The sequence below is a fragment of the Planctomonas sp. JC2975 genome (genome assembly GCF_012985205.1).
Classification (GTDB): Bacteria; Actinomycetota; Actinomycetes; order Actinomycetales; family Microbacteriaceae; genus Humibacter.
Genome location: NZ_JABEKS010000004.1, coordinates 55,704 through 171,046, shown reverse-complemented (window position 1 = coordinate 171,046; position 115,343 = coordinate 55,704). Strand labels below are relative to the sequence as shown.

Sequence of the window (115,343 nt, the reverse complement as noted above, 5' to 3'; positions counted from 1 at the left end):
TCGGGATCGGATCCCCGTGCGGATCCCGCACCGGATGCCCCAGCGCCGCGTCGATCCGGTCGATGAGCGTGTCGGAGACGGCGTGCTCCAGCACCTCGGCCTCGTCGTGCACCTCGTCCCACGGGTACCCGAGCGTCTCGACGAGGAACGTCTCGATCAGCCGGTGGCGCCGCACCATGGCCAAGGCATGAGCGCGTCCGGCCTCGGTGAGCCCGACGGCGCCGTACGGCTGGTGAACGACGAGACCCTGCTCCGTCAGACGGCGGATGCCGTCGGACACGGTCGCGGCCCTCACCCCGAACCGCGCGGCGAGCGCCGTCACGGTCACGGGCGTCGACTCCCATTCGTTCGCCGTCCAGATCACCTTGAGGTAGTCCTGAGCGGCGTTCGTGAGGGAGGACACGGACATGCGGATCAGTCTATGGTCGCGGTGAGCGCCCACCGCAGTCCCGGCTGTCGCTTGCCATGTGACCGCAGCCGCCGCACGACCACCCCGATCCTCCCGCGGGTTGAGCGATCCACGGCGGTTTCGGGAGATGGGTTCCCCGTGACGTAGTCTGGAGCGCGTGTTCCTGAACTGTTGTTGTCGCTGAGGCCGCGCCGGCCTGAGGGACGTGCGCGCGGCATCCGACCGACGACCGACCCCAGCGAAGACACCACGGAGACAGCAGGACGACCATGAAGTTCGCGGCATCCATCACCGACCTCATCGGCAACACGCCCCTCGTACGCCTGAACCACGTCACCGACGGCATCGCCGCAACGGTGCTCGTCAAGGTGGAATACCTGAATCCGGGCGGATCCAGCAAGGACCGCATCGCGGAGCGGATCATCGACGCCGCTGAGCGCGACGGCCTGCTGAAGCCCGGCGGCACGATCGTGGAGCCCACGAGCGGCAACACTGGCGTCGGCCTCGCACTGGTCGCGCAGCAGCGCGGATACCGCTGCGTCTTCGTGCTGCCCGACAAGGTGGGCGAGGACAAGCGCAACGTGCTGACCGCGTACGGCGCCGAGATCCACGTCACGCCGACCGCCGTGGCGCCGGACGACCCCGACTCGTACTACAGCGTCTCGGATCGCCTGGTGCGCGAGATCCCCGGTGCGTACAAGCCGAACCAGTATGCGAATCCGAATGGTCCGCTGAGCCACTACGAGACCACCGGACCTGAGATCTGGCGGGACACCGACGGCAAGGTCACGCACTTCGTCGCCGGCGTCGGCACGGGCGGAACGATCACCGGAACGGGACGCTTCCTCAAGGAGGTGTCGGAGGGACGGGTGCGGATCGTGGGCGCCGACCCAGAGGGATCGGTCTACTCAGGAGGCACCGGCCGCCCGTACCTCGTGGAGGGCGTCGGCGAGGACTTCTGGCCCGCCGCCTACGACCCGGGCGTGCCCGACGAGATCATCGCCGTGTCGGATGCCGACTCCTTCGCCATGACACGCAGGCTGGCCCGCGAGGAGGGTCTGCTCGTCGGCGGCTCCAGTGGCATGGCCGTCGTTGCAGCGCTCCGGGCTGCCGCAGAGCTCGGACCGGATGACGTCGTCGTCGTGCTGCTTCCCGACGGCGGCCGCGGCTACCTCGGCAAGATCTTCAACGACGCCTGGATGCGCTCATACGGCTTCAGTGACGTTTCGGGCGAGGCGACGGTGCGCGAGGTGATCGCCACGAAGTCGGGGGATCTTCCGGATCTCGTGCACGCGCATCCGTCAGACACCGTGCACGACGCCATCGCGATCATGAACGAGTACGGCGTGAGTCAGCTGCCGATCCTCAGCGCTGAGCCGCCCGTCGTGATCGGCGAGGTCGTCGGATCCCTCGACGAGCGAACCCTGCTCGACCAGGTGTTCGCGGGGTCGGCGAAGATGGCGGACAGCGTCGGATCCGTCGTGGCCGCACCGTTGCCGCTCATCGGCGTCAACGAGACGGTCTTCGCCGCTCGCTCCGCCCTCGGCGACTCGGATGCCCTCCTGGTGACGGACGGCGGCAAGCCGCTCTCGGTGATCACCCGCGCCGACCTGCTCGCCTTCCTCAGCCACTGACTCGCGGCCCCCTGACGCTCAACCCAACGACTTTCGAAAACGAGATCTCCCATGACTGACACCCACGACACCGCGAACGACGTCCCGACCGGATTCGCCACCCGCGCCATCCACGCCGGACAGGAGTTCGACCCGACGACCGGCGCGGTCGTTCCGCCCATCTACCAGACCTCCACGTTCGTGCAGGACGGCATCGGAGGGCTCCGCGGCGGCTACGAGTACGGCCGAAGCGGCAACCCGACCCGCACGTCGCTCGAGACGGTTCTTGCCGCCCTCGAGGGAGGCGACCGCGGACTTGCCTTCGCATCCGGACTCGCGGCAGAGGACGCGCTGCTGCGCTCTGCGCTGCGCCCCGGCGACCACATCGTGCTCGGCAACGACGTCTACGGTGGCACGCACCGGCTCATCAACCGGATCCACGGCGAGTGGGGCATCCGCCACACCGCGGTCGACCTGACCGATCTGGAGGGCGTGCGCGAGGCTCTCGGCATCGACGGCACGAAGATGCTGTGGATCGAGACGCCGAGCAACCCGCTGATGAAGATCAGCGACATCGCGGCACTGGCCGAGCTCGGTCACGCCGTCGGGGCGGTGGTGGTCGTGGACAACACGTTCGCGTCGCCTGCGCTGCAGCAGCCGCTGTCGCTCGGCGCCGACGTGGTGGTGCACTCCACGACGAAGTACCTCGGCGGGCACTCGGACGTGATCGGCGGCGCCGTCGTGCTCGGCGAAGCCACTCCCGAGTTGCACGACCTGGCGGAGAAGCTCGCGTTCCAGCAGTTCGCGGCCGGTGCCATCCTGGCTCCGATGGAGGCGTGGCTCACGGTGCGCGGCATCAAGACACTGGACGTGCGCGTGCAGCGCCACTCGGAGAACGCGCAGGCGATCGCGGAGCGTCTTGCGGAGCATCCGGCGGTCGAGAACGTCTACTACCCCGGCCTGCCGTCGCACCCCGGCCACGAACTGGCTGCACGCCAGATGTCGCGCTTCGGCGGCATGCTGTCCGTCGCGTTGCGAGCAGGAGCGGATGCCGCGCGCACCTTCGCCGAGTCCACCCGCGTCTTCCAGCTGGCCGAGTCCCTCGGCGGCGTCGAGTCCCTCATCGGATACCCCAGCGAGATGACGCACGCCTCCGTGCGAGGCACGGCGCTGGAGGTGCCGGCGAACATCGTGCGACTGTCGGTGGGCATCGAGGACGTGAACGACCTCGTCGCCGACGTCGAGCAGGCGCTCGACCGCGTGAGCTGAGACCCGGCGGCGCGGGCCGAAGGGCGCTGCGTGGCAGCGCCCACTACGGAGTGGCGATCAGGGGCGTCCGCCGCTGAGAGAATCAGCTATGACCGAATACCGCGCTCACTTCGATGCCACCGTCGAGTTCGTCAACGGCGGTTCGCTGACCGTCGAGGGCTTCCGCCTCGACCTGCCGGGAGACGATTCGCGCGCAGCGCGCCTTGACGCGGATGCCGTCGCTCGCCTCTTCGTGCAGCACCTCGGCCTTGCTCTCGTCGGCCGCGTCGAGCTGCGCGATCTCGTCATCGTCGAGGAGCCGCATCGGGGCAGCCGCGGAATGTCCGTGACCGAAACGGCGGATGCCGTGCGGCCGGTCGACGGCGCACGTCGCGTGGTCGACCTCAGCCATCGCATCCGCGAGGGACTCGTCACCTACCCGGGACTGCCGACCCCCACGATCGCGCCGCACCTCACTCGAGAGGACTCGCGCAGCATCTACGCGCCGGGCACCGAGTTCGCGATGGACATCATCACCATGATCGGCAACACCGGCACGTATCTCGACAGTCCCTTCCACCGTTATGCCGACGGGGGAGACCTCGCGTCGCTCGACCTCGCGAGCCTCGTCGACCTGCGCGCCGAGGTGGTGCATGTCGAGGACGCCCGAGAGCGCGGCGTGCCTGCCTCCGTGTTCTTCGACCGCGACGTACGCGGTGCCGCCGTGCTCGTGGACACCGGATGGGATCGCCACTTCGGCTCACCCGAGTACGCGAAGGGCGCACCCTTCCTGACGACGGATGCCGTCACGTACCTCGTCGAGCAGGGTGCGACGCTCGTGGGCATCGATTCCCTCAACATCGACGACACGGAATCGGGTGGAGAGCGTCCCGCGCACTCCGGGCTGCTGGCCGCGGGCATCCACGTCGTTGAGCACCTGACGAACCTCGGTGCACTGCCTCCGCACGGGGCGCGGTTCACCGCGGCGCCGCCGGCGGTCGAGGGATTCGCAACGTTCCCGGTGCGCGCGTACGCCATCGTCTGAGCCCGGCGGAGCGCGGATGGCCGCCTCCGGGTGAGGCGCGCACGACCGACGCGGACGTGTACTGGTGCGGAGGGGCGAGATCGCCCGTCCCGCGCGCCGACCCGCCCGCGTAACGTGGGCGCGGGAAGCGAACAGATCACGAGCGGGAAGCGAGCACGGACACCACATGGACACCAGAGACCTTCTGTCGGACGCCGCCGGACGCATCGGAGAGGGAGTGCACCGCCTGCTCGATGGCGTGGATCGTGCGACGCTGACGTTCCGGCCGGACGACGACGCCAACAGCATCGCATGGCTGGTCTGGCATCTCACGCGAGGCCAGGACGCCCAGATCGCCGACGTCTACTCACGTGAACAGGTCTGGACGGCCGAGGGCTGGGTCGACCGCTTCGGTCTGCCGTTCTCGCCCGGAGCGACGGGCTACGGACAGTCCGCGGACGAAGTCGCGGCCGTCGACGTCTCGGCGGAGTTGCTCGCCGGCTATTACGACGCGACGCAGCGGGTCACCATCGCACAGATCGATGCGACGAGCGACGCCGACCTGGACCGCATCGTCGACACCCGCTGGAACCCGCCGGTGACGCTCGGCGCGCGGCTCATCAGCATCATCGACGATGACGTCAAGCACCTCGGGCAGGCGGAATACGTGAAGGGGCTGGCACACAGGGCGCGAGCCTGAGCCCGGGAGAACGGATGTCAGTCCCCGGCGCTCCAGCGCAACCGCGGCACCGACACCAGCCCCGACCGCAGGCCCTCACCCGCGGCGTCCAGATCCTGCATCACGAACCGCATGCCGTAGAGCTCGCGTGATCGCGCGACGAGTTCGTCGACGCTTGCGCGCACCTCGGGATCCGTCAGCGCCGCTGCGGTGCTGTTCGACACGGTCACGCGGAGGACGTTGAGCCCTGGCTGGAGGGCATCCGTCACGTCCACCGCGTAAGGCGGCGCGAACAGCGTGCCGCATGCCCGTCCGTTGAGCTCCACCGTCGCCACGTCGCAGACCGGTGGCTTGACGCCCGCATGGTAGGACGCACCAGGCAGCGCACGTCCGTCGCCCGGCGCTTCGGGCACGGCGTCGCCGAGGTCGAGTTCCACCCGGTGCGGCACGCCGCCCGGCCAGAGCGTCTCGGCGTCGAACGCGATGTCGTACGTCGCGGAGCCTGAGAATCCTGGGCGATCCGCCCGCCAGTCGTGCGGGAGCTCGACCGGATCCACGTCGACGCGGTCGTCGTAACGGACGCGCCATCCGGTCGACAGCGGCGACGACTCGGAAGAGGGCGCCGCTGTGTCGTGCGGCGTCCGGCGCACGGACTCGCCGGCATCCGTGCCGGAGTTTTCGTGGCCCGCGAGCCAGTCCTGACCGCGGATGCCATCGGTCGCGATCACCACCGCCTGGTACGCCTCGAGACGCACGCGTGGCGGCGTGCCCGCCTCGCCGCTGCCGGTCACGCGCCCGTTCTCAGGACGCCACAGCTGCCATCCGTTCCTCAACTCGCGCGGATGGGCGACGAACGACACGGGTTCAGGTCCCGTGTTCGCCAGCAGGTACGCGTGCCCGTCCCCGATCGCCCTGTGCACGAATCCGACCTGAGGCGCCGGGGGATCGAGAACGAGGTCGGGCGAGCGACCGAGGCGGAGCACGGTGGCGAGTTCGTCAGGGGCAACAACGGTTTCCGCAGCGGCCTCAGGCCGAGAGCGTTCCGGATCGTCGCCCGCGAGTTCCGAGCCTGCCGGGACGACGGAGACGACGAGGGCGCCGGCAGCCTCGGCGGCACGGAGCGCGCGACGCGTGCGCTCGGGCAGATCCGTGGCGAACGGCAGCACGATGGCGGTGTTCTCGCCGATCGATGCCGTCCTCGCCGACGCGGCGCCGATCGATGCGGAGTTCGAGAGGATATCGAGCGCGTCGTCGTCGACGAGGTCGAAGTCGAATCCGGCGTCGCGGATGGCCGCGGGGATCTCATCGCCGATGTGCGCGCGGAGCGTTCGCCACAGATCGAGGTTGCCGCCCTTCTCCGGCCCCAGTCGTGGATACACGTCGGATGACGGCAGGTAGAGCAGCACGTCGCGCACGGGAGAGCCCTGGCGGAGCAGGGCACTCAGCCGGGCGAGGTACTCCGTGAGCGCCGGCATGGCGGGCCACCATGCGTTGCGGTCGTCCAGTGCGCCGGAGGCGTAGAAGAACCAGCCCAGCCCGGCGGCGTCCGGTGCACTGTACGGCCAGCCGTGTCCGATCAGCTGGTTGATCCCGAGCAGGAAGTGCTCGTGCGCCTCGCCCTTGAGGTCGAGCGGTGTCGCGCGGAACGACGGGGAGTGCACCCACGTCCACGTCTCGGCCGAGACCACGGACCGACCGAGGTGATGGGCTGCGGATGACGCCCACCTGGTCTGCGGAATGCCGCGCCATCCCCAGCCCTCGCCTTCGACCAGGTCGGCATGACCGTAACTCCCTAGCCGGGCCGGCGGCGCTCCGTAGCTCTGCACACGGAACCGAACGCCTCGGCGGCCGGCCCATCCGCGCACAACGTCGAGGAAGTTCTCCTCGTACAGTTCGCCGAGGGTCGTGTAGTACTCGGCGCGGAACTCCGCCGAACCAGGAGCGTCGAAACGCAGCCGCCACAGGTCCGGGATCGGGTCGTGGCCGCGACGGGCGAGGAACTCCGCCGGCAGGCGCGGCGTCCAGTTGGCGTCGTAGACCTCGAGACTGTCGCAGAACACCGATCCGACGAGCTCCGCAGGCACGGCATCCAGCAGCGGATCCGCGACGGCGGCCAGGTGCGCGGCCGTCGCTGCCGCGCTGTAGTGGTCGAGCACGGGCCCTTCGGCACCGGATGCCGCACGCTTCACCTGCTGTCCGGTCGGCGAGGACCACGCGATCGCGAGCTGGCGCGGTCCGCGTCCGGATCCGACGTGCACGCGCCCTTCGCGCACCGGCACCTGCGCGAACGCGCCCGGACGGTCGTGCACCGTGCCTTCGGCGACGAACACGGCGACCACGACGTCGTCGGGATGCGCGGACTCCGTCCCCAGGTCGAGCGCGTCCATGCCGATGTCGCGCACGTCCCAGCGCAGCGTGCGGGCCGCCGTGTCGGAGGCGATGTGCGGGCCGCCGTACGACCAGCCGCTGCCGAGGGTGAGGTCGAAACGCAGCCCGAGCTCGCGTGCCGTGCGCGCGGCGAACGCCACGTCATCCAGCGATTCAGGGGAGAGGAACGGATGCTCCACCCGCGACAGCGGATACACGAACGCCACCTCGACCCCGCCGATGCCCGCATCCCTCATGGCGCGCAGCTCGCGCGCCAGTTCGCCGCGCTCGACATCCGGACCGAACCACCACCAGCGCATCATCGGACGGCTGTCGGAAGGCGGAGTGCGGAAGGACTCGATCACCGAGTCGGCGGAAGGCCCGTCCGTCGGCGCGGTCGGCTGAGCGGTCATGCGATGGTTCCTCCGGGGTGACGGCGGGCTGCGGTGTGGACGTCGGGGCTATCGACGGTCGCGGTCGATCGCCGCATGGTCTGTCGAGGCCGCGGCGATGGGCGGCGCCTTGCGCGTTGCCGGCTGGACGGATGCGGAGCCGATCGGCGCCGCATCTTCGCGCCACGACCGCAGGAAGTCCACGATGGCATCCACCATCTCCCGGGTCAGCTCGTGGCCGGCGTCGAAGAAGCGTCCGCGGTAGCCGGGCAGGTTCAGCAGGAGTTCGTGAGCCGCGCGCATGCCTGCAGGTGGGAAGAGGGGGTCGCGCTCGCCGTAGAGCACGAAGAGCTCGCGCGGGCGTCCGATCCGGGCGATGTCCGGCCAGTCGGAGACCCGCGGCAGGCCGGGGCTGTGCAGCAGCCAGGAGTGGGCCTCGATGTAGTCGGGCATCAGCGACTCGAACGTCGCCATCATGCCGCCGATCACCGTCGCGCCGACCCGGGGATCGAGAGCGCCGGCGAGCTGGGCGCGTCCGCCGCCGCCGGAGAAGCCGACGGTCGCCAGTCGAGCGGCATCCACTCCGTCGAGGCCGGCGAGCACGTCGAGCGCGACGAGATCGTCCGCGAGGACCATGCCGGCGAAGGTCTGTCCGAGTGCGCCTGCCGCCTTCGCGATCAGCTCCTCGTGGGCGCTGGAGACCGCGTCGAACTCCTCCTCGGGGCTCGGCGCGTGGCCATCGGCCGCCCAGAGCGCGAGGAGGGCGTCACGCGTGTGCGCGAGCTTCGGCGGCAGCCGTGTGAGATCGAAACTCCTGCTCGCCCACGAGAACGTGTCGTGCGCGAGCACGACGGCATCAGAGCGCGCCAGTCGGTTGGCAAGCGCCTCCGGCCGGTCGCCGACGAGATCGACGAGTTGTGCAGCACCGATCGAGCGTCGCCCACCGTGCGGATGCAGCGCGAGGATGCCGGGCAGCGGCCCCCGAGCGCCTTTCGGTCGCAGCTCCCAGGCCTGGGTCGGCGGTCCGTACGGCATCCGCCAGCGCAGCGGCGTGATCAGCAGGCCGGACACCTCGACGGATGCGCCCCGGTCGACCTGCGGAACGACCGGCCGCTCGCGCAGCCCGAACACATCCGCAAGTTCTTGGGAACGCGGATCCGCCGCGGCGAAGGGCGCCGCGGCGGATGCGTGAGTCGGCCAGTCCTCGTAGCCGGGGATGGCGGACGACGAGGGGACGGACCCGAGGATGCGGTGCGGCGACGTGCGGCCGCCTGAGTCCACGGATCCGTCCTCCGACGTCACGAGGCGGCGTCGATCAGGCTCTGCAGCTCCGACCGGAACGCGGTTGCAGCGTCGGCGGGTGTTGCCCGTCCGAAGATGACGTCCTGCGTGTGTCGCTGAGCGACGGAAGCTGCGGTGCTGGTGCCCTTCGGCGGCACCGGCGGCACCCACTTGATCTCGGACTTGATGTTCTCGAGGTAGCTGACCGCGAGCTGGTCGGTCGTCGACAGCAGCGGCTTGACGACGGCGAGCACCTTCGCGTTGGCTGGGATGCCGCGCTCTGCGAGCTGCAGCTTGCCGGCCTCCGTGCTGTTCAGGAAGTAGTTGATCACGCCGCCGGCCTGTGCCGGGTACTTCGTCTGCGATCCGATCGACCAGAACATCGACGGCTTGAAGTACAGTCCGTTCTTCGACGCGGAGCCTGCGATGCTCGGCGGACGCAGGAGCACCACGTCGCCGCCGTTGGACTGCTGGTACGCCGTGATCTGGTTGCTCCACATCCAGCCCAGCGCCGCCTTGCTGGTGCCGAACAACGTCTGGTTCAGCGATGCCGCGACATCGTTCGTGAACTGGTCGGGGGTGGGGCCGTCACCGTTGTCGAACAGCTTCTTGATCATCGTGAACCAGCTGGTCACGTTGGCTGCCGTGAACCCGAGCTTGCCCTTGTCCGTGTAGAGCTGCTGGCCGTGCTGGTGCAGCCAGATCTGCAGATCCTGGTCGCCGCTGTTCCAGTTCGTTCCCGTGAAGGCGCCGCCGGATCCCTTCTTCAGCTTGTCGCAGATGTCGACGAAGTCATCCCAGGTCCAGGTCTTGTCGTCGGGGACCTTGACACCGGCCTTCTCGAACAGCGTCTTGTTCGCCGCGACTCCGTAGGCATTGTTGCCCGTCGGGATGCCGTACAGCTTGCCGTCCAGCGTTCCCGCCGGCAGCGATGCCTTCAGGGGTGCCGTGTCGATGCTCGAGACCGTCGACATGTCGAGCAGGGCGCCACGTCCGCCGTACTCGGCGATGTACGCCTGGTCCATCTGGATGACATCGGGCTCGGTCTGGCCGGCGACCTGCGTCGACAGCTTGGTCCAGTACGTCGCCCATTCGCCCGGAGCCGGGTTGATGGTGATCTGCGAGTGAGCGGTCGTGTAGTTGGTCAGGAGCTTGTTGGTGTATTCGGTGCGGACGGGGTTGGACCACCACTCGAAGTTGAGCGTTGCCTTCTTGAACGCATCGCCGGCCTTGGCCGTCGAGGACGCTCCGGCTCCTGCCGGAGTCGCGGATGTACCGCATCCGGCGAGAAGAAGAGTGGTACCGATTCCAGTCAATGCGAGGGCACCGAACTGGCGTCGGGAAATCTGCTGCTGTGACATGTGGCCTCCTTGCCATGCTGTGGTCACGCGGGGAAACGCTTTCCAGCATCGTTTCGCTCATTATCCAGACCCCGTTCGGGCGGCGTCAAGCGCTCTACGACACTTTCAGAAATCGCTTTCTGGATGACCAGTGTAGACGGACCCGCTGCCGGCGCATGTTCTCCGTGTCGGGAACGTTATGCGCGGGCCATGAATGTCGTGCGGGTGATCGGCCAGAGGCTACCGGCTGACTCGTCCACGACTCGGTGGACGACTCAGCGGATCGAGCCGGTCCGAGCGGCATTTCGTCGCCGCTCGGACCGAAGTCGATGGATCCGGTGGTGTCTTGGTCTGCGCGATCAACCCTGGACGAATCCTGAACCACAGCTCGCTGCGCGGCCGGACCAGCTCAGCGCTGCACACGTGGTCATCCGACGAGCTGCCACGGCCCGTCCGCCGCGGTCGGTACCTCGTTCCTCGTCCACCACTTCGCCGAGTAGAGCACACCGTCGTAGCTCACGATGTCGCCGGCGTGGAAGATCCGGGATGCGGTCCACAGCGTCGTCCCGTCACTCGTGGCGGCGAGCTGCTCCCACGGTCCATTCGCGTCCCCGGGCGTCTGGTTGCGCGTCCAGTAGTCGGCCTTGTACCGCTGCCCCTGGTAGATCACGACGTCGCCCGTGTCGAAGATGCGGGTCGGGGTCCAGACGGCGGTGCCGTCGGACGCGGTGCGCAGCTGCTGCCACGGTCCGGTCGGGTCGCCGGGAGCCTGGCCCTGGCTCCACCAGGACGCCGACCACAGGGTGTTCTGGTACACAACGGTCGTGCCCGTGGTGTACGCAGCCGTCGGCGACCATGCGCGGGCGAACACGAAGGTGGCGGTCGCGGTGACGGGAGCGGATCCGGTCGGTGCGAGGCCGGGACGCACGGCGAAGGTGACGGTGACGGATCCGGCAGCCGACGAATCCCATCCGGAGACCGTCACGTCGCCGTCGCTGAGTACGACGGTCGAGCCGTCGGCCCGCGTGGCGTGCAGCACAGCGCTGCCCGGCTCGGGCGTTCCGGTCGCGAACGCCTCTTCGGCCGGAGTCGCAGACAGCGTCAGCACCGCAGGCACGAGCGCCGACTTCGCCGAGGCGATGGCTGAGGATGCCGCATCCACCTGCCCCTGCGACGCACCGAGATTCTTCGCGACCTCGGCTCCGGCGTTCCTGGCCACCATGAGCACCGTCCAGCTGTCGGCGCTGTAGCGGTTCGGATCCAGGGCGTCCGCGTCGGCGATGGCGGCGTTCAGCGCGCTGAAGTCTGCTGTCTCGCGGGCGAGCTCGATCACGTACGTGCCGGAGTCGCCCGGATACGAGTCCACGGCCACCTCGATCGTGTTCGCGCCCGGCTGCACAGGGACCGTCGCATCCGTCGTCCCCGAGGGAAGCGACGTGCCGTTCACCTGTACCTGCTGCCCCGCCCAGCCGAGTCGCCACGTGAGGTGCACGGACGAGACCGCAGAGCCGAGGGCCTGGGTGACGGTGTACGGATCGCCGGCTCCCTGACGTTCGCTCGAGAAAGCGGGATCGAGCGTGAGCCCGTCGATCGAGAGGTCGCGCAGGCGCGCCAGCTGATTCGGATTCGTCCTGGAAAGAGCGACGGTATAGGTCTTCTGCGCGCCGTTCTCGGCCGTGATGACGACCGGAACGTTCGTCGTCACCGACTCGTCGCCGTCCGATCCGTCATCGAGTGCGACCTCGACCGGAGTACCGGCGGATGCCGGCGTTCCGCCGATCGTCAGCTTCGCGAACGGGCTGTCCGGCGTCACCGAGACCGTCGCCGAGGTGTCGTACGGATCGGTCGTGCCGGTGTAGGTCGTTCCGCCCTGGGTCGGGGTCAGCGCGACGTCGCCGCTCTCGGCGTGAGCCGAGACCGCGCCGAGCGCCGTGTCGTCGTAGTCGACGGGAGCGCCAGTGTTGACTCGGAAGTAATCGACGAGCATGTCGCCGACGTTCGACCCGTTGACGAAGAAGTCGAAGTAGTCGAGCGAGCCGACCTTGGTGCGCAGCGGCTGGTCCGTGAGCACGGGCGTGCTCATGTCGTCGACGTAGAAGTCGAAGGTCCCGGTGTCCAGGTCGACCACGTTGCGCACGGTGTACCACTGCCCGACGTTGTACCCGACGACGTTCTTCACGCTGCTGGAGCCCGTGACGTTGTGGGTCATGATCTGGCCCTTGGCGAAGCCGAACGTCGCAGCGGGGTTCGCAGACGATGCCGGGTTCGCGGCGTTCCAGTCCGATGCGCCGTAGGAGTACATCGCCACCTGGTTCGCCGACGTGTTGGTGCTCGTGCGCTCTATCCGCGCCTCGATCGTCACGGTGCCGGTGAGGCCGAGTGCCGACGTGTTGTGCACGGCGAGCACGCCGGAGCTGGAGCTGGTCTTGGCGATGCTGAGGTACTTGTCGCCCGGCTGGTCGGGGTTGTCCACGACGCTGATGGATCCGACGGCCGGCGCCGTGTTCGCCACCAGTGCGCCGTCGGATGTCTGGGTGAAGGCACCCGTCGGATCGTTGTCGAACGTCTCGTCGATCGCGTAGTGCGTGGCACCGACCTCGGCTGAGACCGTGAGATCGACCGTCACGGTCCGCGCCGGCTTCACCTCGACGTCGGATTGCGACGCCGTCTGGTATCCGGACTTCGCCGCCTCCAGCGTGTAGCCGGTGCCCATCGGAACGTCCGACATCGTGTACACGCCGTTCGCGTCGCTCGTCGCCGTTGCGACAGTCGTCGTGCCCTGCGCGAGGGTGATCTCGGCGCCGGCGATCGGCTTGCCTCCGGAAGTGACGGTTCCGGTGACCGTTCCCACCGTCGACGTGGTCTGGCCGAGTGCGAGATCCTCAGCGAGCGTCTGCCCGGCGCTGACAGTGATCGCGACGGGTGAGCCATCGGCGTATCCCGCCGCGGTCGCCGCGAGCGAGTAGTCGCCTGCCGGAACCTCGATGGCGTAGCGTCCGTCCGCACCGCTGGTCAGCGACGCGCTTCCGTAGCGGACCTGCGCGCCCGGCACGGCCACGCCGTCCTGGTCGCGGACGATACCGACCACGACGGCCTTGCCGCTGGCCGGAGTGTAGGACGACGGTCCGATGGTCGGCGGAGAGGTCAGCGCGTTGCCGAAGAAGTCGGATCCGACCGGGAGTGCGCTCGTGCCCGAGGCACCTGTCACGGCCATGCCGGGGGCGACCTGGCTCAGATCGACGGGAGTGCCGGCCGCGATGAGCGGCGACGACGCCGAACCGGGTGCGATGTTCGCAATGGCGGTCGAAGGATCGCCGATGCCCGGATCGCTCGTGGTGGGATGCGCATCCTGAGCCGGCGCGCTGACGTCGGGACCGTAGTAGGCGTTGTTGCCGAACGAGACGCCAGGGAAGGATGCCTGCAGTGCGGCACCGCTCACCGATGCGAGCGTGTTGACGAAGACGTTGTCGTACAGGTAGTGCCGGTTCTTGTCCGTCAGGACGCTGCCGTTCGTACCCGACGAGTTGAAGAATCCGACGGAGTTGTTCGACGACGGCGCGCGTGTGTTGTACATGAGGTTGCCGTAGATGACGTTCACGCCGGAGTCGCCGTGCGGGTTCACGTAGTTGCGCGCGACATCCTGGATCACGTTGTAGCGCACGATCGACGTGCCGAAGCCGAACCCGCAGAGCAGCACGCCCTCACCGGAGTCGTGGAGGTAGTTGTCCTGCATCAGGATGTTGGACGTTCCGCGGTCGCCGTCGAGCGCGTTGGAGTCGGCGGCGTTCGCCCTGTTGAGAATGGCCGCGACCTCGTTGTTCTGCACGACGATGTTGTCCGAGTAGTACATCTCGATACCGGAGACGCCTGCGCCGTCGATGAGGTTGCCCTCGACCGTCGCTCCCTGAACGCTCGTCAGGTAGAGCGAGTCCCATCCGTACTGGGTGTCGCGGTTGGTGAGGTAGTTGTCGGAGATGCGGATGTCGGTGTTCGGGCGCCAGTTCGGGTCCTCGGTGATCACACCGGTGTTGCTGGCCTTCGCGACGGCCCTGTCGCCCCATCCGGGAGCGCGGTCCTGGTACCTGTCCGTGCCCATGCCGGAGAACTGCTTGAAGATGACGTTCGCGAACGACGTGTTGGCGACGTAGTCGTCGCTGATCACCACGTCATCGAATCGCGAGACGGTGCGGCCGTCGCCCTTGAGCCCTTCGAACAGGATTCCGCCGGTGCGCTTCGATCTGTCGAGGCCGGCACTGCCGATCGACCAGGTGACGCCGCTGACGTCGTGGACGAAGACGTCGTGTATGTCGAATCCGCTGAGCGTGCCCGCGTTCTCGCCCTGCACGTGGATGCCGCGCAGGTCACCGGTCTTCGGGTTCTCCTCGCCTGGCAGCAGCCCCTGGTTCGCGCCGGGCTGCCAGACGGAGGGGTCGAATCCGTCTGTCACGTTGCTGATGTCGAGGTTGGAGATGTCCCAGTGCTGCTGGTTCGTGAGCTGCAGAACGTCGTTGACGACGCCGCGACCGGCGAGCTTCGGGGCATTGCCCGTGCCGTAACTGGAGATCACGATCGGAGCGGCGGCGGTGCCCGAACCCTGCGGGGCGACCAGCGCGGTCGGCGCCGGCTCCGTCACATCCGTCGGCACGCCGTTGCTCCAGGTGGTGTAGTCGAACGCCTCCTTCGCGACCTGGTCGCCCGATGCCGCCCATGTGCTCCCCGCCTTGAGGAGGATGCGGTCGCCCGGCTGGAAGACCGTCGCGTTCACGTGCGCGAACGACTTCCATGCTGTCGCTTCAGTCGTGCCGCTCTGCGAATCGTCGCCGTTCTGCGAATCGACGTAGTACGTCGTTCCGCTGCCGGACGGCACGGTGGCGTCCGACACGGGAAGAACACCGCTTTGAACCACACCACGACCCGTCGCCTGGAGCTGCGCCTTGTCGGTGTAACCGGTGAAGCCGGTGGTCGTCGAGGCGGCCGCGGGCGGGATCGCTGCTAGCCCCGTCACCGTCGCGACCACCGCAGCGGTCAGCGCGACGACGGCGAGACCTCGAGTTCGTCGTGCTGTCGAGAAGAGGGACATCGGTGTTCCTTTCGCTTCTGCAGGTCGTGGGCAGCGGGCGGAGGCCGAGGGCGCGCGGGGTCGACGATTCAGGCGTCGGAGCGACGCCTTCACGAGGTGCGCGCCCCACGGGACTCATGGTGGGGTCGCTGCTCGAACTCGATGCGAGTTCACGGAACCGCCCGGTCATGAGCGGATGTTGAGGACATTAGTGATCGTTCACTATTGATGTCAACGCCCACGGGCAACTCGCTCCGGCACGGCGGTTGGTCGACGCGTTCGTGGCACTGCTCAGCGGGAGACTGGTGCCGGTCCGCTGGATCCCCTAGGGATCAGCCGGCCGATGAGTTCCTGCGGTACCTCGGGCGGCTCCATTCCCTCGATGCGGGCGATCAGCTGCTGCATGCTCCGTCGGCCGATGAGTTCGAGGTTGTCCTCGACCGTCGACAGCGTGGGAGCGGAGAAGCGAGCGAACTCGTCGTTGTCCCATCCGACGACGCTGATGTCGTCGGGAACGCGCATGCCGCGATCCTGCAGTCCGCGGATCACACCGAACGCGATGGTGTCCTTCGCGGCGAAGACAGCGGTCACTCCGGAGTTCGCCGGCAGATCTCTGGCCGCGTCGTAGCCGGACTGCGCCGTCCACTCGCCGCCGACGATGCCGTACGACTCGAGGCCGAGCCGTTCGATGGTCTGCTCGTAGACGAGCAGGCGATTGCGGGCGGATGCCCACCGCTGGTCACCGGCCACGTGCAGGAATCGGCGGTGGCCGTGGTCGGCCAGGTGCTTGACGACCTCGGCGGCGAAGGCGCCGTCGGCGAATGAGCCCGTCGAGCGCATCTTGTCGTCGTATTGACCGACGACGAGGATCGGCGTCGATGGCTCCGCCTCCAGGGACAGCGTGTCTCCGAGCGGAGTCAGGGAGAGCACCCCCTCGACCCGTTCGCTCTCCAGGAGCGAGCGCACTCGATCGCGCCGACGGGCTTCGTCGCCCTCCAGGCTCACGACGTCGACTTCGTATCCGGCCTCGTGCGCCACGGCCGTCGCGCCCTGGAACGGCATGGGCAGGTAGTACGTGAGCTCGGGAAGCACGATCGCGATGCGGTTGGTGCGACGCGTGCGCATCGACCGGGCGATGAGATCCGGCTTGTAGTCCAGGTCCCGGATCGCGGCCTCGATCTTCTCGACCGTCGCAGGCTTGAGCCCGCCGTTGAACTGCAGATAGCGGGACACGGTCTGGTGCGAGACGCCCGCGTGACCCGCCACTTCCATGATCGTCACGCGCTTGCGCCTCGGAGCCGTCGCTCGTGTCGCTTTGTTGGCCATCTGATCCCTCATCCGGTGGTCCCTTCGGGCGGACGTCCTTCGTCTCGCGGCGAGCGACCGCTCCGCGTTCGTCACGGTATCCGACGCCGGGGCATTCGGCCGGATCTCGTCGGTGATGGCCGTATTCGATGCGCGTCGTGGTCGATCCATTTGCATCTTAAGGGGTCGATAGTGCATTCTGCACTCTAGAAAGTGAGCGTTCACTTTCACGAGGTTGCCGTGACGCACGCTCCGCGCAGCCGGATCCGCTCGATCACAGCTTGGCAAGGAGGCCACATGTCACAGCAGCTCTCTCGGCGCCAGTTCGGTGCGCTCGCACTGACCGGTATCGGCACGACATTCCTACTCGCGGGGTGCGGAACCTCCGCGCCGACCGGCGGGGGCGCGACGACGACGGCGGCCGCGGGCGACGCCTTCAAGAAGTCGACGCTCACGCTCGCGTGGTGGACCAATCCGCTTCGCACGCAGTACACCGGCACGATCGTGACGAACTTCACGACGGCGCATCCGAAGGTCACTGTCACCCAGGCGCCCGGAGAGTGGGCGACGTACTGGACCAAGCTGTCCACGCAGGTGGCAGCGCAGACGGCGCCGGACATCATCCAGATGGACCAGGCGTACATCGCCGAGTACGGCGGCCGCGGCGCGCTGCTCGACATGAGCAACGTCGGCAGCATCGACACGGCGCCTCTGAAATCGTCGCTGGCCGCGGGAACGCAGGGCGGCAAGCTGTACGGCATCCCCGCCGGCAACACGGTCTACAGCGTGTTCGCGAACAAGTCGCTGTTCGAGAAGGCCGGTGTCGATCTCCCCGACGACAAGACCTGGACCTGGGATGACTACATCGCCTTGAGCACGAAGCTCGCGAAGGCCTCCGGCGGCGCCTTCACCGGTACGTCGTGGTACGGAGCCGACCAGGATCTGCAGATCTGGCTGCACCAGCACGGCCAGCAGCTCTACACGGACAAGGGCAAGCTCGCCTTCACGGCCGACGGGGTCGCGAGCTGGTTCACGATGGTCAAGAAACTCTTCGCATCCGGCGGCGGCCCCACCGCCGACCAGTACACCAACGACATCGCTTCGTCAGTGCAGCAGGAGCTCTTCGGCACGAGCAAGTCCGCCATGGGATGGCACTGGAACTCCCAGCTCACGGCGCTCGCCCAGGCGAACGGCGGTGACCTGGTGCTGCTCCGCCCGCCGAGCTCGTCCGGTTCGGCGAAGAAGAACGGCCTCTACCTCAAGCCGTCGATGTACTGGTCGATGTCGGCGCAGACGAAGTATCCGGCGCAGGCCGGCGGCCTGATCAACGTCTTCCTGAACGACACGTCGGCAGCGAAGCTGCAACTGATCGATCGAGGCATTCCCACGAACGAGAAGGTGCTCGAGACGATCACGCCGCTGCTCGCGAAGACAGACCAGCTCGCCATCGCCTACATGCAGAACGTCACGAGCGAGATCAGCTGGGTGCCGCCGGTGCCGCCGAAGGGAACGAGCACGGTGGCCCAGGTGGCGCAGCGCCACACGCAGGACGTCATCTTCAACCGCGCGACTCCCGCCGATGCCGCCGCTGCGTTCAAGTCCGAGGTCCAGAGCCTGCTGGACACCAACTCGTAGCCCAGACGCATCGACGCACGTGAACTCTCGGCCCGAGCGCGACTCCTCGCTCGGGCCGAGCATCGCTGCCTGCGACCTGACGGATGTTCCCGACGCCGTGCGGTCGCGTGAAAGGAATCCATGACCGAGTACGTCATCAATGACAACGGGGCCTGGTGCTGGTTTCAGGACGAGCGCGCCATCGTCGACCGGGACACGCAGACCTTGGTCGTCGGCTCGATCGCCGCTGGGGAGGGACCGGGGGGCGAGACGCGAGCCGGGAACGTCGAGCTGACCGTTGTCGATCTCGCGTCGCAGACGGCCAGGATCGTCGTGCTGCACGAGGCGTTCGAGACGGACGACCACGACGTTCCTGCGCTGTGGCGACGCGCCGACGGCCGCTGGCTCGCCGCCTACACGAAGCACAAGACCAACGACCTGATGTGCTGGCGAGTCAGCGAGCCGGGTGATCCCACCACCTGGGGACCCGAGCACACCTTCGACTGGGCTCCGTTCACCGGCGGGCGCGGTGTCACCTACTGCAATCTTCACGAGCTGGACGGACGACTGTACTGCTTCAGCAGGGCCGTCAACGACGATCCCTGCGTGCTCGTCTCCGACGATGACGGCGACACGTGGGCGTATGCCGGCAAGGTCTTCACCAGGCCCAAGGTCGGCTACGTCAACGGGTACACGCGGTATGCGGCATCCGATGGCCGGATCGATCTGGTCACGACGGACCATCATCCGCGCGACTACGACAACTCGATCTACCACGGCTACTTCGCGGGCGGCGCGCTGCGCAGGAGCGACGGATCCGTGTTCGACGAGCATCCGTTCGATCCGCAGACCGATGGCGCGTCGCAGGTGGGGCTGACGACGGTGCTGCGTGCGGGGGAGCGGATCGGCGGCGTAGCGCTCACGCACGCCTGGACGTCCGACATCCGTCGGGATGCGGCTGGAACGATCGCCGCCACCCTCTCGGCGCGCGGGGACGACGATCCCGGGCCCGACGAGGAGTTCGCCAGGATGCGTCCGGTGCTGGACCACCGCTTCGTCTACGCACGGCTGGAGGCGGACGGATCCTGGGTGCGGCATCCGCTCGCCAAGGCGGGTGCCGGGCTGCTGCCGCACGAGCAGGACTACACGGGACTCGCCGTCATCGACCCCGACGACCTGGACGTCGTCTACCTGTCGACTCCGTTCGACCCGCGGACCGACGAGCGCACCGCACACCACGAGATCTATGCCGGCCGAACGACGGATTCGGGCGCGAGCTGGAGGTGGGAGGCGATCACTTGCGGCTCGGACGTCGACAATCTGCGCCCGATCGCGGTTCCCGGTGACCCGGATCGCAGTCTTCTGCTCTGGTTCCGCGGGGAGATGACGGCATCGCAGCACTTCCGTTGCGAGGTCGTGCTCCGCGACGTGGTCAGAGGAGGCGGGCACGGATGTTAGTCTGTGTCAGAAATCGCTTTCTGAGTGCGCTTGACGAGTACGGGTCCCTACAGGTACCGTTGCTCGGACATCGGGCGGGAAGCGCTTTCCGGGGTGACTTCGCCACCGGTCCTGTACTGTCAGCCAGTGCGGGACGCCGGCGGATCCGCACCATGTATTCAGTGTCGATTACAAGGGGGCTCGCGTGAGCGTCTTCGAAGAGTTGCGTTCTGTGAGGTCGTCGAAGACGACCGGCAAACGCGACAACAAGGCGGCATTCTTCTTCCTGCTGCCATGGCTCTTGGGCCTGGTGCTCATCACCGCCGGTCCGATGATCGCGTCGCTCTGGTTGTCGTTCACGAACTACAACCTGATTCAGGCTCCGCACTTCATCGGGTTCGACAACTACGTGCGCATGTTCCAGGACGCGCGCCTGCTGAACTCGCTGCGCGTCACCTTCGAGTACGTGTTCATCTCGGTGCCGATCCAGCTGGTGATCGCGCTCGCGGCGGCACTCGTTCTCGACAAGGGGATGCGGGCGCTGCCGTTCTACCGGTCGGTGTTCTACCTGCCGTCGCTGCTGGGCAGCTCGGTCGCGGTCGCGATCCTGTGGCGTCAGATCTTCAGCCAGACGGGCCTGGTGAACCAGGTGCTGGGGCTGTTCGGGCTGCACAACATGCCCGGATGGATCTCCGACCCGCAGTACGCGCTCGGCACGATCATCATCCTGAACGTGTGGACGTTCGGCGCCCCGATGATCATCTTCCTCGCCGGCCTGCGCCAGATTCCCGACATGTACTACGAGGCTGCGTCGATCGACGGAGCCGGATGGTGGACCCGGTTCTTCCGGATCACGCTGCCGATGCTCTCGCCGATCATCTTCTTCAACATCATCCTGCAGCTGATCGGAGCGTTCCAGTCGTTCACGCAGGCGTTCGTGGTGTCGGGAGGAACAGGCGGTCCCTCGGACTCGACCATGTTCTACACGCTGTACCTGTACCAGCAGGGCTTCAACCAATTCAATATGGGCTACGCATCCGCGATGGCGTGGTTGCTGTTCATCATCATCGCGATCATCACGGCCGTGACGTTCGCCACCTCGAAGTATTGGGTGTTCTATGACAACTGAGACCGCAACCCGAGCCCTCGTGGTGCCGGAGAAGGAGCGCAGGCGCAGCCGGTCCGCGTCGCGTGGCGTGAAGCGCTCGGTGTGGAGCGTCGCCAAGCACGTCATCATGATCCTGCTGGCGTTCGTGATGCTCTATCCGCTGCTGTGGATGGTCGTCAGCTCGCTGCGACCGAACAACGCGATCTTCACCGACGCGAGCATCATTCCGAACAGCTTCCAGTGGAGCAACTACACCGCAGGCTGGAACGCGCTGTCGGATCCGTTCAGCCTCTACCTCGGCAACTCGATCATCATCGTGCTCGGCGCGATCCTGGGAAACCTGCTCGCCTGCTCGCTCGCCGCCTACGCGTTCGCCCGGCTGGAGTTCCGGTTCAAGCGGGTCGCGTTCACGATCATGCTGCTGACGATCATGCTGCCGTTCCAGGTGACGCTGGTGCCGCAGTACATCATGTTCTCGTTCGTGCACATGCTGAACACCTTCTGGCCGCTGATCCTGCCCAAGGTCCTCGGCACGGACTCGTTCTTCATCTTTCTGATGGTGCAGTTCATCCGCGGCATCCCGCGCGAGCTCGACGAGGCGGCGCGCATCGACGGCTGCGGGCATCCGCGGATCTTCTTCCGCGTCATCCTGCCCCTCATGACGCCGGCCCTGGCGACGACGACGATCTTCACGTTCATCTGGATGTGGAACGAGTTCTTCGGCCCGATCGTTTACCTGACCCAGCCGCACACGTGGACGGTGCAGGTGGCTCTCGGACAGTTCATCGACAACCAGACGGGCGGCAACTGGGGAGCTCTGTTCGCCATGTCGGTCGTGTCGCTGATACCCGTTTTCCTCGCGTTCCTCGTCGGCCAGCGTTTCCTCATCCGAGGCATCGCCACCACCGGCATCAAGTAGCGCCATTTCCGGCCTCCGCCGCGACGCCGGCGCCGAGTGCCGTCGCTGCGCTCGGCTGCGACCAGCGGTTGCCTACGGTGTGCGGGAGAATCGTGAGGAGGACCGCCGAGGTCGGCGTGCGAAGGAGCAGCAGTGGCAACAGGGACCGACACCACACTGGGTGAGGAATCGGGCGCGACATCGTCAGTTCCCACGCTGGCCGACGTCGCACGGCACGCCGGCGTTTCACTGGCGACGGCGTCCCGGGCACTCAACGGCAGCACGCGCACGGTGAACCCGGAGCTCAAGGCGAAGGTGGAGGCCTCGGCGCTCGAGCTTCGCTACACGACCAACGTGCAGGCGCAGGCGGTCGCACGCGGCACGAGCCGCACCGTCGCGCTGGTACTCGGCGACATCGCCGACCCGTACTTCTCGGCGATCACGGCGGGCGTGGTGGATGCCGCGGCCCGTCATCGCCTCGTCGTGACGATGTCCTCAGCCGGCACAGAGCCTGAGCACGTCGTGGAGACGATCGCCGCTCTGCGCGGCCAGCGTCCGACGGCCGTGATCGTCGTCGGAAGCCGCTACGTCGACGAGACGACCGAGGCAGCGATCGCTGCAGAGCTGAACGCCGTGGAGAGCCAGGGCGGCAGCGTCGCGCTGATCGGCGCGCGGGCGAACGGCTTCAGGGCGGTTCCGGTGCTGAATGCCGAAAGCGCGGCGGAGCTGGCCGAAGCCCTGATCGGTCGCGGATATCGCGACTTCGCCGTACTCGCCGGTCCGGCCGGCCTGACGACCGCTGCGGATCGCGCGAGCGGGTTCCTGGGCGCTCTGGCCGGACACGGCATCCGTCCGGCGGAATCGGCGATCGTGCACGGCGGATTCTCGCGGCACGGCGGATATCGCGACATGCTCGCGCTGCTGGATGCCGGCATCCGTCCGCAGTGCGTCTTCGCCGTCACCGACGTGATGGCGGTCGGCGCCATGACGGCGATGCGGGAGCGCGGGATCATGCCCGGAACCGAGATCGCCGTCGCCGGATTCGACGACATCGAGATGCTGCAGGACGTGGTGCCATCGCTGACGACGGTGTCGCTGCCGCTGCGCGACCTCGGCGAACAGTCCCTCGAACTCGCGCTCACCGATGGTGACACCGATGCGGCGCCGATCCGTGGCGTCGTGACGTTGCGAGACAGTACTCCCGCCGTCTGACGCTGCCGGGCCGGCGCGGAGGCGTTCTTCTCCCCGCGCTTGCTCGGGGTGCTCGGGTGGGTCCGAGCTCGCTCAGACCGCTCGGGCCGCGGCGAGAAGGACCGTGGTCAGGGCGCCGTCGGGCCAGGTCACTTCGAGCTCGTCGCCGGCCCCGCTGCGTACGACGCGCGCCGACGGCGCCTGCGATTCACCGCGTCCCAGCCGGGATGCGACGATGACGGTCTCGCCGGGCGCGACGTCGTCGAACTCGAGCCTCGGCACCGAGACGTGCTCGCCGAGCGGCGAGGTTCCCGACTCCTCATGCACCGACGGACGTCCGCCGGCCGTCAGCGCGACGAGTTCGGCCACGAGACGGTCCGCCTCGACCCGAGCGTGCAGCGCACTCACCTCCGCTGCGGCCGGCGTGGGTGAGGACAGCGGCCATCCGCTGATCCGGATGGCGACGGGCGCCGCGGCGAATGCGTCCGCCCTGCTCGTGTCGGCACCGCTGCGATCCGCCGGCGCGTCCGCATCGAGTGGAGCGACCCGCACCGCCCGCACCTCCCATGATCCGCGCACGACGGAAGCCGTCTGGAGGTCGGGGCCCGGGACGACGACGCCCTGCCGGCCGGATCCGTGATCGGGCGACGTGTCGCCGCTGGAGTCCACCCAGTGCGCGTGCGTGACCGAGGTCGCGCATGCCGCGATGCCGTCGTCTCCGATGAGGCCACGGTCGAAGCCGGTGCGATGACTGGATCGGCCTGCTGCGTCGAGCACACCGGCCGAGTTGTCTGCAGGGTCGTCGATCGCGACACCGATCAGCGGCGGGATCGTCGCCGTCGAGTAGCCGAAGCGCGCGTACAGGGGCGAGTCGCCAGCGCCGTCGCCCTTCGCCGCGTGGTCGGCGCCGTGGTTGAACAACCGGACGATGCCGTCGTCGCGGGTTCCGCTCAGGATCCATCCGGCCGGCCTGATGACCGTCCTGGTGTCCGCCACCTCCACCGGCAGGGGCTCCTCGACCGCCTGCCAGACCGGATGGTCGGCGGGCAGCAGGAGGCCGAGCATCCCCTTGGAAGCCCAATACGGAGATCCGGGTCCCGAGTAGTTCTGCGCCATGTCCGGCCACTCGCCGAAGAACCCGAGCGTGAGAAGCCCGTCGGGCGTGATGGATCCGCGTTCGACGAACGCCTTGAGCACGCCGGATGCTGCACGGCGGATGAGGCCAGGGGCGATGGTCGTCGCGCCGCTGACGGCACCCATCCAGAGCGGTGCTGCGGTCGCGAACCGGTAGATGAGGCTGCGGCCCTGGATGACGGGCACGCCGTCCGCCCCGATCAGGTGCACGTAGTCGTCGAGGAACTCGCTCAGCCGGCCGCGGAACACCGGATCCAGGGTGCGTCCGCCGAGCTCGGCCGATCCCTCGGCGGCCGTCCAGAGCAGCGGGTAGACGTGCATGGCCCAGCCGCAGTAGTAGTCGAAGGCGCGAACGGAACCGTCGGCGTACCATCCGTCGGCCCGGTAGTAGGACTCGATCGTCGCCAGGTCGTGCGTCACACGATCGAGGTCATGCGGCCCGCCGACCGACGCCAGGAACGTCTCGACGGTGAGGCGGAACCACAGCCAGTTGTTGTCCGGGTACCAGCCGATGGGCGACTGGGCGAGCCAGTCGATGATGCGCCGCTGCTCATCCGCGGTGTAGGTGTCCCAGATCCACGGCCTGGTCAGCTGTAGGGCGAGGGCGATGGATGCCGCCTCCACCTTGGCCTGGTCGCTCTCGCCCGGAAGGGGCCAGCGCTCGGGATTCGCGGGATCCGTTCCGGCGAGGAGGCCGTCCCGGTACCACGGCGTGAAGCCGAGCGGATCGCGCCCGTTCTCGCCGGCAGAGCGGAACGCATAGAGAAGAAGGGAGCGCGCGAAGCCCTCGAAGCCGTCGCTGTCGGCGCCGTTCGCGCTCGTTCGGCCTTCCAGCGCGACCCGGCTGCCGGTCGGCGAGAAGAACGGGCGAAGGGACAGCAGCAGGTGATCGGCGACGGCCGCCCAGTGCTCTCGCGTCCAGCCCGTGTACGGCGAGAGGGCGCGGTCTTCGGGCGGCAGGGACAGCAGAGTCACGAATCTTCCTCGGTTCGGGTGGGTGAGGGCATTGCAGCGGGGACCGCGGCAGGGGTCTGGGCGGTGTCGGGGGCCGTGGCTCCCGCGGACACGGGAACCGCCGGGCGGGACGACTCGCGCACGTGCAGTTCCGGGTTGAGCATCACGCGGTGCGCGGGACGACTGGATCCGGCATCCAGGCGGGCGATCAGAAGGTTGACGGCCTCGCGGCCCACGAACTGCTTGGGCGGACGCACGGCCGAGATCGCCGGGTCGCCGAAGCGCGCCACCTCGTCGTCGTACGCGACGAGCGCGAGGTCGTCGGGCACGCGGATGCCGCGGTCGCGCGCGTGCTGCTCCAACGCGAGCGCAGGCGGATCCGACAGCACGATGAGAGCCGTCGTTCCGGTGTCCTTGCAGGTCTGCAGCACGTCGTCCATGGCGCGTTCGCGATCCGGACCGTCGAAGTTCGTGGTGTCCACATCGGCGACGTCCGTCGGCAGGCCGAGCGACTTCAGCGCCTTGCGCCAGCCGTGCCGCACGAAGCGCGAGGTGGGATTGTGCCAGTGCGCGAGAAGTCCGATGCGCTCGTGACCGACCGCCCTCAGGTGGCGGACGGCCTGTGCCGCGCCCGCCGCGTGATCCGTCGCGACGGACTCGAGGCGTTGCACTGCTGCTGCTGAGCGGATGCGCCGCTCGGCCAGCACCACCGGAACAGGCAGCGAGTCCAGCCAGCGCAGCATCTCGATGCCTTCCTGGCCCGAGGTGGCGGGCGCGACGATCAGCCCGTGCATGCCCGGCGTGTTGAGCAGCGCCTCCACCTGCTTGCGGTTGTCGCGCACGTCGTACGTGGATGCCCGCAACAGGAACCGTGCCCTCAGTTGCGTCGCCTGCGCCCTGGCACCGCTCACGATCGCCGGCCAGTAATAGTCGAGCGACGGCACGACCATGCCGATCGTGTACTTGGTCAGTGTCGGATCGTGTCCAGCCAGCCCGGGGGTCAGGCCCGGCTCGATCGAGCTGCGCAGCGTCGCGCCGCCGTGCACGCGGGTCACCAGGCCCTGCTGGGCGAGCGCGTTGATGTCACGACGAATCGTCAGCTCGCTGACGCCGAGCCGGGTGGCCATCTCGCTCACGCTGACGGATCCGTGCCCGCGCACCTCGTCCATGATCCGTTCCCGCCGCTGCAGCGAGAACAGCGAATCTCCCGTTCCGCTCATCGCAGACGCCCATCGTCGGCGACCTCGTCGATGACGGTGGTCAGGCGCCCGGAGAGACCCGCGACGATGAACGTGGCCCTCGTCAGTCGATCGCCCCAGACAGCGCTCAGCTCGTGGTCGTCCAGTTCCCAGACCTCCAGCGTCGGTGCTATCCCCTCGGCTGTGGTGATCGCGACCGCGTGCCCGTCCTGGTGCACGATGATCCGGCCGTCGTCCTGGCGCACGGCGCCGGCGAGCAGCAGATGCACCTCGTGCACGGGGGCGGAGCCGTTCCTCGGCTCGGTGGCATCCGCTGCTGGCGGCAGGGAGCTGAGCTTCCACTCGTCGACGATTTCGGCCCGCGTCGGGGAGACGAGACGGAACGCGCGGCGCCATCCGTGTCGCTCCGCCAGCGGATACGCGCCGGCCAGCTCGAGGGCGAACTCGACAGGCAGGTCGATGGCGTCGAGCTCGCGCACCTCGTCGGCCGCACCGAACGGGGCGGTGACCACCGCAGCGGCGAACCGGGGGCCGGCACCCTGCTCGAGGCCGAAGGGAGCAGGTGCGTTGTGCCATCCGCTCTGCATCACCCGGATCTCGTAGCGCTCCGGGCTGAACGTCTGCGCGGTGTAGACCGGCTTGCCTGCGTCGATGACGAGCGGATGACCGCCCGCCGCCACGATGAACGAACCGAGGTCCTTGTGGTTGTGGTTCTCGTCGTTGGTGCCGCCCTTCGCGGCCAGCGCCAGCCCGTCCGCCGAACCGCTTCGTGCACGGATCACGGCCAGCTGCACGGACGGGAGCCAGACCCCAGCAGGCAGCGGAAGCGGACCGGGCTCAGCCGCGCACCATTCGGCGTCGGCGATCGCGTGCAGCAGGCGAGGGAGTCCGCCCTCTGCGGTGCCGACCGGGGAACCGGGACGACGTGCTCCGGATGCCCAGGCCACGACGCGATCGTCGCCGAGGCGGCGTCCCCACCGGAACGGCACGTGCCACGGCTCGTTGCCCGTTGTGACGGGACGCCCGTCCGCGACGTTCACGTACCACCCGTCCGAGAGCTGCATGCGCAGCGGATAGTGCAGGGTCTGCGCCACGACGGGCACGCCGGATCCGGCCAGAGCGCTCCCCGCCGGTCCGCCGCCGGTGATGCGCTCGACGAGGTCGAGGCACTCGAGCATGCGCACAGCGCCGTTCCACCAGTACGAGACGCCCTCGTCGATGGCGCCGTCGGCCGGCAGCTCCGCGACGTAGCGATCGAGGCTCTCCAGAGCGCGCGCGACGATCCGGGCGAGGCGTTCTTCGTCATCGATCAGCAGTACAGCGGCGAGCAGGACGTTGCCGAGGATCCACGGGTTCCAGTTGTTCACCTCGCGCCAGTAGCCGAGCCACCAGAAGTCGTCGCGCGACTCGAACGGGATGAACACCCGCAGCTCGGCCTCGTGACGGATGCGTTCCCTGAGCCCTGGCCACGTGGCATCCCAGCGCTCGCCGAGCACGTGGTCGGCGAGGGCGAGCTGCGCAACGATGTCGCCGGCCTGCAGATCGACGTAGGGGGAGGACGCGTCGGAGATGACGAATCCACTCCGGGCGTGCGCGTCGTCGTGCGCCGGCCACGACCAGGTGGACTGCTCGCAGAACAGAACGGTGCCGTCAGTCGCCTCGTCGATCCAGCGCGGTTCGTCGGTGACAGCGGCCATCACGACGGCGCGAGTCAGACGATGCTGCCTGGCGAACACCGCGTTCTGGAACTCGTCCCGATCGCCGTCGCGCACGAACCGTGCGAACGAGGATGCCAGCGCGTTCGGCCAGGGACCGCCTGCCTCCCGCTCGGCGACTTCGGTCACCGCCGCCGAGGTCGCGGGATCCACCCGTGACCAGGCTTCGCGGTCGGAGCTGCACGGGATGCCGAGCCGGCCGCGCGCACCGGCCAGCGTGGGGAGCAGGGCGGGTTCGCGCATCCGCTCGCCCCACTCCGCGTAGAGCGGCCCGCGGAACTCGGCGTGCTCGACGCGGAAGCCGGCGGGCGGCGTCGCGTGGGCGTTGACGCGGGAGTCGGGAGCGTCTTCGATCCCGCGCCGGTCGGCGGTCCCGTTCTCCTCGGGCGCTGCCTCGGTGGTGGCTCGTGCATCGTGAGTTCCCAGTTGCGGCACCGTCGCCGACCTCCCCGGTGAGTGGCCCGTTCTGACGGGCCTCTTGAACTTTCGCGTCTGTTTGTGTTCGAATCTGATCGTTCTGTTTGAACTCGATCGGGTTTGAGTATGTACTGTCTTCTGCGACGGCGCAACGGCGACTCCGACGCACTCCGACTCCCGAACGAATCCGCTGGAGCTCCCACCGCATGACCGCACCGACCACGCCCGAGCCGGGCAAACCACAGGCCCTCGTGGTGATGTCCCGCGACACCTTCGAGATGCAGTTCGACGCCGACCGTCTCGCTCGGCTGCACAGCCTGGCGGACGTGCCGGAGCCGGTGTTCACGGATGACCTTGATGCTCCGGCGCTCGCTGATCGTCTCGAGCGTGTCGAGGTGCTGCTCACCGGCTGGGGCGCCCCCCGCCTCGATGCAGCGCGGTTGAACCGCATGCCCGCGCTCCGCGCCATGCTGCACTGCGCCGGAACCATCCGACCGCAGGTGACAGAGGAGTTCTGGCGCCGTGGTATCCGTGCTTCGAACGCTGCGGACACCAACGCGATCCCCGTTGCCGAGTTCACGCTCGCCGCCATCATCATGGCGGGCAAGAAGGCGCCCTTCATCGCGGCCGACCCGATCGCCCGTCGGGAAAGCCCCGCCAAGATCAGCGGATACGGCGAGCTCTCCAACCTCGGGCTCACGATCGGCGTCGTTGGATTCAGTCGCGTCGGGCGCCGAGTCGTCGAACTCGTGCAGCAGCTCGACGACGTCACCGTGCTCGTGTCGGATCCGTACGCCGATCCGCTCGAGGTGCGCGCAGCAGGCGGCGAACTCGTCGCGCTCGAGGAGCTCCTGCCGCTGGTCGATGTGCTCTCGCTGCACGCGCCGGCGCTGCCGTCGACACAACACATGATCGGCGCAACCCAGCTGGCCGCCTTGCGCGACCACGCAACGCTCATCAACACGGCCCGCGGAAGCCTCGTCGACACGGCCGCCCTCGAGGCGGAATGCGCCAGCGGACGCATCAACGCGATGCTCGACGTGACCGACCCCGAGCCGCTCAGCGCGGAATCCGTGCTCTTCGGCCTGCCCAACGTGATGATCACGCCGCATGTGGCCGGATCCCTCGGCTCAGAAGTGCACCGCCTCACCGATGCCGCGCTCGACGAGCTCGAGCGCTACGTCGCCGGCGTGCCGCTGCTCGACGAGATCACGAGCGAAGAACTGCAGCTGAGCGCCTGACGCTGAGCTGCACAGCACCAGAACAGACCTTCACCACCGACCAGCAATTCCGAAGAACACCAGACCCTCACCACCACCGAGAAGCAACCCGATAACAAAGGAGTTATGTCCTCATGAAACGCTCTCTGATCGCGGCAGGCGCGGTCATCGCTGCCGCGGCGCTCGCGCTCTCCGGATGCGCCGGCACCGCGTCCGACACCTCGGCCAGCTCGACCCCCGGCAAGACCACACTGCGCGTCTCCGTCTGGAACTACGCGCAGACGCCGGAGTTCAAGGCACTGTTCGACGCCTTCCACAAGGCGAACCCGAACATCACCATCCAGCCCGTCGACATCCTCGCCGCCAACTACGAGGACAAGATCACCACCATGCTGGCCGGCGGTGACACCACCGACATCATCACGGTGAAGAACCTCACCGACTACTCGGGCTACGCGCAGAAGCAGCAGTTCGTCGACGTCTCGGACATCGCGAAGTCGCTGCCGTCGGACAAGATCCCCGCCCTGGCGAACTACGACTTCAAGGGCAAGACGTACGCGATCCCGTACCGGCAGGACTTCAACGTCCTCTACTACAACAAGACGATGTTCAAGGATGCCGGCGTCGCCGACCCGACGAACCTCACCTGGAAGGAGTTCGCGGCCGACGCCGCCAAGCTCACCAAGGGCGACGGTGCCTCCAAGGTCTACGGCGCCTACATCCACACCTGGAACTCCATGGTGCAGGGCATCGCTGCTGCGCAGACGGGCAACAACCCGAATGACCCCAGCTATGACTGGATGAAGGACCAGTACAACCTGACGCTCGGCATGCAGAACGCGGGCACGATCATGAACTGGGCGACGGCGAACAGCCAGCAGGTGGCCTACAAGGACGTGTTCGAGAAGGGCCAGGCCGCCATGGTGCCGATGGGCACGTGGCTGATCGCGCCGCTGCTCGCCGACAAGGCGGCAGGCACGACGAACGTGGACTGGGGTATCGCACCGCTCCCGCAGATCAAGGCCAACGGCAAGATCACGACCGACGGCGGCCCGACCGGGTTCGGCATCAACAAGAACTCCAAGAACCAGGCAGCGGCGAAGAAGTTCCTGCAGTTCGCGGTGAGCCCCGAGGGCGCAAAGGCCGTGGCATCCATCGGCATCGTGCCCGCGTACCACAGCCCCGACATCACGAAGGCGTACTTCGCGCTCGACGGCATGCCGCAGGACTCCACCTCCAAGAAGGCGTTCAACCCCGACACGATCAAGCTCGACGCCCCGGTCGCGGCGAACACCGCAGCGATCGGCACCATCCTCAACCAGGAGCACCAGCTGATCATGACCGGCAGCAAGTCCGTCGACGACGGACTCGCCGAGATGGCCAGCCGTGTCAAGTCCGAGGTTTTGAACCAGTAGTCACTGCCCCGTAGGGTGCGGTCGGCGCGGCGTGATGTCCGCGCCGACCGCACCCGAGGTTCCCCAGAGAACGGAGCTGTTCCGCTGAGCCGGACGACAAACCATGACCACCATCACTGAACGCGCGAACGCGACAGTGCAGACCGCACCGTCCGGAGCGCCGCCCGCCCGCAAAGCCGCGGGCCACAGGATGCGCAGGCGCAGCATCCTGATCGGTTGGAGTTTCATCCTGCCGAACTTCCTGGGTTTCGCGCTGTTCACGCTCGTGCCCGTGATCGCCGCCTTCGTGCTGGCGTTCATGAACTGGGATGCGTACAACCCGCCGACCTGGGCGGGCTTCCACAACTTCGTTCGCCTCTTCGGCGACGACAACTTCCACGTGGCCCTGGCCAATACGCTGCTGTATGCGGGCGGCCACGTTCCCCTCACCTTGGCGTTCTCGCTCGGACTCGCATTGTTGCTGAACCAGAAGCTGCGCGGGATCGCGTTCTTCCGGGTCGCCATCTTCTTCCCCTACATCACCTCGCTGGTGGCGATCGCCATCGTCTGGAACATGCTGTTCGACCCGACGTCGGGCCCGATCAACCAGTTCCTGCACTTCATCGGCATCGCGAACCCGCCAGGGTGGACCTCGTCCACCGGCTGGGCCCTTCCTGCGGTGATCATCACCAGCGTGTGGCGCGACATGGGCTACTACATGGTCTTGTTCCTGGCCGGCCTGCAGGCGATCCCGAACGAGTACTACGAGGCCGCAGAGGTCGACGGCGCCGGCAGGTGGCGCACATTCTGGTCCATCACCCTGCCGTCGCTTCGGCCCACCACGTTCCTCGTGCTCGTGCTGCTCAGCGTCTCGAGCTTCAAGGTGTTCGACCTCATCTTCGTGATGACGCAGGGCGGTCCCGGTCGGGCGACGCTGGTGCTCTCGCAGCTGATCTACCAGGACGGCATCATCAACGGTCAGTTCGGCTACTCGTCCGCGATTTCGCTCGTGCTGTTCGTGATCGTGTTGATCGTGACAGTTTTCCAGTTCCGCATCCAGCAGATCAGGGAGCGCTGATGTCCACTCTCACCTCCGATCTCGTTCAGGAGCTGGAGACCGAGCACACGCATCCCAGCCGGCGGCCGCAGCGCCGCGGGGGAAGGCGCGGCATCCGCTCCCGCGTGGGCAAGGTCGGCATGTACGTGCTTCTCGTCGTGCTGCTGGCCGTCGTGCTGCTGCCGTTCATCTGGATGCTGTCCTCGTCGTTCAAGCACGACAACGAGGTGCTGTCTGTACCGATCCAGTGGATCCCGTCCACGTTCGTGTGGAGCAACTACGGGCAGATCTGGACGCAGATCCCGATGGCCGGATACCTGATGAACTCCGCGATCCTGGCGATCACGATCACGTTCCTGCAGGTGCTGACGGGCAGCTTCGCCGCGTACGGGTTCTCCAAGGTGCGCTTCCCCGGCCGCGACGCCCTGTTCCTGGCGTACATCGCCACGATCGCCGTGCCGTGGCAGGCGTACATGATCCCGCAGTACGTGATGATGCAGAAGGCGGGGCTGACGAACACGTTCCTGGCGCTGATCCTGCTGCAGGCGTTCGGCGCGTTCGGTGTGTTCCTGATGCGGCAGTACTACATGACGATCCCCGACGAGCTGAACGAAGCGGCCCGCATCGACGGCCTCAACGACTACGGCATCTGGGCGCGCATCATCCTGCCGCTGTCCAAGCCCGCGCTCGCATCCCTCGCCCTGCTCACGTTCGTGAACACGTGGAACGACTACATGGGTCCGTTCATCTACCTCTCCAGCAACGAGTTGTGGACCGTGCAGATCGGGCTGAAGTCGTTCATCGGCCAGTACTCCGCTCAGTACGCGATGATCATGACCGGATCGGTGATCTCGATCATCCCGATACTTGCGATCTTCCTCGCGGGCCAGCGGTACTTCATCAGCGGCATCGCGACGAGCGGAATGAAGGGATGACCACCACGGCGCACGCGGGACGGCGCGCGACCGGTGCTGGTGCGGGCACGCGGATCGGCACCGGCGCAGGGCAAGGCTCGAAGACACGGAACGGGTCGGGCGCGCGGCGCGGTCTGTTCGGCCTGCGCAACGAGACGATGGAGACGATCTTCGGCTACGCGTACGCGCTGCTCATGGTCGACGTGCTCCTCGTCGTCTTCAACCTGCCGCTGGCCGTCATGCTGTTCGTCACGGTCGACTCGCTCGCGTCGTGGCCGTTCTTCCTGTTGCTCTCCCTCACGCTGGCACCATCGCTCGTCGGCGCGTTCGAGGTGTTCCGCAGCATGAAGACCGAGGGACGTCCGCGACCGTTCGCCGCTTTCTGGCAGGGATACCGTCGTCGCGGCGGTCCGGCGTTCATCGTCGGACTCGTCACGGCCGCGGTCGTCGGCGTCGTGCTGCTCGACGGAACGATCACCGCCGGCACCGTCTGGGCGCCGCTGCTCGGACCCCTGTTCGCCGTGCTCGGCATCGGATCCGTCGCCGCTGCACTCTTCGCGCTCGCCGGACTCGTCGTCTTCGAGACCGCGTCCCTCAAGGCGGTCGCGAAGGCTGCGCTCTACCTGTCCGTTCGTCGCTGGTACTTCAGCGCCGTCTCGCTCGTCATGGTCGCGCTCATCGCGGCCGCCGTGCTCCTGCAACCGGTGCTCGGCGCCGCGCTCGTGCCGGGCATCCTGCTCTACGCCGTCTTCGCCAACGCGCAGTACTCCTTCCACCGTGTGGTGGAGGACGCCAAGGGCTGACGGGTCAGCGCGACGGCGCGGGAGGGGCCAGCAGAGCCCACAACGCGTCCAGCGCGGCTGATGCCGTCGACGCTCGGGCAGCGGGCTCGGAGGGGGCGGCCAGCACCCACGTGTCGATGGTGGTCAGCGACGCGATGGCCAACGCTGAGAGCAGATCCGCGGGAAGGTCGGCGCGGATCACGCCCAGTTCCCGACCTCTCAGCAGGGCATCCTCGATCCAACGGAGCACCGCGGCGCGAACCATGGTCATTGCCCGCTCCTCGGGCAACCCGGCCGAGTTGTGGAACATGAGGCCGAGGTTCGCCAGCTCGGGCCGCTCGGCGGCGAGACTGGTGAACCGCCCGAGCATCGCAGACAGCTCGGCGCGGAACGTCTCCGCCGTGAGTGAGGAGAGGCCAGGCGGCCGGGACTGCTCGATCACGGCGCGCGCCATCGCGTCTGCCACCCAGTCGTGCAGCGCGGCCTTGTCCGCGAAGCGATGGTAGAACGACCCCTTGCCCATGTCGGCCTGCTTCAGGATGTCGTTGAGCGAGGCATCATCGAGCCCTTTCGCCCCGAACGCTTCCGCGGCGGCGAGCCTGAGCCGTTCGGACGCCTCCGGCGAGAGCGGACGGGCTGGACGAGGCATGGGCTCGAGTCTACTCTATTCCTGTACCGGTCAGTACAAGAATGCGAGGATGCGAGATGGACGAGCTCGTCGTGGTCGCAGGAGCCACCGGATACGTCGGCAGGCACCTCGTCGAGGGGCTCGACGCACGCGGGTATCGCGTCCGTGCCCTTGTGCGTTCCCGCGACCGCGCGGAGAAGCCGGGCGCGTTCGGAGCGCCGTCCCTTTCCGGGCACGTCGCCGAATGGCGCATCGTCGATTTCGAGGCGCCAGAGACGATCGAGGGCGTGTGCGAGGGCGCAGATCGTGTCGTCTCCGCACTAGGCGTCACCCGGCAGAAGGCGAGCCCCTGGCAGATCGACTTCCGGGGGAACCTCGCGGTGCTCGCCGACGCCGAGAAGCACGCGCTGGCATCGTTCGCCTACGTGAACGTGCTGCACTCCGACGCCGGGGACTCCATGACGATGCGCTCGAAGTTCGCGTTCGCGCAGGCGTTGTCACGCAGTCGCGTGACGCCCCAGATCGTCAACCCGTCCGGCTATTTCTCCGACATGACCGACTTCCTGCGCATGGCCCAGCGCGGCATGGGCTTCACGATGGGATCGGGTTCCACGAAGGTGAACCCGATCCATGGTGCGGACCTCGCGTCGTTCATCGTCGACCGGGTCGGCGGTGCAGGAGGCGCCTGGGATGTCGGCGGACCCGACACGTTCACGTACCGCCAACTCGAGGAACTCGCGTTCCGCGTCGCCGGCCGCACGCCGCACATCCTGCGCGTCGGCGAGGGCGTCGGCGACGCCATGACATGGCTCGCCGACCGCGGATCACCGCGCCTGGGCAACCTCACCCGCTTCTTCGTGGAGTCGCTCACCGTCGATGCGGTCGGCACGCCGATCGGTGAGAGGCACCTCGAGCCGTACCTGCGGTCTGTCGCGTAACCGTCGACGCCTGTACCCACGCCGCCAGCGGCATGGCGTCCAACCGATCTCTCGCCAGCCGCCCTGTACGTGTCGAGCGAGCCGTTTGCTCGCTCGAGTTCGGGGGCGGCTCGCGAGAACCGGGCGGCTCGGTGGAATGGATGTGCGCGGGGAGGCTCGCGGTCGGACCGCGGGCATCGTTGTGGGGCCAGAGGCGTGTTGCGGTGGGGTCAGGCGTCGCCGAGGAGCCAGGCTGCGGTCTGCGCGAGGATCGCGCGGTGCTCTGGTGCGTCGTACGACGCGGCGTCGTGTCCGAGTGCGTCGTACGCGACGCGTGATGCACCGCGCTCGATGGTCCACAGCACCGGCTCGCGCGAGCCGTCGAGCTCGTGCCAGGCCAGCTCGGTCACCTCGGGTGAGACCCTCAGGTACGTGTAGCGCTCGTCGTCGACATCGAAGTCGTGGATGCCCGCTGTGGCGGGGTGCGCATCCGTCGCCACCTCGATGTGGGCGCGCGAGTACGGCGGATGCATCGAGATGCCGCGCACCCAGATGCCGCCGAGGGCGGTCTCCCACTCGGGCATGAATCCGAAGCTCGTCGACGAGACGTGCAGCGCGAGCAGCGGTCCGCCGCGCTCGAGGTAGGCGAGCAGACCCTCCCGTGTCACGGCATCCGCGTCGGAGAGGGGGAGTGGATCCCGCTCATCCGAGCTCTGCACGACGTCGCGCTCATCGGGGGTGCGGCCCGCGCCCAAGTTGAGAACGAGGAGGTCGACATCCCCTGGTGCTGCGAGCGCTGCCAGACGTGCGTCGACGTCGTCGGTCACCGTCACCGTGTGCCCTGCGTCACGCAGCACCTCGGCGACTCTGGCCGAGGTGACCTCGAACGGATGCCATGGGTCGGCATACCTGCCGCTTCCCGAGACGACGACGACGTTGGCGTTCACGGTTCCCCTCTCGTGCGAGCCGCGGGGCAGACCGTCATCGATGGAGCGTGATCCGCGGATGTCAACGGCCTTGCGCGACTCGCACGTCAGCCTATGCTAGAGCGGCAATCGCTTTCCTGACCCCCGCTTGGGGGACACAGAATCCGGAGGGTGCGACAGAGGTCGGGATGCGATCGATCATCTCCGACGATGACGACAAGGCCGAGGCGAGCCCCGGCGGCGAAGGGAATCAGCATGACGACGGCGTCCAGACCGGAAACCCGACGACTCACCTCCGACCAGCGGAACGCGTTCGCGGCGTCCTGGCTCGGCTGGATGATGGACGCGTTCGACTACTTCATCATCGTGCTCGTCTACGCCGACATCGCTGCCGAGTTCAAGGTGTCGCTGGAACAGATCGCGTTCCTCACGACCATCACGCTCGTCATGCGGCCGGTCGGTGCGTATCTGTTCGGGCTGTGGGCGGATCGAGTCGGGCGTCGCATCCCGCTCATTGTCGACGTGTGCTTCTACTCCGTCGTCGGATTCCTCTGCGCGTTCGCGCCGAACTTCACGGTGCTGTTCATCCTGCGACTGCTGTACGGCATCGGGATGGGCGGTGAGTGGGGACTCGGTGCGGCCCTCACCATGGAGAAGGTTCCGCGCGAACGTCGCGGATTCTTCTCCGGCGTGCTGCAGGGCGGATACTCCGCCGGATACCTCCTCGCCTCGCTCGCGTTCCTGCTCGTGCATTCCGCACTGGGACTGAACTGGCGCTGGCTGTTCGTGCTCAGCATCCTGCCGGCGCTGATCAGCCTCATCATCCGCTCGCGGGTGAAGGAGTCGGAGGTCTGGGAGAACACTCGTGACCGCATGCAGAAGTCGAACACGTCGATCAAGGCCGTGTTCTTCAACGGCAAGGTTCTGCGTCGGTTCATCTACCTCGTGCTGCTGATGGCGGCGTTCAACTGGATGTCGCACGGCACCCAGGACATCTATCCGACCTTCCTCAAGGCGACGGACCAGGGCGGCGCCGGCCTCGATGCGGCGGTGGCCGGCTGGATCGCCGTGGTCTACAACGCCGGCGCGATCATCGGATGCATCGTGCTCGGCTCTCTGTCGGACCGCTGGGGCCGCAAGGCCACGATCATCCTCGGCGCCGCGCTGACGTTGCCGATCATCCCGATCTTCGCGTTCTCGCACACGGCCGGACTGCTCTGCCTCGGATCCGCACTCATCCAGTTCACGACACAGGGTGCGTGGGGCGCGATCCCCGCGCACCTCAACGAGATGTCGCCCAACGCGATCCGCGGGTTCTATCCCGGCGTCACCTACCAGCTCGGCAACGTGATCGCCGCGTTCAACCTGCCCATCCAGCAGTCGCTGGCGACCCACATCGGATACCCGTGGGCGATGGCCATCACGGTTGCCGGAGCGGCGATCGCAGTCATCCTGCTCACCGCGTTCGGCAGGCAGGCGAAGGCGGTGGACTTCCACGCCGAGGAACCGGATGCGGTTGCAGCAGGCGGCGCGGCGCCGGCGCCTGCGCCCGGCACGGCGTGACCCCGTTCGCCCGGGGCGCCGCGGTGAATGGTCCTCGCTCAGGCAGGCGGCCACACCTAGCCTGGGGGAATGGATGCGAGCAGACCCGCCGACCCGCACGACGCCATCCGGGTGAACGGCGCTAGGGAGAACAACCTGAAGAACGTCGACGTGGTCATCCCGAAACGGAGGATGACCGTCTTCACGGGCGTGTCCGGGTCCGGCAAGAGCTCCCTGGTGTTCGGCACCATCGCTGCCGAATCGCGCAGGCTCATCAACGAGACGTACAGCGCGTTCGTGCAGGGCTTCATGCCGACGGTTCCCCGTCCGGACGTCGACGTGCTCGACGGGCTGACCACCGCGATCGCCGTCGATCAGGAGCGCATGGGTTCTGACCCGCGCTCAACGGTGGGCACGGCGACGGATGCGAACGCGATGCTGCGCATCCTGTTCGCCAGACTCGCTCAGCCGCAGCTCGGGTCGCCGAAGGCGTACTCGTTCAACGTGGCGACGGTGTCGGGCGCCGGCGCGGTGAAGATGCAGAAGGGCGGACGCGAGGTCAAGGAGCGCCGCGAATTCACGGTCATCGGCGGCATGTGCCCGCGGTGCGAAGGGCGCGGAACGGTTCAGGACTTCGACCTCAGCCAGTTGTACGACGACAGCAAGTCGCTCGACGACGGCGCACTCTCCGTGCCCAATCACACAGTCGACAGCTGGTACAACCGCATCTACCGCGAGTCCGGCTTCGTGCCGCCGAACAAGCCCATCGCCGAGTACTCGAAGCGCCAGCTGGACGAGTTGCTCTACAAGGAGCCGACGCGCATCAAGGTCAACGGCATCAACGTCTGGTACATGGGGCTGATCCCCCGCATCGAACAGTCGTTCCTGTCCAAGGATCGCGAGTCGATGCAGCCGCACGTGCGCGCATTCGTCGACAGGGCGATCACGTTCACGACCTGCCCGGAGTGCGGTGGAACCCGCCTCAACGAGGGCGCGAGGACGTCGACGATCGACGGCGTGAGCATCGCGGACGCCTGCGCCATGCAGATCAGCGACCTCGCCGACTGGGTGCGCGGCGTCGGGGCGAAAGGCGCCGCCTCCGCGGATCCGGCATCCCAGGGAGTCGCACCGCTCGTCGCTGCACTCGGCGAGCTCCTCGACTCCTTCGTCGAGATCGGGCTCGGATACCTCTCGCTCGACCGCTCGGCAGGCACGCTGTCCGGCGGCGAGGCGCAGCGCACCAAGATGATCAAGCACCTCGGGTCGCCGCTCACCGATGTCACGTACGTGTTCGACGAGCCGAGCGTCGGGCTGCACCCGCACGACATCGAGCGGATGAACGGCCTCTTGCGCCAGCTGCGCGACAAGGGCAACACGGTGCTCGTCGTCGAGCACAAGCCGGAGGTGATCGAGATCGCCGACCATGCCGTCGACCTCGGTCCCGGCGCCGGCGCCGCCGGCGGATCCGTGTGCTTCGAAGGCACCGTCGAGGAGCTGAGGGCGAGCGACACGATCACCGGCCGCCACCTCGAGGACAGGGCAGCGCTCAAGGACGAGGTGAGGCGGGCATCCGGAACACTCGAGGTTCGCGGAGCCGACGAGCACAACCTGCAGAACGTGGATGTCGACATTCCGCTGGGCGTGCTGACCGTCGTCACCGGCGTGGCCGGGTCGGGCAAGAGTTCGCTGATCGACGGATCCGTCGCCGGGCGCGACGGCGTCGTGTGGGTGGACCAGACGCCGATCCGCGGGTCACGGCGCAGCAACCCTGCGACGTACACCGGGCTGCTGGATCCGATCCGCAAGGCGTTCGCGAAGGCCAACGACGTGAAGCCCGCACTGTTCAGCTCCAACTCCGAGGGCGCGTGCCCCGCATGCAACGGCGCCGGCGTCATCTACACCGATCTCGGCATCATGGCCGGAGTCGCCACCGCGTGCGACGAATGCGACGGCAAGCGCTTCAGCGCCGCGGTGCTCGAGTACAAGCTGGGCGACAAGGACATCAGCGAGGTGCTCGCACTCTCCGTGGACGCCGCGCGTGAATTCTTCGCGACGGACGAGGCGCGCACACCGGCGGCCTCCGCCGTGCTGGATCGCATGTCCGATGTCGGCCTCGGCTACCTCACGATCGGCCAGCCGCTGACGACGCTCTCCGGCGGAGAGCGGCAGCGCCTCAAGCTCGCGAGCCACATGACGGAGAAGGGCGGCGTACTCGTGCTCGATGAGCCGACGGCCGGACTGCACCTCGCGGATGTCGCGCAGCTGCTCTCCCTGCTCGACCGCCTCGTCGACGCAGGCAAGTCCGTCATCGTCGTGGAGCACCACCAGGCGGTGATGGCCCACGCCGACTGGATCATCGACCTCGGACCGGGCGCCGGCCACGACGGCGGCCGCGTCGTCTTCGAGGGCACGCCTGCCGACCTGGTCGCCGCCCGTGCGACCCTCACGGGACAGCACCTCGCGGAGTACGTCCGCTCCTGAGCGGAACGGCGCGTGCCCGCCTCCCCGCCGCACCTTCCGCCGACTTCCTCCCGCCGACCACGTCGCGCCGACCACCCTTGCCGCCGACCGCCTCTCCGCCGATCGCCTCCCGCCGGCCGCCTCCCCGCCGACCGTATTCAGGACATACAGGCACGTGTGCGCCCTGGGTCGACATCCCGTGAAATGTCCTGAATACGGGCGGGTGCGGTCGGCATTGCCGTCGGTGAGCCCTGCTGGTACGCTGTGGTAAGCGCTTTCCGAGGGTGTATGGACATCGCCTCATCGCGGAGCATCCACACTCCTCGGGTCAGCCACCACCGCGAACCACCACGAAAGAGAACCCTGTGTCAGAGTCGACCATCGGCATCATCATGAACGGCGTCTCCGGACGCATGGGCTATCGGCAGCACCTCGTGCGCTCCATCCTCGCGATCCGCGAACAGGGCGGCGTCGAGCTCTCGGACGGGCGGCGCGTACAGGTCGAGCCGCTGCTCGTCGGACGCAACGAGGCGAAGCTCGCCGAGCTCGCCGCCCGTCACGGCCTCGAGCACTACACGACCGACCTCGACGCGGCGCTGGCCGACCCTCGCTGGCAGGTGTACTCGGACTTCCTCGTGACGAAGGCGCGGGCATCCGCTCTCCGCAAGGCCATCGCGGCCGGCAAGGCGATCTACACCGAGAAGCCGACGGCCGAGACGTTCGAGGAGGCGCTCGAACTCGCCCGTCTGGCCGACGAGGCCGGCATCAAAAACGGCGTGGTGCACGACAAGCTCTACCTGCCGGGCCTGCGAAAGCTGCGTCGACTGATCGACTCCGGGTTCTTCGGCCGCATCCTCTCGGTGCGCGGCGAGTTCGGCTACTGGGTCTTCGAGGGCGACTGGATGCCTGCTCAGCGCCCCAGCTGGAACTATCGCACCGAAGACGGCGGCGGCATCATCGTCGACATGTTCCCGCACTGGAACTACGTATTGGAGTACCTGTTCGGACGTGTGGAGTCCGTGTACGCGCGCGCCGTCACCGAGATCCCTGAGCGGATCGACGAGCAGGGCCACTCCTACAAGGCGACAGCGGATGACGCCGCCTACGCCGTCTTCGACCTCGAGGGCGGCATCACCGCGCAGCTCAACTCGAGCTGGACGACGCGCGTGAACCGCGACGAGCTCGTGGAGTTCCAGGTGGACGGCACGCTCGGCAGCGCGGTCGTCGGGCTGTTCGGCTGCAAGATCCAGCCGCGCAACGCGACGCCGCGTCCGACCTGGAACCCGGACATCCCCGACGGCCACGACTACGCGTCGGACTGGCACGAGGTTCCGAGCCTCGATCTGAACGGGACGGAGGGGTTCGAGAACGGCTTCAAGGTGCAGTGGGAGGAGTTCATCCGCCACATCGCCGAGGACGCGCCGTTCCCCTACGACCTGCTCTCCGGAGCCCGCGGCGTGCTCATGGCGGAGAAGGGGCTGGAGAGCTCCCGAACCGGCGCGCGCGTCGACATCCCCGCCGTGACGCCCGAATCGCTGCGCGAGCTCGCCGGTGCGGTCGGCGACGGAGGCGCACGGTGACCGAGCTGCTGCTCGTCGGATCTGACGGGGTCGTGCGATCCGAGTCGCTCGTCGAGCACGAGCCGACGCTGACGCCCGCCACCCCGCTGAAGTCGCGCGTCGCCTACGCGGCGGCCCACGTCATCCCGAAGCCGTACGCAGACAACGTGCCAGGCTCTCCCGCCGACCTCGACTGGGATGCCACGCTCGCGTTCCGCCACCACGTGTGGTCGCAGGGACTCGGTGTCGCGGACGCAATGGACACGGCCCAGCGCAACATGGGCCTGGACGCCGCGGCCACGCGCGAACTGATCTCGCGGAGCGCCAGAGAGGCGGCATCCGTCGGCGGTGCGCTCGTGGTCGGTGTGAACACGGATCAGGTGGACGACGAGGTCATCTCGCTCGACGCCGTGATCGATGCATACGTCGAGCAGCTCGAGTTCACCGAGAACGCCGGTGCCGGCGTCGTGCTGATGGCCTCCAGGCACATGGCGCGCGCCGCGCAGTCGCCGGCGGACTACGAGCGCGTCTACGCCGCCGTGCTCGAGCGGGCGACCACACCTGTCGTGCTGCACTGGCTCGGCGAGGCGTTCGACCCGGTGCTGAAGGGGTATTTCGGCGAAGGGGACGCGGCGGCCGACACGCTCATCCGCATCATCGAGGCGCACGCCGACAAGGTCTCCGGCGTCAAGATGAGCCTCCTGGATGCCGACGCCGAGATCGCGGTTCGCTCTCGCCTCCCGCAGACCGCGGCCATGTACACGGGTGACGACTTCAACTACGTCGACCTGATCAAGGGCGACGGCACGACGACGGAGGGTGCGAACGGATCCCGCGTCGACGCCCGCGGCCACTACTCGGACGCCCTCCTCGGCGCGTTCGCGGCCATCGCGCCTGTCGCCTCACGCGCGATCCGGGCACTCGACGCCGGCGATCCGGATGCCTACGAGCGCATCCTGCGCCCGACGGAGGCGCTGAGCCGCCAGGTCTTCGCGGCGCCGACCTTCTACTACAAGACGGGCGTCGCATTCCTCAGCTGGCTGAACGGACACCAGGAGTCCTTCACCATGGTGGGCGGCCTGCACTCGGCGCGCAGCCTGCCGCACCTCTCCGAGATCGTGCGTCTCGCGAACGGATCCGGCGCCCTCGAGCGTCCGGAGCTCGCCGCCGCGCGCTGGCACGGACTGCTCGCCCTGAACGGGATCGTGGAAGTGACCGCTGGAATCGGGCACGACGGCGAACCCGTCGCGGATGAAGACGCGACGGCCGCCGGAGCGTCCGAGCTCGATGCCGCACTCGGACTCATCGTGGCCGACGAGCTCGCCGCCGCGGAAGGCAGCAACGGACAGGACGACGCATGAGCGCGCATCCGCGGTTCTCGCTGAACCAGGCGACCGTCAAGTACGCGTCGCTCGCCGAGGCCATCGACGTCACGAAGGCGGCAGGCATCGAGAGCATCGGTGTGTGGCGCGAGCCCGTCGCCGACATCGGCTTGGATGCCGCAACACGGCTGATCGCCGACTCCGGTCTCCGCGTTTCCAGCCTGTGCCGTGCAGGCTTCTTCACGACGCCCGAGGGGCAGGAGCGGATGGCCGCCCTCGATGACAACCGTCGTGCGATCGATGAGACGGCGGCGCTCGCTGCGGCGGGCGCCGCAGGATCCGCCGCGGTCCTCGTGCTCGTCGCAGGCGGGCTGCCCGCCGGATCCCGTGACCTGAAAGGTGCACGCGAGCGCGTGCGCGACGCGCTGGGTGCGCTCGAGCCGTTCGCGGCATCCGCTGGGGTCACCCTGGCGGTCGAGGCCCTGCACCCGATGTTCGCGGCGGATCGCGCCGTCGTCTCCACCCTTGGCCAGGCGATCGACCTCGCGGTCGACGCCGGACCGTCGGTCGGCGTCGTCGTCGACACCTACCACGTGTGGTGGGATCCGGACGTGTTCGAGCAGATCGAACGTGCCGGCCGCCTCGGCCGCATCGCCTCGTACCAGGTGTGCGACTGGCTCACCCCGCTTCCGGCCGACGTGCTGCTCGGACGCGGTGTGCCGGGAGACGGCCACATCGACTTCGGCGGGCTCACCCGTGCGGTCGAGGACGCCGGCTACACGGGAGACATCGAATGCGAGATCTTCAACGCGGATGTCTGGAGCCGCCCGTACGCGGAGGTCGCGTGCGAGGTCTCCGCAGCCTTCACCCGGGTCGTGGCGCCCGAACTGCTGTAACCGGACAAGACGGGACGGGAGAGGCCGCGGCGACGGCGCTGGTCGTTCACAACTCGGGACGGCCGGTCGCGGACTCGCCCGATTCCGCGTGATTTCGGTGTTCGGCACGCCACATCGGGTCGCCGATCCCGAGTTGTGAACAGAGAATGCGAGAGAGTTGCCCCATGCGGATCGTGATCGCTCCCGACTCCTTCAAGGGCTCGGCGTCTGCCGTTCACGTGTGCGACGCGATCGCCGCCGGCTGGCGCGATGTGCGTCCCGACGACGAGCTGGTCCTACTGCCGATGGCGGACGGCGGAGAGGGAACGCTCGACGCGTTCCTGCTCGCCGTTCCCGGATCCTCTCGCGTGCACGTCGAAGTGGTCGGGCCCGACGGCCAGGAGGTCGAAGCGTCCTGGGCGCTGCTGCCGCCAACGCCCGAGCTGCCTGGAGGAACCGGGGTCGTCGAGCTGGCTGAGACGAGCGGCCTTCCGTTGATGACCCATCCGGATCCGCTCGGTGCGCACACCCTGGGCTTCGGTCAGGCGATCGCCGATGCCCTCGACCGCGGCGTCTCCCGGCTCCTGCTCGCGATCGGCGGCAGCGCTTCCACCGACGGTGGAACCGGTGCTCTGGTCGCACTCGGCGCCTCGCTGCTCGATGCGGATGGCGATCCGTTGGAGCTGGGTGGCGGAGTCCTGTCCGATGTGGCCAGGGTCGACCTCTCCGAGCTGCCACCGCTGCCGTCATCCGGTGCGCTGGTGCTGAGCGACGTGACGAATCCGTTGCTCGGCGAGACGGGGGCCGCGCACGTGTTCGGCGAGCAGAAGGGGGCGGATGCCGCGCAGCGCGCCGCCCTGGACCTCGCCCTCGCCCACTGGGCCCGTGCCGCGCAGGACGCGGGCGCAGCAGTGGATCCGTCGACATCAGGGGCTGGTGCCGCGGGAGGCACCGGATTCGGGTTGCTCGCGTGGGGCGCGACCCTCGTCTCCGGTGCCTCGACGATCGCGGATGCCATCGGCCTCGACGACGCCCTGAGCGGCGCGGATCTGGTCATCACCGGCGAGGGTCGCTACGACGCCCAGACGGACGGCGGCAAGGCTCCGGCGGTCGTCGCCGAGCGTGCAGGTGCGGCGGGTGTGCCGATGGCCCTCGTCGCCGGCTCGATAGCTGTGAAGCCGGTCGGCTTCGCCGACGCGGTCGCGCTGGCCGAGCTCGCGGGGGACGTGCAGTCCGCGATCGACGATCCGGTGCGCTGGCTTCGGCGTGCGGGAGCCGTGCTCGCGGAGCGCGCCGGGCGGCCTTAGCAGTCGGGAGTCTTAGCGGTCGGGAGTGCACGGATAGTCGGCGATCCGGTCCGAGACGCCGAGTCCTGACCGTGTGGTGCGTCGTGTCTGACCGGGTCTGCGACGTCCGGCACAGGTCGACTCAGGGCCGCACAGCGGCCGGCTGTGGCGATGCCGCAGTGGTGCCGCGCACCACGAGCCGGGCCTGCAGGTGGCGGTGGCGGGCGGCATCCTTGCCGGCCAGAAGCTTGGTGAGCATCTGCAGAGCCTCGGCACCCATGCGTGCCAGCGGCTGGGCGATGGTCGTCAGCGGGGGAGAGGAGCTCGCGGCGTCGGGGATGTCGTCGTATCCCATCACGGAGAGGTCGCGGGGCACCTGAAGTCCGAGCTCCTCCGCGACGTGCAGCACGCCGAGGGCGGAGAGGTCGTTCGCCGCGAAGATCGCGGTCGGCGGATCCGGAAGCGCCAGCAGCGTCCTTGCTGCGTCCTCCGCGTCGCTCTGCCGGTACTCGCCCTTGGCGAGAAGAGCCTCGTCGAACGGGATTCCGGCGTTCTTCAGCGCGTCCCGGTATCCGAGCTCGCGCAGTCGTGACGACTCGAGATCGCCGCGTCCCTGGATGTGAGCGATGCGCCGGTGTCCGAGTTCGATGAGGTACTCCGTGGCCGTGCGGGCTCCCTTGCGGTTGTCCGAGTCCACGGTCGCCGGCCCGCCTCTGCCCGCGTGCGGGTCGATCGCGACGACGGGGATGCTCGTGCTCGGCAGCGTCTCGGTCGGCGTGACGACGATCGCGCCGTCGATGAGCGTGCCGGCCAGACGCGAGAGCGAGCGGCGCTCCCAGCCGGAGGGCGCGACATCCGTCAGCGGACCCGAATAGGCCAGCAGTTCGTACTGCGTGTCATGGGCGGCGGCCGAGACGCCTTTCAGCAGCTCCACCGAGTACGGCTCGAACCCGGCCACCAGAATGCCGATCACGTTCGTGCGATGCCTGCGCAGGCTGCTGGCCACCAGCGATGACTCGTACCCGAGCTCCTCGACCACCCTGGTGACCTTCTCGATCGTGGCCGGGGCAACTCCGTAGCGCTCGTTGATCACCTTCGACACCGTCGCGACCGAGACACCGGCAGCCCGTGCGACGTCTGTGATGGTCACCCTCGAAGCCAGGGGGGCTGCGTCGACGCCAGTGATCATCCGTTCACAGTACAGGACGGGCTGGTGTCGTCCGGCGATTCGCAGATCCGCGTCAACAGTGATAGAAAACGTTATCGAAATCGTTTTGCAGAATCCGCCCGAGCACAGCAGAACTCGTCCGGAAACCCGTCTGCCAGACATGTCAACGATGACCAAGGAGTACCTGAACACATGAAGAAGATGCGCAGTCTCGCTGCGATCGCGGTCGGCGCGGGCCTCGTGCTCGCAATCGCCGGGTGTGCCTCGAGCGGCAACGGAAGCGCCACGTCCGACAACGGCAAGGTCACCATCACGCTGTGGGACAACTCGACGACCGGCCCCGGCCAGAAGTTCTTCGACGACGCGGCTGCCGCCTACCACAAGGCCCACCCGAACGTCACGGTCAAGCCGCAGTCGATCCAGAACGAAGACCTGGACGGCAAGCTCCAGACCGCACTGAACTCCAACTCCGCGCCGGACATCTTCCTGCAGCGCGGCGGCGGCAAGATGCAGGCCATGGTCGACGCCGACCAGATCCAGGCGCTCGACCTCTCCTCGACGGCGAAGACCGATGCGGGCGCGGCAGCACTCGCGGGCTCGTCCATCGACGGCAAGGTCTACGCCATGCCGCTCGACTTCCTCCCCGAGGGCATCTACTACAGCAAGGACCTGTTCTCCAAGGCAGGCATCACCAAGACGCCGACCACCGTCGACGAGCTGACAGCTGATGTCGCCAAGCTCAAGGCGAGCGGCGTCGACGCCATCGCCGTCGGTGCGAAGGATGCCTGGCCCGCCGCTCACTGGTACTACAACTTCGCCCTGCGCGAGTGCAGCCAGACGACCATGGCCTCCACGGCCAAGGACCTCAAGTTCTCCGATGGATGCTGGACCAAGGCCGGCAACGACCTCGCCTCCTTCCTGAAGTCCGACCCGTTCAACTCCGGATTCCTCACGACTTCGGCCCAGCAGGGCGCAGGATCGTCCGCCGGACTCGTCGCGAACCACAAGGCCGCGATGGAGCTCATGGGCAGCTGGGACCCGGGTGTGATGGCCGGCCTCACCGCCGACCAGAAGGTTCCGTCCGACCTCGGTTGGTTCCCGTTCCCGGCGATCAACGGCGGCAAGGGTGACTCGACGGCGCTGCTCGGCGGCATCGACGGATACTCCGTCTCGAAAAACGCGCCCAAGGAAGCCACCGACTTCCTCGAGTTCCTCGTCACCAAGGAGCAGCAGGAGGCCTACGCCACTGCGTTCGACTCCATCCCGGTGAACAAGCAGGCGCAGGGCGTCGTGACCGCCTCGTACAACGTCTCGGCACTCGAGGCCTTCAACAAGGCCGGGTACGCGTCGCAGTACCTCGACACGCTGTACGGCCAGAACGTCGGCAACGCGATGAACACCGCCGTCGTCAACCTGCTGGCAGGCAAGGGCACGGCAGCCGACATCGTCAAGGACACCAACTCCGCGGCGGCGAAGGGCTGATCGGCAACAATGAGCACCACCCTGGACACTGAGACTGCCGTAGGCAGCCGGTCGCAGGGCACCTCCACGGTCGGGGACGCGGTCGCCGCGTCCCCGACCTCGCCGCGTGCCCGCAGACGCCGTGGCGGCAGAGGGCGCATGCGGCTCGAGATCGCGTTGCTCTCCGGCCCCGCGATCATCGTTTTCGTGGCGTTCGTGATCTTCCCGGTCGCGCTCGCCGCCTACTACGGCTTCTTCCGGTGGCACGGCTACGGCCCGGCCACCGACTTCGTCGGACTGCAGAACTACTGGCTGATCCTCACGGATCCCGAGTTCCACGCCGTCCTCTGGCACAACCTGGTCATCGTCGTGCTGTCCCTGGTGATCCAGGGGCCGCTGGCGATCATCCTCGCGCTGCTGCTGAACCAGAAGATCCGCGGACGCTCGGTCATCCGCGTGCTGATCTTCGTCCCCTACGTCATCTCCGAGGTCATCGTCGGCACCGGGTGGAGCCTGATGCTGCAGAGCAACGGCGCCGTGAACGACCTGTTGCAGAACATGGGCCTCGGGTTCCTCAAGACCGGATGGCTCTCCGACCCGAACGTCGCGATCTGGTCGCTGCTCGCGATCATCTCGTGGAAGTACATCGGATTCGCAGTCATCCTGATGCTCGCAGGGCTGCAGTCGATCCCCGAGGAGCTCTTCGAGGCCGCGCAGATCGACGGTGCCTCGTACTGGCAGATCCAGCGCCGCATCACGCTCCCGCTGCTCGGACCGACGATCCGAATCTGGGCGTTCCTGTCGATCATCGGGTCACTGCAGCTGTTCGACCTCGTCTACATCATCTGGGGCCAGTACATCGCCTCGACCGCCGGCACCTCGACCATGGCGACGTACATGGTCGCCAACGGGCGCAATTCAGGCAACTTCGGCTACGGCAACGCCGTCGCCGTCGTCATGTTCGTGATCTCGCTCATCATCGCGCTGCTCTACCAGCGCTTCGTCCTGCGCCGTGACCTTCAAGGCGCCGTCACCGAGGGAGCCAAGTGATGAGTGCGACGAGCGTTGCCGCACGACAGACGTCGAAGAGGCGGCAGGCATCTGGTGCAGACGCGAGGGACGCGCCGCGCGGATGGGGACATCCGTTCACCTACTTCATCGCCCTGATCTTCATCGCCGTCTGCATCGCACCCGTTCTGTACATCGTGTTCGGGGGCTTCCGCACCAACGCGCAGATCACGACGAGCCCCTCCGGGCTGCCGAACCCGTGGGTGTTCAGCAACTACACGGATGTGCTCGCGTCGTCGACCTTCTGGGGCGAATTCGCGAACTCGGCCATCGTCGCCATCGTGACGACCGTCGGCACCGTCGTGCTCGGCATCATGGTGAGCTTCGTTCTCGCCCGTTACGAGTTCAAGGGCAAGGGTGCGATGTACTCGCTCTTCGCCGCGGGCCTGATGTTCCCGCTGGTGATCGCGATCACCCCGCTCTACATCGTGATCAAGGATCTCGGTCTGATCGACAACCTGATGGGCGTCGCGATCCCGCAGATCGCGTTCGCCCTCCCGACGACGGTCATCATCATGGTGCCGTTCCTCAAGGCGATCCCGAACGAGATCGAGGAAGCCGCGTCGATCGACGGTGCGAGCAGACTCGGGTTCTTCTTCCGCATGGTGATCCCGCTGTCGCTGCCCGGTGTGGTGACGGTGGGGATCCTGGCGTTCGTCGGCGCCTGGAACAACTATGTGCTGCCGCTGTACATCCTCAACTCGCAGGGGAACTTCACGCTGCCGCTCGGCGTGCAGGCGTTCTCGTCGCAGTACTCGCAGGACACCGCGAAGGTGCTCGCCTTCACGTCGCTCTCGATGCTGCCCGCTCTGCTGTTCTTCTCGATCTTCGAGCGCCGCATCGTCGGTGGGCTCACCGGAGCCGTGAAGGGGTAGGACGAACACTCGAACCGCCGCCGGTCCAGCCGGCAGCGTGCGAACAGAAGTCCGGTCCGACACGCCGAGCCCTCATGGTGGGCGCGGTGCGTCGGACCGGATTTCCGCTTTTCGGCACCGATCCGCCATGGCCCGCATCACTGACTGCCATTGGATTCCTGAATAAGTAGGCCTCTGGCTATCACGTTCGACACTGGACTGGTTCAATGGAGAACCTGTCCGTGACCGCTCACGATCATCCGAAGCCGGTGTTGCCAGGTGATTCTGCCCTGATCCGTCAGCGCCGGCGGTCGTAGGCTCTCGCCCTCGATCGTCGCGTCATGACGCCGGGCGTCGTGGCTGACCGTCCCTCCGACGCGGGAATCCGTCCCGCCCTCCTTCTTCCCTGCGCACTGCATCATCGCCGCGCAGCCCTCGACGCCATTGGAGCGTGCTTTCCGTGTCCCCGTCCACCCGTGAGATCCCGACCGTCGCACCGAACCGGCGAGCCCGCAGGCGCGGCGCCAGGCCGCCGGCTGCCGGCCACCGGTCGGACGACGGCCTGCAGCCGTCATCCGTCCGTCCTGCCGACGCCCGCGAAGAATCGTCAGCTCCGGCCTCAGTTCGGAGCTCGACGGGCACGGGAGCGGCAGCGACGGGAGCCGCTGACGGCGGATCGCAGCAGCGTCCGGACGCGCAGGCGGAGCACGCGGCCGCTCCCGGGGCCGATCGCTCCGACACGCACTCCGTCGGAGCCGAGTGGCGCAGGCGCATCCTGCCGCTCCTCATCCGTCACCGGCTGCTCGTGGGATCCGCCATGGGACTGGCCGCGGTGTACGCGGGGCTCGTGTCGATGCTGCCGTGGATCCAGCAAGTCGTGGTCGACGACGCGATCGTGAAGCACGACGTGCCGATCCTGCCGTGGCTCATCGTCATGGCATCCGTCGGTCTCGTGGTGCTCGTGCTGTCGTTCTCGTGGCGCTACCTCGGCGCCAAGGCGTCGTACGCGGTGCAGTACGACATGCGAAACGGCATGTACGACGCGCTGCAGCGCCTCGACTTCGCCGGCCATTCGCAGCTGCAGAGCGGACAGCTGGTCTCGCGCGCCAGCTCGGATCTGCTCTGGGTGCAGATCTTCATCGGATGGTTCCCGCAGCTGGTCTCCACGATCGTGGGCGCCCTCGTCTCTGTCGTCGTCATGGTCACGCTGTCTCCGATCCTCGCCGCGATCGTGGTGGTGATCATCGCCGGGGTGTTCGTCGTGACCCAGCGGATGCGCCGCAACGCGCACGCAGCCGGCTGGCAGGCCCAGCAGCTCGAGGCCGACATGACGACCCAGGTCGAGGAGTCGATGACGGGCGTGCGCGTGGTGCGCGGATTCGGACAAGAGGCGCAGGAGAGCGCACGCCTGCACCGCGCGCTCAGGGACATGTACCGCGCCAGGGTGCGTGCCATCCGGCTGCGGGCTCCGTTCTCGGCGTCCCTCGCAACGGGACCGCAGCTCGGGATCGCGGTCATCCTGCTCGTCGGGGGCGTCTTCGTGCTGATGGGGAACATCGAGGTCGGCGTGTTCCTCGCCTTCACCGGATACCTCACGGGGCTCGCGGGCTCCGCGCAGACCGCCGGCATGGTGCTCAGCAACCTTCCCCAGTGCGAGGCCGCGATCGAGAGGATCGGCCAGGTGCTCGACCTGGCGCCGACGCTCACGGAGGTGGCGGATCCGATCTCCCCTGAGCGCACGGACGGTGAGATCGTCTTCGAGGACGTCGACTTCCGCTACGACGAGGCCGACGACCGTCCGGTGCTGAACGGCTTCTCGCTGCGCGTCGCGCCGGGGGAGTCGGTCGCACTGGTCGGCACGATCGGTTCCGGCAAGTCGACCCTGACGCATCTTGTTCCGCGCTTCTACGACGTCGACGGCGGCCGGGTCCTCGTGGACGGCATCGATGTTCGCGACCAGCCTGTCGCCGAACTCCGCTCCAGGGTCGGTGTGGTCTTCGAGAACAGCTTCCTGTTCTCCGACACCATCTCGGCGAACATCGCTTACGGTGTGCCGGATGCCACCCCCGCGACCATCGAGCGCGCTGCCCGTGCGGCGATGGCCCACGACTTCATCACGGAGACGCCAGAGGGCTATGACACGGTCATCGGCGAGCAGGGGATGACGCTCTCCGGCGGCCAGCGTCAGCGCGTCGCCCTGGCAAGGGCGATCCTCACCGACCCCGAGATCCTGCTGCTCGATGACGCGACGAGCTCCGTCGACGTGAGCGTCGAGCGGGACATCCACGCGAACCTCGGTCCGTTCCTCGACGCCCGCACGACGATCATCATCGCCTACCGCGAATCGACGGTGCGGATGGCCGATCGCGTCGTCATCATGGATGCCGGACGCGTCGCCGACACCGGCACCCACGAGGAGCTCTTCGAGCGCAGCGAGCTCTACCGCGAGCTGTTCGGTGACTTGGCATCCGATGAAGACGCCGGCGCCGGTGCGCTGCTCGAGGATGCACGGTACGGGCGGTTCGCGGCGTCGCCGGTTGCGTGGCATCCGTCGCGTCCGCAACAGCCGGGTCTGCTCGACCTGAGCACGTCTCCGGCCGTCACCGCGAGGATCGCGGCATTGCCGGAGTTCCACGACGAACCCGGGGTGGACATGGGCGAGGAGAGCAGGAATCGCGAGCCGTTCCGGCTGGGGAGGTTCCTGCGCCCCTACAGCAAGGGATTCGCGGTCGGACTCGTGTTCGTGGTGATCCAGGTGCTCATCGGGCTGGTCAACCCGCTGATCATCCGGCAGGGTGTCGACGCCGGCATGCTCGGCAAGTCCGTTCCGATGCTGCTCGTCGTCTTCGTGATCGCCGTGCTGCTCACCATCGCGCTGTTCTTCGACCAGCGGAACGCTCAACTGTGGACGCAGCGCACCTCCGAGCGGTTGCTGCTGGCCATGCGCACGCGCGTCTACGGGCAGCTTCAGCGACTCGGCATCGACTTCTACGACCGCACCCAGACCGGGCGCATCATGACGCGGATGACATCGGACATTGACTCGATCGGTCAGCTGTTCCAGACCGGGGTCATCAACCTGATCATGGCGGTGCTCACGTTCGCCGGCATGTCGGTCGTGATCTCGGTACTGGACTGGCGGCTCGCGCTCGTGGTGCTCTGCGTCATCCCGCTGGCAGCAGGGGTCACGTGGTGGTACCGGCGCATCGCATCCGTCGCCTACGACGAGTTGCGAGAGCGGGCGTCGATGCTGAACACCGACCTGGCCGAGTCGATGGCGGGCATCCGCGTGACGCAGGCGTACCGGCGCGAGGCCCGCAACCTCGACGACTTCGCGGCGCTCGGACGCCAGTTCATCTGGTGGGCACAGCGCAGCGCCTTCGCCAATACGGTGTACGTCGCCTCGGTAGAGTTCCTGTCGACGGCGGCGACGATCGCCGTCCTCGGCGTCGGATTCCTGCTCATCCAGGCCGGCGGCCTCGGCATCGGAACGCTGCTCGCGTTCCTGCTCTACCTGGCCCAGGTGTTCGCGCCGGTGCAGCAGATGTCCACCGTGTTCGACGCGTACCAGCGCGCCAGGGCGGGGCTGGTGCGCATCCGCGAGCTGCTGGGACTCCCGTCGTCGACGCCGGAGTCCGCCGACCCGCAGCCGGTGGAGCGGGTGGTGGGCGACATCCGTCTCGAGGGTGTTCGGCTGCGCTACGCCGGCACGACGATGGATGCCCTCAGCCGCGTCGACCTGCACATTCCGGCCGGGCAGCGCGTCGCGTTCGTCGGCCAGACCGGCGCAGGCAAGTCGACGACGATCAAGCTGGTCACCCGGTTCTACGACCCGACCGATGGGCGCATCCTCATCGACGGCAAGGAGCTGCAGACCCTCGACTCGGCCGAGTACCGCCACCGTCTGGGATACGTGCCCCAGGAGCCGTTCCTCTTCACCCGCTCGGTGCGCGACAACATCGCGTACGCCGTGCCGGATGCGACGGATGCAGAGGTCGAGGCCGCAGCACGGATCGTCGGCGCGCACGAGTTCATCTCCCGACTGCCCGGCGGATACCACGAGATCGTCACGGAACGCGGCCGCTCGCTCTCCAACGGTCAGCGACAGCTGATCTGCCTGGCGAGGGCGCTGATCGTCGACCCGCGCATCCTCATCCTCGACGAGGCGACCTCCAACCTGGACCTCTCCAGCGAGCGCAGGGTGGACCGCGCAATGCGGCTCATCGCCCGCGGACGCACCACGCTCGTGGTCACGCACCGACCGCAGTCGCTGCACTGGGTGCAACGCGTGCTCGTGGTCTCGGCGGGACGCATCGTCGACGACACGACCCCGCAGGCCTACCTGGAGCGGATGCACGAGCTGGCCGAGGCGTAGGGCATACCACCGGTTGAGTGCCGCCGCCGGTCGGGCTCAACCGGCGACGCTGGCTATTGCGGGTATTCACTTACCTGCTATATAAAACAGTCATGTCGATTCGTCAGAGTCTGCTCGCGATCCTGGACCAGGGCCCCTGCTACGGCTACCAGCTCCGCAGCGAGTTCGACCGCCGCACAGGCGGCACCTGGCCACTCAACGTCGGACAGATCTACCAGACCCTGGAACGCCTGGAGCGCGACGGCCTCGTCGCCAAGGGCGAGTCCGACCAGGAGGGCCGCGGCTACTTCGAGATCACGCATGCCGGCCACGACTCGGTCGCGGCGTGGCTGTCGTCGCCGGTGGACAGGCAATCGGCGGCCCGAGACGAGTTCGCGATCAAGCTGGCCATCGCATCCACCCTCCCCGGAGTCGACGTGGCTCGGGTCGTTCAGGTGCAGCGGATGTCGACCCTCGGGCTCCTGCAGGACCTCACGCGCACCAAGGAGGCGATCGACGAGCCGAAGACGGCCGAGGACCTCGCCTATCTGCTCATCGTGGACGGCCAGATCTTCAGCCTCGACGGCGAGCTGCGCTGGCTGGATCACACGGAGGGCAGACTGGCGCGCGCGAGTGCCGAAGTCGCCAAGCCGCTGCCGTTGAGCACCGAGACACCGAAGCGCGGGCGTCCGTTCCGCGAGCGTGCAGACGTGGCGGGAGCGTGACGTGACGACACCGATCTTGCGCCTCGACGGAGTGGCGATGCAGTACGGCAAAGGGGAGAACCGTCGCTTCGGATCGGGCTCACCTCCAGAGGCTCCCGATGTGCTCTGCCCGCTCTGACGACGGTCCGCCGACCGGTGTCAGCCCGCCGAAGCGTTCGTGTCCACCCATGATTCTCCGCGAACCGTCAACGGTGGAAGCCGGGCCGCAGACGGTGGCAGTGCGGATGCCATGGAGACCGAAAAGAGAGGACGCGCCGTCGAGGTCGGCGCAGGCCTCAGACCTCCGTCGGCCGCTCGGCCACGACGCCGGCGTACCGTGCGTACTGCTCGCGGATGACGGGCCTGTGGTCTGGTGCAGGTGCGGCGACGACGTCGAGCGTCCACTCGGGACGGACGCCGCTGAGCACCCATGCGGCCTGTACCGCTGCACCGTTCGCGACGTACTCGCCTGGTGCCGGGATGACGACGGGGGCGTCGAACACCTGCGCGGCGACGGCCTGGACGGCGGGGTTCAGTGCGGCGCCGCCCACCAGGAGCAGGCGCTGCTCGCGCACACCGACCGCGCGCACGGCGTCGAGGCCGGCGGCGAGACCGCTCAGCATGCCCTCGACGGCGGCGCGGGCGAGGTTCTCGCGACGGCTCGACGCGATCGTCAGTCCGTGCAGGCTCGCCTTCGCCTCCGGCAGGTTCGGGGTGCGCTCGCCCTCGAAGTAGGGAATGAGCACGACGCCCTCTGAGCCGGCTGGCGCACGCAGAGCCAGCTCCGCGAAGTCGTCGAAGTCCACATCGAGCAGGTCGGCGACCGAGCCGAGCACACGGGCTGCGTTCAGGGTGGCGACGAGTGGGAGGAAACGGCCGGAGGCATCCGCGAACCCGGCGACGGCGCCCGTCGTGTCGTGCGCCGACGTGTCGGTCACGGCGAAGACGGTGCCGCTGGTGCCCAGCGAAACGATGACGTCGCCGGATGCTGCCCCGAGTCCGAGCGCGGCCCCCGCATTGTCCCCGGCGCCGGGTCCGACCAGGATCCCGGCTCGCACCACGACGGCGCCGCTCTGCTCGGCCGTTGTCCCTGCGGGCTCCGCAGGACCGAGCACGCGCGGCAGCACGACGGCACCGGCCGTCGCTTCCGCACGCTCCGCGTCGTCGGCTGCCACGCCGATCGCCGCACGGCCGGCACGACCCAGTGCACGCTCGAACAGGCCGAGGTCGTATGCGTCGTCGCGGGGCGACCAGTACGCGGTTCCGGATGCGTCGGAGCGGTCGGTGACCAGCGCGTCGAAGTCGGGTCCGAGCGGGGACTCATCGGCTGGACCGTATCCGAGCAGGCGCCAGGTCAGCCAGTCGTGCGGGAGGGCCACGGCGGCGACGCGCGCGGCGTTCTCGGGTTCGGCATCCCGCAGCCAGCGCAGCTTCGTCGCGGTGAAGGATGCAACGGGCACGGCGCCTGCACGCTCGGCGTACTGCGCGGCTCCCACCTCGTCCGTGAGGACGCTGGCTGCTGCGGCGCTGCGGGTGTCGTTCCAGAGCAGGGCGTCACGGATCACGCGACCGTCGGCATCGAGCACGACCATGCCGTGCTGCTGTCCGCCGACGGAGATGGCGGAGACGTCATCGAGACCGCCGGCATCGGAGATGGCCTGGCCGAGTGCGACCCACCACGCTGCGGGGTCGACCTCGGTGCCGTCGGGATGGGACGCCCGTCCGGACCGCACGAGCGCCCCGGTCTCCAGGTCGCGGATGACGATCTTGCAGCTCTGAGTCGACGAGTCGACCCCGGCGATGAGAGTCATGGGATTCCTTTGGGTCGGTTCGGCGGTGGACGTGAAACGGCTCCCTGAGCGAGCGCCGGCGAGTGGAAGGGTACCGCCGGAAGGCGCACCATTCGACTCGCGTCGCTCGCTCAGGGAGCTGCGAGGTGGAACTGTCGGATCAGCGAGCGCCGAGCAGGTGCTCGGTGGCGAGCTGCTGCAGACGCACGAAGCCGAAGCCCTTGCCGTTCAAGTAGGCGTCGGTGTCGAAGTCCTCCCACGCGCTGCGGTCGGCCTTGATCGAGTCGATCGTCTCGCCGTCGTTGAGCGTGTTCTGCTCGAGCTCGAACACCTTCGCGGCCTCGAGCGCCTCCTGCACCTCGGGGTCGGCGCGGAAGGCGTCCGCGCGCTCCTTGAGCAGCAGGTAGGTCTCCATGTTGGCCTTGGCGGAGGCCCACACGCCGGACTCGTCCTCGGTGCGGCTCGGCTTGTAGTCGAAGTGGCGGGGGCCTTCGTAGGCCGGTCCGCCGTTCACGCCGCCGTGCTCGAGCAGGTCGACAAGGGAGAACGCGTTGTGCAGGTCGCCGTGACCGAACGCGAGGTCCTGGTCGTACTTGATGGAGCGCTGGCCGTTGAGGTCGATGTGGAAGAGCTTGCCGTGGTAGAGCGCCTGGGCGACACCGGAGGTGAAGTTCAGGCCGGCCATCGTCTCGTGTCCCACCTCGGGGTTGAGGCCGACGAGCTCGGGGTGCTCGAGGGAGTCGATGAAGGCGATCGCGTGGCCGAGGGTCGGCAGCAGGATGTCGCCGCGCGGCTCGTTCGGCTTCGGCTCGATCGCGAAGCGGATGTCCCAGCCCTGCGACAGCACGTAGTCGCCGAGGAAGTCGACGGCCTCCTTGTAGCGGGCGAGGGCGGCCTGGATGTTCTTGGCCGAGTCGTACTCGGCACCCTCGCGTCCGCCCCACATCACGAAGGTCTTCGCGCCGAGCTCAACACCCAGCTCGAGCTGTCGGAGGATCTTGCGGATCGTGTAGCGACGCACCTGGCGGTCGTTGGACGTGACGCCGCCGTCCTTGAAGACGGGGGCCGAGAATGTGTTGGTCGTGACCATCGGCACGATCAGTCCGGTGTCGGCGAGCGCGCCCTTGAGACGGTCGATCTGCTTCTGACGCTCGGCGTCGCTCGACCCGAAGGCGAACAGGTCGTCGTCGTGGAAGGTGAGACCGTACGCGCCGAGCTCGGCGAGCTTCTCGACGACGTGCACGACGTCGAGGGAGTTGCGGGTCGGTCCGCCGAACGGGTCGGTGCCGTTGTAGCCGACCGTCCAGAGACCGAAAGAGAACTTGTCTGCGCGCGTGGGCGTGACTGCCATGAGAAGAATCCTTCAGCATCGTCGATGAGTATTTGTTGCGACAGTAAACATATCAGACGTTGAGGGGTGCGTACAGGGGCGTTGCAGAGTTCGGTTCCGGTCTGCGGATCAGCGGATCGGTGCCATCACTAGACCGTCACTGCGCTGGTGGCGACGAGCTCCCGACGGTCGGCGTCGAGCGTGCAGTCGACGCCGAGGGGAACCGGCATCGATCGGTGATTTCGTCCAGCGCTCCGGAGAGGATCAGCCGGGTGAGCGCTCGGTCCACCATGCCGAGTCCGACAGCCCTGTTGATCTCCAGCATGACGACGCATCCGGTCGCGTATCGACGTGCCGTCGCTGCGACCTATGCTGCGGCGATCCCCAGCAGCTTCGTCAACGGAGCGCGACCGTGGGGCGCGGGCGCAACGGATCCGCCCTCGTGCAGGGAACACGGGATGCGCATCTGGGTGGGGGCGTCCATCCGGCCTTCGATGCGGGCGATGAGAGCCTGAGCCGCGAGCCGGCCGAGCGGGCTGCCTGGCGCCTGATAGGTGGTGAGCGGCGGAGTGAGCAGGTCGCCCGTCGCCGTCGAGGTGGCGACGCCGACGATGGAGATGTCCTCCGGGATGCGCACGCCGCGACGCTGCAGAGTGTTGACGAGCGAGAACGCCGCCTCGTCGTGCACCGCGATGACCGCTGTCGCGTCGGGCGCGTGACGTGCCAGTTGCTCCGTCAACGGCAGCACGGATGCCGAGTCGTGGCCGACGCGGAGAACGGTCCCGGTCAGGCCGCGTGCGGCGATCGTCTCGTTGAACGCCTGCTCCGTGCGGAGCGGCGGGCTGTACCTGGCGAGCGGGGTTCCGCTGAGATCCTCGACCACGAGACAGATTTCGCGGTGGCCCAGCTCCGCGAAATCATCGATCGCCGTCTCGATCGAGCGCTCGAAGTCGATGTCGACGTAGTCGATGCCGTCGAGCTCGCGCGTGCGGCCGATCAGCGCGAACGGCGCGTCCGCCCGTTGCAGGTGTTGGACGCGCTCGTCTTCCATCTGCACCTCCATGAGGATCACTCCGTCGGCGAATCCCGCCTGGATGAGCGAGGTGATCTCGGTTGTCACGTTGTCGCTGTGGATCGGCCAGAGCACCAGGCTGTAGCCGAGCTCCTCGGCAGCGGTGGCGGCGGCATCCACGAAGGAGTGGTGGTGCCGGTGGTCGAGCAGCGGATAGATGAGCGCGATCACATGCGATTTGCGGCTGGCCAGCGCCCTGGCCATGCTGTTGCGCCGATAGCCCAGCTCGTCGATGGCGCTGAGGATGCGATCACGCGTCTCCGGAGTGACCGGCTTCGTGCCGTTGACCACGAACGAGACCGTCGAGATGGAAACGTTCGCACGGTCCGCGACCTGCTGCATCGTGACCACGTCGGCCTCCCTTCCTCCGCTGTGGTGTGCGCACAGTATCCCATCGATTTCGGTCAAGCGCTTGACTTGGCGCGGCGAGGGTGTCCAGAATGCCTGAAAGCACTTGCCGGAGAATTCGATGTCGAGCTCACGGCTCTTCTTATGGAGTAATGGTCAAGCGCTTGACTACACGCATCCATCGGATGCCGGAACAACGAGTTCGAAGCACAGCAATGCCCGTGCATCCGTGCGCGACCCACTCAGTACCAAGCACCAATCAGAACGAAGCAAAGGAGCTTTCCGTGAAGAAGACACGCATCCTCGCGGCTCTCGCCGGAGTGGCGATGATCTCCCTGTCGTTGGCGGCATGTTCGGGATCAAGCAACAACTCGTCGGGGTCGAAGCCGACGCTGACGGTCGAGGACTACTTCAATTCCGATCCGGGCATGTCGGGTTGGAACAAGGAGTACCAGAAGTGCGGCGACGAGGTCGGCGTCAAGGTGAACCCGGTGCACATCGCCGGAGCCGCGCTGATCCAGAAGGTGCTGCAGCAGGTCTCGTCGAAGACCATGCCCGACGTGCTCATGCTCGACAACCCCGACATCCAGCAGATCGCGGCGACGGGCGCGCTCTCCCCGCTGAAGAACTTCGGCATCAGCGCACCGAGCGGTGACGTGCAGGCCGTGGTCAAGGCGGGAACGTACAAGGACCAGCTCTACGGACTCGCACCGGTGATCAACTCGATCGCGCTGTACTACAACGTCGACATGCTCAAGGCAGCAGGCGTCACACCGCCCAAGACCTGGGACGAGCTGAAGGCGGCAGCGACCAAGCTCACGGACCCGAGCAAGGGCGTCTACGGGTTCGCGATGAGCAACATCAACACCTACGAGGGCACCTGGCAGTTCCTGCCCTTCTTCTGGACGAACGGTGGTAACGAGAAGAACATCGATACGCCAGAGGCAGCCCAGGCCGTGCAGTTCGACGTCGACCTGCAGAACGACGGATCCATGTCCAAGAGCTCCGTGAACTGGAGCCAGCAGGACGTCAACAACCAGTTCGTCGCAGGCAAGGCGGCCATGATGATCAACGGCCCGTGGCAGCTGCCCGTGCTGAACTCGACGAAGGGACTGAACTTCGCCAGCGTGCCGATCCCGACGCGCACGACGTCGCAGAAGGTCGTCTCGCCCCTCGGCGGTGAAGCCTTCAACGTTCCCAACACCGGCGACAAGACCAAGATGGGCCTCGCAGCGAAGCTCGTCCAGTGCATCAACAAGCCGTCCGAACAGCTGAAGATCGCGGAGTTCACCGGCAACGTGCCCTCCGACCAGGCGTCGGCGGACAGCTGGGGCAAGTCCCACCCGCAGGTGCAGTCCTTCGTCGAGACCGTGAAGACGGCTCGCGCGCGCACCGCGGAGCTCGGACCGAAGTGGCCGACGGCCGCCACCGCCATCTACACCGCGGTGCAGACGGCGCTGACCGGCAAGGCCAGCCCGGCAGACGCGCTCCAGCAGGCGCAGACGCAGAACAAGTAGGTCGACGCGGGCGGACGGAGCGTGAGCTTCGTCCGCCTGTTGTCCGATTCCGCAAAGGAGCGTGATATGACCTCAGTGGATGCCGGCGTCGACCGGACCACACCGCGCGCCACGGAGCGCAGCGGCTCGAACAGTGTGCGACGCCGTGGGCCTCGCATCGGCCGGTACCTCACCCGATGGCTGTTCGTGGCGCCGGCGATCATCTTCGTGCTGGTGTTCTTCGGATATCCGATCGTGCAGAACGTCGTGATGTCGCTGCAGGACTACACGACCGCGACCTTCTACACGGGGCTGGCCCCGTGGGTGGGATTCGCGAACTACGAGAAGGTGTTCAGCAATCCGATCTTCATGACGACGGTGATCAACACAGCGCTGTTCACCATCGGATCGATCGTGCTGCAGTTCGGCATCGGCCTCGGGCTGGCGCTGTTCTTCAAGCGGCACTTCCCGCTCAGCGGATTCCTGCGTTCGCTCCTTCTGCTGCCCTGGCTGCTTCCGCTCATCGCGTCGGCGGCCGTGTGGAAGTGGATCCTCGACCAGGGCAGCGGGGCGCTGAACCAGTTCCTCGGCATCTTCGGGGTGCATCCGGTCCCGTGGCTGGTGAGCCCGAACCTCGCGCTGATCGCCGTGATCGGCGTGAACGTCTGGCTCGGCATCCCGTTCAACGCGACCATCCTCTATTCCGGGCTCCAGTCGGTGCCTGAGGAGTTGTACGAGGCGGCTGCATTGGACGGGGCGGTCGGCTGGCGCGCGTTCTGGCACATCACCTGGCCGAGCATCCGCTCCGTGGTGAGCGTGGTCATCGTGCTCGGCGTTGTCTACACACTGAAGGTGGTGGACATCATCCTCGGGCTCACCGGCGGCGGGCCGGCGAACTCCACTCAGACCCTGGCCACCTGGGCGTATCAGAACTCGTTCGTGCAGTTCGCGTTCGGCCAGGGAGCCGCGATCAGCAATGTGCTCATCGTGGTGTCGCTCGCGTTCGCGATCTTCTACCTCTATATGAACAGGAAGGGCGTGGACGAATGACCGCCACGACAGCTCTCGTGCTGCCCACCGGGTCGAGCGCGCACCGACGCAGGCACGCCAGGCGTTGGCCGATGACGGTGCTCGGCATCCTGTTCCTCGCCATCATGGTGTTCCCGGTCTACTGGATGATCAACAGCAGCCTCCAGTCGAACTCGGGCGCCGCGAACACGGAGTGGTTCCCTGTCCATCCCACGTTCGCCGGATACCAGGCAGCCCTCACCCAGCAGGCGGGCAACCTCGCCACCAGCCTCATCATCTCCATCGGTGCCGTCCTCATCACTCTGATCGTCGCCACACCGGCCGCGTACGGACTCGCGCGCTTCAGGATGAAGGGGATGACCGCCTTCGTCTTCGTGCTCCTCATCACGCAGATGATCCCGACGATCGTCATCGCCAACGCGCTGTACGCCCTCTTCAACAACTGGGGTCTGCTCAACTCGTATGTCGGACTGATCCTGGCGGACAGCGCGGCGCAGATTCCGTTCGCGATCATCCTCATGCGAGCGTTCATGGCATCCATCCCGACCAGCCTCGTCGAGGCGGCGCTGGTCGACGGCGCGAACAATTTCAGGGCGTTCCTCGCCATCGTGGTTCCGATCAGCAAGAACGCGATCATCACTGCGGCACTGTTCACGTTCCTCGGCGCGTGGGGAGACTTCCTCTTCGCCCTGACGTTGACCAGTACCCCGGCAGTCAGGCCGATCACCCTGGGCATCTACAACTATCTGGGCGCGAACGGGGCCACTCAGTGGGGACCGGTCATGGCGACGGCGGTGATGGCCTCCGTGCCTGCGGGAATCTTGCTGATCCTGGCGCAGAAGTACATCGCTGCCGGAGCCTTGGGAGGCGCCATCAAGTAGCGCCATCCAGGTCGCACACGCACACCACCAGCAGCCGACACGAGGACCCGACAGGGTCTTGGACGCCGGACGGACCGTCGCGCCTCGCGGTGCGACCGACACCCGTTCCGACAGCGGAATTCGTCACGAAGGAGACACACATGGACACCACCGCATCGACGCCACTGCGCGTCGTGGTCTGGGGAGAGAACCGGCACGAGCAGCTCGAGCCGCACGTCGCCGAGCTCTACCCGGACGGCATGCACAACGCCATCAAGGCGGGCATCGAGGAGAACCTCGGCGACCGCGTCAGCGTCACGACCGCCCTGCTCGACGACCCGGAGCACGGGCTCACCGAGGAACGGCTCGCGCAGACCGATGTGCTGACGTGGTGGGGCCACGCGGCGCACGGCGAGGTGTCGGATGAGGTGGTCGAGCGAGTGCATCGGCATGTGCTCGAGGGCATGGGGCTGGTGGTCCTCCACTCCGGGCACTGGTCGAAGATCTTCCAGAAGCTGATGGGCACCACCTGCACGTTGCGGTGGCGGAGCGAGCACGACCGCGAACTGGTCTGGACGGTCGACCCGACGCATCCGATCGCCCAAGGGGTTCCGCATCCGATCGAGATCCCGCAGCAGGAGATGTACGGGGAGCAGTTCGATGTGCCCAAGCCCGACGAGATCATCTTCATCTCGTCGTTCACCGGGGGAGAGGTGTTCCGCAGCGGCATCACCTACCGCCGCGGCAACGGGAAGATCTTCTACTTCAGCCCCGGCGACCAGGACTTTCCCGTGTACCACCACAAGGACGTGCGGCGCGTGATCGCGAACGGCGTCGCCTGGGTGGCATCCGATCGTCCGAGCCGCAAGCTGCCGACCCTGCTGCGCTACGAGACGGGTGACTTCTTCAACGGCAGGGGATATCAGGGCGCGCTGAGCAACAGCGACTACGAGACGGCCGACGCCGAATGAGCGGGCTCGCATCTACCGGCGATGCGAAGGGCAGCGCCTTCGAGCGGACGGGCGGCGAAGGTCCGCTGCGCGTCGTGCTCGTCGGCGCGGGGAACATGGGGCGCGCGTGGATGCGCATGCTCGCCGGATCCCCGAGCGTCGTCCTCGTCGGCCTGGTCGACCTAGACGTCGAGCTGGCTCGTCGCGCCGCGGCCGAGCTCAGCCTCGATGTCGTCGTCGGTGGCGCGCTCGCGGAGGTGGCTGCGGCATCCGACGCCCAAGCGGTGATCGACGTGACTGTGCCCCCCGCGCACCACGCGGTGAACACCGAGGCGCTGTTCCTCGGCCTGCCCGTGCTGTGCGAGAAGCCCATCGCGCCCACTGTCGCCGAGACGCTGTCGCTGATCGCGGCAGAGGAGATCACCGGTCGACTCCTGATGACGAGCCAGTCGCGCAGGTACTATCCGCAGTTGGCCCGGCTGAAGGCGATGGCCGGCGCACTCGGTGGCATCGGATTCGTCACGACGGAGTTCTTCAAGGCGCCGCACTTCGGCGGATTCCGGGACGAGATGGATCATCCGCTGCTCGTGGACATGGCCATCCATGGATTCGACGTCGCGCGCTACCTGCTCGACGCCGACCCCGTGAGCGTGGACTGTCGCACGTTCAACCCGTCCTGGAGCTGGTACCGCGGTGACGCCGCGGCCACCGCGGTCTTCGAGTTCGCGGGTGGCACGCGGTTCAGTTATGCCGGCAGCTGGTGCAGCCCTGGTCTAGAGACATCGTGGAACGGGTCCTGGCGCATCAGCGGCGCACACGGCACCGTCGCGTGGGACGGCGACGGGGATCCGGTCGCGGAGTTCGGCGAGGGCGCAGCTGCTGTCGAAAACGGATCGTCGACCGTACGCCCCGAGATCGCTGGAGCACTCGACGAGTTCGTCGACGCGCTGCACACCGGCACGACACCGTCGGGCGACGTGCACTCCAACGTGCACAGCCTTGCGATGGTCGAGGCCGCCGTGCTGTCGGCTGCCGAGCATCGCACCGTTCTGCTGGCCGACGTGCTCGAAGACGCCTACGCGACAGCGTTGGCGAACGAGGCACGTGATGACGTGCGCGAGGCGCTGGCGGAGTGGGGCTCCGCCGCGGCCAAGCTCGCGCACTGACAGGGTGCCGCGTGGCGAAGAGGCCGCCGAGCCGCGCGCGCCCCGAGCCACGAGCTTCCTGAGCGAGCTGGGATCACGCTCGCTCGGGAAGCTGGTGGGTGCGCTTGTTCGGGCAGCAGGCCGGTATCGTTTCGCTTCGCTCGCTCAGGGAGCCGAGCCCGACAGTCTGGAGACCGCCCATGCCCGACCCCCTTCTCGATCCGTCGTCCGTGAGCCTCGATCGTCCGGCGGAGCTCTTCCACGAGTCGTTCCTGCTGGGCAACGGATCGCTCGGTGCCGCCTCGTACGGCCGCACCGGCGAAGAGTGGTTCGACCTCAACCGGGACACGCTGTGGTCGGGCGGACCGAAACGGGATCACGCACCGCGCGGCGACGAGCCGCCAGGGCACACGCTGCGCGAGATGCGAACAGCCATCGCCCGCGGCGATCACGCGACGGCCGACGTCTGGGCGAGGCGTCTCCAGTCGGAGACCTGGACCGAGTCGTATCAGCCGGTCGGACGCCTCGGCTGGCGGTGGCGAGCGGATGATGCTGGGGCGCATTCCGCGGAGCCGATCCAGGACGAGGGAGGTGCGGAGAACGATGTCGAAAACGATCTCGCGCTGACGTACGAACGCATCCTCGATCTGCGTCGCGCCCGCTCCGAGGTCCGCGTCGGTGGGGACGTGCTCAGTGCGTTCGTGTCGCATCCGGATGACGTGCTCGTCGTGCAGTCATCTCTGTCGGATGCGCCGGCTCCGGTGTTCGCGACCCCGCACGATGGCGCCGACGTGCGCCTGGAACGAGTCGGCGACATCGAGTGGCTGATCGTGGTCGGCCGCGCGCCCGCGCACGTCGTTCCGGAGTACGTGCGCAGCGAGCATCCGGTGAGCTACTCCGCCGGGGAGCCGGATGAGGACGGAACCGTCGAGGCAGGCATGGGCTGGGCGCTCGCCGCAGCCGTGCAGCGCACGCCAAGCGGAGCACGGCTCATCGCGACCGCCGTTACGGGCTTCCGTGGATGGGACCGGCGTCCTTCCGCAGACCTGCCGATGCTCGCCGAGCGCGCACGATCCGTGGTCGCGGCTGCCATCGCCCGTTCGACGGATGAGCTCGCTGCACGCCACGAGGCAGACCACGCGTCGCTCTTCGACCGCGTGCGACTCGACCTCACCCCTTCGCAGGATTCCGGTGCGGTCGATGCCCAGCGCTACTTCGATTTCGGCCGCTACCTGCTGATCTCCTCGTCTCGCGCCGGATCGCAGGCGGCCAACCTGCAGGGCATCTGGAACGACGAGGTGCGCCCCGGCTGGTCCAGCAACTACACGACGAACATCAACGCACCGATGAACTACTGGGGAGCCGAGGCCGCGAATCTCGCGGAGCTGCACGAGCCGTTCTTCGACCTGCTCGGCGACCTCGCCGTTGCGGGCCGTGACACCGCAGTGCTGCGCTACCTGGCCGCAGGCGCCGCGTGCCACCACAACACCGATGCGTGGCGCTTCACGGCGCCGGTCGACGGCAACCCGCAGTGGTCCAACTGGCAGTTCGGGCTGGCCTGGATGTCCGCTCATCTCGGCGCGCACCTCGACCACCGCTGGTCGGACGGGTTCGCACGCGAGAGGGCACTGCCCGTCGTGCGCGAGGCAGCCGCCTTCGTGCTCGACCAGCTCGTCGACGACGACGGATCCCTCGTCGTCAGCCCTTCCAGCTCGCCGGAGCACAGCTTCCGGGATGCCGCAGGCGTCGTCGTATCCGTCACGGCGGGCAGCACCATCGACCAGGAGATCACGCACGAGCTCCTGTCCCGACACGTGGCACTCGCGGAACGGCTGGGCGAACCCGACCCGATCGCCGGGAGAGCTGCGGAAGCGCTGGCGCGTCTGCGGATGCCCGCCATCGGCCCCGATGGCCTCCTGCGCGAGTGGCCTGCCGGACTGGAGTCGACGGAACCGGGCCACCGACACTTCTCGCACCTCTACGGCGCCTTCCCCGGCACGCGGATCACCGAGACCCGCACGCCGGAAGAGTTCGAGGCGGTACGTCGCACGCTCGCCTTCCGGCTCGAGAACGGCAGCGGGTATACGGGCTGGAGCCAGGCGTGGACGCTGTGCCTTGCGGCCCGGCTGCGGGACAAGGAGCTGGCGGCCACCTCGATCGGGGTCCTCGTGCACGAGCTCAGCTCGCCCTCACTGCTCGACCTGCATCCGCACGGAGAGCGGCCGGGCGGCGCCCTGTTCCAGATCGACGGCAACCTCGGAGCGATCGCAGGCGTCGTCGAGCTTCTGCTGCAGAGCCACGACGACGCGCTCTCGCTGCTGCCGACGCTTCCGCACGCTTGGCACACCGGATCCGTGAGCGGACTGCGTGCCCGCGGCGGACACGAGGTGGATCTGCAGTGGAGGAACGGGCGGCTCGAACGAGCCGAGCTGCGGTCTGATCCAGAGGCGAGCGTCGTCGTCGAGGTGGACGATGACGTGGTGGTGTCGGTCGTGGATGCGGCCGGAGGCCCCGTCGAGGTCAGCACCGTGCCGGTGGCCGCCGCGGGTCGCGCCCGGTGGGCCTGGAACTGCCCGCAGAGCGGCACGTCGGTGGTGGGCGTTCGCGGCTGACGGCATCCGCTGTCACCGCAGTCCGGTGACGTGCACGGAACCGCATCGAGCGCCACGGCGGCGGTGGCCCCGACGTAGAGCCCGGATCGCCGTCGTCGTTTTCGTTCCGGTGCCCACGTTCGCCGTGCCGCAGATGCCCTGCCGGTGGGCGAAGCGGTTCCACGCGCCGTGCGTCGTGGTCTGACGGGCTGCACCATGCCGTTCGTCTTGACGAATCACCCCTGCACCTTCTATCTTCATCGAAGCGGTTCGATTAACGAGAGCCGCGATCATGCGATTTGCACCGCGTCCCCCCTCGCGGAATCCATCGACGCATGAGACCTGCCAGGCCCACACAAAGGAGTGAGATGCAGCGGGATATGGCATCTGTCGGCTGCTGCGCGGTCACCGCCGAGGCGAAGGCCCCGGCGCTGTGACCACGCAAGCGGTTCTCCAGGAAGTCGCGTCATCGGAGCGCGTCATCACCTCGCGCCGCAAGCGCCGCCGCGACCCGTCGCGGAGCAGGAGCAAGAAGTCGTTCACGATGTTCCTGTGCATCGTGCCCTTCGTGGTGCTGGTGTTCGTGTTCTCCTACCTGCCGCTGTACGGCTGGATCTTCTCGCTCTACGACTACCAGCCGGCTCTCGGCCTCAAGGGCAGTCAATTCGTCGGGCTGCAGTGGTTCCAGATGCTGGTCAGCTCGCCGACGCAGATGGCGCAGATCGGCCAAGTGCTCATCAACACCCTGGCGATGAGCTTCCTCGGGATCGCCACCTCGTTCCTCCCGATCGTCTTCGCCGTCTTCCTCAACGAGGTGAAGTCCGGGTGGTTCCGCAACGTCGTGCAGACGTTGACCACGCTGCCGAACTTCATCTCGTGGGTGCTCGTCTACATGATCGCCTTCTCGATGTTCTCCAGCTCCGGCCTGGTCAACAGCGTGCTCACGGACTCTGGCCTCATCACGACGCCGATCAAATTCCTCGACTCCGACTCGCATGTGTGGCTGACCATGCTGCTCTGGAGCCTGTGGAAGGGCCTCGGTTGGGGCGCGATCATCTATCTCGCGGCCATCACGGGCATCGATCCGGCGCTCTACGAGTCGGCGAAGATCGACGGCGCAGGACGCTTCCAGCTCATGCGCTACATCACGATCCCGCAGCTCATGCCGACGTACGTCGTGCTCCTCATGCTGTCGGTGGCCAACCTGCTGAACAACGGCATGGACCAGTACTACGTGTTCCACAACGCGTTCAACATGCAGCACATCCAGGTGCTCGACCTCTACGTCTACATGGTCGGCCTGACGGGCAACAACCTGTCGCTGGCCACGGCCATCGGCATGCTCAAGAGCGTCATCTCCGTGATTCTGCTCATCACCGTCAACCTCATCGCCAAGCGTGTGCGCGGCACGTCGATCATCTAGGAGCACGACATGGCCATCGCAACGGATGCCGCCCCACACACCGACGCGCGCCCTCACCGAGCGAAGTCGGAGCGTCCGGTCCACCTCAAGCGCACGGCGGGCGAGAAGACCTTCAGCGTCATCAACTACGCGGTGTTCGCGCTCTTCGCATTGATCTGCGCGTACCCCTTCTACTACCTGATCATCAACTCGATCAGCGCGAACGACATCTCCGCCCTGGGCGACGTGCGGTTCTTCCCCGTCGGATTCCACCTCTCGAACTATGCCCAGGTGTTCCAGCTGCAGGGCCTGACGCTCGCCACCGCCGTCAGCGTCGCCCGAACCGTGCTCGGCACCGTCGGCACGGTGCTCGCCTCAGCGTTCCTCGGATTCATGTTCACGCAGGAGCGCATGTGGGGCCGCGCGTTCTGGTACCGGTTCACCGTCATCACGATGTACTTCAGCGCGGGCCTCATCCCGGTGTTCCTCATCATCAAGGGGCTCGGGCTGACGAACAACTTCTGGGTCTACGTGATCCCGTTCCTCGTGCAGCCGTTCAACATCATCCTGGTCAAGACGTTCGTCGAGTCGATGCCGCGCTCGATGCAGGAGGCGGCCGAGATGGACGGGGCGAACATCCTTCAGGTCTTCTTCCGCGTCTACCTGCCCAACATGACGCCGATCCTCGCCACCGTCGCCATCTTCTCCGCCGTGGCGCAGTGGAACATGTTCCAAGACACGCTGATCTACATCACCGATCAGAGCCTGTACACCCTTCAGTACCTGCTCTACATGTTCATCAACCAGGCGAACAGCCTGGCGACGGCAGCCCAGAACGCGGCGGGCGGCAACCTCAGCGCCATCGCGAGCTCCGCGACCTCGCAGACGCCGACATCGATTCAGATGACGGTCGCGGTGGTCGTCGTACTGCCGATCATCTTCATCTATCCCCTGTTCCAGCGCTTCTTCGTGAAGGGCATCATGCTCGGCGCCGTCAAGGGTTGACGACTGCTGCAACGCACCAAGAAAGGAAATATGCAATGAAGCGTAGAGAGTTCCTTGCCCTTGCGGGAATCGGGGCGGTCGCGACGATGACGTTGTCGTCATGCTCTCTCATCGACGGCAGTTCCTCAGCCTCGGCCGGGTCTTCAGGGGCCTTTCCCTCGTCGTGGAAAGACGAGATCACGATCGACGTGTTCGATGACCTGGCGAACTACCAGGGCATCGCGACGGGGTGGTTCGCGAAGCTCGTCAAGGACAAGTTCAACATGAAGCTGAACATGATCGCGCCGAACGTGGCCGGCGGCGGCGACACACTGTTCAACACGCGTTCTGCGGCAGGGGACCTCGGCGATCTCGTGCTCCTGGGGTCGTCGGCGCACCTCCCGCAGGCGCTGAAGGGCGGACTCCTTCTCGACGCATCCCCGTACTACAAGAACATGGGCAATGTTCAGAAATACGACGCCGCGGTCAAGAACGTCAACAAGGGGCAGAAGGGAACCTTCGGGTTCCCGACCACCGTGTCGAGCCTCAAGCCGACGGTCTCGTCGGAGGCGACCGACCCGCTGAGCGCCCCGTTCCTGCGCTGGGATCTGTACGCCCAACTCGGCTATCCGGAGATCAACAACCTCGACGACCTGCTCGACGTGCTCCAGAAGATGCAGCACCTTCAGCCGAAGGCCCCCAACGGGAAACCGGTGTACGCGTTCTCCTTCTTCAAGGACTGGGACAGCTTCGTCATGCAGAACGCGACGCAATTTCAGGGCTACTACGGATACACGCAGGCCGGGCTCGTCTTCGCGGCAGCGGATGGAAGCGACTACCAGAGCGTGCTGGACTCGGACGGATATTACGTGCAGTCGTTGCGTCTGTACGCGAAGGCCAGCCGAATGGGTCTTGTCGATCCCGACTCCCCGACGCAGAACTATTCGGCGCTCTTCACCAAGTTCCAGAACGGCGAGGTCCTGTTCTCCTGGTGGCCCTGGCTCGGCGGTTCGGCGTACAACACCGATGCGAACATGAAGGCGGGCAAGGGCTTCCAGATGGCGCCGCTCAAAAACATGAAGGTGTACTCCGCGGGTGTTCAGCCGTACGGAGGCAGCACGTCGTTCGCGATCGGAGCCAAAGCCAAGGATCCGCAGCGTGTCGCGGCTTTCATCGACTGGCTGTACTCGCCGGAGGGCGTCTACGCGAATTCCGGCGGAGTTCTCGCCACTCCCGGTCCCGAGGGCATGACCTGGACGAACTCTTCCGGAAAGCCGGATCTGAACCCTTTCGGTCAGAAGACTCTTCTCGACGGCGGAACCGACACGGTGTCCGCGTCGTATGGCGGCGGCACCTTCTCGAAGGGCGTATCTCCGATCAACGTCGTCACGGTGGACCTCGTCGACAAGGACCCGGCAACGGGCCAGCCGTTCACGTACATGGTCTGGCCGAGCTACCAGGCACTCGTCGAGAACCCGCTCACCAAGGACTGGTCGGCCAAGATGGCCGGACAGAAGACGACGATGGCATACCTGCAGAAGAAGGGCGAATTGGTCGTCGCTCCCGGCTCCGGCTACATTGCGCCGACCGACAGCTCGGAGATCTCCACGTTGCGCGGTCAACTGGGAACGGTCATCGTCTCCAACTCCTGGAAGATGGCGATGTCCACCAGCGAAGCCGAATTCAACGCGCTGCTCAAAGACATGCAAACCACGGCCAACGGCCTCGGCTACGACAAGGTCTACAAGGTCGACCTCGCCAATGCGAAGGCGCAGGCGGCAGCCCAGAAAGCGATCGTCAAGAAGTTCGGCTAGGCGCCGTTGAGGAAACGGCACCGCGATGCAGTGGCGCGGCGTTCGCCGACGTCGCCGAGAAAGTCGGCGAACGTCGGGCAACGGGACTGGCGGGCTTTCGGTTCATCGCGGGAGCCGATGTCGGCGATCCACGAGTCATCGGGCGTGATGTCGAAGGCGTTGAGGCCGCCTTTCACCGTAGCCATTGCACCGTCGACCATCGTCATCCATCCCTGTTCCAGCACTTCTTCATGAAGGGCATTTGTTCGGCGCCGTCAAGGGTTGACGGACCGCAGCGCACCAAGAAAGGAATACAGCAATGAAGCGTAGAGAGTTTCTTGCATTGGCAGGCATCGGGGCGGTCGCCACGATGACCTTGTCGTCATGCTCTCTGATCGACGGCAGCTCCTCGGCGGAGGGCGGCTCCACCGGAGCGTTCCCTTCCACGTGGAAGAAGCAGATCACGATCGACGTCTTCGACGACCTCGCGAATTACCAGGGCATCCAGACCGGATGGTTCGCGAAGCTCGTCCAGGACAAGTTCAACATGAAGCTCAACATGATCGCGCCGAACGTGGCCGGTGGCGGCGAGACCCTGTTCAACACGCGCTCGGCAGCCGGTGACCTCGGTGACCTCGTCGTCCTCGGGTCGTACCAGCACCTGACGGAGGCGCTCAAGGGCGGGCTGCTGCTGAATGCGTCCAGCTACTACAAGAACATGAAGAACGCCGCCGGATACGACACGGCCGTCAAGAAGGCGAACGACGGTCAGAAGGGCACTTTCGCGTTCCCGACCTCCGTGTCCAAGCTCAAGCCGACGCAGTCGTCGGAGAGCACAGAGCCGACGTTCGGTCCGTATCTGCGCTGGGACCTGTACGGCCAGGCCGGCTACCCGAAGGTCGACACTCTGGAAGACCTCATCCCCGTACTCACCGAGATGCAGAAGGCGCAGCCCAAGGCATCCAACGGCAAGCCGGTCTACGGGCTGTCCCTGTTCAAGGACTGGGACGGCAACATGATGAACAACGCCAAGCAGCCCGCCTGCTACTACGGCTTCGACGAGGTCGGCTTCGTGCTCGCGGCGGCGGACGGCTCGTCGTACGAGAGCATCGTCGACTCCGATTCGCACTACGTGCGCTCGCTGAAGTTCTTCAGCAAGGCGGCCCAGGCGGGACTCGTCGACCCGGATTCGCCCACCCAGAACTACTCGACGATGTACGCCAAGTACCAGGCCGGACAGGTGCTGTTCGCGTTCTGGCCGTGGCTCGCCCAGCCCGCCTACAACACCTCGGACAACATGGACAAGGGCATCGGGTTCGAGATCGCGCCGCTGAAGGACATGAAGATCTTCTCCTACGGCTCGCAGGTGTACGGCAGCAGCAACTACTCGATCGGCATCGGAACGAAGGCCAAGGATCCGCAGCGCGTCGCCGCCTTCATCGACTGGCTCTACTCGACGGACGGCGTGTACGCCAACGGCAGCCAGACCGGTTCGGCGGCCGGCCCGAAGGACCTCACGTGGGACCTCGACTCGTCGAAGAAGCCCGAGCTGAACGCCTTCGGGCAGAACGCCTTCCTCGGCGGATCGACCAAGGAGGTTCCGTCCGACTGGGGCACCGGCACGTTCGTGAAGGGCGTCTCCGCGCTGAACGTGACGACGGTGACCGCCGTGGACAAGGATCCTGCCACCGGCTACTCGTTCGCGTACCAGATGTGGCCGAGCTACCAGAAGCTCATCGCCAACAAGCTGACGAAGGACTGGTCGTCGCACATGGACGGTGCCACCACCACCATGGACTACCTGAACAACAACAAGAAGATCATCGTTGCCCCCGGTTCCGGCTACAACGCACCCGCCGACGACTCCGAGACCCAGACGCTGCGCAACCAGATCAAGGCCGTCATCGTCAACGAGTCCTGGAAGGCGGCCATGGCCACCAGCACCTCGGACTTCAACTCGATCCTCAAGGGCATGCAGGACACGGTCAACGGCCTCGGCTACGCCAAGGTCCTGAAGCTCGACATGGAGCATGCGAAGGCGCAGAACGAGGCTCGTCTCGCCGTCGCGAAGAAGTTCGGCTGAGCCACCCAGCGCAGACCAGCGACCGCGAAGCGGGGTCCGGAAGTTCCGGGCCCCGCTTCCGCGTCTCCGCGGCAAGGCGCTCCAACGCGAGGGTGCCGCATTCGCCCCCTGAAAGTGCTCGTTCCTCCGCCCGAGGGTGCCCGTTCCTCCGCCCGAGCGTGCCTGTACCTTCTCGCGAAAGTGCTCGCTTCTCCGGCCGAGGGTGCGCCCTTCTGTCCCCGAGCGCGCCACTTCAACTCCCGAGAGTTCCCATTTATCAGCGCGAGAGCGCTCGTTCGTCCGGAAGCGCCCCTCTGGCCCTCGACGGTGCCCGCTTCTTCCGCGCAGCTGACACTCGCAGCTAAACGCGCTGCTTCTATCAACCGAACCTGTCGCACGCTCGCGCGAGGGAAGAAGCAGGCTCGCGGATAAAGGGGCACTTCGTGCGGCGAGACAGGCACTCTCGCGGGAAGGAAGCGGGCGCCCTGGGACGGAGAAACGGGCACTCCCGCGTGGAGGAACGGGCACTTTCGCGAGAAGGTACGGGCGGCCTGGGGCGAGGGAACAGGCACCCTCGAGCGGAGCAACAGGCACGCTCGGGCGAGGGAACGAGCACCCTCGAGCGGAGAAACGGGCACCCTCGGGGAGGAGGAACGGGGTGTTGGAACGGGCATCTTCGGCGGCGGGAACTGCCGCGCCGCCGCAGGGAGCGGAGCTCTAAGCGTCTTGCGGGGTGTGGCGCTTGAAGACGGCCCGCAGCAGGAAGCCCGCGCCGTAGGCGCCGACGGAGAATCCGATGGTCGCGAGCACGATGAGGAACGCGGGCAGCACGGCGGACAGGCTCACCGCCGTCGCCGGGATGATCACGAGCACGAACGTGCGCCAGGACTCGGCGACGGGCAGCAGCATGGCGTTCTTGAGGGTCTGGCGCAGCGCGTTGTCGTAGCGTCCGACGAGTGCGCATCCGTACAGGAATGCGGCGAAGAAGTAGAGAGCGCCGAGCAGAGCGACGATCGCCGCCGCAATGGACAGCGTGCTCCCGCTGAACGCCCAGAACAGCCCGCTGAACACCAGGATGATCGCGGGCACGGCGAAGCAGACGAACACCATCGTGCCGCGCAACCAGTTCGACTTGAGTGCGCGGAAGTAGTCGCGGATCAGGTCTCCGCCCTCGTCGTCCGAGTAGCGGATCGTCACCTCGAACAGCGCGCTCGTCGCCATGCCGATCGTGACGAACGGGATGCACGTGAGGATGAAGACGACATTGAGCACGATGAACGAGACGAACGTCGTCGCGCCGCTCATCACCTTGCTGTCGGGATCGACCCTCATGCTCTCGGCCTCATGCCGTTCTCTGCCCTTCTAGCGCCGTCATCCGCGCGCCGCTGCGCTCACACCGTCGCCTGGCGCGTCGCCTTGGTGGCCTTGGCACCCTGAGCGCTCCTGGCGGCCTTGGCGGGCTTCGGGGCGGGAGCGGATGCCGTGCGCACCTCGAGCGTCGGCGCGATGAGTCTCACCCCGGGCGGGGTTCCGCCGTCGATCATGTCGCAGATGGCGTCGGCCGCCGCGGCACCGATCGCCTCGGCCGGAACGGCGATGCTGTCCACCGGTCCCGGGACCGAGAGCGCGACATCCTCTGGGCACAGCGCGACGATGGACGGTGCGGTCGGCGAGTGCTTGCCCGTCTCGACAAGCCGTGCGAAGACGTGGGGCAGCGCGCCCTCGTTGTGCACGAGGAACCCGGTGATCTCGGGATCCGCTGCAACGACCGCGTCGACGACGTCGGCCGCATCCGCGCTGCTCGGGCACGGGTGGATGCTCGCGGTCACCCCTGAGGCTGCGCACGCGGCAAGGAATCCTCTGGCCAGGCGGTCCGCGTAGGACGTGTGCCGCGCCATGACCTCGGCGGGGGATCCGATCAGCGCGAGACGGCGGTGGCCCTGGGCGATGAGCCGGTCGACGGCAAGCCATCCGGCCTCTTCGAAGTCGAAGTCGACGCAGGGGATCGTGCGACGCCCCTCGGGCAGACCGATCAGCACGCTGGGCTGTTCGAGGCGCGAGAGCACGCCGATGCGGGGGTCGTCCGACTCGATGTCCATGACGAGCAGCGCGTCGACCATGGAGCCGTTCGCCGCGCGCTCCATGCCCCGAGGGTCGTCGTTGGTGAGCAGCAGGATGTCGTACCCGCGCGTTCGCGCCTTGGCCACGACACCGGTCACCACCTCCATGACCACGTGCACGTCGACGCCGCTGCGCAGCGGGATCTGCAGGCCGATCACGTTCGTGGAGCGGGAAGCCAGCGAGCGAGCGCCGGCATGAGGGCTGAAGCCGAGCGACGCGATGGCCCGCTCCACCCGCCTGCGCGTCTCGGGGGAGATCGTGCGCTTGCCGCTCATCACGTACGACACGGTCGAGATGGAGACGCCGGCCTCTTCGGCGACGTCCGCGATCGTGACCATCAGGCGATCCTGCCTTTCTCAGCCACAGAACGTGGCACCGTTTCGATCGAGTGCACGCGAGCGTTTCGACACCGCGTGGACACGACTCGTCTGCATCTTATAAGGTCTCTCTGGTGAAGCGCTTCGATGACGTGGCAGATGGGTTGCCCGGACAGACCCCCGAGACGGGTCGGCCGTCGCGCGCGGGCTCCCGGCTGCCGGTCGGAGGGCTCGGAGCAGACAGTGCCGCGAGGGCCGCTGTGCCCCCCGAAGCGGGGACTTTCCAGCAGTTGACCGACGAATTGGGCCTGTGCTTCGGCGGCGACTACAACCCGGAGCAGTGGCCTCGCGAGGTCTGGACCGAGGATGTCGACCTCATGGTCCGCGCCGGCGTCAACTTCGTCACGGTCGGAGTCTGGTCGTGGTCGACAATCGAACCGGTTCCGGGAAAACGCGAGTTCGGCTGGCTCGACGAGGTGCTCGACCTCCTGCACGGCAGCGGAATCGCCGTCGACCTCGCCACGCCGACGGCCTCTCCGCCGCCGTGGCTGGGGATCCGTCATCCGGAGACGCTGCCCGTGAACCGGGACGGGGTGCGACTGGCGGCTGGATCTCGTAATCACTATTCGCCGGCATCCGCTGTGTACAGGGAGCACGCCCTGGCGATCACCCGCGACCTGGCTGGGCGGTATGCGACGCATCCGGCGGTGCGCATGTGGCACGTCGGCAACGAGTACGGCGAGGTGGACTACGGAGACGAGGCCGCTCGCGAGTTCCGCAGCTGGCTGAGGGCGAAGTACGGATCCATCGCCGCGCTCAACGAGGCGTGGGGGACCGCTGTGTGGTCCCAGGGCTACGCGTCGTTCGACGAGATCGTTCCGCCGCGGGCCGCGCCGTACCTGATCAACCCGGCCCAGAAGCTGGACTTCAAGCGCTACTCGTCCGACCAGCTGCTGGCCTGCTACCGCGACCAACGGGACGCGATCCGCGCGGCCGGAGCGACGCAGCCGATCACCACCAACTTCATGGGCTTCTTCCATCACGTGGACTATTGGTCGTGGGCCGGCGATGTCGACGTGGTCGCCGACGACCAGTACCCCGACCCCGCCTCGCCCGATGCGCCGAGCGATACGGCGCTCGTCCAGGACCTGATGCGCTCTCTTGGTGGAGGCCGTCCCTGGCTGCTCATGGAGCAGGCCATCAGCGCCGTCTCCTGGCGGGAGCACAACGTGCCGAAGTCGCCGGCGGACGCCCGCCTGAACTCCTTCCAGGCGGTCGCCCGTGGTGCCGAAGGCGTCTGTTATTTCCAGTGGCGTCAGGCGCGGAGCGGTCCGGAGCGCTTCCACTCAGCTCTGCTGCCGCACGCGGGTGCTGACACCGACGTGTTCCGTGGGGCGGAACTGCTCGGCGCCGACCTGAAGCGGATGCGACAGGTTGTCGGCGGGCGCGTCACCGCGCGCGTCGGCATCCTCTTCGACTGGCCGTCGTGGTGGGCGGGCGAGGAGGATGCCGTGCCCTCCGCGCGACTGAGGACCCTCGAGCAGCTGAGACGCTGGTACCGCGTGCTGTGGCGCCACGGAGTCGCTGCCGAGGTGGTGCGATCCGGTTCGGAGCTGAGCGGATACGACGTGGTGCTCGTACCGCACAGCTATGTGATCGAACCGGATTCCGCCGACGCGCTCTCACGCGCGACCGCTGCAGGGACCCTCGTGGTGGTGGGTCCCTTCAGCGGGGTGGCGGACGCGAGCACCAACATCCTGCAGGGCCGCTTCCCTGTGCTGCTGCGCCACCTGGTGGGCGTGAGCGGCGAGGAGTGGGGCGGTCTGCCCGACCAGCCGACGCCGCTGGCGATGGAGGCGGACTGGGATGCCGCGCCCTCCGGAGGCGGCACCGCCACCGTCATCGGCGAGCGCCTCCGTACGGAGGGCGCCGAGGTGCTGGCGAGGTTCGCGGGCGGGCCGTATGCCGGGCATCCCGCGATCACCCGCAACACCCACGGTGCCGGCACGGCCTGGTACCTGGGCGCAGTGCTCTCGGATGACCTGCTCGCCGCAGTCCTCGAGGAGGCGCTGCGCGAGGCGGGCGTGACCAACGCCCTCGGCGCGAGCGTGCTGCCAGGGAATCCGCTGCCCGACGGGCTCGAGGCAGTGCGCCGCGGACCCGCCCTCTTTCTCATCAACCACGGCCACGAGAGCGCTCGGATCCAGCTGCCCGTGCCGATGAGCGACCTCCTGACGAATGAAGAAGTCGACCGGATCGCGGCGCTGCCGCCGCGGACGGTCCAGGTGCTGATCGAAGGGCGCACTACGTGAAATTCACCGATGGATACTGGCTCACAAGGCCGGGCCTGACCCCGCTGTATGCCGTCGAGGTCGACGACATCCGTGCCGACGACGAGGCCGGCACGATGACCGTCTACGCGCCGACGAAGCCCATCAGAGGCCGCGGAGACACGCTGAATCTCGCGATGCTGACCCTCACCTTCTCCTCTCCGATGCCGGGGATCATCAAGGTGCGGGCCGAGCGGCACGCAGGGGCAGTGCACCACGGCCCGGACTTCGAGAAGTTCGCGCAGGCATCCTTCCGCCCGTCGATCGAGATCGGCGAAGAGGAGGGCGTGCTCACGTCGGGAGACCTTCGCGTGCGCGTCTCGCGCTCTGGTGCCTGGCGGTTCGACTTCGAGCACGGCGAGACGGTGCTCACGAGTTCGCAGTCGCGTTCGGTCGGGCATGTCACGCGCGGTGCGACGTATCCGCAGACCCCGTCCACGTGGATGCACCAGCAGCTCTCGATGGAGCCGGGCGAGCGCATCTACGGTCTCGGCGAGCGCTTCGGCGCGTTCGTGAAGAACGGTCAGGTCATCGACACCTGGAACGCCGACGGCGGCACGTCGAGCGAGCAGGCGTACAAGAACATCCCGTTCTATCTGAGCAGCCGCGGATACGGGGTCTTCGTCGACGATCCGGCCGACGTCTCGTTCGAGGTGGGCAGCGAGGTCAACTCGCGCGTGCAGTTTTCGGTCACCGGCGAGGCGCTCGACTACTACGTGATCGCCGGTCCGAAGCCGAAAGACGTGCTGCGGCGGTACACGGCGCTGACCGGGCGTCCGGCGGAGGTGCCGGCGTGGTCGTTCGGCCTCTGGCTGACGACGTCGTTCACGGCCAGCTACGACGAGAAGTCGGTGAACCAGTTCGTCGACGGCATGGCCGAGCGCGACATCCCGTTGAGCGTCTTCCACTACGACTGCTTCTGGATGCGCGAGTTCCAATGGACCGACTTCGAGTGGGATGCCCGGTTCTTCCCCGATCCTGAGGGCCAGTTGTCCCGGCTGCACGAGAAGGGCCTGCACATTTCGGCCTGGATCAACCCGTACATCGCGCAGCGGTCGGTCCTCTTCGCCGAGGCTGCGGAGGCGGGATACCTGCTCAAGCGCACCGACGGCAGCATCTGGCAGTGGGATCTCTGGCAGGCGGGCATGGGTCTCGTCGACTTCACGAACCCCGCCGCGAGCGAGTGGTACATCGGCAAGCTGGAACGTCTGATGGACCAGGGGATCGACGCGTTCAAGACCGACTTCGGCGAGCGGGTCCCCGTGGACGACGTGGTCTGGCACGACGGATCGGATCCGCGGCGCATGCACAACTACTACGCGAAGCTCTACAACGGAGCCGTGTTCCGCGCTCTGGAGAAGCGCCGCGGCAAGGGCGACGCGATCGTGTTCGCGCGCTCGGCGACGGCCGGATGCCAGCAGTTCCCCGTGCACTGGGGCGGCGACTCCGACTCCTCGTACGCCTCGATGGCCGAGTCCCTCCGCGGGGGCCTGTCGCTGGCGATGTCGGGCTTCGGCTACTGGAGCCACGACATCGGCGGATTCGAGGGCACCCCGGATCCGGGTCTCTTCAAACGCTGGCTGGCCTTCGGCCTGCTGTCATCGCACTCGCGCCTGCACGGATCCGACTCGGTACGCGTGCCGTGGGCGTTCGACGAGGAGTCGGTGGACATCGCTCGCGAGTTCACCAAGCTCAAGATGCGGCTCATGCCGTATCTCGCGCACGCGGCATCGCAGGCCGTGGACGACGGAACGCCGATGATGCGTCCGATGGTGCTCGAGTTCCCCGACGATCGCGGCGGATACGACGCCGACTGCCAGTACATGCTCGGCGACAGCCTGCTCGTCGCCCCCGTGTTCACTGCAAACGGCACAGTGGAGTACTACCTGCCGGAGGGCAGCTGGACGTCACTGCTCGACGGATCCACACGCGACGGCTTTCGCTGGCACAGTGAGCGTCACGGCTTCCACTCGCTGCCGCTGCTCGTGCGTCCCGGAACGGTGCTGCCGTTCGGTGCGACGGATGACCGTCCGGACTACGACTGGGCTGCCGGCGTGACCCTGCGCTGCTTCGACCTGCCTGACGGGTACGACGCGGTCACCGTCGTGCCCGGTCACGACGGGGCGGCGGAGACGTCCTTCCATGTGCGCCGCACCGGATCCGTCGTCACGGCCTCGAGCGAGAACGCGCGGGCATCGTGGTCGTTGCAGGTCGGCGACGCGGTGGCCACTGCATCCGGTTCCGGCGTGCTCAGCGTCACCGTCGCCGTCTGAACCGAGACCTCAGAACCCGAGTACCCGAGCACCAGCTATCCACCAGGAGATCAACGATGACCGACAGCGAAGCTGCCTTCCGCCGCACCGACCTGCCGCTCCCGGAGCGCGCACGCGACCTGCTCGAACGGCTCACCCGCGAGGAACGCATCGCCATGCTGCACCAGGCTGCGCCCGCGATCGAGAGGCTCGGCATCCGCCGCTTCCACACGGGATGCGAGGCGCTGCACGGGGTCGCCTGGCTCGGAACCGCGACCACGTTCCCGCAGGCCGTCGGGCTCGCGGCGACCTGGGACACCGAGCTGCTGCGGAAGACCGGCGAGGTCGCGTCCCTCGAGGTGCGGGCCAAGCGCGCCGCCGACGATTCCGTCGGGCTCAACGTCTGGGCACCCGTCGTGAACACGCTGCGGCACCCAGGCTGGGGACGGAACGAGGAGGGGTATTCGGAGGATCCGCAGCTCACCGCCCACTTAGGTACCGCGTACTCGCGCGGCCTTCGCGGCGAACACGAGCGGGTGTGGCGCACGGTTCCGACGCTCAAGCACTTCCTCGCGTACAACAACGAGACGGATCGCTCGACCACGTCATCCGAACTCTCGCTGCGCACGCTGCACGAGGAGGAACTGCCGGCGTTCCGTGAGCCGCTGGAGAGCGGCGCGGCCGGAGCGATCATGCTGTCGTACAACAGAGTGAACGGAATCGCCGCGCACACCCAGCCCGAGCTCGTCGCCGAGGCGCGTTCGTGGTCCGACGAGTCGATCGCGGTGGTGTCGGATGCCGGCGCCCCCACACTGCTGGTGACGGCTCAGCGCGAGCAGCCCGACCACGTGTCGGCGACGACGGCGCTGCTGCGCAGCGGCATGGACTCCTTCACCGACAACGACGCGAACGCCGCGCCCACCATCGGCTACGTGAACGAGGCGCTCGCCGCCGAACGCCTGACCATGGACGACGTCGACACCGCCGTGCTCCGCATGCTCGAGCTGCGGTTGCGAACCGGCGAGTTCGACGGGGATGCCGACCCATACGCATCGATCACCGCCGACGACCTCGATCTGTCGGCATCGCGCGAACTGGCACGCGAGGTGGCTGGCAGCGCCGTCGTGGTGCTGCGCAACGACGACGCGGTGCTCCCGTTGGCGGAACCCGCCACCATCGCTGTGGTCGGACCACTGGCCGATGCCGTGCTCATGGACTGGTACTCGGGCACTCCGCCCTACGAGTTCGGGCTGGCAGCAGGGCTGGCCGACCGCTATCCGGATGTCGGCGTCAAGACGGTCACCGGCGCGGACACGATCGCGCTGCGGTCGGCCTCGACGGGCCGCTACGCGACGGTGACCGCCGATGGATCCCAAGTCTCTGCCGAGTCCGAGGTCGCCGACGACGCGACGGCGTTCGACGTCACGGACTGGGGCGACGGCATCCTCACCCTCCGCGCGCACGCCAGCGGACATTTCCTCACCGGAGCGACATGGCCGATGCAGGCGTCGGCGGACCACGTCGGCGAGTGGGTCGTGCACGAGAGCTTCCGCAAACACGTGCACGCGGACGGATCGTGGTCGCTGCTCAACCTGGGCACCGGCCGATGGGTGAAGGTGCTGCGCGACTCCGGCCTGTTCGTGGCTGAGGGAGTCACGATCGAGGAGGCCGAGCGGTTCACGGTGCGCACGCTGGTGTCAGGAGCGGATGCCGTTGCTCGCGCCGCAGCATCCGCCGACGTGGTCTTCGTGGCCGTCGGCAACGAGCCGCACCTCTCCGGACGCGAGACCCAGGATCGCCCGCACCTGTACCTGCCCGAATCGCAGGCAGAGCTCTACCGGATCGCCCGGTCCGCGAACAAGGAGACCGTGTTGACGATCATCTCCAGCTATCCCTACGTGTTGCCGCACGGAGTGGACGACGCGCCGACGGTCGTCTGGTCGAGTCACGGCGGGCAGGAGCTCGGACGCGGTCTGGCCGACGTGCTCAGCGGCGACCGCGAGCCGCGCGGCCGGCTGGCGCAGTCCTGGCCGGCGCACCCGGATCAGGCGGGCGACCTCTTCGACTACGACACGACGCGCCAGCAGGCCACGTACCGGCATCAGCCGAAGCCCTACGCGTTCGGATTCGGCCACGGCTGCACGTACTCGCGCGTCGAATACGAGTCGATCGAGCTGGACGACACGACGGTGGATGCGCCGGAGCCGACCCACCGGCACGCCGCCTTCTCACCGTACGACGGCGAGCAGACCGTCACGGCGACCGTCCGCGTGGTGAACGCCGGCGATCGGGATGCCGAGGAACTGGTGCAGTTGTATGCGATGTCGCCTGCGGACTCGGAGATCTCCGCGCCGCGCCGCATCCTCGTGGCATACGAGCGTGTGCGGCTCACCGCCGGCGAGCGTCGCGATGTGAGCTTGACGTTCTCGCCTGCGCGTTTCGCCGTCTGGGACGACGCGCTCCGCCTCCCGGATGCCCCGGCCGACTGGGTCCACGCGGGCGCCCTCCGCGTGCAGCCGGGCATCTACACCGTCGCGGCCGGCCCGTCGGCCGACGACCTCCCGGTCGAGGCCCCGCTCCACGTGGCCTGAGGGCCGGCGCTCCGCGCCCCCTACCGCCCCGCCCGAGGGTGCCCGTTCCTCCTTCCGAGGGTGCCCGTTCTTCCGCCCGAGGGTGCCTGTTCCTCCGCCCGAGGGTGCCCGTTCTTCCGCCCGAGGGTGCCTGTTCCTCCGCCCGAGGGTGCCTGTTCCTCCGCCCGAGGGTGCCCGTTCTTCCTCCCGAGGGTGCCTGTTTCACCGCTCGGGGGTGCCGGTTCCTCTTCCCGAGGGTGCCTCTTCCTCCGCTCGAGGGTGCCTCTTCTTCCGCTCGAGGGTGCCTGTTTCGCAGGCAGAGGGTGCCCGTTTCGCCGCCGGGCGCGTCTCGTCCTCCTCGCACAGCGTGAGTCACCCATTCGTGCACAGATTCCCTTCGCCGGGCCCCCGCCGACGCGGGGTTCCCGCATCGTGGACGGATGCCAGACAACAGAGTGCCGACACACCTCACGGCCGCCGCGCCACGGCCGGAGCAGCGCCGGTTGTATCGGGCGGTGGAGTCCGGAACGCTCGTTCGCTTGAGGTCGGGTGCGTTCGTCGATCCGGCGGGTTGGGCCGAAGCTTTTCCGACGGGACGGATCCGAGCGAGGGCGCACGCAGTTGCGGCACGGGCGGCCGGTCCGCCGCCGATCTTCTCGTCCACGACTGCGGCGGCGCTACGCGGGCTCCCGGTCGTCGGTGTGAGGGATGACTGCGTGCATGTCATCGCGCGCGGAGTCAATCCGCAGAAGTCCCGCGGGGATGTCATCCGGCACCACGTGCCACTGAGCGACGATGACACCGAGGAGCTGGACGGCATTCGGGTCACAACTTTGATCCGGACCGTATACGACGTGATACGCGAGACCTCTCCGGAGTGTGCAATTGCCGTGTGCGACGCGGCGTTCCGGCTGGTCGCATGGGATGACGACCGTCGAATGGTCGATACCGAGGCAGCCGATGCCTTCAGATCCGATTTGTGGCGGAGGGTGAACGCGGGCGCAGGCGCGCGAGGGATCCGTCAGGCGAGAGACATCGTGAGGATCGCGGATCCTCGTGCGCAGCTTCCGGGGGAGAGCATCAGTCGGTTCTGGATGCGGCTGCTCGGCGCGCCGTCGCCGGTGCTGCAGCATCCGGTCCGCATCGGGCCAGATGCCTACTGGCTGGACTTCGCGTGGCCGAAGCTCAAGAAGTTCGGAGAATTCGACGGCGTAGCCAAGTACTTCGATCCCGGAATGACGGGCGGCCGTCCGCTGGACGAGATCCTCGTGTCGCAGCAAAGGAGACAGGCGGCCATAGAACGGGCAACGGGCTGGACCTGCGTGCGCTGGACGAACGTCGAGTTGTCGAACATGGATGCGTTCGCTCGCTTCTTGAGGCGCTCACGGATTCTCCCCTGAGGCGATGAGGCACGAGCACGCTCGAGAGAGGAGACGGGCACCTTCGAGAGAAGAAACGGGCACCTTCGAGAGAAGAAACGGGCACGTTCGGGAGAAGAAACGGGCACGTTCGGGAGAAGAAACGGGCACGTTCGGGAGGAGAAACGGGCACGTTCGGGAGGAGAAACGGGAACCCTCGGGAGGAGAAACGGGCACGTTCGGGAGGCGGAACGGGCACCCTTGCGTGGGGGTGCGCCCCGAAGGACGCACACCCCACGCGACGGAGAGCGCAGGCGACGGCGCGCTAGCCGATCGTGACCGGGACGCGCAGCGTGCGCGTGTGATCCACGCGGCGTAGCGGACCCGTCAGCGTGACAGGCAACCCGAAGCGGATGTCGCCACTCGAGGCACCGAGCCGCAGCTCGAGGTCACCGGGCTCGACGACGCGCGTGTAGTCCCGTCCGGTGAACGCCGCGATGTCGGCGCTCACCCGGAACGACACGCGAGTGCTGGCGCCCGCCGCCAGCGGCACGCTCGCGTATCCAACGAGACGGTTCACCGGGCGCACGACGGATGCCACGGGATCGTGCAGATACAGCTGCACGTTCTCGATCCCGTCGCGTCCACCGGTGTTGGTGACGGTGAGCGACACCGTCAGCTCGCCGGACGTGGTCGTCTCGGAAGCGTCGGTCGTGGCATCCGTCCACTCGAAGGAGGTATACGAGAGGCCGTGCCCGAACGGGAACGTCGCGGTCGGGTCGATGTTGGAGACCTCGCTTGGTCCGGCGAGCGGGGCCGCGAGGTACGTCGCAGGCTGACCGCCTTCGAGCGACGGGATGCTCACGGGCAGTCGTCCGCTCGGGTTCACCCGTCCGCTGAGCACGCCCGCGATCGCCGGTCCGCCCTCTTCCCCGGGGAAGAATGCCGTCACGATCGCTGCCGAGCGCTGCGCCGCGGATCCCAGCGAGTACGGGCGTCCCTCGACGAGCGTCGCGACGACCGGCGTTCCGGTCTCGATGAGCGCGTCAAGGAGATCCTGCTGGCGACCGGGCAGGCGCATGCTCGCTGCGTCGCATCCCTCGCCGGATGTGCCACGGCCGAACAGCCCGGCGTGGTCGCCCAGCACCGCGATCACCAGGTCGGCGTCGCGGGCCGCAGCGATCGCGCGGTCAATGCCTGCGGCATCCGCATCGGCGACGCCGTCACCCTTGCCGTCGACGCTGACCGCCGGCTCGAAGCCGATGACGGCGCCCGGGAACTCGGCGCGCAGGCTCTCGAGCACGGTGGGCAGCTCGATGCCGATCGGCACCTCAGGGTGAAGCGTGCCGACGTGGCTCGGGAACGAGTAGCAGCCGAGCATCGCGAACTGGTCGTCTGCGAGTGGTCCGACCACGGCGATGCGGATGTCCGTCGCCGCCTGCAGAGGCAGCGTCCCGTCGTTGCGCACCAGCACAACGGCGCGTTCAGCGACCTCGCGGGCGAGGGCGCGGTCTTCGGCGGTATCCAGCTGGATGCGGCCGCGCACGGCCTCGATGTCTGCGAGGTCGGCATCCGTCCAGCCGTCCGGCAGCGGCGACCAGTCGGGGTCGAGCATGCCGAACTCGGCCTTCTGCAGCAGCACCCGCCGAAGCGCACGGTCCACGAACGCCTCGTCGAGCTCGCCTGTCTCGACCGCGGCGACCAGAGGGTCGCCGTACGCCTTGACCGTCGGCAGCTCGACGTCCACACCGGCCTTGAGCGCGGCAGCAGCTGCCTCAGCCCAGGTGCCGGCAACACCGTGCAGCGTCTTGAGGAAGGCCACCCCGAAGTAGTCGGCGACCACCGTGCCGGTGAAGCCCCAGGTCTCGCGGAGCAGTCCGGTGAGCAACGTCTCGTCGCCTGCGGACGGCACGCCGTCCACGTCGGTGTACGCGTGCATCACGCTGCGAACGCCGCTGTCGCGCACGGCCAGCTCGAACGGTGGAACCATCACATCGTTGAACTCACGGCGTCCCATCGACACGGGCGCGAGGTTGCGGGCGGCCTTCGATGCGGAGTATCCGATGAAGTGCTTGAGCGTGGCGACGATGCCCGTTGACTCCAGACCGCGCACGTAGGCGGTGGCGATGGTGCCGACGAGGTACGGATCTTCGCCGATGGTCTCCTCGGTGCGACCCCACCGCGGATCCCGGGTCACATCGAGCACCGGCGCGAGGCCCTGGTGCACGCCGACGGACCGCATGCCGGTGCCGATCCGCTTCGCGACCCGCTCGATGAGCGATGGATCGAACGTCGCACCCCACGACAGCGGCACCGGATAGTTGGTGGCGCCCCACGCGGTGAAGCCCGCGAGACACTCCTCGTGCGCGATGGCGGGGATGCCGAACCGGTTCGCCGCCACGATGCGCTTCTGACTGCGTGCGAGCGAGACGACGCCGACAGCGGCATCCACAGGAGCGGAGCCGAACGACCGAGTCAGCTGACCGAGCCCGTGGGGGAGGATCTCGTCGAGCTCGACCGCATCCTCATTCATGTCGTGTTGGAACGGCGCCACGTCGCCACCCGTCGGCGACGAGGCCACCCACACGCCGTAGAGCTGCGCGACCTTCTCGCGCAGCGTCATCTCGGCGATGAGTGCCTCGACGCGCTCCGCGGCGGGCAGCGCCGTGTTGTGCCAGCGCGCGCTGGTCTCGGTCATGGTGGTTCCTTCCGTGTTGCGGGAGTCGGATGTCTCGGGCGACCGCGGTGCTGTCCGTCTCGTGTCGCCTGTTCATGATCCGTCGAATGCGGGTGGTTCGTTTACCGGGGCCACTCCGCGACGAGGTTCTCGGCGACGCGGAACGCGTTCGCCACGATCGTGAGGGTCGGGTTCACCGAGCCGTTCGTCGGGTGCAGCGACGAGTCGCAGGCCACGACGCGGTGGCTGCCCCACACACGACCGTAAGGGTCGGTGGCCGAGTTGTCCGACGACGTTCCCATGCGGGCGGTTCCGCACGAGTGCTCACCGGCGGCGGATGCCGTTGCCGGACCGCCCTGTCGCCTGATGTCCGTGATGCCGGCGGCCGCCAACCACGTTGCGCCCTGCACGGCCAGTCCGTCCTCCACCTGCTGGCTCGTCCAGTGCACTTCCTTGCGCAGGGCTGCGCCAGGGCGACCCCAGCGATCCTTCACGGATGCCAGTGTCACCCGGGACGTCGGCATCGGGATCTCCTGCCCCATCGCGAACACGCCGAACAGGTTCGCGCGTCCGCCGCGCATCCATTCCTTGTGGCGAGCACCCCATGCCGGGGTGCCGGGACCCGGCTGCCCGGCCGACGTCAGCGGCAGCAGTCCCATCAGGTCGACGATGACGCCGCCGCCCCATGGCACCGTCGCCGCATGCACGTGGTCGAGCGTCGCGACGGAGTGTCCTGGTCCGATGTACGGCTTCACGGGCTCGGCTGCGTGGCCGAGCACGGTTGCGGTGCGGTGATCGTGCAGGTAGCGACCGACGTGATCGTTGCCGAGACCGCTGGCGAGCAGCAGGCGGGCGGTCTCGACGGCACCTGCCGAGACGACGACCACGTCGGCACTGACGGTGAGCTCGACGGGGCGCTTCGTGGCATCCGCCATGATCGTCACGCCGGCGGCGCCGACGCCGTCGCGCACCTCGACCACCTCGGCGTCGGGCAGCAGGTCGCAGAGACCGGTCGCGATCGCACGGGGGATGAACGTGGACTGCGAGCCGTTCTTCGCGTCAACAGGGCATGTGTTTCCGATGCACTGAGCGCAGCGCACGCAGGCGGCTCGGCCGTCCCAGGGCTGCGAGTTGATGGCGAGCGGAATCGGCCCCCAGCCCCAGCCCAGACGGTCCGCGGCCGAGCCGAGCAGCTCACGCGACGGCTCCGTTCCCATCGCGGGCATCGGATATCCGGCGGAGCGAGGCGTCCGAGACGTGAGCCCGCCCTCTTCGCCTGCAACGCCGAGCTCCCACTCGGCCTTCGTGTAGTACGGCTCTAGCTCGTCGTACGAGACGGGCCAGTCCGCGAGGCTCGCGCCGTCCGGGTTGCCGTACAGCGACGCCATCCGGAAGTCCTCCGGCATGAACCGCCATGCCATTCCCTGCCAGATGCGGGTCCCACCGCCGATCGTGTCGGCGTTCAGGCCGTACAGTCCCGCGTCACCGGTTCCGTCGATCAGCCGGTCGCCGTCCGGGGTCTGAGCGACCCGCGGATGCCCCGGCCCGGGACCGACGGTCGGCCAGTACACGGCATTGCGTTTGCCGTGCAGGTGATCCCCTCGGATCTCGTCGGCCCTGAGGTACGGAGCACGCTCCACGAGCAGCACGTGCTTGCCGGCGGCGGTGAGTACCTGGGCGGCGACACCGCCGCCCGGACCCGAGCCCACGATGATGGCGTCGTAGTGCGAGTGCACCTGCGCCGCCGTGACCGTCTTCAGTGGTTCCGGCTCTATGGGGGTGACGCCTTCCGGCGCACCGCGGAAGCCGACCATGTCGAGCCCTGCCGGATGCCTGCCATCCGACGACGCGTAGTACCCCTCCCAGCTCACCCGACGCAGTGCGTCGAATGCCCTTGCGCCTGATCCGGACTCGATCATCGCGAGGATCGCGTCTTGTTCGTCCACTCCAAGAGCGGCGAAGTCTGCGGCGCCTGTGCGCCGTGCCTCGTCGTCGAGGCGCGCTGCGAGCGAAAGGAGCTCGGGCCACGCCCACAGGAGATCGCGGTCGGCAGCGATCGGATCGTCGGTCAGGTACTCGCGCACGCCGCCTTCCCAGCCGGCTGGCCAGGCATCCGCGGGAATGATGCGGTCGATTGCGGCCCTCAGTGCAGGAAGGGCGGCCGCGCGAGCTGCGCGACCGCCCTTCTCCGCTGAAGCGGCGCTGAGGTCAGCGTCCGGCAAGGGACCCTCCGATGCCTCCGACACTGAAGTACTTGTTCAGCACGGAGAACACGATGATCGGCGGCAGCATCATGATGACGGCCACCGCCATCACGAGGCCCCAGTTGGTCTGGTTCTGTTGGAAGAACGTGTTCAGACCGATCGGGAGCGTGTAGTTCTGGTCGCTGCGCAGGAACACCACGGCCACGAGGTAGTCGTTCCAGGCCAGCAGGAACGAGAAGATCGCGGTCGAGAGGATGCCGGGCAGCGAGTTGCGCAGAACGACTCGCGTGAAGCTGCCGAAGACGCTTGCTCCATCGATCCATGCCGCTTCTTCGAGGGTGATCGGGATGGAGTCGAAGTAGGCGGCCATCATCCAGATCGCGACCGACATGGTCGATCCGATGTAGATGATCGTGACGCCGGCGAGGTTGTCGACCAGTCCGATTTTCGCGAACAGGAAGAACAGCGGGATGACGGCGGTCACGACCGGCAGCGACTGCACGATGAACAGGATCAGCGCGTATCCGGAGACCAGCTTGTTGCGTCCGCGGGAGAGCACGTAGCCGGCGGGAGCGGCGACGATCACGGCGATCACGACGGTCACCAGGGCCACGATGAGGCTGTTGGCCAGCCATGTGCCGACCGATGTCTGGCTGAAGACCTGACCGTAGTTCTCGAACGTGAGCCCGGTCGCGCTCGATCCGAGCGAGGGGGTCAACGACAAGAAGACGACGGCGACGATCGGCACGAGCACCACAACCGTGATGACCAGCACGATCAGGAGGCGCCACCATTTGCCGCGTTCGCCGAGTTCGTCGAGCCGACGACGTTTTCCGGTCGCGACTCCGAGGTGGAGTTCGCCGGTGATCTGGTGGGTTTGGGTTTCGGTACTCATTCGATGTTCGCCTTCTGGGTCTGGCGGTACAGCAGCACCGAGATGATGACGAGGACGATGGTCATGATGAACGCGATCGCCACACCAGGACCGACCTGGTAGTTCTGGAACACGGTCACGTAGGCGAGGACCACGAGCGACTGCGTGGCACCGACAGGGCCACCGCCGGTGAGCAGGAAGATCGTTGGGAAGTCGTTGACGCAGAAGATGGTCATCAGGATCCACGACACGTACGTGGTGCGGGCGATCATCGGCAGTGTGATCTGCGTGAACGTCTGCCACGTTCCCGCGCCGTCGACTCTGGACGCTTCATACACGTTGGTGTCGACCGACGCCAGCGCCGAGGACATCATCATCATCATGAACGGGAAGCTGATCCACACCTTGAACACGCAGACGGTGACCTGCGCGAGGAACGGATCGGCCAGGAACAGCACATTGCCGAACCCGAGGGCCTGGGCGAGCATCGGCAGCGGCGACTGCGGTGTGGCCACGAGCCAGTTCCAGCTGGTTGCTGAGACGACCGTGGGAACGACCCACGGTAGAAGCAGCAGGACCTTCCAGAGCCCGGCAGCCGGGATGCGGGTGCGCAGCAGGAGCGCGAGTCCGAGTCCGGCAGCCCAGCTGCCGAAAACTCCGACGACGGTGAACACCAGAGTGAACAGGGCAGCGTGCCAGAACGCCGGCTGCTGCACGACGTCGATGTAGTTCTGGAACCCGACGAAGGCGCCCGCATCGATGAGGTCGCCATTACGGGTGGACTGCCAGCCTGCGTAGATCACCGGATACAGGTTCAGCAGAATCAGCAGCAGCAGTGACGGCAGCGCGAACAGCAGGAAGGTCCAGGTGTGGGAAATGGAACGGCCACGTTTGCCGGTACTCGGCGAACGCCCCGTTCCAGCGACCCCCACGCCGTTCCGCGCCTTCTTCAGGGCGCCGGTCACGGACTCGGTCGACATTGAGCTTCTCCTTCGACAGCTTCAGAAAGGGTGGTACTAGCGAAAACGGGTGGGCCCCGGCTCTCGCTCAGGGCCCACCCGGATTCATCTCGCTACTTCATCAAACCTTCGATGGAGTTCTGCAGCGTGGTCAGAGCCGTCTTTGCATCCGTCTTACCACCAAGGATCGACTGCGCAAAGGTGATCATCGGCTGCGTGCCGTCCACCGTGTTGGCGATGTTGTAGAACAGACCCTTTCCGCCCGGGGCTGCCCAGGTGCCGTAGATGGGGTTCCAGTCGGCGAGGATCTTCACCGTCACCGGGTCGTTCTTGAGCACCGAGGTGTTCGCGATCGACTTCAGCGGGGGGAGACCGATGCCGGTCTTGTCCGTCCACAGCTTGGACATGTTCTTGTAGTAGTACGTCATGAACGCCTCCGAGCCCTTCTGGCTGGGGGTGTTCTTGTACATCATGATGTTGTTCGGGAAGTACAGGCCACCCTTCTTGCCCGACGGGCTCGTCAGCGGGTCGCCGACCACCAGATCGCTCGCCGTAGCGGCGTTCACCGAGGCGCCCAGTCCGGCGCCGTCCCAGCCGTAGCCGAACTTCTTCGCGTTCCACTGGGCCTGAACGTTGGCGCTCGTGTAGGTCGCCGCCGCCGGGTCCGAGTAGCCGTTCTGCACGAGCTCGAGCACGTACGTCATCGCCTCTTCGTTCTCAGAGGTGACGCAGTCGGGCTCCTTCTTCGAGTTGAAGAGGCCTCCACCGTTGTTGATCATGAACGCGGTGAGGATGTGGCTGCCGGTGAAGTTACCGGCTCCCGAGCCGAGACCGAAGCCGTAGACGCCGATCTTCTTCAGAGCGGCGCAGACTGCCTTGTACTCGTCCCACGAGGTCGGCACGTCGACGCCGGCCTGCTGCAGGAGCGACTTGCTGTACCACGAGCAGCGAACGTCCAGGTTGTACGGCACAGCCGCGTAACCCTGGTCGGTCTTCATCGTGTCGAGAAGGCCGTCGAGGAAGTCATCCTTGATGCCGTTGCTGCCCCACGAGTTGATCAGGTCGTCCGCGTAGGCGATCTTGCCCTGGTGGGCGAACTGGAACGCCTGCGTGCCACCGCCGGAGCTCACCGCGGGGCCCGTGTTGGAGGCCACAGCGGAGGAGAACGTCTGGGTGAAGTTCGCCCACTGGATCTCCTGGTAGGTGGCCGACGGGAGACCGCTCGCCGGCTTGTAAGCCAGGGTGATCTTCTTGTCGGTGGGGTTGAACTGCGTTCCACCCCAGGGCATGTTCCAGAACTTCAGCGTGCCGCCTGTGCTGCTGCTTCCGCTCGTGCCGCTAGAACACGCGGCGAGGAGGGTGGTGGCGGCAACGCCGCCCGCGAGGCCGAGGAAGCCCCGTCGGGTGAATGCTGCGCCAGTGGATTCCGATGCCATTATCAGATCCCTTCCGTCCGACCGACGTGGGGCGTCGATCGAGATTCGTCGTTGAATGTCAGGTTTGGTGCGTTGGCCGGGCCACGTCTTCCACAGCCGTCCTGGTTATCTTTCAGTCTTTTGTTGGACGTGTCAACATTTTATGAGGGGCTTCCAGGCGTGTCGTCGACATCTGAAATCAAGATGTGATGAAAGTCGTGGGAGCGCTCTCACGCACACGCTATACGACGATCCGTCGTGCGGCCAAACCCGTTACCGAGCCGTTGTGGTGGACTCGCGCACGACGAGCTCGGTGGCCAGTTCCTCACGGGCCGAGCCGGCGGGCGCTCCGGCCCTCAGCCGCAGCAGCATGCGCATCGCGGCGGATGCCATGTCCTCGATCGGCTGGCGCACCGTGGTGAGGCCGGGGGTCACCCACGCCGACTCCGGAAGGTCGTCGAACCCCACGATGCTGAGGTCGTCCGGCACCCCCAATCCGAGGGCCCGGGCGGCCTGATAGGTGCCGAGCGCCATCTCGTCGGAGCACGCGAACAGGGCGGTCGGACGTTTCCGGAGCGCAAGCATCCGTGCGGCAGCGACTGCCGCACTCTCTCTCCGCCAGTCGGCGCTCTCGATGAGCTCCTCAGGGAGCGGGATGCCGGCCTGTTCGAGTCCGGCGCGGAAGCCGTCCACCCGTGCGCGGCCGTAGCGGTAGTCGCCTGATCCCGCGATGAGGCCGACCCGGCGGTGGCCGAGTGCGGCCAGGTGCGCGGCCGCGGCGTAGCCGCCTGCCCAGTCGGTGGTCCCGATGCTGGGCACTCCTGATGCGGAGTCCGCCGAGGGATCAAGGAGCACCAGCGGGATGCCCGCAGCGCTGAGCACCTGCAGCTGCGTGCGACTCGGGCTGAGCAGTGCGACGGTCGCTCCTCGGGACTTGCGAGCCAGGATGCGTGCGACCCAGTCGGCACCTGCATCCTGCTCCGGTCGTGCCACGGTGACCACGACGTCGAGGCCGGCGGAGGCCGCTGCCCGCTCGGCCCCGTTGAGCACGAGGTTGGCCCACGACCCGCTGACCTTGCTGATGACCAGATCGACGAGGCCCCCGGTTTCGCGATCGCGCTGGGAGCCGGAGCGGTGCCTCCGGCGATAGCCGGTCTCCTCGACGAGGCGCATCACGCGCTCGCGGGTGGCGACGGAGACGTCGGAGCGTCCGTTCAGCACCTTCGAGACCGTCGGCACTGTGGTCCCGGCCAGTCGCGCAAGTTCGGCCATGGTGTGCGCCTGATGGCCAGAACCGGAGCGTCGAACGTGATCGCCCGAGGCGGTCGCAGCGGCCTCGGCGCCCGTTCGCGCCTCGTGGTGCGGCTCGCCATCGGTCATGAGCACATGCTAAGTCATAGTTGCGCAACTTTGCCATCGAACTTCCGCTTGCTTCCCGCGTACGCCGGTGCGATGATCAAGCGAACAGTGTCTTCTGGCTTCGCCTGAGTTGCGCAACTACGAGCGCAACTGAAGTACAGCAGTCGATCGGACGAAGATTCGGCGAACGGCTGACCGACACGGCACGAACAGACGACGTGCGAGCGTATCGGCGCATGAGTGGCTGAGACGCGGACGTCGCAGAGATGAACAGCACTCAAGAACGCCACGAAGGAGTCGCGATGGCAGACAGCACGCCGCAGTTGCGTGTCGGCATGGTCGGGTACGCATTCATGGGGGCGGCGCATTCGCATGCCTGGCGTACCGCGCCCCGGTTCTTCGATCTGCCGCTCGCCCCGCAACTCACCGCTGTCGCCGGGCGCAACCTGGCGGCCGTGACCGAGGCGGCGGAGCGGATGGGCTGGCAGAGCGTCGAGACCGACTGGCGCCGACTGCTCGAGCGAGACGACATCGACCTCATCGACATCTGCACCCCAGGCGACACGCACCGCGAGATCGCGATCGCCGCTCTCGAGGCCGGCAAGCACGTTCTGTGCGAGAAGCCGCTGGCCAACTCGGTCGAAGAAGCGGAGGACATGGCGGATGCCGCGCGCAAGGCGGCAGCCAACGGGGTGTTCGCGATGTGCGGGTTCACCTACCGCCGGGTTCCTGCCCTGTCGTTGGCCCGTCGCTTCGTGCGGGAGGGCCGGCTCGGCGAGATCCGCCACGTGCGCGCTCAGTACCTGCAGGACTGGCTGAGCGATGCTGACGCTCCTCTCACCTGGCGCATGGACAAGTCGAAAGCGGGCAGTGGCGCGCTCGGCGACATCGGCGCGCACATCATCGACATGGCGCAGTGGGTGTCCGGCTCCGACATCACCGGGCTCTCCGCGATCATGAACACGTTCGTGACGGAGCGTCCGGTCGGCGGCGACCTCGTCGGCCTGGGTGGCAAGGGATCCGCGGACGGCGCCAAGGGACCGGTCACGGTCGACGACGCCGCGGCCTTCACGGCGCGATTCGGCAACGGCGCGTTCGGCGTCTTCGAGGCGACGCGCTTCGCGCTCGGCCGCAAGAACGCCATCCGGCTGGAGATCAACGGATCCAAGGGCTCCGTCGCGTTCGACTTCGAGGACATGAACGTGCTCGAGTACTTCGACGGATCGGACGACGCCGAGGCGCAGGGATTCCGCCGCATCATCGTGACAGAGCCCGTGCATCCGTATGTCGCCAACTGGTGGCCGGCCGGACACGGGCTCGGCTACGAGCACGGGTTCACGCACCAGGTGGTCGACCTCGTCCGCGACATCGCGGCGGGCGAGCAGCCGCATCCGTCGTTCGACGACGCACTGCAGGTGCAGCGCGTGCTGGCAGCGGTGGAGGAGTCGGCGGGCGAGGGGTCCGCGTGGACGGTCATCCCGTCTGCGCGCTGACGATCATTCAGCAAAGCACACGATGAATCTCTTGACGAAGGAGGAAGGACGATGACGCGTCCGATCACCCTGTTCACCGGCCAGTGGGCCGACCTGCCGTTCGAGGAGGTGGCGCGCCTCGCGGGTGAGTGGGGCTACGACGGCCTCGAGATCGCCAGCTGGGGCGATCACCTCGACGTCAATCGCGCTGCGACCGATCCCGCGTACGTGGCGAACCGTCTCGAGATCCTCGAGCGCAACGGGCTGAAGGTCTTCACCATCTCGAACCATCTGGTCGGCCAGGCCGTCTGCGACGACCCGATCGACCAGCGGCACGAGGACATCGTGCCGCCGCACGTGTGGGGCGACGGAGATCCGGAGGGCGTGCGTCAGCGCGCCGCCGAGGAACTCAAGACGACGGCCCGCGCCGCTGCGGCACTCGGGGTGAAGACTGTCACCGGGTTCACCGGATCCAAGATCTGGAAGACCATCGCGGGCTTTCCGCCTGTTCCCGACTCGATGATCGAGGACGGCTACCAGGACTTCGCCGACCGCTGGAACCCCATCCTCGACGTGTTCGACGAGGTGGGCGTGCGGTTCGCGCTGGAGCCGCACCCGAGCGAGATCGCATTCGACTACTGGTCGTCGAAGCGCACCCTGGAGGCGATCGGCAACCGCGACGCCTTCGGCTTCAACTTCGACCCGTCGCACTTCGTGTGGCAGCAGATCGATCCGGTGACCTTCCTGCAGGACTTCTCGGACAAGATCTTCCACGTGCACTGCAAGGAGTCGGTCACGCAGCTGAACGGCCGCAATGGGCGCCTCGCATCCCACCTTCCATGGGGAGACCCGCGTCGCGGCTGGGACTTCGTCTCCACCGGACACGGCGAGGTGCCGTGGGAGCCCATCTTTCGCACCCTCAACTGGATCGGCTACGACGGCCCGACGAGCGTCGAGTGGGAAGACGCGGGCATGGATCGTCTCGTCGGCGGACCCGAGGCGCTGCAGTTCGTGCGCAAGCTCGCCACGATCACACCGCCGGCCGAGGCCTTCGACGCGGCCTTCTCGCAAAGTCGCACGGTGGAGCTATGAGCGAAGGCCATTTCTGGCCTTCGCCGCGACCCTCCCTCTTGCTCGGCCGGACGGCGGAACAGCGCCGCCCGGTACCGGCTCGAGGGGCCCAGCGCTGACCGCCGTCTCAGCGGTCATAGGTACTGGAAACTATGAGCCGGCCCCGAGGCGGCCTGATACAACAACGAAAGTGAAACATGACTGACGCAACACGTCGCGCGCTCATCGTGCGCGGCGGCTGGGACGGGCACGAGCCCGTCGAGACCACCGACTCCTTCGTGCCGTTCCTGGAAGCGAACGGCTTCGAGGTGCGCATCGAGGAATCCCCGGCGATCTACACCGACGAGGCGTACATGGACACCGTCGACCTGCTCGTGCAGATCAACACCATGAACACCATCGAGCGCGAGGAGATGGCCGGCCTCGACCGTGCCGTGCGCAACGGCATGGGTATGGGCGGATGGCACGGCGGCATCGCCGATTCGTACCGGAACAACGCCGACTACCTGCACATGATCGGCGGCCAGTTCGCGCACCACGCGAACAGGGCCCCCAAGGATCAGCTGGCAGGCGAGCAGGCCGACAACTACATCCCGTACACGGTGCAGATGACCGAGCTCGGCAAGGTGCACCCGATCACCGCGGGCGTCGCCGACTTCGACCTCGTCACCGAGCAGTACTGGGTGCTGAGCGACGAGCTGAACGACGTGCTCGCCACCACGACGCAGAGCGTGCGCCCGTGGGATGCGTGGCACCGTCCGGTCACCGCTCCGGCGATCTGGACGCGCCTGTGGGGCGATGGCCGCATCTTCGTGTCGGCGCCCGGCCACAAGCTCGAGGTCGTCGACGACCCGAACGTGCGCGGCATCATCGAGCGCGGCCTGCTCTGGGCTGCGCGCGGATCCGGCCAGCCTGCACCGAGCGCCGCCGACGTCAGGTCAGGCACGTTCCCATCAGGTGACGACGAGGAAGAGGAGTCCGGCGAGTGAGCGAGCAGGAAGCCGGCGTTCTGCGTCTGGGCGTCATCGGCGTCGGCAACATCAGCAACCAGTACTTCACGCACATCCCGAACCTGCCGAACCTGAAGCTGGTCGCCGTCGCAGACGTCAACGAGGAGCGCGCTCGCGAGGTCGCGGCCGAGCAAGGGGTGCGTGCACTCACCGTCGACGAGCTGCTGTCGGATGCCGACATCGACGCTGTGCTCAACCTGACGATTCCGCAGGCGCACGCGGCCATCGGCATTCGTGCCATCGAGTCGGGCAAGCACGTGTACGGCGAGAAGCCGCTCGCGCTGAACCCCGCCGAGGCCGAGCCGCTGCTGGCGCTCGCCGCCGAAAAGGGGCTGCGCGTCGGCAGTGCGCCGGACACGGTGCTGGGCACGGGAATCCAGACGGCGCGCAAGGCACTGGACGACGGGGCGATCGGGCAGCCGATCGCAGCTGCGATCCACTGGAGCGCTCCCGGTCACGAGCTGTGGCATCCGGCGCCGGCCTTCTACTATCAGCCGGGCGGCGGCCCGCTCTTCGACATGGGCCCTTACTACCTGAGCAGCATCGTCACGCTCTTCGGTCCGGTCGCTCGTGTCTCCGGTGTCGCCACGACATCGGCGCGCGAGCGCTCCGTCGCGACGGGTCTGCTGGCGGGCACCGCGATCCCGGTGGATGTCGCCACCCACGTCAGCGCACTCCTCGAGCACGAGAACGGGCTGACGACGACCATCACGATGAGCTTCGACGTCTGGAAGTCGCGCGCACCGCTCTTCGAGGTGTTCGGCACCGAGGGAACCATGTCGGTTCCGGATCCCAATCGATTCGACGGCGATGTGGAGATCGCGCCGGCGGCGACCCGCGAGTGGGAGACCATTCCGGTGTCGGCCGGGTGGGCGGACTCCGGACGCGGATACGGACTGGCCGACATGGCTCGCGGCATCGAGACCGATCGTCCGCACCGGGCGAGCGGTGACCTGGCCTTCCACGTGCTCGAGGTGATGGATGGCATCCTGCGCGCCGCCGAGTCGCATTCGGTCGTCGAGATCGCCAGCAGTGTCGAGCGCCCGGCGCCGGTACCGCTCGACTCGACGCCTAGCACCTGGTAGTCAGCAGATCGGCCCGGAGCGTCTTCGTGCCAGCTGGCCGTCCGTTGGCCAGCACCCCACCCTCTGTTGCTACTTCAGGCAGAGAGCCTGTCCGACTGCATATCGCAGCCGGGCAGGCTCTCTGCCTGAACTGCGTACGGGGTGGAGCTCTGGGTCGGCGCAGGGCGTTTCGCAGCCGCACCCGAATCGTTTCGACCTCTCTTCTTAAGAGGCGTCGTTCCCGCGCTATCGCGGCTTCGCCGCTCACCGGCTCGATCGGGTCGGTCATGCGAACCGGTTCGCATGACGCTCCCCTCAATCGCCTATATGGTGGCCGGGGAGAAAGAGCGCTCTCTGCGCGCCCTACCTCTACTCCGACACCAACCAAGACGCCGCGTCCGTGCCGCGCTCGCGCGTCGTTCAGGCAGGAAAACATGACACAAGGCAGCGACGACTACCGCGACAGCGGTCTGCAGTTCCCCGATTCGTTCGTGTTCGGTTCGGCGACCGCGTCGTACCAGGTAGAGGGCGCCGTCAAGGAAGACGGCCGCATGCCGTCCATCTGGGACACCTTCAGCCACACTCCCGGCAAGGTGTGGAACGGCGACACCGGAGACGTGGCCGACGACCACTACCATCGGCTCGACTCCGACCTCGACATCATGAAGCAGCTGGGTCTGCACGCGTACCGCTTCTCGATCGCGTGGCCGCGTGTCATCCCGAACGGTCGCGGCGCGGTCAACAAGCCGGGTGCAGACTTCTACTCCCGCCTCGTCGACGGCCTGCTCGAACGCGACATCACGCCCGTCGCCACCCTGTACCACTGGGATCTTCCGCAGACGCTCGAAGACGAGGGCGGCTGGCCGAACCGCGACACCGCTTACGCGTTCGCCGACTACGCGGCGGCCATCGGTGAGCGGATCGGCGACCGCGTCGCCGTCTGGACCACGCTGAACGAGCCATGGTGCTCCGCGTACCTCGGGTACGCGTCGGGCGCGCATGCTCCTGGCCGCACCGATGGTGCGGACGCGCTGCGAGCTGTGCACCACCTCAACCTGGGTCACGGGCTCGCGCTGCAGGCGCTGCGTGCATCCGTCTCCAACGATGACGCCCAGTACTCGGTGACGCTCAACCTGCACGTCATCCGTCCGGAGGGCGACACGGGTATCGAGGCTGCGCGGCAGATCGATGCTCTCGGCAACCGGGCCTTCACGTATCCGATGCTGAAGGGCGAGTATCCGGCGGACCTGCTCGAGGACACCAAGGACATCACGGACTGGTCGTTCGTGCAGCCGGGCGACCTGGAGACGATCAACCAGCCGATCGACATCCTGGGCGTCAATTACTACTCGACGAACCGGGTGCGTCTCTGGGACGGCCGCGGAGAGCGTCAGCACGCCGATGGCCACAAGGACGTCGGTGCTTCGCCGTGGCCGGGCGCGGATCGCGTCGAGTTCCTCGAGCAGCCCGGCCCTTACACCGAGATGGGTTGGAACATCGAGCCGTCCGGCCTCTACGACCTGCTCACCTCGCTGCGCGACGAGTTCCCCGAGCAGGCGCTCATGGTCACGGAGAACGGCGCTGCCTTCGCGGATGTCGTGGCCCACGACGAGAGCGGCCTCGCCGTGCACGACACGGAGCGCATCGACTACCTGCGTCGTCACATCACCGCCGTGCACCGGGCGCTGCAGGACGGCGTCGACCTTCGCGGCTACTTCGTGTGGTCGCTGATGGACAACTTCGAGTGGGGATTCGGCTTCTCCAAGCGGTTCGGCATCGTGCGGGTCGACTACGACACGCTCGAGCGCCTGCCGAAGGACAGCGCGGCCTGGTACGCCCAGCTCGCGGAGAGCGGCCGCATCCCGGAGTGACGCGTCGCTGGCAGAGTGCTGAGGACGGTGGGTGGACGTGGGTCTACCCACCGTCCTCAGCGTTGTTGCGGAGCGCAGTCACGCGGCTGTCACCAGGCGGTTGTGCACGTCAGGTCGGTCTCAGCGCAAGCGAGGACAGGGGTCAGTCCGAGCGCACGACCTCGCAGCCGGCGATGAGGGTGGCGACGGCGGAGGTCCATTCCGCATCAGGTGATGGCCGCTCTCCGAAACGATGAACGGTGCCGGATCGTGCGGGCGGTTGCGCACGAACACGTCTCGGGCGAGACCCACGTCGATGGTCGGATCGTCGGCGCCGACGGCGAGGACCACAGGGACCGGGACGGAGCGCAGGAGCGGGATGACGTCGCAGTCGCCGTAGTCGGCGAGGGACATGATCGCCCACGCCAGGCCGTATCGGATCCGACGCATCGTTCGCGACGAACCCGGATCCGCGTTCGCCTGGTGGTAGGCGGTCTGCGCGCGCGGCGTCGTCAACGGAGATGAGCACAGGACGAGGAGATCGATCAGCTCCGGGGCGAGAGCAGCGGCCTTGGTGGAGACCCAGCCGCCCTCACTGAACCCCAAGAGCGCCACGGGTCTGCGCTCGAGATCGGGCCGCGAGTGCGCCCAGACCAATGCGTCGCGCGCGTCGCAGGCGAGCGTGTCGTAGTCGCGACGGAGCTTCGTGTAGCCGTCCATGACCTTCTCGACGATCAGGCACGCTATTCCGAGCGACGCGAATCTCGCGCCCAACGACGGGAAACCGCCTGCGGTTCCCGGTCCGCTTCCCTGGACGAAGACGATCGTTCCTGCGACATCGCCGTCCGGCAGGTAGAGCGAAGCGGGACGGGGCTCGCCGCGCACCGGGACGGCAACCTCGAGTACCACGGCGAGACGCTACCACGGGCGTGGGAACCTGCACCTTGATCGCCGGCCCGATGGCCTCACCGATGGGATTGAGGGCCTTGCTGGCATGCCGGCAATAAGTTCGGCCTCCGAACGTGAATACCGTTAGGCTGCCGGGGTGACCGAAGCACTACCGGCGGCGCTGCCCGAAACCGTGCCTGTACGCCCTCCCCTCGGGAGCAATCTCGACGGGGTGCGTCAGCACAATCTCGGCACGGTGCTGCGGCTGGTGCACGGCATTCCCGGACGGTCCCGATCCGAACTGACCAGGGCGACGGGCCTCAGCAGGTCCACGATCGGTGCGCTCGTCGCAGAGCTGGCAGCGATGGGCCTGGTCTCGGAGACGGAGCCGCGGGAGTCGACGGGCGTCGGCCGTCCCAGCCCGGTCGTTCGCGCGAATCCGGACGTCGTCGTCATCACCGTGAATCCCGAGGTGGACGGCGTGACGGTGGGGGTCGTCGGCCTGGACGGCACCGTGCATCGGCAGGTGCGGCATGCGACCGCCACGCCGCCGACCGCTCAAGAGGCGGCGCGCATCGTCGCCGCGCTCCTCGACGGGCTCAAGGCACTCATCGATACCGGACTCCGTGTCACGGGGATCGGGGCGGCCGTCCCCGGAAGTGTGCGCGAGGCGGATGGCGTCGTGCGGCTGGCACCGCACCTTGAGTGGGTCGACGAACCGTTCGCGGCACTGCTCGAGGAGTCCACGGGCCTTCCGGCCGTGGTCGCCAACGACGCGAGCCTCGGCGCGGGTGCCGAGCATCTCTTCGGGGCGGGACGCGGCATCGACGATCTCATCTACCTCAACGGCGGAGCGGGCGGCATCGGCGGCGGGGTGATCACCCACGCGCTGCCCCTCACTGGCAGCTTCGGCTACGCGGGCGAGCTGGGCCACACGCTCGTCAACTCCGCGGGCGGCCGATGCCACTGCGGCGCGATCGGATGCCTCGAGACAGAGGTCTCGCAGGCCAGGCTCCTCGAGGCGCTCGGTGTCGCCGATCCAGAGCACCTGGACGACGCGATGAAGCAGCTCGACGAAGCAGGACGCGCCGAGGTCGAGCGGCAGGTACGGTATCTGGCGATAGCGATCCGGAACGCGGTGAACATCCTCAACCCGCGACTGGTGGTGCTCGGCGGATTCCTGGGCGCGCTGCACGACGCCGCACCGGGAATGCTCGAGAGCGAGGTGCGCGCGCAGTCGCTGGCGACATCCGCCGAACAGGTGGACATCGTGCGCTCCGAGCTCGGTGCAGACGTGCTCACGGTGGGTGCCGGCGAACTGGCGTTCACGCGGCTCATCGCCGACCCGACGGCCCTTCAGCGCTGACCCCGGCGCGGGCTGCGCTCCCGCACCCGCGAGAGTGCGCGTACCTCCGCGCGAGAGTGCCCCTTTCTCTCCGCGAGAGTGCCCCTTCCTTCACTCGAATGTGCCCCTTCCTCCACGCGAGAGTGCCCCCTTCTCTCCGCGAGAGTGCGCGTTTCTCCGGGCGAGAGTGCGCAACCGGTCATCGATGGTCAACGGCAATCCCGTCGGACATGCGCCAGCGGTACGCGCAGATCATTGCTCGAACGAACTCGCGGAGGGCGCCAGAAGACGACGAAATCTAGGCTTGGAATCATGATCATCGCGCTCGCGCTCTCCGCAAGCCTCGACGTCACGTACGAGGTCGACGAGCTCAAGGTCGGCGACATCACACGACCGTTCGCGGTCACCAGGGTGGCGGGCGGCAAGTCGCTCAACGTGGCGCGCTCCGCCTCGGCGCTCGGCGCCGACGTGCGAGCCGTCGCCGCGCTGGGCGGGGCGACCGGGGAGTGGCTGGCGTCGATGCTCGCGGCGGACGGCGTGCAGACGGTCGTCGTTCCGCTCTCTCGTGTGACGCGGACCTGCATCGCCGTCGTTGAGAGTGCCGAATCCGCGACCAGCACCGACCTGTACGAGCCGGCGACCGAGTTCGACGCAGGCGAGTGGGATGCCTTCGCCGCCGCAGCGCGCATCGCCGTCGCCGAGGCGGTCGCCCGGCGTCCGATTCCGTGGGTCGCGTTGTCCGGATCCGTTCCGTCCGGCGTTCCGCTCGCCGGGCTCGGCGAGCTGCTGGGCGACCTGCGGACGGCGGGTGCCCGCGTCGCTGTCGACGGATCCGGCGCAGGGCTGCTGGCGACCGCGCAGCACGCCGACCTGATCAAGGTGAACCGGCGCGAGGCATCCGAGCTGCTGGGTGTCGAACTCGCGAGCGCGAACGACGCGTGTCATGCGGTGCGAGAGCGCTACGGAGCGGATGTCGTGATCACCGACGGCGTCGCCGGCTCGGCAGCATTGATCGGCACGGTCGCGAGCGCTGTGGCCCCTGCGACCCGCCTCGGACGTTTCCCGGCCGGAAGCGGGGACTCGTTCCTCGGCGGTCTGCTCGCCGCATTCGAGCGCGGCGCGGATGCGGCCGACGCGCTCGCCGCGGCGGCGGACGCGGGGGAGCGCAACGCGCTCGTACCGGGACAGGGCATCCTCGCCGACCCCGAGTGAGGTTCCCAGCGGTGGTGCCGCTTCGCTGCGCGCCGTCTGGCTGGGCACGGCTTCATCGCGTTGCCCGAGGTCGACCATTGGGTTCTCGAATATGTGCCAGGCCTGGCATTTCCTCAGCCCGCATCCGATAGACTTTTTTCGAATCGATTCGAGTTCGTAGCGACCTCGTTCCCGGAATCGGAATCGGTTCGCCTCTCGACCCGAACAACTCGCAACTCGCACCGCACATCTCGCACGTCGTCGGCCGCCTCGAGCGGGCCATGTACCCGTCAACCTTCGAGCGCCGAGCGGATGCCGCACCTCGCGCCCGTGCACCCCGGCGCGGCTGCACTCCGCCGCACGCACCACGTCTCGCACACCACGCCTCGCACGAAATCGACCGCAGAACACCCATGTCTACAGCCACTCAGCCCATCCCGGTGACCGAAGTCAGTCCCGCGCCCGACCTCCGCCAGCCAGACGCACGCCGCACCGACGTGCGTGCATCCGACCTCCACGAGCCCGCGCAGCGCGCCGCCCGTCGCGGTTCCGCCGCGCCGCGTCCCGTGGACGACGATCTCGATGTCGCTCGCACCGCAGGCATCCCGGTCATCGGCGTGACAGCGGGGATGCCCACCGGCGGCATCCCGACCATCGAGCGTCCGGCCCGGCGCAACGGGCGCTCGCCGGTGACGCTGCCGTCGTCCGTCGTGCACCCCGGAGATGCACTGCCGACGCGCAAGCGCGTCTCGTACATCCTGATCCTCGGCGCGCTCACCGCGCTCGGACCGTTCACGATGGACACCTACCTGCCGTCGATGCCGAGGCTCGAGACGGACTTCAACGTCTCGACCGCGATCATCCAACTCACGCTCACGGCGACGACGGTGGGATTCGGTCTCGGCCAGCTGATCGTCGGGCCGTGGAGCGACAAGGTGGGCAGGCGCACGCCGCTGATCCTCGCCACGGCCGTGCACATCCTGGCGTCCCTCGGTGTCGCGATGGCTCCGAACGTGGAGCTGCTCAGCCTGTTCCGCCTGCTGCAGGGGCTCGGCGCCGCAGCATCCGGTGTCGTCGCCATGGCCATGGTGCGCGACCTGTTCAGCGGACACCGCCTGGTGACCATGCTCTCCCGCCTCGCGCTGGTGAACGGGCTCGCCCCGGTCATCGCGCCGGTGCTCGGGTCGCAACTGCTGCTGATCATGCCGTGGCGGGGGATCTTCTGGGTGATCGCCGCCTACAGCGCCGTGATGCTCGTCTGCCTGACCCTCTGGATCGTGGAGACGCGCCCCAAGGAGGCGCGCCTCGCCTCTGGACACTCCAGCGTGGGCCAACGGTTCAAGTCGGTGCTCAGCGACCGCGTGTTCGTCGGAATCGTGATCGTCAGCGCGATGAACTTCTCCGGACTGTTCTCGTACCTGTCGTCGAGCTCGTTCGTGTTCCAGAAGGTGTACCACTTCGACGCCCAGCAGTACGGCGCGCTGTTCGCCGTCAACTCCGTCGGAATCATCATCGGCGTGCAGAGTGCCGCCCGCCTTGCCAAACGCGTCGGCCCGCAGTGGGTGCTCGCTGTCTCGACCGCGACGATGACGATCGCTGCAGCGCTCATCGTGATCCTCGGCAGTACCGGCACGTTCGGCATCTGGGGCGTCATCGTTCCGCTCTGGTTCTTCATCGCCTCGTGCGGCTTCGGATTCCCCTGCGTGCAGGTGCTCGCACTGAACGGGCACGGTGCCGAGGCCGGAACGGCGGCATCGCTCCAGGGCGCATCCAACTTCGCGATCGCCGGACTCATCTCGCCGCTCGTCGGTCTGCTCGGCGTCGCCAGCGCCGCGCCGATGGGTATCGTGATGCTCGGCTGCTCGAACGTGTCCGTGTGCGCGCTCTGGTTCGTGGTGCGTCCCCGTACGGTGCCTGCGCTCGCGCGGTGACGTAGCGCCGACGCAGAGAGGAAAGCCATGGCAGAGATCCGCCCGTACCGTGCCAGCGACAGAGACGACGTCTACGAGATTTGCGTGAAGACCGGTAAGTCGGGACAGGATGCCACAGGCTGGCTCGACACGGACGACCTGCTTCCCGACATCTACGCTCTGCCCTACGTCGACCTGGCGCCGGACACCGCGTTCGTGGTCGACGTGAACGGGCGCGCTCGCGGCTACATCCTCGGTGTTCCCGACACCCGGGCGTTCGTGGAGCGGCTGCGCACCGAATGGCTGCCCGGGTTCGAGGCGAAGTATCCGCTCACCGACGACGAGTCGGCCACGCAGAACTTCATCCGCGACGGACGGAACCCCGAGCGGATGCTTATCCCCGAGCTCGACGACTACCCGGCGCACCTGCACATCGACCTGCTGCCTGAGCTGCAGGGCCAGGGACAGGGAAGAATGCTCGTGCGCACCCTCCTGCAGGCCCTCGCGTCCCGCGGCGCCCCTGCTGTGTACCTCGAGTACGCGCCCGACAACGTGAATGCCGGCGCGTTCTACGAGCGCCTCGGATTCCGTGCGCTCCCGTCGAGCACGACGGGAACACGCGTCGGTCTGCGCACCGACGCAGCCGTGTAGCCGGGCACGTCACGTCCGCCCCGAACTCTCACCCAGGAGAGTTCCGTGCGGGTACCGACGAGGTGCGGACGTGCGACGTCAGAGCCAGGAGAGCAGCGGCACCCGCTCGAACCAATAGAGCCAGTCGGGACGCGACGAACGCAGCTCGGAGAGCGTGACGGAGTCAGGCGGGTTCACGATAGGTCGATCCAGCACATCGGAGACGTGGTCCATGTCGGCCCGCGACCAGTACTGGCCCCGCATGCGGATGCGCGCGGATCCCGACGTGTCGAGGATGAAGAGGTTCGGCTGGGTGTCGAACATGCTGTCCCGGTAGATCTCGACGAGGCAGAGCGAGCCGATCTCGTCGTTCCTGATCTCCGATGCTCCGCCCAGGAACCCGCGCTCGCGAATGCCCTCCGGCGACACGGTGACCGTCGTGCGCTGGTAGCGCAGCACGACGAACGCACTGATCAGCACGGCCACGAGATGGACGACGATGACGATCGGCCAGGTCCCGGCGGAGATGGTGAGCCAGTACGCGACGGCGAAGACCGGGGTGGTGAGGGCCAGTGCGGCGATGACGCCGCTGATGAGCAGGTGTCGGTGCGGATGCAAGACGTGTGTCTCCGTCGTGACCACCTGCTCGTCTAGCACTGACGCTCCTCCCCCCACTGAGGACTTGCATTGGACTTGCACTCACGAAAACGACGGTCGCGGTCAGCGACCGAAGTGCGGTGTTCACCGCTGGCGATTCGGGTGAGGTCCCATCCACCGACCTCGTGCCCCCGTGTGGGCCAGAATAGCGAGGATCGCGCTCGGATAGAACCCCCTTTCCGCCCCATTCCGCGTATTTGCTCGCAAGCGCGACATATCGCTGGAAAGCGCTACCAGAACGACAGGATCCGTCTCGCCGCACCCTCCGCGTGTGGCCGCGAATGCCGTATTTTGGATCGAGGGAGGCATCCGAGTCACGATGCCCTGAGACAGGAGTGATCCGAATGAATGTCGTGGCACTGATCGTGTCGTTCGTGCTTTTCCTGGGTGGACTGGCGCTTTTCGGATTCGCTGACCAGGTGACCGGCTGGGAGGGCGTCACGTTCTTCGCCGGCATCATTGCGATCGCACTGGCATTCGCCATCCCGGTGCACGTGATCTCGAAGCTCGATTAGGTCCGATCCTCGGGGTCGCTGCAGGACGAGACCTCGAGGTGCATCTCCCGGTCCGTCTGCCACCTCGGGATTCGTCGGAAGACCGTTTGTCGGATTCCCCTCCGAGCCGTTCGACGTCAGGGTGTGCCGGCCCACACATGATCGGGACCGGCAGCCGAAGCGCGGACGATCGATCCGCGCCCGAGATGGGAGAACGACATGGCCGAGTTTCTGCTGGTGATGGTGGGCGTCGAGGAGCGGTGGGCGACCCTGACGGAGCCGCAGCGCCAGGAAATCGACGACGCTCACCGGGCATTCTGGGCGAAGGCGGGCGACGCCATCCGCTCCTCCGGCGAGTTGGAGGGAACGGCCGCACGGACGACCGTTCGTACGATCGGCGGCCGCAAGAAGGTGGTGGACGGACCCTTCGCCGAGACCAAGGAGATGATCGGCGGCTTCTACCTGATCGACGTGCCTGAGAAGGCGGACGCCGTCGAACTCGCGTCGTTGCTGGCCGAGACGCGCGCCGATCACAGCGGCGTCGAGGTCATTCCGCTCGTGAAGCACTGAGCTCCGTCGCTGGCACGCTGACGGCCCGGAACTCCGGTCCGCGGCGCAGAATGGATCCGTCCTGACGTGACGGGGGTGACGGGACATGCCTTCTGTGAGCGTGCGATACATCGTGGACGACGTGGACGCTGCGATCGGCTTCTACGTCGATCGGCTGGGGTTCGAGGTCGTGATGCATCCCGCGCCGGCCTTCGCGATGCTGGCCAAGGGAGACCTTCGGTTGGTGCTGTCCGCTCCGAACGCTCAGGGCGGCGGCGGTCAGGCGATGCCGGACGGCACCGTTCCGGCGCCGGGCGGATGGAACCGGTTCGCTCTCGAGGTGTCGGACCTCGGCGCGCTCGTCGCCCGATTGCGCGCGGACGGCGTGCGCACCCGGAACGAGATCGTCGAAGGCATCGGCGGACGGCAGATTTTGATCGAGGATCCCTCGGGCAACCCGGTGGAGCTGTTCGAGCCGACCATCGCGGAGGCTCGTCTGTCGCAGCACGACGGCTGACGGTGCCGGTGGCCGTGCGCGAGCACGGCCACCGGAGTGTGACGGAGAGCCAGCACGCGTCGCCGACGGGGGTCGGAGACGCGCCCGAGGGGGAAGTCAGGGCTGGAGATCCGTCACGCCGCGTCCGCTCGCAGGGTCGAGCGGAACGGATGCCTGGTCGTGCACGATGAGCCAGGATCCGTCGATCTTGCGCAGGCAGAACGTGGCGCGCACCCACATGCCGTCCGTTGCGGCGCCGTTGTTCAGCGTGCCGCTGATGCGTCCGAAGCCGTGGCAGAAGGCCACGTCGTCACCGACGGTGACATCCAGGTCGCGCAGCTCGTAGTTGAGCTCGTCGAAGACGCCGAACGCCCGCTCCCAGTTCTTCAGCTTCGCCTCAAGTCCGACGTGCTGGAGGGGCGGCTCGACGTCGAACGAGACGACGTCGGGGGAGTAGACGGACCTCAGGAAGTCGAGGTCCTTGGACGCGAGTCCGTCGACGATCTTGCCGATGTGCCGGCGGATGTCGGCCTCGTCCTCCTGGCGTGCGGTGGTCGTGCTCTGCGTTGTGCTCTCTGCGGTCATGGTGGAATGCCCTTCTCTCGTATGGGATCCGGTCTGCAACCGGGCGTCGGTTCGTCAGCCGCGCGGTGCCGTCACTGTGATGACACCGCAGGCGCATGAAACGTCACACGCTGTGCGCAGTCGGCTCGGGGATGCGCGTGGCGGTCGGCCACGTCGACCGGGGTCCGCCCTTCGGCCAGAAGAGCGATCCCGGCTTGTGGGCCTCCCGCCGGATCTTCCACACTCCGAGCCTGCTCGTCAGCTCCTTGTAGCGGCCGCTGATCCAGCCGCCGATGTAGAGGTTCATCGACGTGTCGTCCTTGCGCGCCACCTGCCGCATCGCGACCCGGCGGCCCAGGCTGATGCACGATCCGGTGAAGGCGAAGTCGATCGGTGCGGGATCCGCGCCGGCGATGCGGCTCAGCACGGTGTCCGCCGCCAGCGCGCCGAGCGGGGACGCCGCCTGACAGCTCATCCGCAGGGCACGCCCGGACGGTGCCGCCGCATCGCCTGCCGCAACGATCCGGTCGTCGTCGACGCTCGTGAGCGTCTCATCCGTGAGCAGCCGTCCCAGGTCGTCTGTGCTCAGACCGCTCGCGGATGCCAGCTGCGGCACGCCGAACCCTGCTGCCCAGACGGTGAGCGCACTCGCGCGAGTGGTGCCGTCGGCGAGCGTCACGGAATCCCGCTCCACTGCGCTCACCCTGGCATGCTCGATCACGGTCACCCCGTGCCGCTCCAGCCAGCGGACGATGTATCGGCGACCAGCCGCGCTCGCCGCTCCGGCCAGAGAGCCGTCGGACACGATGGTCACTCGACGACCCTGCTCGGCCAGCTCGGCGGCCGTCTCGATGCCCGTCAGGCCACCGCCGACGACGGTGATCGGAGCGTGGACGGGGAGCCCGTCGAGCGTGGAACGCAGGCGCCGCGCCGAGTCGAGGTCGGCGACGGCGGCCGCGTGGTCGACGGCGCCGGGCACCGATGACGGCACGACGCCTGTGCTGCCGACGGCATAGACGACGTAGTCGTAGTGGAGGCTGCCGCCTGAGGCCAGCTCGACGCGGCGCGCGCCGGTGTCGATGCGCGTCGCACGATCGACGACCAGTCGTACCTCGTCTCCGAGCAGGGTCGCGTAGTCCACCGTCGCCGTGCCGGTGCCTGCGACGAATTGGTGAAGCCTGATGCGGTCCACGAACTCGGCCCTGGCGTTGACGAGCGTGATGTCGATGTCGTCTCGCTTGCGCAGGCGGTTCGCGGCGACGGCTCCTGAGTAGCCGCCTCCGATCACGACGACTGCTGGGCGTTCGGGGGCTGGGCTGTGCAGCCCGGGTGCGGACATGATGTTCCCTTTCGTTCTTCGGCCTCGCGGCCGGTGGTGTGCGGTCCGCAGGGTCTGCGGTGCGCGTTCACCTACTCGACCGAGGGCGGCATCCGAATGTCAGGCGGCTCCCCACCTGACGAAACGCCCCGCCGACTTGTCGGTGGGGAAGGGGCAGAATGCCGGAGGGCAGGCGTCCTGGAGAGCGATGCTGGAGGGCGAACGGGACGATGAGCACTGATTCTGACGGCACTGATTCTGGCGGCACCGACTCCGGGGGCACGGCTTCGAGCGGTACTGCTCACGCGAACGTCGACGCGGTCTGGGGCGAGCGGCGGCAGCTGATCAACCTCGCCTATCGGCTGCTCGGCTCACTGGCCGACGCGGAGGACGTGGTCCAGGAGGCCTACGCGCGCTGGTTCTCCCGCAGCGCCGAGGAGCAGGATGTCATCGCCTCCCCTGGCGCGTGGCTCACCACGGTCACCAGCCGGCTCTGCCTCAACCTGCTGACGTCGGCACGGGTCCGGCGCGAGACGTACGTGGGTGAGTGGATCCCCGAACCGGTGCCCGACTCCACACAGTGGATGACGGGACGGCCGGACGACGTCGCGGCGGATCCCGCGGATCGCGTGAGCCTCGACGAGTCGCTGAACATGGCGTTCCTCGTCGTGCTCGAGGCAATGACTCCCGCCGAACGCGTGGCGTTCATCCTGCACGACGTGTTCCGATACTCGTTCGCCGAGGTGGGGGAGATCGTCGGTCGTTCGCCCGGCGCGTGTCGGCAGTTGGCATCCTCCGCCCGCCACCGGCTGAGCGAGGCGCACACGACGACGACGCCGACCCGAACCCAGGCCGCCGTGGTGCGCAGGTTCAAGACCGCGTGGGATGCCGGCGACATCGACGCGCTCATCGATGTGCTGGCGCCCGACGTGACGGTCGTCAGCGACGGGGGCGGACGGGTGAGCACGATCATCCATCCGATCAGCGGCGCCGAGCGGATCGGCCAGGCGTTCCTCGGCCTGCAGGACAAGATCAGCGATCTCACCGTGCTGGAGCGCACGGTGAACGGGCAGCCCGGCCTCATCGCCCGGCGGGACGGCGTGACAGTGTCGGTCTACGCCTTCGAGGTCGCCGGCGACCGGATCAGCCGCATCTGGGCCATTCGGAACCCCGACAAGCTCGTTCCGTGGATGGAGACAGAGGACTGAGGTCGCCGACGGGCTGACCTCCAGAAGCGTCAGTCGTGCAGCGCCGACCGCACGATCGCCGCGAGCGCTTCTGGCGCATCGCTCTGCACGGCATGCCCCGCGCCGGGCACGACGTGCACCGGAACGTCCGCGCGTTCGGCGTGCAGCCGCGCGATGGCGTCGTCGCCGACGAACGGGCTCCGACCGCCGCGCACGACCGTGAGCCGCGGCACCGCGCGCACGACCGGCCACAGCGTTTCGGAGCTCGGGCCGCCCCTGCGATGCTCGCGGTCGTACCGCCAGCGCCACACGCCGTCGTCGCCCTGCGCGGCGTTGTGCCACACACCCCGCCGTAGCGACTCGGCCGAACGTGTGCCGCCCGCCGCGGCGATGGTGGTCTCCTCCATCGCCTCGAGCGAGTCGAACTCGCCTGCACCCCCGAGCAGGGCCACCTGACCGAGATCCACACCGGTCATGCGCGCCATGGCCTCCTCGACGCCGGGCAGGATGTCCACCAGCACGAGGTCGGGCACGAGTTCGGGGCGGCGCTCCGCAAGGGCCAGCGCGGTGAGCCCACCGAGCGACATGCCGACGACGAGGCGCGGACGCAGGCCGATGGCGTCCGACAGCTCGGCCACCGCAGCGGCGTTCGTCTCCGCGCGATAGTCGTGCTCCGGATGCCACGCCGAGTGTCCGTGCCCCGGCAGGTCCACGGCAATCGCGGATCGTCCGACGAGTGCCGCGGCGAGATCCCAGGTGTGCGCGTTCTGCCCCGCACCATGGAGATACAGCACCTGGAACGGAACCTCGCCCCACGCGATCGCGCTGAGCCCGCCAGCCGAGAGCGGAAGGCGCCGCGGATTCAGACCCTCCGCGTCGACAGCGACTGCGTCGAGCCACCCGAAGTCGTCGACCGGCCGTTCCGCGGGGGATGGGTCCATGGATGCTGTCCCTTCAGCGTGCATACAACTTGGGTACGTGAACGTCGGCAATGCTGCGCTCAGGTGCGCGGGCGATGCGACAGCCCTGTCGCCGTCGTCCGCGTCGCACGCGTCCAACCGTTTGATGTATACATAGGATGCCAGACGGTCACCACTCCCGCGACGCGCAGCATCCGCAGAAGACGCCTTCCAGCCGCGATTCCGGCCACCGGCTGGGGTGTGGCCACCCAGCCGCCGGACGTCCGAGGAGGGACATGACCGAGCACGCACCGACCCTGCCGATCCAGAAGCACGAGGTGACGTCGGACGCGTTGCACGAGGCCTGGTACCGACGCACGTTCCCGCCTGTGGAACGGGTGCGCGACGGAATCTGGTCCATCCCGATCCCGTTCCAGAACAACCCGATGCGGTACACGCTCTGCTACCTGCTGATCGGCGACGGCGAGACGGTTGTCGTCGACCCGGGGTGGGACTCGTCTGAGGGATTCGACGCCTTCCTGGCGGGACTGGACGAAGCCGGCGTTGTGCCGTCCGAGGTGACGGGTGTGCTCATCACCCACGTGCACCCCGATCACCACGGCCTCACCCACTTCGTCGCCCGCCTCGCGCCGAACGCCTGGATCGGCATGAGTGCCGACGAGGCGGCGTCTCTCGAGAGACACCGTGGCGGGGTCGGCCAGGGCGCCATGGAGACCTTCCGCACGCAGCTGGCGGCGGCGGGCGTGCCGACAACCGGCGCTCTGGAGCGGATCGGCTCCGACAACGGGCTCTTCGAGCGGATGCCGCTCGCCACCCTCCTGTTCGGCGACGGCGACCTCATCCCCCTTCGCGGACGCACCGTGCGTGCCGTGCTCACGCCTGGCCACACCCCTGGACACCTGTGCTTCGTCGACGAGGAGGACGACGTCATCCTCACTGGCGACCACGTGCTGCCCCGCATCAGCCCGAACGTCGGCCTGCACGCTCACTCCACGGTCTCGCCCGTGCGCGCCTACCTCGGTTCGCTCGCCAGGCTCGAGCACGTCGATCTCGAGGTGCTACCCGCACACCAGTGGCGGTTCCGCGGGCTGCCGGACAGAGTGGCCGAGCTGCAGGAACACCACCGCGAGCGCCTCGACGAAGTGCTCGGACACCTCGGGAACGGGCCGCTCACGGCATGGGAGCTCGCGCACGGGCTCACCTGGGCGCACGGCTGGGACACGCTCGGACCGATCCAGCAGTGGTCGGCGGTCGCCGAGACGATCGCCCACGTCCGTTACCTCGTCGAGGACGGCGTCGTCGTGACGACGGGCGACTCGCCGGTCAGGTACGAGGTTCGACCGTCCACCTGACGCACTCCATCTGACGCACGGCGCCGATCGCCTGATCCTGTGCCGATCCGCTCATCGATGCGGTGCGCCGGCCGGGGCACCGCATCGATCGCCTCAGCTGCTCAATGTATACAATGATGACGGCGTCGTTCCGGCGCGCCATGGCATCCCGCCGTGGTCGTCGAGAGAGCGGACGCCCATCGTCACCACTCGTCGAGGGCGCTCGAGAACGCCCCACAGCGATAGGGGTTGTTCCGAATGCTGCACTCCACCGTCACCCCGGCCGACAAGCGCCGCCGGTTCCGTGAGGCACTGACCGGCGGAAGCCTGGTGCGGATGCCCGGCGCCTTCACCCCGCTCAGCGCTCGTCTGATTGAGGAGAAGGGCTTCGAAGGCGTCTACATCTCAGGGGCCGTGCTCTCGGCCGAACTGGGACTGCCCGACATCGGGCTCACGACGCTGACCGAGGTGGCGACTCGTGCCGCTCAGATCGGTCGCATGACGGATCTGCCGACGCTCGTTGACGCCGACACCGGATTCGGCGAGCCGATGAACGTGGCGCGCACGGTTCAGCTGCTCGAGGACGCCGGCGTCTCCGGACTGCACATCGAGGACCAGGTGAACCCGAAGCGTTGCGGCCACCTGGACGGCAAGCAGGTCGTGGACGACGACACTGCGCTCAAGCGGATCCGCGCAGCGGTCGACGCACGTCGCGACCCGAACCTCGTGATCATGGCGCGCACGGACATCCGTGCGATCGAGGGTCTGGATGCCGCCGTTCGCCGGGCGAAGCAGCTGGTCGACGCCGGAGCGGACGCGATTTTCCCGGAGGCCATGGCCAGCCTCGACGAGTTCGCCGCCATCCGCGCCGCTGTGGAGGTGCCCGTCCTGGCCAATATGACCGAGTTCGGCAAGAGCGAGCTCTTCACCACGCGCCAGCTCGCGGACGTCGGCATCAACCTGGTCATCTATCCGGTCTCCCTGCTGCGCATTGCGATGGGTGCCATCGAGCGGGGCCTCGACTCCCTGGTCGCCGACGGAACGCTCGCGGGCGAGGTTCCCCAGATGCAGACGCGTGCGCGGCTTTACGAACTGCTCGACTACGAGGGTTACAACGCGTTCGATTCCTCGGTGTTCGACTTCACCGTTCCCGGCGCGGCACGCTGAGCGACGAGCATTCCCCTTCGGTCGCCCTAGTCGGCAGCCGAGACCAACTGCTTCTCCGTCTCGGCT

Annotated in this window: 85 protein-coding genes (2 of these 85 cut by a window edge); 55 read left to right on the top strand and 30 right to left on the bottom strand. The window is 67.5% G+C overall.

Annotation, left to right across the window (positions count from 1 at the left end):
- A protein-coding gene (locus HII28_RS18755; protein WP_170027387.1) for a metal-dependent transcriptional regulator crosses the window boundary here: on the bottom strand, nt 1-409 show its 5' portion. Its footprint begins 266 nt before the window's first position; the window shows 409 of its 675 coding nt (coding positions 1-409); the start codon lies at nt 407-409; the stop codon falls past the left edge of the window.
- Nucleotides 410-678: 269 nt separating this feature from the next.
- Between HII28_RS18755 and HII28_RS18750 the strand changes: the two genes are divergently transcribed.
- From HII28_RS18750 to HII28_RS18735, 4 genes are all read left to right on the top strand, one after another.
- Nucleotides 679-2,043: a cystathionine beta-synthase gene (locus HII28_RS18750; protein ID WP_170027386.1), complete on the top strand. Its 1,365-nt coding sequence runs from the start codon at nt 679-681 to the stop codon at nt 2,041-2,043.
- 51 nt (nt 2,044-2,094) lie between these two features.
- The gene (locus HII28_RS18745) at nt 2,095-3,291 is read left to right on the top strand and encodes a cystathionine gamma-synthase (RefSeq protein ID WP_170027385.1); all 1,197 of its coding nucleotides are present in this window, start codon (nt 2,095-2,097) and stop codon (nt 3,289-3,291) included.
- An 88-nt stretch (nt 3,292-3,379) separates the two neighbouring features.
- On the top strand, nt 3,380-4,315 hold the full coding sequence (locus HII28_RS18740; protein ID WP_170027384.1) for a cyclase family protein: 936 nt from the start codon (nt 3,380-3,382) through the stop codon (nt 4,313-4,315).
- Nucleotides 4,316-4,481: 166 nt separating this feature from the next.
- A complete protein-coding gene (locus HII28_RS18735; protein ID WP_170027383.1) occupies nt 4,482-4,994 on the top strand; it encodes a DinB family protein in 513 nt (170 codons plus the stop codon).
- A gap of 17 nt (nt 4,995-5,011) precedes the next feature.
- On the opposite strand, the gene HII28_RS18730 is transcribed toward HII28_RS18735, so the two are convergent.
- The 5 genes from HII28_RS18730 to HII28_RS18710 form a co-directional block, all read right to left on the bottom strand.
- Nucleotides 5,012-7,753: a glycosyl hydrolase gene (locus tag HII28_RS18730; protein WP_170027382.1), complete on the bottom strand. Its 2,742-nt coding sequence runs from the start codon at nt 7,751-7,753 to the stop codon at nt 5,012-5,014.
- 48 nt (nt 7,754-7,801) lie between these two features.
- Nucleotides 7,802-9,013, bottom strand: coding sequence for an acetylesterase (locus HII28_RS18725; protein WP_170027381.1), 1,212 nt, complete (start codon nt 9,011-9,013; stop codon nt 7,802-7,804).
- A gap of 17 nt (nt 9,014-9,030) precedes the next feature.
- Nucleotides 9,031-10,374 (bottom strand): extracellular solute-binding protein, encoded by a 1,344-nt coding sequence (locus tag HII28_RS18720; RefSeq protein ID WP_170027380.1) that lies wholly within the window; start codon nt 10,372-10,374, stop codon nt 9,031-9,033.
- Between the two features lie 406 nt (nt 10,375-10,780).
- Nucleotides 10,781-15,433, bottom strand: a complete 4,653-nt coding sequence (locus HII28_RS18715; RefSeq protein WP_170027379.1) for a carboxypeptidase regulatory-like domain-containing protein — start codon at nt 15,431-15,433, stop codon at nt 10,781-10,783.
- Between the two features lie 270 nt (nt 15,434-15,703).
- A complete protein-coding gene (locus HII28_RS18710) occupies nt 15,704-16,684 on the bottom strand; it encodes a LacI family DNA-binding transcriptional regulator (protein ID WP_240978415.1) in 981 nt (326 codons plus the stop codon).
- A gap of 330 nt (nt 16,685-17,014) precedes the next feature.
- Here HII28_RS18710 and HII28_RS18705 point away from each other — a divergent pair, with 330 nt between their 5' ends.
- The 5 genes from HII28_RS18705 to HII28_RS18685 all read left to right on the top strand — a co-directional run bounded on the left by HII28_RS18705 (nt 17,015) and on the right by HII28_RS18685 (nt 22,986).
- Complete coding sequence (locus tag HII28_RS18705) at nt 17,015-18,352, top strand: extracellular solute-binding protein (RefSeq protein ID WP_170027377.1); 1,338 nt, start codon at nt 17,015-17,017, stop codon at nt 18,350-18,352.
- 120 nt (nt 18,353-18,472) lie between these two features.
- Nucleotides 18,473-19,789, top strand: a complete 1,317-nt coding sequence (locus HII28_RS18700) for a BNR-4 repeat-containing protein (RefSeq protein ID WP_170027376.1) — start codon at nt 18,473-18,475, stop codon at nt 19,787-19,789.
- Between the two features lie 184 nt (nt 19,790-19,973).
- Nucleotides 19,974-20,897: a sugar ABC transporter permease gene (locus tag HII28_RS18695; RefSeq protein WP_346769413.1), complete on the top strand. Its 924-nt coding sequence runs from the start codon at nt 19,974-19,976 to the stop codon at nt 20,895-20,897.
- Nucleotides 20,887-21,795 carry a carbohydrate ABC transporter permease gene (locus tag HII28_RS18690; protein WP_170027375.1) on the top strand — a complete coding sequence of 303 codons (909 nt, stop codon included), beginning with the start codon at nt 20,887-20,889 and terminating at the stop codon, nt 21,793-21,795. The genes HII28_RS18695 and HII28_RS18690 overlap by 11 nt, the downstream gene beginning before the upstream one ends.
- A 132-nt stretch (nt 21,796-21,927) precedes the next feature.
- The gene (locus tag HII28_RS18685; protein ID WP_205865084.1) at nt 21,928-22,986 is read left to right on the top strand and encodes a LacI family DNA-binding transcriptional regulator; all 1,059 of its coding nucleotides are present in this window, start codon (nt 21,928-21,930) and stop codon (nt 22,984-22,986) included.
- Between the two features lie 72 nt (nt 22,987-23,058).
- On the opposite strand, the gene HII28_RS18680 is transcribed toward HII28_RS18685, so the two are convergent.
- The 3 genes from HII28_RS18680 to HII28_RS18670 are packed head-to-tail and all read right to left on the bottom strand — an operon-like array spanning nt 23,059 to nt 28,402.
- Nucleotides 23,059-25,074: a DUF2264 domain-containing protein gene (locus HII28_RS18680; RefSeq protein WP_205865083.1), complete on the bottom strand. Its 2,016-nt coding sequence runs from the start codon at nt 25,072-25,074 to the stop codon at nt 23,059-23,061.
- Nucleotides 25,071-26,273, bottom strand: a complete 1,203-nt coding sequence (locus tag HII28_RS18675; protein ID WP_170027374.1) for a substrate-binding domain-containing protein — start codon at nt 26,271-26,273, stop codon at nt 25,071-25,073. The genes HII28_RS18680 and HII28_RS18675 overlap by 4 nt, the downstream gene beginning before the upstream one ends.
- Nucleotides 26,270-28,402 (bottom strand): heparinase II/III family protein, encoded by a 2,133-nt coding sequence (locus HII28_RS18670; protein ID WP_170027373.1) that lies wholly within the window; start codon nt 28,400-28,402, stop codon nt 26,270-26,272. The genes HII28_RS18675 and HII28_RS18670 overlap by 4 nt, the downstream gene beginning before the upstream one ends.
- A gap of 188 nt (nt 28,403-28,590) precedes the next feature.
- Between HII28_RS18670 and HII28_RS18665 the strand changes: the two genes are divergently transcribed.
- The 5 genes from HII28_RS18665 to HII28_RS18645 all read left to right on the top strand — a co-directional run bounded on the left by HII28_RS18665 (nt 28,591) and on the right by HII28_RS18645 (nt 33,772).
- Nucleotides 28,591-29,625: a hydroxyacid dehydrogenase gene (locus HII28_RS18665; RefSeq protein WP_170027372.1), complete on the top strand. Its 1,035-nt coding sequence runs from the start codon at nt 28,591-28,593 to the stop codon at nt 29,623-29,625.
- Nucleotides 29,626-29,738: 113 nt separating this feature from the next.
- Complete coding sequence (locus tag HII28_RS18660) at nt 29,739-31,019, top strand: sugar ABC transporter substrate-binding protein (RefSeq protein ID WP_170027371.1); 1,281 nt, start codon at nt 29,739-29,741, stop codon at nt 31,017-31,019.
- A gap of 103 nt (nt 31,020-31,122) precedes the next feature.
- A complete protein-coding gene (locus HII28_RS18655; RefSeq protein WP_170027370.1) occupies nt 31,123-32,076 on the top strand; it encodes a sugar ABC transporter permease in 954 nt (317 codons plus the stop codon).
- A complete protein-coding gene (locus HII28_RS18650; protein ID WP_170027369.1) occupies nt 32,076-32,990 on the top strand; it encodes a carbohydrate ABC transporter permease in 915 nt (304 codons plus the stop codon). The genes HII28_RS18655 and HII28_RS18650 overlap by 1 nt, the downstream gene beginning before the upstream one ends.
- Complete coding sequence (locus HII28_RS18645; RefSeq protein WP_170027368.1) at nt 32,987-33,772, top strand: DUF624 domain-containing protein; 786 nt, start codon at nt 32,987-32,989, stop codon at nt 33,770-33,772. The genes HII28_RS18650 and HII28_RS18645 overlap by 4 nt, the downstream gene beginning before the upstream one ends.
- Before the next feature lie 4 nt (nt 33,773-33,776).
- Here the strand turns inward: HII28_RS18645 and HII28_RS18640 are convergent, their stop codons facing one another.
- Nucleotides 33,777-34,400, bottom strand: a complete 624-nt coding sequence (locus HII28_RS18640; RefSeq protein WP_170027367.1) for a TetR/AcrR family transcriptional regulator — start codon at nt 34,398-34,400, stop codon at nt 33,777-33,779.
- Between the two features lie 56 nt (nt 34,401-34,456).
- On the opposite strand from HII28_RS18640, the gene HII28_RS18635 reads away from it, so the two are divergent.
- Nucleotides 34,457-35,317, top strand: a complete 861-nt coding sequence (locus HII28_RS18635; protein ID WP_170027366.1) for an NAD(P)H-binding protein — start codon at nt 34,457-34,459, stop codon at nt 35,315-35,317.
- Between the two features lie 209 nt (nt 35,318-35,526).
- Here the strand turns inward: HII28_RS18635 and HII28_RS18630 are convergent, their stop codons facing one another.
- A complete protein-coding gene (locus HII28_RS18630; protein WP_170027365.1) occupies nt 35,527-36,243 on the bottom strand; it encodes a ThuA domain-containing protein in 717 nt (238 codons plus the stop codon).
- Between the two features lie 234 nt (nt 36,244-36,477).
- Between HII28_RS18630 and HII28_RS18625 the strand changes: the two genes are divergently transcribed.
- From HII28_RS18625 to HII28_RS18600, 6 genes are all read left to right on the top strand, one after another.
- Nucleotides 36,478-37,785 (top strand): MFS transporter, encoded by a 1,308-nt coding sequence (locus HII28_RS18625; RefSeq protein ID WP_170027364.1) that lies wholly within the window; start codon nt 36,478-36,480, stop codon nt 37,783-37,785.
- A 69-nt stretch (nt 37,786-37,854) separates the two neighbouring features.
- Nucleotides 37,855-40,245: an excinuclease ABC subunit UvrA gene (locus tag HII28_RS18620; protein WP_170027363.1), complete on the top strand. Its 2,391-nt coding sequence runs from the start codon at nt 37,855-37,857 to the stop codon at nt 40,243-40,245.
- Nucleotides 40,246-40,616: 371 nt separating this feature from the next.
- Nucleotides 40,617-41,804, top strand: a complete 1,188-nt coding sequence (locus tag HII28_RS18615) for a Gfo/Idh/MocA family oxidoreductase (RefSeq protein WP_170027508.1) — start codon at nt 40,617-40,619, stop codon at nt 41,802-41,804.
- The gene (locus tag HII28_RS18610; protein ID WP_170027362.1) at nt 41,801-43,144 is read left to right on the top strand and encodes a dihydrodipicolinate synthase family protein; all 1,344 of its coding nucleotides are present in this window, start codon (nt 41,801-41,803) and stop codon (nt 43,142-43,144) included. Before HII28_RS18615 ends, HII28_RS18610 begins: the two co-directional genes overlap by 4 nt.
- Complete coding sequence (locus HII28_RS18605) at nt 43,141-44,001, top strand: sugar phosphate isomerase/epimerase family protein (RefSeq protein WP_170027361.1); 861 nt, start codon at nt 43,141-43,143, stop codon at nt 43,999-44,001. The genes HII28_RS18610 and HII28_RS18605 overlap by 4 nt, the downstream gene beginning before the upstream one ends.
- Nucleotides 44,002-44,165: 164 nt before the next feature.
- Nucleotides 44,166-45,287, top strand: coding sequence for a glycerate kinase (locus HII28_RS18600; protein WP_205865082.1), 1,122 nt, complete (start codon nt 44,166-44,168; stop codon nt 45,285-45,287).
- Nucleotides 45,288-45,408: 121 nt separating this feature from the next.
- On the opposite strand, the gene HII28_RS18595 is transcribed toward HII28_RS18600, so the two are convergent.
- On the bottom strand, nt 45,409-46,416 hold the full coding sequence (locus HII28_RS18595) for a LacI family DNA-binding transcriptional regulator (protein ID WP_346769412.1): 1,008 nt from the start codon (nt 46,414-46,416) through the stop codon (nt 45,409-45,411).
- A gap of 210 nt (nt 46,417-46,626) precedes the next feature.
- Here HII28_RS18595 and HII28_RS18590 point away from each other — a divergent pair, with 210 nt between their 5' ends.
- The 5 genes from HII28_RS18590 (at nt 46,627) to HII28_RS18570 (ending at nt 54,896) form a co-directional block, all read left to right on the top strand.
- Nucleotides 46,627-47,916 carry an extracellular solute-binding protein gene (locus tag HII28_RS18590; protein ID WP_170027358.1) on the top strand — a complete coding sequence of 430 codons (1,290 nt, stop codon included), beginning with the start codon at nt 46,627-46,629 and terminating at the stop codon, nt 47,914-47,916.
- A 9-nt stretch (nt 47,917-47,925) separates the two neighbouring features.
- The gene (locus HII28_RS18585; protein ID WP_170027357.1) at nt 47,926-48,945 is read left to right on the top strand and encodes a sugar ABC transporter permease; all 1,020 of its coding nucleotides are present in this window, start codon (nt 47,926-47,928) and stop codon (nt 48,943-48,945) included.
- On the top strand, nt 48,945-49,838 hold the full coding sequence (locus tag HII28_RS18580) for a carbohydrate ABC transporter permease (RefSeq protein ID WP_170027356.1): 894 nt from the start codon (nt 48,945-48,947) through the stop codon (nt 49,836-49,838). The genes HII28_RS18585 and HII28_RS18580 overlap by 1 nt, the downstream gene beginning before the upstream one ends.
- A 439-nt stretch (nt 49,839-50,277) precedes the next feature.
- Nucleotides 50,278-54,192: an ABC transporter ATP-binding protein gene (locus HII28_RS18575; RefSeq protein WP_170027355.1), complete on the top strand. Its 3,915-nt coding sequence runs from the start codon at nt 50,278-50,280 to the stop codon at nt 54,190-54,192.
- A 92-nt stretch (nt 54,193-54,284) separates the two neighbouring features.
- Nucleotides 54,285-54,896 carry a PadR family transcriptional regulator gene (locus tag HII28_RS18570; RefSeq protein ID WP_170027354.1) on the top strand — a complete coding sequence of 204 codons (612 nt, stop codon included), beginning with the start codon at nt 54,285-54,287 and terminating at the stop codon, nt 54,894-54,896.
- A 275-nt stretch (nt 54,897-55,171) separates the two neighbouring features.
- Here HII28_RS18570 and HII28_RS18565 read toward each other — a convergent pair whose 3' ends face one another.
- The 3 genes from HII28_RS18565 to HII28_RS18555 all read right to left on the bottom strand — a co-directional run bounded on the left by HII28_RS18565 (nt 55,172) and on the right by HII28_RS18555 (nt 59,409).
- A complete protein-coding gene (locus HII28_RS18565; protein WP_170027353.1) occupies nt 55,172-56,686 on the bottom strand; it encodes an FGGY family carbohydrate kinase in 1,515 nt (504 codons plus the stop codon).
- Between the two features lie 139 nt (nt 56,687-56,825).
- Nucleotides 56,826-58,016, bottom strand: coding sequence for a xylose isomerase (gene xylA / locus HII28_RS18560; RefSeq protein WP_170027352.1), 1,191 nt, complete (start codon nt 58,014-58,016; stop codon nt 56,826-56,828).
- A gap of 346 nt (nt 58,017-58,362) precedes the next feature.
- Entirely contained in the window at nt 58,363-59,409 is a 1,047-nt protein-coding gene (locus HII28_RS18555) for a LacI family DNA-binding transcriptional regulator (RefSeq protein ID WP_240978409.1), read from the bottom strand.
- Nucleotides 59,410-59,699: 290 nt separating this feature from the next.
- On the opposite strand from HII28_RS18555, the gene HII28_RS18550 reads away from it, so the two are divergent.
- The 9 genes from HII28_RS18550 to HII28_RS18510 all read left to right on the top strand — a co-directional run bounded on the left by HII28_RS18550 (nt 59,700) and on the right by HII28_RS18510 (nt 71,686).
- Nucleotides 59,700-60,932, top strand: coding sequence for a sugar ABC transporter substrate-binding protein (locus HII28_RS18550; protein ID WP_346769411.1), 1,233 nt, complete (start codon nt 59,700-59,702; stop codon nt 60,930-60,932).
- A gap of 66 nt (nt 60,933-60,998) precedes the next feature.
- Complete coding sequence (locus tag HII28_RS18545; protein WP_170027349.1) at nt 60,999-61,961, top strand: sugar ABC transporter permease; 963 nt, start codon at nt 60,999-61,001, stop codon at nt 61,959-61,961.
- Between the two features lie 71 nt (nt 61,962-62,032).
- Entirely contained in the window at nt 62,033-62,821 is a 789-nt protein-coding gene (locus tag HII28_RS18540) for a carbohydrate ABC transporter permease (protein ID WP_240978408.1), read from the top strand.
- 140 nt (nt 62,822-62,961) lie between these two features.
- Nucleotides 62,962-63,771, top strand: coding sequence for a ThuA domain-containing protein (locus HII28_RS18535; protein WP_170027347.1), 810 nt, complete (start codon nt 62,962-62,964; stop codon nt 63,769-63,771).
- On the top strand, nt 63,768-64,916 hold the full coding sequence (locus HII28_RS18530; protein ID WP_170027346.1) for a Gfo/Idh/MocA family oxidoreductase: 1,149 nt from the start codon (nt 63,768-63,770) through the stop codon (nt 64,914-64,916). The genes HII28_RS18535 and HII28_RS18530 overlap by 4 nt, the downstream gene beginning before the upstream one ends.
- Nucleotides 64,917-65,095: 179 nt before the next feature.
- Nucleotides 65,096-67,507, top strand: coding sequence for a glycoside hydrolase N-terminal domain-containing protein (locus HII28_RS18525; protein ID WP_170027345.1), 2,412 nt, complete (start codon nt 65,096-65,098; stop codon nt 67,505-67,507).
- A gap of 412 nt (nt 67,508-67,919) precedes the next feature.
- Nucleotides 67,920-68,909: an ABC transporter permease subunit gene (locus HII28_RS18520; RefSeq protein ID WP_346769410.1), complete on the top strand. Its 990-nt coding sequence runs from the start codon at nt 67,920-67,922 to the stop codon at nt 68,907-68,909.
- A 9-nt stretch (nt 68,910-68,918) separates the two neighbouring features.
- Nucleotides 68,919-69,893: a carbohydrate ABC transporter permease gene (locus tag HII28_RS18515; RefSeq protein WP_170027344.1), complete on the top strand. Its 975-nt coding sequence runs from the start codon at nt 68,919-68,921 to the stop codon at nt 69,891-69,893.
- A 35-nt stretch (nt 69,894-69,928) separates the two neighbouring features.
- A complete protein-coding gene (locus tag HII28_RS18510; RefSeq protein WP_170027343.1) occupies nt 69,929-71,686 on the top strand; it encodes an extracellular solute-binding protein in 1,758 nt (585 codons plus the stop codon).
- Here the strand turns inward: HII28_RS18510 and HII28_RS18505 are convergent.
- Nucleotides 71,683-71,892, bottom strand: coding sequence for a hypothetical protein (locus HII28_RS18505; protein ID WP_170027342.1), 210 nt, complete (start codon nt 71,890-71,892; stop codon nt 71,683-71,685). The two genes, HII28_RS18510 and HII28_RS18505, sit on opposite strands and share 4 nt — an antisense overlap.
- A gap of 92 nt (nt 71,893-71,984) precedes the next feature.
- On the opposite strand from HII28_RS18505, the gene HII28_RS18500 reads away from it, so the two are divergent.
- Nucleotides 71,985-73,748 (top strand): ABC transporter substrate-binding protein, encoded by a 1,764-nt coding sequence (locus HII28_RS18500; protein WP_170027341.1) that lies wholly within the window; start codon nt 71,985-71,987, stop codon nt 73,746-73,748.
- Between the two features lie 696 nt (nt 73,749-74,444).
- Here HII28_RS18500 and HII28_RS18495 read toward each other — a convergent pair.
- Nucleotides 74,445-75,059: a YesL family protein gene (locus HII28_RS18495; protein WP_170027340.1), complete on the bottom strand. Its 615-nt coding sequence runs from the start codon at nt 75,057-75,059 to the stop codon at nt 74,445-74,447.
- A 59-nt stretch (nt 75,060-75,118) separates the two neighbouring features.
- Nucleotides 75,119-76,189 carry a LacI family DNA-binding transcriptional regulator gene (locus HII28_RS18490; RefSeq protein WP_346769421.1) on the bottom strand — a complete coding sequence of 357 codons (1,071 nt, stop codon included), beginning with the start codon at nt 76,187-76,189 and terminating at the stop codon, nt 75,119-75,121.
- A 266-nt stretch (nt 76,190-76,455) separates the two neighbouring features.
- Here HII28_RS18490 and HII28_RS18485 point away from each other — a divergent pair, with 266 nt between their 5' ends.
- From HII28_RS18485 to HII28_RS18470, 4 genes are all read left to right on the top strand, one after another.
- Nucleotides 76,456-78,477 carry a beta-galactosidase gene (locus tag HII28_RS18485; RefSeq protein ID WP_240978392.1) on the top strand — a complete coding sequence of 674 codons (2,022 nt, stop codon included), beginning with the start codon at nt 76,456-76,458 and terminating at the stop codon, nt 78,475-78,477.
- Complete coding sequence (gene yicI, locus HII28_RS18480) at nt 78,474-80,768, top strand: alpha-xylosidase (protein WP_170027338.1); 2,295 nt, start codon at nt 78,474-78,476, stop codon at nt 80,766-80,768. Before HII28_RS18485 ends, yicI begins: the two co-directional genes overlap by 4 nt.
- 56 nt (nt 80,769-80,824) lie before the next feature.
- Nucleotides 80,825-83,338, top strand: coding sequence for a glycoside hydrolase family 3 C-terminal domain-containing protein (locus HII28_RS18475; protein ID WP_170027337.1), 2,514 nt, complete (start codon nt 80,825-80,827; stop codon nt 83,336-83,338).
- A 1,073-nt stretch (nt 83,339-84,411) separates the two neighbouring features.
- Nucleotides 84,412-84,717: a hypothetical protein gene (locus HII28_RS18470; RefSeq protein ID WP_170027336.1), complete on the top strand. Its 306-nt coding sequence runs from the start codon at nt 84,412-84,414 to the stop codon at nt 84,715-84,717.
- 283 nt (nt 84,718-85,000) lie between these two features.
- On the opposite strand, the gene HII28_RS18465 is transcribed toward HII28_RS18470, so the two are convergent.
- The 6 genes from HII28_RS18465 to HII28_RS18440 form a co-directional block, all read right to left on the bottom strand.
- Nucleotides 85,001-87,373, bottom strand: coding sequence for a glycoside hydrolase family 3 N-terminal domain-containing protein (locus HII28_RS18465; RefSeq protein WP_170027335.1), 2,373 nt, complete (start codon nt 87,371-87,373; stop codon nt 85,001-85,003).
- A 101-nt stretch (nt 87,374-87,474) separates the two neighbouring features.
- Nucleotides 87,475-89,574: a GMC oxidoreductase gene (locus HII28_RS18460; protein ID WP_170027334.1), complete on the bottom strand. Its 2,100-nt coding sequence runs from the start codon at nt 89,572-89,574 to the stop codon at nt 87,475-87,477.
- Nucleotides 89,561-90,451: a carbohydrate ABC transporter permease gene (locus HII28_RS18455; protein WP_170027333.1), complete on the bottom strand. Its 891-nt coding sequence runs from the start codon at nt 90,449-90,451 to the stop codon at nt 89,561-89,563. Before HII28_RS18455 ends, HII28_RS18460 begins: the two co-directional genes overlap by 14 nt.
- Nucleotides 90,448-91,410: a sugar ABC transporter permease gene (locus HII28_RS18450; RefSeq protein WP_170027332.1), complete on the bottom strand. Its 963-nt coding sequence runs from the start codon at nt 91,408-91,410 to the stop codon at nt 90,448-90,450. Before HII28_RS18450 ends, HII28_RS18455 begins: the two co-directional genes overlap by 4 nt.
- A gap of 92 nt (nt 91,411-91,502) precedes the next feature.
- A complete protein-coding gene (locus HII28_RS18445) occupies nt 91,503-92,825 on the bottom strand; it encodes an extracellular solute-binding protein (protein WP_170027331.1) in 1,323 nt (440 codons plus the stop codon).
- Between the two features lie 252 nt (nt 92,826-93,077).
- Complete coding sequence (locus tag HII28_RS18440; RefSeq protein WP_170027330.1) at nt 93,078-94,184, bottom strand: substrate-binding domain-containing protein; 1,107 nt, start codon at nt 94,182-94,184, stop codon at nt 93,078-93,080.
- A gap of 281 nt (nt 94,185-94,465) precedes the next feature.
- On the opposite strand from HII28_RS18440, the gene HII28_RS18435 reads away from it, so the two are divergent.
- The 5 genes from HII28_RS18435 to HII28_RS18415 all read left to right on the top strand — a co-directional run bounded on the left by HII28_RS18435 (nt 94,466) and on the right by HII28_RS18415 (nt 100,651).
- A complete protein-coding gene (locus HII28_RS18435; protein WP_170027329.1) occupies nt 94,466-95,656 on the top strand; it encodes a Gfo/Idh/MocA family oxidoreductase in 1,191 nt (396 codons plus the stop codon).
- A gap of 51 nt (nt 95,657-95,707) precedes the next feature.
- On the top strand, nt 95,708-96,727 hold the full coding sequence (locus HII28_RS18430; RefSeq protein ID WP_170027328.1) for a sugar phosphate isomerase/epimerase family protein: 1,020 nt from the start codon (nt 95,708-95,710) through the stop codon (nt 96,725-96,727).
- Between the two features lie 176 nt (nt 96,728-96,903).
- The gene (locus tag HII28_RS18425; RefSeq protein WP_170027327.1) at nt 96,904-97,695 is read left to right on the top strand and encodes a ThuA domain-containing protein; all 792 of its coding nucleotides are present in this window, start codon (nt 96,904-96,906) and stop codon (nt 97,693-97,695) included.
- A complete protein-coding gene (locus HII28_RS18420) occupies nt 97,692-98,801 on the top strand; it encodes a Gfo/Idh/MocA family oxidoreductase (protein ID WP_346769409.1) in 1,110 nt (369 codons plus the stop codon). Before HII28_RS18425 ends, HII28_RS18420 begins: the two co-directional genes overlap by 4 nt.
- 413 nt (nt 98,802-99,214) lie before the next feature.
- Nucleotides 99,215-100,651, top strand: coding sequence for a GH1 family beta-glucosidase (locus tag HII28_RS18415; protein ID WP_170027326.1), 1,437 nt, complete (start codon nt 99,215-99,217; stop codon nt 100,649-100,651).
- A gap of 120 nt (nt 100,652-100,771) precedes the next feature.
- On the opposite strand, the gene HII28_RS18410 is transcribed toward HII28_RS18415, so the two are convergent.
- Entirely contained in the window at nt 100,772-101,539 is a 768-nt protein-coding gene (locus HII28_RS18410; protein WP_170027325.1) for an alpha/beta hydrolase, read from the bottom strand.
- A gap of 136 nt (nt 101,540-101,675) precedes the next feature.
- Here HII28_RS18410 and HII28_RS18405 point away from each other — a divergent pair, with 136 nt between their 5' ends.
- The 4 genes from HII28_RS18405 (at nt 101,676) to HII28_RS18390 (ending at nt 106,615) form a co-directional block, all read left to right on the top strand.
- A complete protein-coding gene (locus tag HII28_RS18405) occupies nt 101,676-102,884 on the top strand; it encodes an ROK family transcriptional regulator (RefSeq protein WP_346769408.1) in 1,209 nt (402 codons plus the stop codon).
- Nucleotides 102,885-103,175: 291 nt separating this feature from the next.
- Complete coding sequence (locus HII28_RS18400; RefSeq protein WP_170027324.1) at nt 103,176-104,075, top strand: PfkB family carbohydrate kinase; 900 nt, start codon at nt 103,176-103,178, stop codon at nt 104,073-104,075.
- A 392-nt stretch (nt 104,076-104,467) separates the two neighbouring features.
- Nucleotides 104,468-105,985, top strand: a complete 1,518-nt coding sequence (locus HII28_RS18395; RefSeq protein WP_240978391.1) for a multidrug effflux MFS transporter — start codon at nt 104,468-104,470, stop codon at nt 105,983-105,985.
- A 27-nt stretch (nt 105,986-106,012) separates the two neighbouring features.
- Nucleotides 106,013-106,615, top strand: a complete 603-nt coding sequence (locus HII28_RS18390) for a GNAT family N-acetyltransferase (RefSeq protein ID WP_170027323.1) — start codon at nt 106,013-106,015, stop codon at nt 106,613-106,615.
- A 78-nt stretch (nt 106,616-106,693) separates the two neighbouring features.
- On the opposite strand, the gene HII28_RS18385 is transcribed toward HII28_RS18390, so the two are convergent.
- Nucleotides 106,694-107,251 (bottom strand): hypothetical protein, encoded by a 558-nt coding sequence (locus HII28_RS18385; RefSeq protein WP_170027322.1) that lies wholly within the window; start codon nt 107,249-107,251, stop codon nt 106,694-106,696.
- Nucleotides 107,252-107,595: 344 nt separating this feature from the next.
- Here HII28_RS18385 and HII28_RS18380 point away from each other — a divergent pair, with 344 nt between their 5' ends.
- The 3 genes from HII28_RS18380 to HII28_RS18370 all read left to right on the top strand — a co-directional run bounded on the left by HII28_RS18380 (nt 107,596) and on the right by HII28_RS18370 (nt 108,811).
- On the top strand, nt 107,596-107,766 hold the full coding sequence (locus HII28_RS18380) for a hypothetical protein (RefSeq protein ID WP_170027321.1): 171 nt from the start codon (nt 107,596-107,598) through the stop codon (nt 107,764-107,766).
- A gap of 198 nt (nt 107,767-107,964) precedes the next feature.
- A complete protein-coding gene (locus HII28_RS18375) occupies nt 107,965-108,315 on the top strand; it encodes a YciI family protein (protein ID WP_170027320.1) in 351 nt (116 codons plus the stop codon).
- Between the two features lie 85 nt (nt 108,316-108,400).
- Nucleotides 108,401-108,811: a VOC family protein gene (locus HII28_RS18370; protein ID WP_170027319.1), complete on the top strand. Its 411-nt coding sequence runs from the start codon at nt 108,401-108,403 to the stop codon at nt 108,809-108,811.
- 96 nt (nt 108,812-108,907) lie between these two features.
- Here HII28_RS18370 and HII28_RS18365 read toward each other — a convergent pair whose 3' ends face one another.
- Together HII28_RS18365 and HII28_RS18360 are read right to left on the bottom strand one after the other, a co-directional pair.
- Nucleotides 108,908-109,375 (bottom strand): nuclear transport factor 2 family protein, encoded by a 468-nt coding sequence (locus HII28_RS18365; RefSeq protein ID WP_170027318.1) that lies wholly within the window; start codon nt 109,373-109,375, stop codon nt 108,908-108,910.
- A 103-nt stretch (nt 109,376-109,478) separates the two neighbouring features.
- The gene (locus tag HII28_RS18360) at nt 109,479-110,693 is read right to left on the bottom strand and encodes an FAD-dependent oxidoreductase (protein WP_170027317.1); all 1,215 of its coding nucleotides are present in this window, start codon (nt 110,691-110,693) and stop codon (nt 109,479-109,481) included.
- Nucleotides 110,694-110,902: 209 nt separating this feature from the next.
- Here HII28_RS18360 and sigJ point away from each other — a divergent pair, with 209 nt between their 5' ends.
- On the top strand, nt 110,903-111,880 hold the full coding sequence (sigJ, locus tag HII28_RS18355; protein ID WP_170027316.1) for an RNA polymerase sigma factor SigJ: 978 nt from the start codon (nt 110,903-110,905) through the stop codon (nt 111,878-111,880).
- 29 nt (nt 111,881-111,909) lie between these two features.
- Here the strand turns inward: sigJ and HII28_RS18350 are convergent, their stop codons facing one another.
- Nucleotides 111,910-112,800, bottom strand: a complete 891-nt coding sequence (locus HII28_RS18350; protein ID WP_170027315.1) for an alpha/beta hydrolase — start codon at nt 112,798-112,800, stop codon at nt 111,910-111,912.
- A 254-nt stretch (nt 112,801-113,054) separates the two neighbouring features.
- On the opposite strand from HII28_RS18350, the gene HII28_RS18345 reads away from it, so the two are divergent.
- Nucleotides 113,055-114,131 carry an MBL fold metallo-hydrolase gene (locus HII28_RS18345; protein WP_170027314.1) on the top strand — a complete coding sequence of 359 codons (1,077 nt, stop codon included), beginning with the start codon at nt 113,055-113,057 and terminating at the stop codon, nt 114,129-114,131.
- 237 nt (nt 114,132-114,368) lie between these two features.
- Nucleotides 114,369-115,277: a methylisocitrate lyase gene (gene prpB, locus HII28_RS18340; protein ID WP_170027313.1), complete on the top strand. Its 909-nt coding sequence runs from the start codon at nt 114,369-114,371 to the stop codon at nt 115,275-115,277.
- 26 nt (nt 115,278-115,303) lie between these two features.
- Here the strand turns inward: prpB and HII28_RS18335 are convergent, their stop codons facing one another.
- On the bottom strand, nt 115,304-115,343 hold the 3' portion of the coding sequence (locus HII28_RS18335) for a GntR family transcriptional regulator (protein WP_170027312.1). 665 nt of this gene lie beyond the right edge of the window; only the last 40 of its 705 coding nucleotides appear in the window; its start codon lies off the right edge, out of view; its stop codon occupies nt 115,304-115,306.

Excerpts from the sequence above, each read along its gene's own strand:
- HII28_RS18750 (WP_170027386.1), top strand. The coding sequence starts at position 679 with ATGAAGTTCGCGGCATCCATCACCGACCTCATCGGCAACACGCCCCTC.
- HII28_RS18745 (WP_170027385.1), top strand. The coding sequence starts at position 2,095 with ATGACTGACACCCACGACACCGCGAACGACGTCCCGACCGGATTCGCC.
- HII28_RS18740 (WP_170027384.1), top strand. The coding sequence starts at position 3,380 with ATGACCGAATACCGCGCTCACTTCGATGCCACCGTCGAGTTCGTCAAC.
- HII28_RS18735 (WP_170027383.1), top strand. The coding sequence starts at position 4,482 with ATGGACACCAGAGACCTTCTGTCGGACGCCGCCGGACGCATCGGAGAG.
- HII28_RS18730 (WP_170027382.1), bottom strand. The coding sequence starts at position 7,753 with ATGACCGCTCAGCCGACCGCGCCGACGGACGGGCCTTCCGCCGACTCG.
- HII28_RS18720 (WP_170027380.1), bottom strand. The coding sequence starts at position 10,374 with ATGTCACAGCAGCAGATTTCCCGACGCCAGTTCGGTGCCCTCGCATTG.
- HII28_RS18715 (WP_170027379.1), bottom strand. The coding sequence starts at position 15,433 with ATGTCCCTCTTCTCGACAGCACGACGAACTCGAGGTCTCGCCGTCGTC.
- HII28_RS18710 (WP_240978415.1), bottom strand. The coding sequence starts at position 16,684 with ATGGAAGTGGCGGGTCACGCGGGCGTCTCGCACCAGACCGTGTCCCGC.
- HII28_RS18705 (WP_170027377.1), top strand. The coding sequence starts at position 17,015 with ATGTCACAGCAGCTCTCTCGGCGCCAGTTCGGTGCGCTCGCACTGACC.
- HII28_RS18700 (WP_170027376.1), top strand. The coding sequence starts at position 18,473 with ATGACCGAGTACGTCATCAATGACAACGGGGCCTGGTGCTGGTTTCAG.
- HII28_RS18690 (WP_170027375.1), top strand. The coding sequence starts at position 20,887 with ATGACAACTGAGACCGCAACCCGAGCCCTCGTGGTGCCGGAGAAGGAG.
- HII28_RS18675 (WP_170027374.1), bottom strand. The coding sequence starts at position 26,273 with ATGAGCGGAACGGGAGATTCGCTGTTCTCGCTGCAGCGGCGGGAACGG.
- HII28_RS18665 (WP_170027372.1), top strand. The coding sequence starts at position 28,591 with ATGACCGCACCGACCACGCCCGAGCCGGGCAAACCACAGGCCCTCGTG.
- HII28_RS18660 (WP_170027371.1), top strand. The coding sequence starts at position 29,739 with ATGAAACGCTCTCTGATCGCGGCAGGCGCGGTCATCGCTGCCGCGGCG.
- HII28_RS18655 (WP_170027370.1), top strand. The coding sequence starts at position 31,123 with ATGACCACCATCACTGAACGCGCGAACGCGACAGTGCAGACCGCACCG.
- HII28_RS18650 (WP_170027369.1), top strand. The coding sequence starts at position 32,076 with ATGTCCACTCTCACCTCCGATCTCGTTCAGGAGCTGGAGACCGAGCAC.
- HII28_RS18645 (WP_170027368.1), top strand. The coding sequence starts at position 32,987 with ATGACCACCACGGCGCACGCGGGACGGCGCGCGACCGGTGCTGGTGCG.
- HII28_RS18640 (WP_170027367.1), bottom strand. The coding sequence starts at position 34,400 with ATGCCTCGTCCAGCCCGTCCGCTCTCGCCGGAGGCGTCCGAACGGCTC.
- HII28_RS18635 (WP_170027366.1), top strand. The coding sequence starts at position 34,457 with ATGGACGAGCTCGTCGTGGTCGCAGGAGCCACCGGATACGTCGGCAGG.
- HII28_RS18625 (WP_170027364.1), top strand. The coding sequence starts at position 36,478 with ATGACGACGGCGTCCAGACCGGAAACCCGACGACTCACCTCCGACCAG.
- HII28_RS18620 (WP_170027363.1), top strand. The coding sequence starts at position 37,855 with ATGGATGCGAGCAGACCCGCCGACCCGCACGACGCCATCCGGGTGAAC.
- HII28_RS18615 (WP_170027508.1), top strand. The coding sequence starts at position 40,617 with ATGAACGGCGTCTCCGGACGCATGGGCTATCGGCAGCACCTCGTGCGC.
- HII28_RS18605 (WP_170027361.1), top strand. The coding sequence starts at position 43,141 with ATGAGCGCGCATCCGCGGTTCTCGCTGAACCAGGCGACCGTCAAGTAC.
- HII28_RS18600 (WP_205865082.1), top strand. The coding sequence starts at position 44,166 with ATGCGGATCGTGATCGCTCCCGACTCCTTCAAGGGCTCGGCGTCTGCC.
- HII28_RS18590 (WP_170027358.1), top strand. The coding sequence starts at position 46,627 with ATGAAGAAGATGCGCAGTCTCGCTGCGATCGCGGTCGGCGCGGGCCTC.
- HII28_RS18585 (WP_170027357.1), top strand. The coding sequence starts at position 47,926 with ATGAGCACCACCCTGGACACTGAGACTGCCGTAGGCAGCCGGTCGCAG.
- HII28_RS18580 (WP_170027356.1), top strand. The coding sequence starts at position 48,945 with ATGAGTGCGACGAGCGTTGCCGCACGACAGACGTCGAAGAGGCGGCAG.
- HII28_RS18570 (WP_170027354.1), top strand. The coding sequence starts at position 54,285 with ATGTCGATTCGTCAGAGTCTGCTCGCGATCCTGGACCAGGGCCCCTGC.
- HII28_RS18565 (WP_170027353.1), bottom strand. The coding sequence starts at position 56,686 with ATGACTCTCATCGCCGGGGTCGACTCGTCGACTCAGAGCTGCAAGATC.
- xylA (WP_170027352.1), bottom strand. The coding sequence starts at position 58,016 with ATGGCAGTCACGCCCACGCGCGCAGACAAGTTCTCTTTCGGTCTCTGG.
- HII28_RS18555 (WP_240978409.1), bottom strand. The coding sequence starts at position 59,409 with ATGCAGCAGGTCGCGGACCGTGCGAACGTTTCCATCTCGACGGTCTCG.
- HII28_RS18545 (WP_170027349.1), top strand. The coding sequence starts at position 60,999 with ATGACCTCAGTGGATGCCGGCGTCGACCGGACCACACCGCGCGCCACG.
- HII28_RS18540 (WP_240978408.1), top strand. The coding sequence starts at position 62,033 with ATGACGGTGCTCGGCATCCTGTTCCTCGCCATCATGGTGTTCCCGGTC.
- HII28_RS18535 (WP_170027347.1), top strand. The coding sequence starts at position 62,962 with ATGGACACCACCGCATCGACGCCACTGCGCGTCGTGGTCTGGGGAGAG.
- HII28_RS18530 (WP_170027346.1), top strand. The coding sequence starts at position 63,768 with ATGAGCGGGCTCGCATCTACCGGCGATGCGAAGGGCAGCGCCTTCGAG.
- HII28_RS18525 (WP_170027345.1), top strand. The coding sequence starts at position 65,096 with ATGCCCGACCCCCTTCTCGATCCGTCGTCCGTGAGCCTCGATCGTCCG.
- HII28_RS18515 (WP_170027344.1), top strand. The coding sequence starts at position 68,919 with ATGGCCATCGCAACGGATGCCGCCCCACACACCGACGCGCGCCCTCAC.
- HII28_RS18510 (WP_170027343.1), top strand. The coding sequence starts at position 69,929 with ATGAAGCGTAGAGAGTTCCTTGCCCTTGCGGGAATCGGGGCGGTCGCG.
- HII28_RS18505 (WP_170027342.1), bottom strand. The coding sequence starts at position 71,892 with ATGACGATGGTCGACGGTGCAATGGCTACGGTGAAAGGCGGCCTCAAC.
- HII28_RS18500 (WP_170027341.1), top strand. The coding sequence starts at position 71,985 with ATGAAGCGTAGAGAGTTTCTTGCATTGGCAGGCATCGGGGCGGTCGCC.
- HII28_RS18495 (WP_170027340.1), bottom strand. The coding sequence starts at position 75,059 with ATGAGGGTCGATCCCGACAGCAAGGTGATGAGCGGCGCGACGACGTTC.
- HII28_RS18475 (WP_170027337.1), top strand. The coding sequence starts at position 80,825 with ATGACCGACAGCGAAGCTGCCTTCCGCCGCACCGACCTGCCGCTCCCG.
- HII28_RS18470 (WP_170027336.1), top strand. The coding sequence starts at position 84,412 with ATGCGGCTGCTCGGCGCGCCGTCGCCGGTGCTGCAGCATCCGGTCCGC.
- HII28_RS18465 (WP_170027335.1), bottom strand. The coding sequence starts at position 87,373 with ATGACCGAGACCAGCGCGCGCTGGCACAACACGGCGCTGCCCGCCGCG.
- HII28_RS18455 (WP_170027333.1), bottom strand. The coding sequence starts at position 90,451 with ATGAGTACCGAAACCCAAACCCACCAGATCACCGGCGAACTCCACCTC.
- HII28_RS18450 (WP_170027332.1), bottom strand. The coding sequence starts at position 91,410 with ATGTCGACCGAGTCCGTGACCGGCGCCCTGAAGAAGGCGCGGAACGGC.
- HII28_RS18445 (WP_170027331.1), bottom strand. The coding sequence starts at position 92,825 with ATGGCATCGGAATCCACTGGCGCAGCATTCACCCGACGGGGCTTCCTC.
- HII28_RS18440 (WP_170027330.1), bottom strand. The coding sequence starts at position 94,184 with ATGACCGATGGCGAGCCGCACCACGAGGCGCGAACGGGCGCCGAGGCC.
- HII28_RS18435 (WP_170027329.1), top strand. The coding sequence starts at position 94,466 with ATGGCAGACAGCACGCCGCAGTTGCGTGTCGGCATGGTCGGGTACGCA.
- HII28_RS18430 (WP_170027328.1), top strand. The coding sequence starts at position 95,708 with ATGACGCGTCCGATCACCCTGTTCACCGGCCAGTGGGCCGACCTGCCG.
- HII28_RS18425 (WP_170027327.1), top strand. The coding sequence starts at position 96,904 with ATGACTGACGCAACACGTCGCGCGCTCATCGTGCGCGGCGGCTGGGAC.
- HII28_RS18415 (WP_170027326.1), top strand. The coding sequence starts at position 99,215 with ATGACACAAGGCAGCGACGACTACCGCGACAGCGGTCTGCAGTTCCCC.
- HII28_RS18400 (WP_170027324.1), top strand. The coding sequence starts at position 103,176 with ATGATCATCGCGCTCGCGCTCTCCGCAAGCCTCGACGTCACGTACGAG.
- HII28_RS18395 (WP_240978391.1), top strand. The coding sequence starts at position 104,468 with ATGTCTACAGCCACTCAGCCCATCCCGGTGACCGAAGTCAGTCCCGCG.
- HII28_RS18390 (WP_170027323.1), top strand. The coding sequence starts at position 106,013 with ATGGCAGAGATCCGCCCGTACCGTGCCAGCGACAGAGACGACGTCTAC.
- HII28_RS18380 (WP_170027321.1), top strand. The coding sequence starts at position 107,596 with ATGAATGTCGTGGCACTGATCGTGTCGTTCGTGCTTTTCCTGGGTGGA.
- HII28_RS18375 (WP_170027320.1), top strand. The coding sequence starts at position 107,965 with ATGGCCGAGTTTCTGCTGGTGATGGTGGGCGTCGAGGAGCGGTGGGCG.
- HII28_RS18370 (WP_170027319.1), top strand. The coding sequence starts at position 108,401 with ATGCCTTCTGTGAGCGTGCGATACATCGTGGACGACGTGGACGCTGCG.
- HII28_RS18365 (WP_170027318.1), bottom strand. The coding sequence starts at position 109,375 with ATGACCGCAGAGAGCACAACGCAGAGCACGACCACCGCACGCCAGGAG.
- HII28_RS18360 (WP_170027317.1), bottom strand. The coding sequence starts at position 110,693 with ATGTCCGCACCCGGGCTGCACAGCCCAGCCCCCGAACGCCCAGCAGTC.
- sigJ (WP_170027316.1), top strand. The coding sequence starts at position 110,903 with ATGAGCACTGATTCTGACGGCACTGATTCTGGCGGCACCGACTCCGGG.
- HII28_RS18350 (WP_170027315.1), bottom strand. The coding sequence starts at position 112,800 with ATGGACCCATCCCCCGCGGAACGGCCGGTCGACGACTTCGGGTGGCTC.
- HII28_RS18345 (WP_170027314.1), top strand. The coding sequence starts at position 113,055 with ATGACCGAGCACGCACCGACCCTGCCGATCCAGAAGCACGAGGTGACG.
- prpB (WP_170027313.1), top strand. The coding sequence starts at position 114,369 with ATGCTGCACTCCACCGTCACCCCGGCCGACAAGCGCCGCCGGTTCCGT.